Genomic DNA, 97,649 nt, shown 5'->3' on the forward strand with positions numbered 1-97,649 from the left:
GTACGAGACTCCTGCGGGAAATGCGCGTCTAGGGGAGACCCCGCAGGCGAAAGCCGAGGAGGCTCCCCGACCGCCCGCGGAAAGCGAGTGCCTGGAGTGGAAATCAACGTCCAAATTGTACAAGCCATAAAAATAGACAAACTCGATGAAAATCGAGTTTGTCTACAGTCTGAAATCCTCTTTGATAAGAGGGTTTTTTTGTTGAATAAAATGGCTAATTGACTTTAATTATTGACAATATTCTAAAAACTAAATTAATATATAGTGAACTTTGTTCTATATATGTATAATCTATCTTTTTGCTACAATATCAGATGTCATTAAATGTTAGCTCGGCCAAAAAAATAGAGACTTCCCTAAGACTATGTCAAAAGGATAAGCAGAACATTTACAAATTTTATTATGTTGTATCTTTATCATCATCTGTGACGGGTATGATATGTTCATGCTTGGGACGTTTCTGCCATCCTTGATCGCTTCATTGGGTGCGATGTACCTGATTCCGAACTTTGTTGGCGGGCAGTGGTTTGGCTTGGTGCACTCCCATTAATCTTGATGCCCATACTATATAAATTGCTGCCTGAGTCAATAAATTTTTTCATGACAAAAAACAAGAAAAGCAAATTGGTGAGCGTTCTTAATCAAGTGAAGGCAGACGGGAAATACACCATGAAGGATCATTTTGTCCTTCAGGAGCAACTCAAAAGTGAAATGAAGGGGTCTCCAGTTAAGCGGTTGTTCAAAAATGGCAGGACTTTGAGCACCCTCATGTTCTAGATTGCATTTTTCATGTGTTTGTTCGTAATGTATGGTTTAAGTACAGTGCTGCCAAAAATCATGGGAGGAGCAGGATATGAATTAGGTTCAAGCCTGACATTCTTGGTCGTATTGAACCTTGGTGCAGTTTTTGGGGCGATCGTTGGAGGGAAGCTTGTAGACAGATATAGGTCCAAGAAGATTCTGGCTACTTTCTTGCTCATTGGATTCATTACCCTCACGATGCTGAGCTTCTAGCCAAGCATGTTCATGCTGTATATACTGATTGGGTAACGAATGCATATGTATCCCAGTATTATCCGAATGAAATCCGGTCTACAGGTGTTGGCTGGGCATTGGGTATCGGCAGAATTGGCGGAATACTCGCTCCTGCTTTCTATGGGGTCCTGCTGGATATGAGGTTGTCATTGCAAGTCAATTTTTTTTGCCCTACCATGCATCATTGCAGCGATGGCGATTTGGTTCATACAGGATAACTTCAGCAATTTGACGGCAAACAGGCAGGAAAAGAAATTGATATGATGTACACCCAAGCTGGATCACTGTATGTAAATATTCAAATGAAAATCGGTCAAAACAACAAATGGAGGTGATGGTAAAAAAATTAAAGGGCATAAGGCCCTTTGATTTTTTTACTATCTAGGGCCCCATATAATGACTGAAACCCCGACCAAACAGATTATAGCTCCAATCCAATCATATAAATCAGGGGTTTTCTTATCGATGCCCCATCCCCATAAAACAGATAATACAATGAAAACCCCGCCATATGCAGCATATACACGTCCAAAGGTAGGGAACGTTTGAAGTGTCGCAATGATGCCATATAACACCAACCCGAAACCTCCGGCTAAACCTAGAAAAATGGATTTACCTTCTCTTAACCAAAGCCAAATAAGGTAACCGCCGCCAATTTCCGCCAGCCCAGCCATAACGAAAATTACAATAGTAACTAACATATATGTATACCTCGCTTCCTCGTTGAAATTTTATCATAGATGAAACGGTAAATGATCATACTTTACAGTGTTGTTAGTAAATTAACTGGACATCGACGTTAAGGCATGAAAATGATTCTTCCATTAATTTCATTTAAGTATGATGAAAAGAATAGCTGAATATTCTGACTTCTTATTGACTTTTTAAAACGCTGTGTGTATCATTCACTATTAAGTGGTACTGACGTTGTGATGAGTTGGTATAAAGGCAATAAAAACAACTTCAATCTAATAGAAGGGGGTAAATAAATAGCGGAAGTGTCATTACGTATAGAGGATTGGTAAAACATACAACTGATTTCCGATGACGTTAATAAACTATTGTTCGAAAGAGACAAGAGAAAATTTTGCGTGTAAATATGTTAATAGTGTGGAAACGTCAGTACTTCTTAATCACTATTTTATTTTTTAAATAACTCATTAAAGGAGGCATTTTTATGCTTCAGGTGGATCTCTTGATAACGAACGCAAACATTTTGACATTGGATGAAAAAAGTCGCATTGGAGGTTCTGTAGCAGTAAGTAATGGAATCATCATTGGAATCTGGACTGAAGCGGAACCACCTCGCGCGTCCATTGAATATAACAGCCGGACACAAGTTATCGATTTAAAAGGCGCAACATTGCTTCCGGGCTTTATCGACACCCACAACCATTTATTGATGTACTCCCAGTTCCGAAAACAAGCAAATTGCAGTTCGCCTCTTAACCAAAACATTGAAGATATACAAGCCCGCCTTCTTTCCATGGCTAAACAAACTGAAAAAGAGAATTGGATTTTGGGTTTTGGGTATGATGATACTCTTTTAAAAGAAAAAAGGCACCCAACCCGTGCTGAATTGGATGCAGTTGTACCTGATCATCCCGTTTTCATCAGGCATGTATCCGCACACTTCGGCGTGGTTAATTCTGCAGCCCTTAAAATGGCAGGAATGGATGAAACTGTTTTTGACCCTCCTGGTGGACATCTAGGCCGGGATGGTTCAGGACAACTGAATGGTATTTTATATGAGCTGCCTGCCATGAATATGGTTGAAAAGAAGATTCCGGCACCGTCTTTGGATTTATTGGTTTCATTATTAAGCGAAGGCTCGAAGGATTACTTAGAAACAGGGATCACTACAAATACTGACGCCGGTGTAGGGTTGAATATGGGTATAGTTGAACTGGAAGCTCATCTTAAAGCAATCGCGGAAAGAAAAAATCCATTGCGAATGCGCTTGATGGTCATGCACAATCTCCTGCGGGAAGGAAATGAATTAGGAAATTATACTGCTAATGAACTTAATCTGGAAATTATTGAAAAGTCCTGCGGTCGTGCTCGTCTTGATAGTGCTAAGTTGTTTCAAGATGGGTCAATTCAAGGATTAACAGCGGCATTGCGGCAGCCATACCATTGTAATCCTGGTGTTTCCGGAGACTTATTACACGAACAAAATGAATTTAATGAAGAAATTCTTGATTTAAACAAAAGGGGGTTTCGCATAACAACGCATGGAAACGGGGATAGGGCCATTGGCTCCATATTAGATGCTTATGAATTTGCACTGAAAAAAAATCCACGCGTCAATCACCGCCACCGTATTGAACATTTGCAAACCGTGACTAAATCCGATTTAGAACGAATGAAAAAGCTTGGCGTAGCAGGTTCATTTTTCATTAATCATGTTTATTATTGGGGGGACAGGCATAAAAAACTGTTTCTTGGGCCTGAAAGAGCCAACAGTATAAACCCCTTAAGAGACGCACTTCTAAATAACTTGCTATTTACTGTGCATACCGATTGTCCAGTAACACCTATCTCACCGTTATTTTCAGTTTGGGCTGCAGTTAATCGCATTACGATGGGAGGGGAAGTATTAGGGCCTGAACAAAGGATAGACGTTGAGAGTGCACTGCGCTCAATGACGATATGGGGGGCGGAACTTAATTTTGACGAAAAGAATACGGGAAGTATCGAAATCGGAAAGAGAGCGGACTTCGTTATTCTTTCAGAAGATCCATTGAAGGTCGATCCATTGGAAATTAAGGATATTCCAGTTCTCGCCACTATCGTGAGTGGCCAGGTTGTATACCAGAAGGATTGGAGTTTAATATATTGAAAAAAGTTGTTAAACTTGGAAAATTATGTGATAGGAACGCATCATAACCTTATAAAAGGAAAGGTGGAGAAATATGTCCCGCCGAAAATTAGTTGGTATATTCATAGGTGTGATCATTCCATTTATAGCCATTGTTGGTATCATCCCTTTTATTGCGAAACTTGATTTCAGTGTACTAGGAATACCTATCCTTTATTTTTGGGTTTTTTTATGGTTTCCGCTGACTAGCCTTTGTCTTTGTATATCTTGGCATATTTATGATCGTCATCAATATAAAAATGAAAAGATGGGGTAGATGAGGAGGAATGGATAATGGCGGCGATTGTGTTTGGATCTATTATACTCTTATCAATTGGAATAGCATTGAACAGTCGGGGTGGTAAAGGGAAAGTTGGTGTTGAGGAATATTTAGTCGGGGGCCGATCATTCAGTGGAATATTACTATTCTTCCTCGCAGTAGGTGAAATTTATAGTATAGGGACAATGATTGGATTTCCAGGAGGAATTTACGCCAAAGGTCCTGGATATGGCATCTGGTTTCTAGGTTATATACTTCTTGCTTACCCCATTGGATATTATATGGGCCCTTTAATGTGGAGAGCCGGGAAAAAATACGGGGCAATGACACTGCCGGATATTTTCAAAGGGCATTATTCCCATAGAGGATTGGAACTGGTAGTGGCAATTTCCGCATTGCTCTTTATGATTCCTTGGGGACAGCTGCAATTTGAGGGACTCGTCGTTGCGCTTAACGCCTTGGGGTTTAATTTATCGCCGACACTGTCAGTCATTGTTTCAGGGTGTTTAGCCTTTATTTATATATCGATTTCTGGTGTGAAAGCTCCAGCATTCATTTCTATCCTTAAAGATATAATCATGCTTCTAGCGATCATAATCACCGGGTTAGTGGTTATAAAAGAAATTAACGGAGTGTCAAACCTATTCAATTTGGCTAAGCAACATGGAGCGATGGTTACGATAGATAAATCGGAAGATGTCGTTTTCAGCATGACCACTATATTTTTTCAAGCATTAGCATTCTATTGCATGCCGATCATCGTTGCTGTCGTATTCACTAGTAAGTCAGAAGGTACGATTAAGCGCACGCAAAGATTTATGCCCTTGTACATGTTGATGTATCCCTTTCTCATACTAGCTTCATATTTTGCTCTTGTTTCAATCCCTGATTTAGACAATCCAAACCATGCCTTCATGGCAACAGTAACAAGTATCCTTCCTCCTTGGGCAGTTGGTTTAGTGGCTGCTGGTGCAGCTCTCTCGGGTATTTTAGTACTTGCCGTAACTAGCTTGGCGGTTGGAAGTTTAGTTTCCAGGAATTTACTAAGTAATGTTCCTGAAAAATCCCAAAGAAAATGGGTCCAATTTATTGTTCTTCTCTACCTGTTGTGTTCGATGGGGTTAACATTGCTGACACCAAGCTTGATGCTGAACTTGATCAACACCGCCTATTATGGTTTTGGGCAATTCTTGCCTGGATTATTATCGATTTTCTTTTTCCGCTCCATAAGACCTGCAGGTATTGCAGCGGGCCTCATTGCAGGGGATCTGTTCGCCATAGGAATGCATCTGGCTCAGATGAATTTCTTGAATATTAATATTGGCTTAATTGCTTTATTGATAAACTTCACAGTTGTTTATGCCATCAGTATGTATTTGAAAAGAAAACAGAAAGCCCAGACCGCTTTTGAAGAACCAATTGCCTACAATCGTATTGAATTAGAAGAAACCTATCCAAAAAACTCTGTCATTGTCGATTAATATTGCTTACGATAAGATGCATTCAGATTCAATTCAACCATACATTATTGTAATAGGCTCAAATTCGTTAAATATCCAGAAAAAGACCAGTTTTTTTACCTCTAACTTGGGTTGCAATGCAGATGCAAAGGGTACTATACCTAAATAGGAATATAGTAATCTAGTTGAGGAGTTGCAGTCATGAAATCCCGAACATTTGCATACATGTTAGCGCTATTTCATTCAAGTATTGTCGGCCTATCTTTCTTATTCACGAAAATGGCGATTGCTGAATCGAATCCGCTTGATACTTTGGCGTTCCGGTTCACGGTTTCTTTCGCCATAATTTTGTTGCTCGTCGCCGTAAAAGTAATTAAGGTGAACTATTCTTGGGAGTCGATTAAAAGTCTTGTACCGCTTTCTCTATTATTCCCTACTCTTTTCTTTGCCTTTCAAACTTTCGGACTTAAGTATTCGCAATCCACCGATGCTGGAATTCTGTCTGCCGTCACCCCGATTCTAACATTGATGATAGCTGGATACTTCCTTAAGGAGAAAACATCTTTATATCAAAAACTTTCGATTGTCTTGTCGGTAGTTGGGGTCATTTTTATTTTTGTGATGAAAGGGAGCACCATCAATTTTTCCGACATGCTTGGGATGGTGTTGATCCTGCTATCCTGTATTGCAACTGCTTGTTATACAACGATGACCCGTTCACTTGCCAGGAACCATACACCAGGTGAAATGTCCTTTTTCATGATGGGAACAGGCTTTGTCATTTTTAATGCAGCTGCACTCGTTACCCATTTAAAACAAGGTACGATGGCGGAATTCTTTACACCATGGTCGAGCATGGAATTCATCAGTTCCATTTTGTATTTGGGAATATTGGCTTCATTGGTCACTTCATTATTATCCAATACGATTTTATCAAAAATAAAAGCGTCGCAAATGAGTGTGTTTGCCAATCTTTCCACTGTTGTCACGATTGCGGCAGGAGCTCTCATTCTAAATGAAAAGCTTACGATCTATGATATATTGGGTTCGATACTAATCATTTTAGGTGTAATAGGCACGAATTATTTTGGAGTGAAGAGAGAGCATTCAATAAAAGTGAATCTTGAATATAATGAAGGGAAATTGTAAATGAATGAAAAAGGTCCATCCCAATAGGAATGGACCTTTTTCATTTCCACCATCTTGTTTGAGGGAAATCCGTTGAACCAAGAACTACCGGTTCGCCTATTTGGGGTGTGCAGACCTGGACACCCAGGTCATTGGCCGCTTTTGTTACCCGTTCTATCGGATCTGTCCAGTCATGGAAAGACAATGTGAAACCTGCCCAATGAATGGGGATCATCCGTTTTCCTTTTACATCGATGTGTGCTTGAACAGTTTCTTCCGGAATCATATGGATGGTTGACCAACGTTCATCATATTGGCCGCATTCCATTAAAGTTATATCAAAAGGACCGTATTTTTCGCCGATTTCTTTAAAATGGCTACCATAACCACTATCGCCGCTGAAATATACCTTGTCTTGTTTTCCTTTAATTATCCAAGAACACCATAGTGTCGTATTGCCACCGCCTAAACTTCTACCAGAGAAATGCCTTGCAGGCGTACAAATAAATTCCAAGTCCTTGAATGAAGCTTCATCCCACCAATTATGTTCCTGAATCAGTTCTTGTTTAACGCCCCATTTTTCTAGATGTCCACCGACACCGAGTGGGACAATGAACTGACTGACCTTATCTTTTAATTTCTTTATCGAGTAATAATCCAAGTGATCGTAGTGATCATGTGAGAGCAGGACGGTATCGATAGGAGGAAGCATATCGATATCAAAAGGCAGCTCCCCGCTAAAGCGCTTGTTCCCGAACCATGGAAAGGGAGTGGGTGCTTTGCCAAACATGGGGTCCACTAAAATGGTTTTCCCATCTAATTCCAACATGAATGCAGAATGACCAAACCAGGTGATTTTATTGGAATTCTTAGAAGCGGGTTCTTTTGTTCCAATTACAATGGGACTGTCGGGCTTCCTCTTTGGATTAGGTTTTATGAAATCACGTAAAATGGAACACGTATGTTTAAGACTCATCGCTTGACTGGCAGGAATCTGATTTTGGAATTTCCCTTTGGCAAAATTCTCTTTAGTAGTGAAACTTCTAACTTTATCTTTGGTTGTCCGTCTTCCAAGCGGAGGATAGAGGTTAAGGAAAAGTAACAAGAGTATAAAAGTAGAAATGAGGATCTTAATAATTTTCATCATGATAGCTTCCTCCAATAGTAATCATCGCTTTTATTATTACATATCATAACATAGAATTTATACGGTTATTTACTATGATGTCCCACAAGATGAATGATAAAGATATCTGTAAAATCACATTGGGTGGAGAGTTCTTCTTATGGCAAATGTTTAAGTTTCGCCCGTCTCAGGCAGGGAATAGAGGTATATATAATGAATAATATAGAGGACGGGATAAGGAATGTAGCAGCCGAAGGGTAGGGTGATAAATCGATTGTTAATGTTTTTCAGAGTCTTTGTATGGGTAGTATTTATTGCTTTATTAGCCTATGTCATTCTTTCTTGGAAATATAAAGACAAGGTTAGTAAAAGGATTGAAGCGATTCGAAAAACCTGGTATATCATTTTTATACTGGGAGCACTGATTTATTGGAATTTCTATCCGATGAGCATTTTTAATGAGTGGAAAAATTTCTTGATCATGGCTATCGTATTCATTCTGATTGATATGTTTGTGTTCTTGAGCATGTATATATCGAAGATTGGCGATAACGAGCTGTCCTATGCAACGAAAGCGGTTGCGGAAAGTGACAAACTTTTAACGGATAATAGGGAAAAGGTCAAAAATATGTTTCATCTCCTAAAGAAGGAAGGAATACCTGAGTATTATCAATCGAATAAGGAATACTTGGCTTATTTGAGCATTCTCCTTCAAGCGTATGCAGCAAAGGAAGGGATGAACGTGAAAATCCTTCCTTTCAAAACGGAACAGGACAAGCAATTGGTGATAAATGGGCATCCGAACTTGAATGGCAGTACCATCCGTGCTACATTGGAAAGAGAAGATACGTATTATAATGACGAAGAAAAAATGGCTTTGCAGCCTGTTAGTATCTTGATGGAACCCTATATCCTTGACGTTAAATCAGAAAGCTTCGTTTCAGAAGTCGATTGTTTATTGATAGCTTTATTAATCATGATGTTCGATATGGTCATAAAACAAAAACCAGGTGGTGAAGGATAAATGAGCATTTATGATAAAGCCGGCAACGACGTGTCAGTTGCCGTAATCAAACCACAGGTTAAAATACCCGATGTAGGTTTAAGTCCCCACACTAAAAAAGTGATGAAACAGAACGAAAGCATTATCCTGAAACAAAAAGAAAAAGCTGCACGCTTCAGCCGGTTAAAAAATGTTTTATAAGAAGGAAGGGGTTTTTCCTTTCCTTATGATATTTAATGGTTAACCCGCATATACTATTCAAAATCAAAGAATAGGAAGGGTCTTTCAGAATATGAACAAAAAGCCCGAGAGAGTTAACATCCCGGTCCCCTCCGCTTCACCATCCGAGAAACGGATACATAAGGCAAATGCCGACCTGCTCAAGCTTTTGCAAAGGCTGAAAGCGAAACGTTGGATTTTTTTAAGGTGAAAGAAAGCCAGTCTCCTAAAGGAGAACTGGTTTTTTTATTTTTACATGATCACTCAGGGGGGAAGTATTGAATATTTTTCCGTCCAGACTCTTTGGCCATATACATGGAACGGTCCGCCTTTTTCAAAAGTGAGTCCATTTCCGTACCATGATGAGGATAAAAGCTAATTCCTATGCTAGCTGATATAAAATGATCATTTCCATTAATGGTAATGGGCATGGTGGATAAACTGTTCAATAATAATTCAGCGTTTTGCTGGGTGCTTTTCATTAAATCCTCACAATGCGAAGGATTTAATAATACAATGAATTCATCACCACCGATTCGAGCAACCTGACTGCCTTCGGGGACGGTTTGCAAAAAACATTCGGCAGCCTTTTTGATGACGCCGTCACCAGTATCATGTCCAAAGGAATCATTGAAAAATTTAAAATGGTCAAGATCGATGTAAAGAATCGCCATTTCATCGTTCGTTTTATCTTGATGATAATCAAAATAATTATAAATGAAGTTCCGATTATAAAGACCTGATAAAGGATCCCTGATAATCCCTTTTTCAAGATTGATGGCATGACTAATCAGAGCTGCCATAGACTTAATGAAGGTTAGGTCATATTCTTTAAAAACATAAGGATTAATGTCGAATGCACATAATGTCCCAATGATTTCGCCCTCATTTATAAGGGGAGCTCCCATAAAACACCCATTCCCGATAAACCTCGTTGCAGGGTGGCCGCTAGTCAATTCATGTTTCCCCAAATTCGGGATAACGAGTGGTTCCAAGCCATTTTCAACAACTAATTTACAATAAGCCATATTATAAGGAAGGATGTCACCTTCACAAATTAACTTTGCATTTCTATTGAAGGACTTGATCATGAAACTCTGGATGGGAGTCACTATAGAAAGGAAAAATGTATTGACCTCAATGGTTTGAGCTAATAGTGCTAATACTTCTTTAGCGAAGGAATCAAAATTTTTATAATAGTTGATATCTTGCTGAATCATTCTCAGGCTCCTTTTTTTATCTATATTCTTTTTAGGTTTTCTAATGATATTCCTTATACACAAAGCAAAGACACAAAAGCGTAATCTGAATATCGTGACAGTTGCCGGGATTTCCTCTAAACTCAATTAAGGGGTTGGAATTGTATTATGGATGAATCATGTAATCGGGAAAGTTGAAAAATGGACCTTTACTTTATTTTCGGCTTTTTTTTAATATCATTAAATTCTCCTGATTATAAAACGATTCTGGCCAAGGCTGGGTATCTCTTCATAATCCATAAATTCTAATCAGTATTTATAGCATTATACTGTAAATGAAATGGTGAGAGTAACTTTAATGTGCATATTTGGCATATTTTTGATATTTACCTTGGAAAGTAAAGCAACCTGACATTTTTGCAGCCTCTCATGATAACGGAGCTCATGAATTTAAATGATGAAACGAATGTACCAAGCTCATTTTAAACAAAAATTTGGGGAGGATAAAAGGAAGTAATAAAGTACATATTGGATAATTCAAAAGGGGATCACTATGGGAAAATTAGAAAGTATATATCCTATTGCTATAGAGAATACAAAAGAAAAAATCATCCAGGATATTGATTTTTATTTAGAGAATCAAGAGACAATGCCTTCTTATTCAGCATATATATCAGACAGGACGACTTTTATTGAGCAAATTTGGATTAATGTTTGGATAAATAAAGCATCAAATGATGTGCCCAGAAAGGAAAAAAAGGCTTTTTTAAGCGAAAGGGGATTTGTAACGGAAGGTTCAGATCATAAGCTGATCAATAGCATGTTCCGCAACGAATTAAAGAAGTATCGCCCATTTGATGGCTTAACGTGGATTAAAAAAACCTTTGCCGACAATCAAGAGGATTGGGAGAAGAGATATAAAAATGCAAGGGAGAAATTCTTTAGGAGACAAGAAGAACAGCGGCTTGCCAAGCAACGTTGGAAAATTCGCGCAAGGCTGCAAGAAGAGGCCAATTCATTTTTCGAAAATTACTCCCTTCTTTTATATTTACATGTCAGGTATTATATTGCCGGTATTTTGGCAAAAGATCTTAAGAATAAGCCTAAATTCCAATATGTCGATCCGTACTTGCTTGAAGAACAATTGGTTGAAGAGGGCGGCTTTCAAGCTGCCGAATACCTAATGGTCACTGACTTTTTCGAAGAGCTGACAGGCGATATCCATTCGTTAATCGGTTGGGGCCGGAACCGTTATGAATATGAAAATTACTACTACAGGTATGAAAGGCTTGTTTCGGATTTCATAATGAAATTAGCCCCTGACAAATACTTGAACCATCTATCTGCCGCCCTGCATCATGATTTTTTGGAGTCATATGGGGAAAGGCTGACGATTGATTCCCTTCAAGGTATATTAGGCGATGAATTGGCCGATTTGTCTCAGTCCTGTTTTGATGAGCTTCAGGAAGAATACCTTTCTGATTTACTGAAGCTTGAAGGAATTCCTTTTAATGAAATATTGCACGAAGAAATTTTTGAAAAAGACGTGGAGAACAGAGAAAGAAGAAAAGCTGAAGTATTGGCAGAAGAAGCCAGGAAGCGGGCAGAAGAACAAAGGATGATCGATGACATCATCGGTAAGGCCTATACTCCATCATTAGGAAAAAGGGTTAGATATGTTTTGCATATCGGTGAGACCAATACAGGGAAGACGCATAAGGCCCTGGAAAAAATGAAACAAGCGGAAAGCGGTATGTACCTGGCTCCACTTAGACTGCTTGCACTTGAAGTGTTTGATAAATTAAATGCGGATGGTGTACCCTGCTCATTAAAAACCGGTGAAGAAGAAAAGGCTATTGAGGGGGCTAAACATGTCTCCAGTACCGTTGAAATGTTTCATGAAAAAGACTACCATGAAGTAATCGTCATAGATGAAGCCCAAATGATTGCCGATAAAGATCGAGGCTTTTCTTGGTTTAGGGCAATTACGCAAGCTAATGCGAAAGAAGTGCACATAATTGGGAGCAATAATATCAAGAAGATGCTTCTGAACCTTCTGAATGAAGCAGATTTAGAACTTCACGAATACAGACGGGAAATACCGCTTGAGGTGGAACAAAAGGAGTTTGGACTGAAGTATACCAAAAAAGGGGATGCCCTCATTTGCTTTTCGAGGAGGCAGGTTCTGGAAACAGCATCCCGGCTTAAAGAGAGTGGACATAATGTCAGCATGATATACGGCAGTATGCCTCCTGAAAATAGAAAACGGCAAATAGAATTATTCAACCGCGGTCAAACATCAGTTGTCGTTGCCACCGATGCGATTGGAATGGGATTGAACTTGCCAATACGCCGCATCGTCTTTCTTGAAAATGAAAAATTCGACGGGACACGAAGAAGAAGATTGACTTCTCAAGAAATCAAGCAAATCGCAGGCAGAGCGGGTAGAAAAGGGATTTATGACACTGGGAAGGTAGCATTTACAGCAGAAATCAAAATCATGAATAAGTTGCTGGAACAGGTAGATGAGCCAGTTCAAACCTTTACAATCGCCCCAACCTCTGCTGTATTTGAACGTTTTCAAAAATATTACCGGGACCTGGGGACATTTTTCGAAATGTGGGAGAGGTTTGAGCCTCCTAAAGGCACGAAAAAGGCTTCGCTATCGGAAGAAAGGGAGCTTTACGAACTAATACGGGATACAGAAATCGAAGCTCGTTTTTCTTTGATGGATTTATATGGTTTCCTGCATATTCCTTTTTCGGCAAAAGAACCAAGTCTGATCAGACAGTGGCTGGAAACGGTCGAAGCGATTGCCGAGAACAGTGACCTTCCTGAACCGGTCATCAAGACAAGGAATCTTGAGGAATTGGAGCTATCTTATAAGGCGATAGGTCTTCATCTATTATTTTTATATCGGATGGGTAAGCGTACGGAAGCTGTTTATTGGGAGCGTATCCGTGAAGAAATCAGTGATGGCGTACATGATCAGTTAAAAGATGAAATGTTGAATTATCAAAAAAAATGCAAGCGCTGTGGAAAAAGGCTGCCTGATGACTCACGTTTTCAAATATGTGACGCTTGTTATCATAGAGGGGTTAGAAAGACGCACAGATTCAAATAAACGAATTCTTTTGACAATAACCCGAATTGCATTCGGGTTATTGGTGTTTGCATAAATCACTTAGTCGTTCGTTTCGATTTAGCAATAAGTGCTGCTTGCTGCTTCATTCGTTTATCCGCTTTCTTGTCATGCACCACTAGGATTGCATGAATTAATCCAGGGACATAAAAAAATAGTGTGAGGACCAAATTAAGCACAGCCTGAATGGGTTTACCGGCCAATAAAACCGCTAATGGAGGGAAAAGAATCGCAATTAATATAATGTTTTTTAACTGACTTCGGTTTGTTTCTCTTAATCGTTACTTTACTTTACTTTAAACTTTAAATGAGCAGCAATTTGGTTACTGATGTTCCAGTTTCTTGATGATCCCCCTTGTTATCGCCTTGATAAATATATGCTCAAGAGCCCGATTCATACCTACTGAACAATCTGGCTCAAAGAAGCAGTCTTTTTACCCCGATATAACAGGAGGGAGATGGTTAATCATCGTTTTTGCTGCCATCGGTCAACGTGTCGCGGTTTTTTGTGTTAGAATAATCAGAATACTAACTGACGAAAGCGGGAGATTTATGAAAAAAAAGATAGGCTGTTTGCATGCACACTATACAAATATAGAATATATAGAAAACGCATTCTCTAAATTCGATATTGAATGGCTTCATTTTGTAGATCCAGGATTGATGCAACGGGTGTCAACGGAAGAAAATTTTAATTATTCGGATGCTCAAAAAAAGGTTAAACAACAGGTCGAATGGATTGCCGAATGTAAAGTGGATGCCATCCTGATAACTTGTACAAACTATATCGCTTTATTAAACGAAGAACAACTATCTTTACCCATGCCCATAATTAAAATCGATGAACCATATTTTGAGCAAATTTGCCAATTGCAGCAACCGCAAGTGATATTATTCACGAACCCTGCCACTGTTGAAGGAACGGTCAAACGTTTAACTGCACATGCTGAAAAATATGGGACTGTGGATTTTGAAGTCATCATTATCGACGATGCCTTTGAATTCATTATGCAGGGATTGGGAGAAAAATATAATCAGGAAATCATGAATTACCTATCCCAGTTTAGAAAAGATAATAGACGGCTGTCTGTAGCTCAACTATCAATGGTCGAAGCGGCAAGGAGATATGAACTTCAGACAGGACAGACAGTTTTAAATCCATTGCATGCATTAGTTGATTCCATGATCGATCAACTAGAACTAAGTTCCTTGTGTGGTGTTTGAATACGAGGATGTATGGTGCCGCATGAAGGGAATGATTGTTAAATTCATCAAAAGTCTTTGGGTATGAATAAAAATCATGCATGATCTGGTTAATCACACTGCAGGGATTTCAGACGACAAATTGAAAAAAAACGAGTTTGACTGCCGTTTTTTTATTAACGTTTTAGTTGATTTCAGAAATCCATTCCCTTTCCGACTACTGTCTGCCAAGCCACATCAAAGCGGTTGCGGCTAGCCAGTAATTCGACAGGAGTGTCCAATAAGGATTACAGTAAAAACATGAAGGATAATCTAGTTTAATTATAATTTTAGGCAGAACCCCATTCTACAAACTGAAATCCCTATGCAGGGATTTTTTTTATGCCTTTGTACGGATTTGTTCACGGATGTTTTCAAGTTCTTCAAGGGATAGATCCGTCAGGGAATTTTTAATTTCTTCTTCGACCCGTTTTCGGTCAAGCTCCCTATATTCGCTCCACCAATCCCTCAGCCCTTCGGTGTTTTCGAGAAGATACTCTATATCTATTTCTTCTTGCTCATCATCTGATAAATATCGCATGACCGCACCTAATAATCGATTGAGTTTAGCTGTTTCACTTTCCTTATCAGGTGAAGCGGGGGTATCTTTCACTTCTAAATCATCTTTAGCAGGAACATTCCGAGGTGTCATAATATCCTCCTGTTTTTAATACTAGTGTGCCTAAAAAGGGCGGTTTTCAATAGCTGTATTTCGTATTTTGAAAAATTTTTTGATATATAAATTTCAACAAACACCTCGCTAGAATATATAAGAAATATCATCATCCTTTAGTAGGTTCAAAAAGTAGTCGGTAGGTAAGCGGAAAGGATAATAAAAGGAATAGCTAATGCTATTCCTTACATCAAGCGACTAATTTTCTGCATTCTTCTGCGCATCTCAAACAAGCCTCGGCACATTTTTGACAATGTTGATGATCGTGTTTTTTACATTCATTTCCGCAGCTTTCACAAATCTTGGCACAAACTTCAGCCAACTCTGAAATAAACGGAGTTCCTCTCCCTATCGTCTGTGCTAAGAAAGAGCAAATATCCGCACATTCCCGATCCAAGCGAATGCATTCCACCATCATGTTTACATGTTCTTCTTTTAAGCATGCGTCGTAACAATGATTACAAGCAGTGATACAATCATTTAAAGTTTGGATAAAAGATGAATAATTTTCATGTGACATGAACAATCTCCTCCTAATCTGGTCTTCCTTTACTTTTATCCATTAAACTATCCATTAAACTTCTTTCGGGGAAAGGTAAATGGTTCTTTAAAACTGATCGGACAAGTAATGGACTATAGGGAAATGAATGAAAGGGACAATGCATAAATTTAAATGAAAGGAGTGGATATATGAAAATGTTCATTAAATTAAGTGTTGCCAGTGTCTCCGGAGCCGTCGTATATTTGATATATAATGTAAACCAGACGCTGCGTAAAGGAATGGGAACGCTCGAAGAAACAAATAAGACACTGGAAGAGGTAAGAAATGCAGTACATGGATTGACGCATGAGTCCAAACAACTGATCCACTCTGCCAATCAAATTACAGCGGATGTAAAAGGGAAGATGGAAAATGTAGATCCATTGCTGGAATCCGCTCAAGATGTTGGGGAAATGATTCATAATGTAACCAATACCATGAAAGAAGCCAGTTTGGAAGGCCGCCCCAAGGATTTATCCACACCGTCAGCTCCTTCAACTCGAACTAAAGCTGGGGGGGTTCAAATAAAACTCAAATAGAATCATCATTTATCTTTAAAAACAGGCACCCCGGGATTCACTAACCTATTAAAAGCAATCGTTCCTACTATTTAATTCAGAGGGGGAGCTTTATTTTGATTATTCAATATAGTGTGGCTGCAATCGCTTTAGCCTTCATTTGGTTGGTTGTATTTATGATAAGTACACTCCAAAAGGGAATGGTCACGATAGGGGAAGCCAATCAAACATTGGTTGAGGTGCGAAATGCCATCCACGATTTGTCCGGCGAATCGAAACAACTATTGCAAACTGCAAATGAAATCACCGACGATGTAAAAACTAAAATGAAAACGGTCGAACCATTATTGGATTCTGCCCAGGACGTTGGTGAAGCGATACATTCAGTTACAAACTCTGTTAAAAAAGCCACTAACGGCTTCCGTACAGAGTTTTCCTCGAAAAAAATCAATGCTATCAAACCCAAAAGCCAAATTAGATAAAAAAGAAATTATTAAAAAATGAAAGACACTGCCGGGTTTTGGAGTGTCTTTTTTGATGGTATGTATAATAGCCTTACTCTTATGCCTCATTTGGATATTGCCAGTTGTTAATATCTATAAGACCCACTTCTCTCATACAGATCTCTTAACACCCTGTATGAGAATATGGAACAAACATAAATTTTGTATGTTTTGTATGGATTATAGGACAAGCATTATTTTTCTGTCTTGTCACCTGTAGAATGACCGGATGTTTTTGAATCGCTGGAATGCTTGATGCCTTTACTAACATATGGTTTGGCGCTTTTTTTCTTGTTGGCACTTGTTTTCCAACGATTCCAGCCCTTCTTGCCCGTTCCTGTGCCCGTACCTTTACCAGTTCCGCTCTTAGCCTTAGCTTTACTCATGAAATCACTCCATTACTATTGTATGGTTAGTTTAAACCATTTTACTTGATTATTACCCAAGTATGTTGAAATATACAGTAATGAAGGTGATATGTACAGGGAAAGGCTCAATATTTTTAATCTAAATCTTTATAAACCAATAACAGAAAGGTTTTTGCCGTTTGGAACTTGCTTTTGGCTTCACTTTATCGATATCGATCTTGATTTCGTCAGTAAGATGCTTATGCCGATTTTTTTGCAAATGGTCAAGTAGTGCATGAAGGTTAATAATACCGCACCAGTGTTCATTCCTAAAATGATTCCTCCCATATTAAGAGAAGCTTGAGACCCTAGGATATACATCATTAAAAAGGCAACAATATGGGACCATACGGTATGGATGAAAGCATCTTTCACTAAACCAAGGCCGATGAGATAGGCTTGCATGGGAATGACAAAAAAATGAAAAAGGAAGTAAGGACATAATAATTTTAAATAGTATGCGGCAGATGTTGAAGAAAAAAAGAGGGAGGTCAAAGGTTCCGCAAAGAAATAAATGAAAATCACAGCCGGAACTCCATACATTACTGTGAAAGACATTGATTTTTGCAATAAAACCCTCAATTTTTCTTTATCCTGCCTCTTGTAAGCATTCGAAACATTCGGAATGAGCATGATCATTAAGGAATGCGCGATAAAGGCTGGAAAGAAGCCGATCGTCATTGCAACTCCAGTAAGCATCCCAAAATGCTCCGTAGCCACTACCGGACCGAATCCTGCCGAGAGAAGGGCAGTGTGGATCAAAAAAGGTTGGATGGCATTTGTTATCGCATGAAAGATCCTTAGCCCCATGGTGGGCAGAGAAACCGCCAATAACTTTTGCCGTGCATGTTTACCGGTTGTCCGTGAGTTCGTACCGCGCCTCATGATCCGCATTTGAAGAATCAAAAGGTTGATCAAGTAAAGAAAAACGAGGAACTCACTGCCAATCAAAACAAAAAAGGCCATTAATAATGACTTTTCCTGGTTAAAATGAAATAAATTAAAGATGAGGAAAAGCAAGCCGAATTGAATGATATCTTTTAAAAAGTTGGAAAAGGCAATCTTCCCCATTTGCTGGACACCCATGAAATAGCCTCTTGCAATCGACGAAAAGGCAACTATTGGGATCAGTGTGATGAGCAGCCATTTAATATAGGGATGGTATTTGTCCATTATGGATGAGAAGGAAAGTATGAAAGGCATGACTACACACATTACCAATACGACGACTGCAGCCATCTTAAGTGCATGGATGATCAGATTATAATGCATGGCCTGTTTATTTTCCGCAACGAATTTTGAAATGGAAATATGTAATTCAAGGCTGGCGATCACATATATCAAAAAGAAAATTGGCAATATGGACATATAAAGCCCCATGCCCTCTTCGTGTAATTCCCTGGCTAGGAGCATGTTCACTAAAAATTCGATACATTCACCAAAAAACGCTGCGACAATCAAGATGAGCGTTCCTTTATAAAAAGATTTCATGTTGGTCCACTCCTAACAAGGTGTTTGTATAAAGATATGAGACATGCCATGGAATATTCATGAGGAACTGCAGGTCACGGCGATACAAAATGCGATTAAGCCTATGGCAATCCTTACTAATCGCTGTTGAAAGATAAAAAATTAAATCAGAGAAAGCACGGGAAATGGAATGAAATCGATTAGGTTACATTCATTTCTAATGGGAAAATCATTAGCCATGACATTCATCAAAAGGCATCATACGGTGATATTCCAAACGAGGGCTTTTTTGTTGCCATGGTTCCTTTGGTCGAAAGTGTCAGAAGAACATAAGGATGGGACATGAATTCCGCTTTGAAATTCATGCTTTATTTTGCTATCCTTTAGCAGAGGGGATGATCAATATGAAATTCACATCTATTAGTCAATCAAATATAGATGAATTGTGCATTGCGTTTGAAAGTTGTCTTACGAAACATGACATTGCATTTAATTATGTAGATATGACGGAAGATAACGGAATCATATCATTTATTTTTTGTGATGACCCGGAAAATGCGAGATCGGTCGACATGGAAAGCGAACGCTTCATTGGATTGGATACCGATTACATAGCCAAGGAAATTTTAGAGCCAATCCTGCCTAAATTAAAGGAATTTGCACAATATAAAATCATCGATTAAGATGATTTTTTTGTTTTGATATTTGTTTTTATTGCCCAGATGGAGCTGGGAATTTAACTTCCTATTTATATACAGGGGTAGTTAGGGGAGCTAAAAAAGCTCCGAAAGCGGTTTACCATTGGGTAGCTGGCAGGAATGGTGACTGAATAAAAGAAATACCCTGGGTGTGTAACATCCAGGGTATTTCTTCTTTGAAAAGCAACTTGATGGATTGTAAAAATCGCTTTTCACCACTTACTATATTCTTCGCGGCGTTCTGGATTAAATGACCATTTTTTTACCGGCATTTAATTCAACTTCCTGCTTAGGCGTTTCTATGGTCTTGTTTTTCTTCACTCTAAAGTGATAAACCGCATAACATCCAAGGAAGAATGCTCCCCCGCAATACAGGGCCATTCGCTGCTCAGGAACAAATGCTAAACTGATCATGACGATGCAGTTCGTTACTAAAGCAAGAATGGGGATGAATGGGTATAGCGGAACTTTGAATTTCAGATTTTCTATCTTTCCACCTTGGCGGGTATATGATCTTCTAAAAGCAAGAAGACTAGCAGATATGGCAATCCAGCCAATTTGTGCACCTAATCCTGCAAGGGAGAGAAGAAAGACAAATATTGTGTCTGCAGCTACTACACTAGAAAGTAAAGACAAACCGGCAATCGCCAGAGTGATGAGCAGGGCATTAAGCGGAATTCCTCTCTTATTGACCAAACCAAGCTTCGGACTTGCCATACCTTCCCTTGAAAGCGAGTAGAGCATACGTGTGGCTGCATAAAGGCCGGAGTTCGCCACTGACAATAGTGCTGTAAGAATGATGAAGTTCATGATGTCAGCTGCATACGGAACCCCGATACTATCCAGTACAACAACGAATGGACTTTCTGAGATACCTGCTTTTTCCCTTGGAATCATCGCCGAAAGTACAGTGACCGAAAGAACAAAGAAGAAAAGGGTTCTCCACACCGTTTGTTTGATGGATTTTGGTATGACCTTTTCCGGGTTTTCACTTTCTCCAGCGGCAATTCCGATTAACTCTGTGCCCTGGAAGGAAAAGTTCACTGTAATCATTGTGATTAGCAGGGCTGATATCCCATTAGGGAAAAGACCCTCAGCGAAAAAGTTTGAGAAAAATGGAGTCTCTTGTCCACCTTTCATATCAATCAAACCAAACATAGCAGCACCGCCAACGATGATGAACAGAATGATGGCCAATACTTTTATGCTGGAAAAAACAAATTCCGATTCTCCAAATGCCTTTGCTGATAAGGCGTTTAGTGAAAAGATGAGAAAAGCAAAGATTGCACACCACATCCAAACGGGTGATTCAGGGAACCATCTTTGCATAAGCTGGCCTGCGGCCAGAAACTCCAAGGCAACTGTAACTGCCCAACCTAACCAGTAAAGCCATCCAATGGCAAACCCGGTGCCAGGACCGATGAACTTTGTCGCATATGTCTGAAACGAACCGGAAACAGGCATCGCAACGGATAGTTCACCTAGACATAGCATCGTTAAATACATGATGAAGCCGCCGACTATGTAAGAGAGGATAGCGCCGAAAGCTCCTGCTTCATGAATGGTATAGCCCGAACCGATGAAAAAGCCCGTACCAATACATCCCCCTATTGAAATCATAAATAAATGTCTTGCTTTCATGCTCCGTTTTAATTCATTTGGTTGATTTTCTGCTGTTTTCATTGAAAAACTCCTTTACCTGATGGGTGCAAACGGTTTCATTTATGGACGTTATTAGGGAATTTTTGTTTTCACAAGTCTAATAGCTTAGAATCTGATTCTTAGATGATGTCGAATTCCCTCCGAAAGGAGATTACTTCTGCATTAAATAAGCATGATTCAATATACATAGGTACTGCAGAAATAATTTCGAAAGCGCCGCTTATTAAAGAAAAGGAAGCCAAGCGTCAGGAAACTAGGGATGTAAATTGATTCAAATCGATCATCCGCCAATGGAGGAAGAAGCTCATAAACAAGTATGGGCTTTTTCCTATGGAGTATCACTTTAAAGAACTCTCTATCTTTCTATCAAAAACAAAGTGTCCGATTATTTTACTTGAGCCAATAAATCAGGAGTGTTATGTTCTTCCGCTCCATAAAGTAATTTTTCCCCAAGCAATGAGCCCATTAATGCGACAGCAACTTCAGCCGTTTTATTATGCTCGTCCAATATTGGGTTTATCTCAACAAACTCTGCCGATGTAATGATATTAGCTTCAGCCAGCATTTCCATGGCAAGATGGCTTTCACGGTAACTAATGCCTCCCATTACAGGCGTACCAACCCCAGGTGCATCATCTGGATCAAGACCATCAAGGTCAAGTGATAAATGTACAAGATCCGTACGTTCTTTCAGATAGGCGATCGATTCTTCCATCACTTTTGTCATACCCATTCTATCAATCTCATGCATCGTATAGACTTTAATTCCTTTTTCCCTTATTAACTCTTTCTCACCTTGGTCTAAAGAACGGGCACCAATGATGACAATGTTCTCCGGTTTGACCTTTGGAGAATATCCGCCGATGTTAGTCAGAGCAGGGTGGCCAAGACCCAAACTTACAGCTAGGGACATACCGTGTATGTTTCCTGATGGGGATGTTTCGGCAGTATTTAAATCTCCATGTGCATCATACCATATTACCCCTAAGTTTTCAGTATGCTTCGCTAAACCGGCTAATGTCCCGATAGCAATGCTATGATCTCCCCCTAAAACTAAAGGAAAACGATTCGCTTGGATGACTTCATCCACTTTTTGACTCAATTTTTCATTTCCTTCTGCTACATCCTGAAGATTCTTTAAATTTGTGTCACTATCACTTTGTGCTCTTTCCTGTATTTCTACTTTAATATCACCTTCATCACGGACAGTATAGCCAATATTTTCAAGTCTTTCACTTAATCCTGCATATCTGATGGCACTAGGCCCCATATCCACTCCTCTTCTAGTTTGACCAAGATCCATTGGCACACCAATGATTGAAATTTCCTTTTTCATATGTAATTCCTCCTTCGATTTTTCTACCCTAGTATAAGGGTAAAAAGAGTGATGACTCAACTCGACATTTTTTTGAATATTTATACGATTGAAAAAAGGGTAAAGGTCCTGGGTTAAAATTCCTATTATTGATTTTCATGAACATAATATATTACCTCGTGGGGTATTAGGGATAATGGAAGAATCCTTGTAAAAACTGCAATTGTTGATATTTTTATCCCAGTAATGGAAGTGATAGCGCTGCCAATCAGAATCTTTCATTAAGGGTGATTCAGAAGATATTAAATATAAATTACTAGATACATTTATTCAGGAAATGGGGCAGTTCTACCTATAATGCCTGGAAGGATTTATCATTTTTATATTAAAAAAATTTTTTTGGCGTGAAAATAAAGAACTTTTTCTCCAATCTGGTTAATCGCGGGAAACGATTCCTTACAAAAAATGGGGTAGTTTGCTAGATTTATATGGAAAATTTTATTTTAAGTAAACAAAAAAAGGTAAAGAGCGGCAGGCTGAATTGCTGCTCTTTACCTTCCTGTTAAAAACTATATGTTGGTTTTAAAACTTTTTATGCCATTCGTCATCTTCAAGTGGCACACCTTTGGTACTAATATATTCTACAATCATATTTCCATGTTCAAGAACTTTATCTTTTTTAAGGCCATAGATTATTTCGGTAAAGCGGTCTTCATCTGTTTCCTGTTTCTTACGTGAAAGGGTAATTCGAATGGTTGGAGAAACATCGTAATCTTTATAGCTGGCTGGCTTATTCGGATCAATGTTCAATTCTTTCCCGATCCCCTCATCAAAGACCAAGAGTAATTGATTATAATCACCTATTTCTTCTTGAATCTTCTCCCAATCTTCGCTTTCTGCAATATCTTCCATTTCCTTGGATATCAACACTTCACCCAGTTCTTTTTCAACATATGGCCTGATTTCCTTCTCTGCATCATCTTGCCATTTATCAGAAAGGAATGTATCCTCCATTTCCCCTGCTTCATCATTAAAGAAAACGAGAAAATGCGTACCAAATTTTTTATGTTTCACTTTAGCTGCATATTCAAAATAGCCCCGGTTTCCCATATTGTCGTATAGGACATCATATATTTCGGTTCCTTCATCAAAAGTATCCTCTAAATATCTTTCAGCTTGATCCAGGATCTTCTTTTCTTCATCAGGATCTGCTTTCATGCTCTGTGTGAATGAAAACAAAAGGATTACCACACCGACCAAGATGATTGAAAAAACACCTAATAAAGTAAGTGAAATCTTCTTTGTTTTGCTCAAGGAACACCCTCCTGTAATCACTGCTACTTCAAAATAATTCCCATATTATTCTAACATCTTAATCGCTCATTTTACTATAGAAATTGAGCCTATCTTTTCCCCAATGCGAAATCTAAATTACCTGCCCTCCAAAAGACCGGAAATTTTGTTACAATAAATAAATCCTTAGTACCCTAAAGGGAGAGATTCACATGGAAACCTATCAAAGAAAAATGAACCATAATCGGGATGAATACAGAAAGATGCGGTGGAAACAGCATCGTATACAAGTTACAGGTTTATTCGATGCCGTATTTTCGAAAAAAGCGTTCGTAGATAAAGTGGCCATCGTCGGAGCAGGCAATTGCGATGATTTGGATATAGAGTATCTGGCAACTAAATGCAACTCCATATACCTATTTGATATTGATATGGAAAGTATGGAAAAGGGTACGGCAAATTTGCCTGAACGGACCCAGGAGAAAATTCAACTTATTGAAATTGATGTAACAGGCCTCGAAAAAGTGGATTTTGATCACTACCTATCTTCGATGCTGAATCGTGGTGAAGCGGCAGAGGGGATTATTCAATACTTAAAGGATACCGAAAAGCGGTTAGGTCAGCTTTCTGAACGTGTTTTTGCTAATTATTATAATGAATTTGATATTGTGGCAACTTCCGCCATTTATACTCAATTATTTTATAATTGGGCCATGGAGTTGCTTTCCGATCATGCAAACCACTATCAGAAAAAAGATGCAGAAGAGATGAAGAATGAAATTTTGGATGTAAGGGATGAGATCGTTCGTACAGTGAATCACTCTATATCTAAATGTACCAAGCAAAATGGATTCTGTATTACATGGACTGATATCTTAAAAATCGAACCTGAGTATATGGATACCATGAATGAAGGGCTGAATGCCATCTTTGCATTGGCCTCGAACGTGGGATATGGGGCAGCCTTGATAGGGGTAAAAACGTTTATTGAAAAAGTGGATAAAAGCGAATTAACCCTTCGATACTGGCCATGGGATTTTCAAGAAAACAAACAGTATTTGACCCTTGGCATTATCGGGAGAAACAATGGGTTGTAATTGAATAAAGCGGGATAGATAAGCAAATAAGCAGCTGAATCTATCCTTTTTTTGATTGGTTATATTCCCTTTAAGAATAGAGGAGACTGGGGTCAGCAAACCAGATAGATTAGACATAATTATATAAAAGGTATAAAAAAACGATGATATTTTTAACTATTTGTCTAATGAATTCACAATCTGGTGTGGATATAATGAATCTGTTGAAAACGGAATATTCCGATAAATGGCGGCGGGGACAGCAAAGGAAGAGGTTACAGAACTGAGGGTGAAACAAAAAGGAAGGGGTGTGTTGGTTGAAAGCTGATATCGTGTTCATGAACGGTGAAGTCATAACCGTAAATCAAAAAAATGAAGTAGCGGAAGCCCTGGCAATTAACGGTGACCGTATCTCGGCAGTCGGAACGAATCAGGAAATCAAGGTATTTATCGGAGAAGAAACAAAGGTGATTGATTTGCAGGGAAAGTCCTTACTTCCTGGGTTTATAGATTCTCATATTCATCTTATATTGTATGGTGTCAATCAATTGGCAGTAAGCTGTAAAGCGGAACATATCAAATCTGTAGAAGATTTGTTTATCGATCTGAAGAAGAAAGCTTCGACGATCCCTAAAGGTGAATGGATCCGTGCTTGGGGCTTCAATGAGACCGCAGTGAAAGAAAAACGTTATCCAACAATAGCAGAATTGGATGCTATTTCAACAGACCATCCCATTATCGTGACCCGCACATGCAGCCATATAAGCGTGGTGAATAGCAGGGCGTTAGAGATTGCCCGAATTGATGAAAACTCAAAGAATCCGACTGGAGGGGTCATTGAAAAGGATGAAGCGGGGAGGATAACAGGCAAACTCATTGAAACAGCAAATATGATAATGGCCGACAGAGCAAGCTATTCAGAAAGTGAACTGTTGAAGGCAGTCAAAATAGCGTCGGAGCATTTCATCGCAGCAGGCATTACAAGCATTCATGAAGCTGGTGCTCATGGTCCTGAAAGTTTCCGATTAATGCAGCAGGCTATAAAAAATCAGGATATTCGTGTCCGTATCTATGCGATGGTCGGTTCATTGAATAATTCTCATGAATTTGTGAATAAAATGGTGGATTCGGGAGTGATAACCGGAACGGGGGACGAAAGATTCAAAATTGGACCAGCCAAACTGTTTACGGATGGCAGCAGTACCGGTCCGACAATTGCCACCCGTGAGCCCTATTCGAGTGATCCAGGTTATTCCGGAATTCTTTATTATAAAGAAGAGGAAATCTATCAAGTATTAGGTCGGGCACATAAAAAAGGCTATCAGATCACAGTCCATGCCCAAGGGGACAAAGCGATAGAGATGTATTTAAATTGCGTGGAAAAGGCTTTGAATGAATCGCCAAGAAAAGATCATAGACATAGGATCGAGCATGCTGGAATATCTTCGCCAGATTTACAAAAGAGGATGAAAGAACTTGGTGTCATCCCAATCCCCAACCCTCCATTTCCTTATGAATTCGGTGATATATATATTGAACATTACGGTAATAGGGTCAACCACATGTACGCCGCCCGTGATTTTATTGATAATGGTATCCTGGCCGCAGGCGGTTCCGATGCTCCGGTTACTGATCACGACCCTTTATTAGGCATACACGTTGCAGTTAATAGAACAAGCAGGTCAGGAACGAAAATAGGTACGGTTCAATCGATTAGCGTATTGGAAGCGATTAAACTATACACTTGGAATGGCGCGTTTGCGAGTTTCGATGAAGATGTCAAAGGCAGCCTGGAGGCAGGTAAGCTGGCCGATCTAGTAGTATTGAATGATAGTATATTGAAAGTGGATTCCCAAAATATCAAGGATTTGAAAGTTGAATCAACGATTCTGAATGGGGAGATTCTTTATCATAGGGAAACATTGGTAGAAATATAATCTAGCGTAACTACTCTAAAACAACAAGACCTTCACTTACTTTTTTTAGCTTGAGCGAACGCAAGGATATTTAGCAGGTTATCTAAAAGGGGGATATTCGCTATGAAAAAGCAAAAATTATTAATTAATGGTGAGAGGCTGAGTCGTACGCTAGAGAAATTTGCTGATTTTGGACGCACAGAAAACAACGGGGTCACACGGCTATCCCTTTCCGAAGAAGATCGCTTAGTCCGTGATTATTTTTGCGCTTGCTGTAAAGAATTGGGTATGACCATAAAAGTTGATGATATGGGGAATATTTACGCCACTTTGGCGGGACTTGAAAACAAACCACCTATTGTAATGGGATCACATATGGATACAGTAAAAAAGGGCGGGCGGTTTGATGGTATCTTGGGTGTAGCTGCAGGGTTGGAAATCGTGCGTACTCTGGTCGATAATAATATCCAGCCTAAAATCCCGGTAATGATCGTCAATTTTACGAACGAAGAGGGGGCCAGATTCGAACCTTCCATGATGTCTTCGGGGGTTCTTTCGGGTAAATTCGAAAAATCCGTCATGCTGCATAAGACGGATAGTGAAGGAACCACTTTTGAAAGTGCTTTGAATGCCATTGGATATGCAGGGGATAAAGAGTCTCGTTTAAAAGAAGCGACTGCATTTCTAGAGTTGCATATTGAACAAGGGCCCATTCTAGAACGGGAATCACTAACGATCGGTGTCGTTGAATGTGTACTTGGTATGGTGTGCTATGAGGTAGAAGTTACAGGAGAGTCCGATCATGCAGGAACCACCCCGATGAATATGAGAAAAGATGCTTTCTTCACCGCGAATAGCTTGATTATGGAGGCCCGTCAGAAGTTAGGCATGCTTGATGACGATTTGGTTTTTACGATGGGAAGGGTAAATGTGTTTCCTAATATCCATACGGTCATTCCTAATAAAGTGGTTTTTTCGCTAGAAGCGAGACATAAGGATTCCAAAGTCATCGAAAAGGTGGAGGAAGTCATAAAAAGTCTTACAACTAAAGGTTCAGAAGGTGGCTGCGACATCCAAGCGAAAAAATTGTGGGACAGGGATACCGTTTGGTTCGACAAATCCATTTGCAATTTGCTAGAGCAATCGAGCAAATCACTTGGACTACCTTATAAAAGAATGGTAAGCGGTGCAGGACATGATGCACAGTTTATAGCCAGTTATATACCTACTGCCATGGTTTTCGTCCCAAGCATCAACGGTAAAAGTCATTGTGAAGAGGAATTAACTACTTGGGAAGATTGTGAAAAAGGCGTCAATGTAATTTTGGAAACGGTCCTTGCCATGCAGTCATTCTAAGCGGAAATAGGACCGAAGGGTGCCATCAAACCATCAGTCCAGCATGGAAGTCGGCTTGACTGATGGTTATGCATCCGTGTAAGTAAAACTAATAGGGGGAGGGTATAATTTGGACGCTATTAAGCTATTGCTTTTTGTTCCATTTATAGGGTTTTTAGGTTTATTGCCCTATGCAAATAAAATAGAACCGTACATATTGGGAATGCCTTTTTTGTTATTTTGGGTTGCATTTTGGATGGTTATGGCATCGATTATCTTAATGATCGTCTATAAGTTCGATCCTGATAATAAAGGAAGTGATGCTGAATGAATATTTCATTGCTCATCATTGCCATCTTCTTGGTTCTAGCACTTTATTTAGGGATTAAAGCAAGAAAAGGGAAAGATATGGATATGGAGCAATTTGCCGTAGGGGGCAGGGGCTTCGGTACATTCTTCATTTTTCTCTTGATAGCAGGTGAAATTTATACAACTTTTACATTCCTGGGCGGAAGTGGGTGGGCATACTCAAAAGGTGCCGCTGCTTATTATGTTCCCGCCTATATTTTCTTAGCTTATGTCCTATCCTATTGGCTCGTCCCTAAAATATGGAGATATTCAAAACGACATTCCATTATCTCTCAGCCCGAGTATTTTGCATCTAAATATAAAAGCAGGTCAATGGGGATGATCGTTGCTGTATTGGGTAGCTTAGCCCTCGTCCCGTACATAGTCATACAGCTTAAAGGATTGGGTATCATTGTTTCAGAAGCATCATACGGAGCAATTTCACCAGTTGCTGCAAGTGTGATTGGTGCTGTGGTTGTAACTACCTATGTTATGATTTCAGGCATTCATGGTTCGGCATGGACTGCCATACTGAAAGATTTCATGATTTTGGTGGTCGTCATCTTTTTAGGGATTTACATTCCAGTTCATTACTTCGGAGGCATACAGCCAATGTTCGAGACCGTGCAAGCTGCCAAACCGGAAATGTTGGTTTTGGCAGATCAGGGATTGAGTCAGTCCTGGTTTGTGTCCACCGTTTTGCTGAATGCACTAGGATTTTATTTGCTGCCACAAACTTTCATGGTCGTTTTATCGTCCAATGGGGAAAAAACACTTCGCAAAAATGCAATTGCGTTACCTTTATACACATTGTTGCTGCTTTTCGTTTTTTTCATTGGGTTTACAGCCATCATGCAAATCCCGGGTTTGCAAGGAGCTGATGGTGATCTCTCACTTTTAAGGCTGGCGATACAAACATTCGATCCTTGGGTGATAGGGGTTATCGGAGCTGCAGGTTTATTGACAGCCCTAGTACCGGCTTCAGTCATGCTAATGGCTGCATCGGTAGGTCTGACCAATAGCTTTTTCAAAGTCCTGGTCCCTGCTGCGACTGAAACACATCAATTGATTGTCTCAAGGATAATCATAATTGGTATCTCAATCATTGCTTTAATTGTAACGGTTTCAGGCGGCGAGGCTTTGGCCATCCTGAATATCATGTCTTACAGTTTAATTACGCAACTGGCCCCGTCCTTGTTTTTGAGTTTGCCAAAAACCAATATAATCAATAAGTATGGTGCGATGGCTGGAATATTGGCAGGTGTCCTAATTGTTTTATATGCGACAATTTCAGATGTGAAGGTTGCTACATTCCTGCCAAATACCCCACATGTAATTAATGATATCAGTACAGGCGTCATAGCTTTGTTGATTAATATACTAGTAACATTCCTTGTAAGTGCCCTGACTAAACAAATCTCCAGGCAACAGACCGAAATGAATGATTTGGACAAGATATCCTGATTTCTTTTAAAGTTTGGAAGAACTGATAAAACATGATTTGGGAGGGATTTTGTGAAAATTAAAATAACGGCTTGTCAATTTCGTGTAGAAAAAGTGTCAACTTTCCATGAATTTCAGGAACAAGTAGAAGACTTGATCAGCCAAGTTCCCGAAAACTCAGATTATATCATTTTTCCTGAACTGTTAACGATCGGGTTATCAGCCGCCTTTGGAGAACAGGAGGCCTCGTCCTTTATCAGGATCGATGAATATACCAATCAATACAAAGCTCTTTTCAGGTCACTTTCAAGAAAAAGAAAACAGGTCATCATTGCGGGCACTCATCTTGAACGCCGCGTAAATGAATACTACAATATTGCTTATATTTTTGATGAAGACGGATCAGTCGTTGAGCATAAAAAAACTCATATCTTTCCTGCTGAAGCGAATTGGCATACTTCTGAAGGCGATGAACTGGAGGTTTATTCCGTGGGTCCGGTTAAGATAGGAATAGCGGTATGTTATGAAGCGGAGATACCTGAAATTTCAAGGATATTATCAGTGAACGGTGCCGACATCATTTTTTGCCCATCATACACATTTACAGAGGCTGGTTTTTGGCGAGTTCGCCATTGCGCACATGCACGTGCAATAGAAAATCAGGTATATTTTGTTCATTGCCCCACAGTTGCTGAACCAGGATCACCCTTGCCGAACGGATATGGCCGTGCCAGTATCCTTAGCCCCTGTGACAGCGCTTGGCCTGCTAATGGAATAGTAGCCGAGGCGGTAATAAATGAACATACCATCATTACCGGTACAGTGGATATGGACGAACTTTATGAGAATCGAAAAAGTGGTGCAGCAACCACCTTCAAGGATCGTAACCGCCGAAAAGATATGTATGCGAAATATGAACCATACGAAGGGCTGAAATGATGTGTTGGATCCCGAACCATTGTCGTCCGAATGAAGGTCCAATAAAGTGCGGTTATAGGTCGTAAAATGACCCTGAAACGAGTTCTTTAACAATACCTGGTTATTCTTCGTGATTCTTCAGTTTGATTGGCGTATTAGTTATAGAACTTATCTATTCTCTGGCCGAAGGAATCGGGAATTGACTTAATATACAAAATATATTGTCAAATGCTTGCTATATATATTAAAATATATATAACCATTTCATATTGTAATAATATAGATAGTCACCCTATTTATACCTGTTATGATGTCTGTAATGGCAGGAGGCACAACAATCATGTTTCAACAGAATACAGTATATATAGTTGGCGAATCAAAGGCACCGTCCAATAATCCAATTACACAGCAATTCAACTGCTTTTTTATCGGGTTCGTCATTAATCGTGATACGCATGAAATAGTGGATGCGGAATGTTCGACCACGATATCGATTACATCACGCTTCATTCAATCCATGTTAGTTGGTAAATCCATTCTTCGGCCCGATGAATTGGAGACAGAAATTGAGCAACGGTATTTTGGTTCATCTCAGAAAGCACTGACCGTCGCCCTAAGAAATGCCAGCATCAAATATCAGCAACTTTATAAGTTATAGCTGCTTCTTTTGTCAGTCGCAATTGAAATCCAGCTGTTAAAGAGTGCGTACGCGCTCTTTAACAGCTGGATTTTTCTATTTAGTGCCATGTAAGAATCAATAGATTAGTGTGAAAAAATGGATATTACCTTTTGTTATAAAATTTAAGGAGGTATGGAATATGATTCAAGATGGTGTGATGTTTGTCTGCTTTTTATTGGCATTTACTGCCGTGATTGCGGTTATGGAAAAAAAGATTGGAGGAAAGTTCTTCAAGTATGTTCCTGGTATTGTCCTTATCTATATTGGAGCGGCTCTGATGAAAACATTCGGGGTCTTTTCAGATAGTGAGTCAGTCGAAAGTGCATATAGCACCATACGGGGGCTCCTGCTGCCTGCCATGTTGATGCTCATGCTTTTGCAATGCGATATGCGGAAAATCATCAGGCTTGGACCAAAGATGCTTTTAACTTTTTTTGCGGCTTCATTCAGCATTATTGGAGGGTTCACTCTTACTTACGTTTTAATGAACGGCTTTTATGCGGAAGGGACTTGGAAGGCATTCTCGGCTTTAAGCGCAAGCTGGACAGGGGGCTCTGCCAATATGGTGATCTTGCAAGGGATACTCGATGTCCCTGAAAATATTTTTGGCTATGCATTGATCATGGATACAGTCAATTATTCCATTTGGGTCATGTTCTTGTTTTGGCTGGTGCCTCTTGCTGGTAAATTCAATATTTGGACGAAAGCGGATACATCTTTCATTGATCAAATGACTTCCGAGCTTGAAGCGGGGGAAACCGCCAAGACGGAATTTGGATTCGTGGAATTGATCGGTTTCTTGGCGCTGGCTTTAATTGTTTCAGCAGGGGCAACCAAAATTGGGGAGAGACTGCCGGTACTCGGTGCCGCGGTGAATGGAACCACTTGGACGATCATCATCGCTTCGACCGTAGGGTTAATTCTGGCTGTAACGAAGGTTGGGCGTATTGCCGGTTCCATGGAAATTTCCAAAGTCATGCTTTATATCGTCATTGGTTTAATTGCTTCCCATGCCGATTTTTCACAGCTGTTTCAAGCACCTGTGTATATTATTTCCGGCTTTATGATTCTATTCTTTCACGGATTGATAATGGTCATTTTGGCAAAAATCTTTAAGTTGGATCTATTTACAATGGGAGTTGCCTCTTTGGCCAACATAGGGGGCGTGGCATCAGCCCCCATATTGGCAGGTGCATTCAACCGGGCGCTAATACCGGTCGGGATATTGATGGCAGTACTTGGCAGTCTTCTGGGCACCTATTTTGGAATTCTTACATCATATATACTCTCAAGTTTTTAAGGAAGGGTTGTTAATATGAAGATTGAAAGTTTACAAGTATCAGTGGAAACCTTGCCACTTATCAAGCCATTCAAGACTGCATTACGCACCGCAATGGAAATTGAAAACATAATGGTTTCCGTAAAATTGGAGGATGGAACGGAAGGTTTGGGGGCTGCAGCCCCTACGGTTGCCATCACAGGTGATTCTACAAAAGGAATCATGACGGTCATTGAAGAAGCAATCACGCCACATCTAATTGGCCGGGACATCGAGAATATCAATGCATTGTCTCAACTGATCCAACGATCCTGTGTAGGTAATACAAGTGCAAAAGCTGCTATTGAAATCGCTTTGTACGACGCAGTCAGCAAACGATGGCAGCTCCCATTATATCAATATCTTGGCGGTGAAACTAATGTCCTGAAAAATGATATGACAATCAGCGTTGATGAACCTGAAGAAATGGCAAAGGCAGCATTGTCCATTATCGAAAGCGGATTCTCTACGATGAAGATAAAACTGGGGAAGGATTGGAAGAATGACGTGGAGCGCGTTGCCTGCATTCGTGCTGCTGTTGGCGAACAGGTTATGATCAGGATTGACGCAAATCAAGGGTGGACAACAAAACAAGCGATTTCCATCATTCATGAAATCGAAGAAAGAAAGCTGAACGTTGATTTGGTGGAACAGCCCGTGCAAGCCCATGATATCGAAGGATTGAAAGAAATAAAACGCTCTGTCCAAGTGCCGATCATGGCCGATGAAAGTTTGTTTTCCCCACGTGATGCCATGAGACTCCTGAATGAACATGCTGTTGATTTCCTTAATATCAAATTAATGAAAACTGGAGGGATTCGACGTGCACTCCAAATCGCCGATATGGCAGAAGCAGCCGGGGTGGAATGCATGATCGGGAGTATGATGGAATCATCCGTTAGTGTAGCGGCCGCCGCTCATCTGGCAACCGCCCATCCAAATATAACGAAGATTGATTTAGATGCCCCATTATGGATTAAGAATGAGCCATTTGAAGGCATTCAATTTATGAAAGATCAACTTCTCATTTCCGATAAACCTGGACTGGGAGTCAAGAGGAAATCCTCTTTTGCTCAATAAAAAATTTCGAAAGGGTGAATGAATTGAAAAGGTTAACCGTTTTTGTGTTATCATTATTGGCTTTTGGTATTTTAGTATTCAGTCCCAATGAAGCTAGTTCCAAGGAGAAGCAGAGAAATGCCTATGTTGATGTGAACGTGGCCACTCTTTGGACTGAGCCGGGATTGTTAAGGGGAATCGATGCCCCTTCTGCATCGAATCCCGCTGATTTGAATGAATGGATCAGCTCGATGAAATATGAAGACAAGCTGTGGCTTGTAGGAAAACTGGAAACACAAGCTTTATATGGTTCTAAAGTGACGATCCTTGAAGAACGTGGCGAATGGGTGAAAGTAGCCGTTTCCAATCAGCCTACACCCCGCAATGATATTGGTTACCCAGGTTGGATGCCAAAGGCACAATTAAAAGAAGGACATTCTTTTGAGAAGCAATTTAAACGAGGATTTGCCCTTGTAAATGCCCCGAAGACCTGGCTTTATTCGGATTCGAAACTTCGGTCCGAATTCATGGAAGTCAGCTTCAATACCCGGCTTCCGCTATTGCAGGTGAAAAAAGATAAAGTGAAGGTGATGACACCGGATAATGGGGCAAAATGGATGGAAAAGCAAGAAGTGTCAGTCTATCAAAATGAAAATCAAATACCGGCTCCAACCGGTAAGGACATCGTTGAATCAGGAAAAGGTTTTTTGGGGCTACCTTACCTATGGGCTGGAATGTCCGGTTTTGGATTTGACTGTTCTGGATTTACGTATACGATGTACCATGCTAATGGAATAACGATCCCAAGGGACTCTTCCATACAGGCTCAGCATGGCAAAAAGGTTGAAAAAGAAAATCTACAACCAGGTGACTTACTATTTTTTGCCCATGATAAAGGGAAAGGAAAGGTCCATCATGTCGGAATGTATATTGGTGACGGCAAAATGATCCATTCACCTAACAGCTCAACACATGTAAGGGTAGATGAAATAAAAACATCGGGATACGGAGAGGAATATGCCGGAGCAAGAAGATATATCGATTGATCTTAAGGGGAAGCTTAAGAGCTCATTGCTCTTAAGTTTTTTTCATATTAAACAGATCTTCTCTCAGTCTATCGAGACCCCGATGTCTTTAAAAAGGAATAGTTTTGCATAACCTGGATGTTCCGGATGCCTATAGAGTGTTTAGTTAATATTAAATGAGAAAAAATATATTTCCGGATGATTTTTATCCATATTTCGCTAGTTAAAACCTTAATTAACTATTTCCTTAGTATCGATAAGGAAAAATATGGTATAATTATTAACAAATATTTCTCAATATTATAAAAGTAAGGGGTTGCCAATGATGATCACTTTTCCAAAACCTGATGTTGAGCAATTTTTACGAACGTTTTCCATTTCTGATTTTGCTGTAAGTCCAGATGAAAAACATCTGGTTTTCAGTACCAATTTGAGCGGCAAGTATAATTTATGGGGAATGGATTTGCCAAACTCCTTTCCTTATCCTCTAACATCCATCGATCAAAGCTGCCAAGGGCTTATATATGATAAGAAGAGCCGGTTTATCATTGCTGGTTTCGATCAAGACGGTAATGAAAATACCCAGTTTTACGGAGTTTCTTTGAATGGAGGTACATTGAAGGAAATCGTTAATCATGAAAATACACGAAATTTCATGCCAAAATTATCGAATGATAGTAAAAAGCTCTATTACACGACATCCAGAGGAAATCCTTCCTTTCTAAATTCCTATTGTTTGGATTTAGAATCAGGACAGGAAAGACTGGTACTGGAGGGGAAAGATGCAGCGACCTATTTATTTGGCTTCAGCCCTGATGAAGAAACCTTACTTTACTATAGACATTTTGCTAATACATACACTCTTCTCTATGCAAAAAAAGGGAACGAAGATATCCTGCTCACTCCGCCGACAGAGAAACAACACACAGTGAATGATGGGGTTTTTGTTTCGGATTCGATGATATATTTATTGACTGATTATGATTCGGACTTTACCTATTTGGCTTCATACAACCTTGAAACAAACAAGTTCTGTAAAGTTAAAGAATTGGAGAATGAGAGTTTTACTGCCATTACTTATAGTAAAGAGAATCAATTATTATATATAACCAGTCAAAAGGGTGTAGAGGATAAATTATATGAAATCAATCTGCAAAATGAAAATTGGAGAAACATCCCCGTGCCATGCAGTGTCATTAATAAACTTGAAGTTGCTGCATCAGGCACGCTTTACCTATTTGGCATGAGTGCAACCAAGCCTCATAATATCTATAAAAATACAGGTGATGAGTGGGTATCATTAACTAAATATACTGTTCCTTGCGTCGATTCTAATGAATTGGTTGAACCGGACATCATTACCTACCCTTCCTTTGATGGCCGGGAGATCGAATCGTTATTTTTTAGGGCAAAAAAGGAAAATGACAATGGTGAAGTCATTTTTTGGCCTCATGGAGGACCTCAAGCGGCAGAACGGAAGTTTTTTAGAGCTTCATTTCAATTTTTCTTGAATAACGGTTACAGTATTTTCGCGCCAAACTTCCGCGGTTCAACTGGTTATGGTTTGGAATTCATGAAAATGGTAGAGGGAGATTGGGGAAATGGCCCGCGGCTTGATAATGTAGCCGGTCTTGATTGGCTGATAGACCAAGGGCATGCACAAAAAGGCAACATTCTTTTGATGGGCGGAAGCTTCGGAGGCTATATGGCTCTTCTGCTGCACGGGCGACATGCGGATTATTTTAAAGCGGTTGTCGATATTTTCGGCCCATCCAACCTATTCTCATTTATCAATTCCGTACCTGAAGACTGGAAGCCAGTCATGGACCAATGGGTAGGAAACCCTGAAAAAGATAAAGAAAAACTAATCGAGTTTTCGCCTATTACCTATCTGGAATCCATGATAAAGCCAATGCTTGTCATACAAGGAGCAAACGATCCCCGTGTCGTCAAAGAGGAATCGGATCAAATCGTTCAAGCGTTGAAGGATAAGGGAAGAGATGTCGATTATCTGCTTCTAGAAAATGAAGGACATGGATTTTCCAAAAAAGAAAATGAAATTGCCGTCTATCAAAAAATACTCTCCTTCTTAAAGCGGTTCACAGCAGTAACAGAGAAGGTATAATCCAAGTTTAGAACCCCTGCGCTCACGTTCAAAGTGATGAAGTAGGGGTTTTTGAGTACTCGTAGTTATAATGGCAGGCGCCTTAAGTGTGTGCCTGTGTTTATTTGCACTATTAAAGACCAAGGATGCACCTGGAGCAAAACCCTATTATCGTGACATTATTGTCTTCCATTTTTACTTTATCCTATGCTTCGAACTGGCCTGCCTTTCATCCCGGTCTTCCTTTTGTTGCTGTGCATAGAATCCATTTTCATGCATTATACATATGATTCTCATCACTTTTATTACAAATCAATGGGATTGAGAGGCGATAGTCCTTTTCCAATAATTAAACTGGTGGGCGGCCCTTGGGTTTACGTTCACTCCCTGTTTCTTTTTTTATTACGCCCCATATAATTTATTTTAATAAGTTTGTAGGTTTAAGAATACAAATAATAAGTGAGTTTCTTATACTTTAAAATATGGGGGAGAGCAAATGAACGAGTTTTTGGAGAAAACAGCAAGATTCGAACATCGGTTTTGGCTGCAAATCTTAGGAGACCATGCCAGGTTCATCCATGAGTCTTTAGCTCCGGTCGAAGTGGAATACATTGAAATTGCCTCAGAATTCATTCAAATTTTTGATACTCTCCTTGGTAAAGCCAATTCTGAAGAGATTACGCAGCTTACTGCCATTGCAGAACAAGAGACATTAAGATTTCGGGAGTTTAAGCTATGTCTTTTAAAAGAGCATCTGGTAGGTAAAATTAAAATACATCTTTCACCTTCATTCATAAATCATATGGTGAACGAATTAGAAGAATATTTAAGATTATTGAAATATTTCAATTCAAATCAAATGCCGCCGGTTTTTCATGAACTTCATCATCATTTGCTTTGGCTGCTAGATGCAGCAGGTCATGCAGGTGCAATATCATCCAATATGGATGATGTTGAAAAAAGATTAAAAGAGAAAAGTGAGCAATATAAAAAACATTTTAATGATTTTTATTTAAAAGCTGTTGAAATGGCAGGATTTTTACGAACCAATCTGTCAACGTTCCCAGCATTGGAAAAAATGAATGCGGACGTCACATTGGAAATTAAATTCTTCCAGCACTTCCTGCTTGAATTAGAAGAGCTTGACCTCAGTGCGCAGGCTCTTGGAACTTTTGCGCCATTAATGGCCGATCATATGTGGCGTGAAGAATGTTATTATTTAACGAAACTCGCTGAATCGACAGACATGGAAAAGCCAAACTGCGATCCAGCGAAACCGAGGCTAGTCGAATAAAAAAGTACCTCATGGAGCCCTTTCTTTAAATGGGCTCTTTATATGTGCTTTCCTTAATGGATGTGATTTATAAAGGAAGTTAATTCCTATCCTTATGTTATACTAGAAGAACTAAAATTAATTATAGAAGTATAGGAGTGCTGAAAGATGTTTGGAAATGCTTCCAATTTGACAGATGGCATTTATTTTGGAGAATCGTTACCACAACAAATCGCTAAACACATTTTAAAAAAAATCATTGAAGGTGAAATAGAAGCTGGAGAGAAAATCGTCGAAGAAGACATTTCCAAAGAATTGAACACTAGCCGTGCACCCGTACGCGAAGCCCTTTATTTACTGCAGGTTGACGGTATTGTTGAGAGGATGCCGCGGCGGGGAACGATCGTCAAGCCATTTTCACAAAGGGAAATCATTGAATATAATGATGTTACGATCGGACTGATCCAGATGGGCATTGAATTTTCCCAAGGGAATTGGCACTCAGAAAATAAGCAATCATTACAAAGGCATTTGGAAAGTGCAACCGATGAGTGTGAAAAAGGTAATGTTATCGAGTATCAAAAAAGGGCAACACAGATATTTCGATATATTTTTTCAATCGCCAATAACAAAGCATTAGCAAGATTTTTTGAAGAAGCCAGTCATATCCTCATGGTTTTTGCCCAAAGTCAATGGAATACGGAAACGATGGAAAGTTTCCATTTCAGATTAAAGATGTCTATTGAGGCCATTCTAGAAGATGATTTAGTTAAAGCAAAAAATGAAATTCATGAAGCCTTGAATCGTGGAGTGATGTAGAGTCTTTGACTCTAAAACCAAATTGTCGACAATCGACAAAAAGAATGTTATGATGTAATCGTATTCAAACAAGAATATCTTCACCAAGATTAAAGGGAGAAAGGGAGAATATTATGCAAGCATTCGATTTTACGGAAAAAGTAGCAATTGTTACCGGTGGCGGCGGGGGTATCGGCCGGGCAGCTTCTATTACACTTTCAGAAAATGGTGCCAAAGTGGTTGTTGTAGACCTTTCCGAAGAGGCTGGCATGCTAACGGTAAATGAAATCAAAGAAAACGGCGGCGAAGCGAAATTCGTAAAAGCCGATGTTACAAAGGAAGACGATATAAAAAATTATGTTCAAAAAACGATAGATTTCTATGGAAAAATCGATATTTTCTTGAATAATGCAGGTTGGGAAGGCAAAATAATGCCGCTTATCGACTATCCTGCTGAGGTTTTCGATCAATTAATGTCAATAAATGTACGAGGTGTTTTCTTGGGCATGAAACATGTATTGCCCCATATGATTGAACAAAAAAGCGGGGCGGTCGTGAATACAGCTTCTGGAGCTGGTTTACTGGCAACGCCAAACATGGTGGCGTATGGCGCTAGTAAACATGCGGTTCTAGGAATGACGAAAACAGCTGGTGTCGAAGTAGCTCCACATGGTGTCCGGGTGAATGCCGTCTGCCCAGGTGTCGTCAACACGGCTATGATGCGGTCGATTGAAAGCGGATTTGGTCAAGGTGATTCCGCGGCAGCAGAAACGGCTAGAAAACAGTTGGAAGCAACTACTCCGGATGGCCGGTATGCTGAGCCTCAGGAAGTTGCAAATCTAATGATGTACTTAGTATCCGATCTTTCCAGCCATATTACGGGTCAAGAACTTGTAATCGATGGAGGGGCCATTTTAATCTGATTAGCAAAAAAACATTATTAAAGGGGGACCCATACATGAGTTTAATAGGAAAAGTCATAATAATTACAGGAGCGGGCAGTGGAATTGGTAAGGAAACGGCATATAAATTAGCTGAACAGGGAGCTATTGTCGTAGCGGCTGATTATAATGATGTTGCCGCTAAGGAAACGGCTGAATCTATTCAACAAAAGGGAGGCACGGCATCTTTTGTGAAAGTGGACGTAGCTAAAGCGGAAGAAGTGGAAGCGATGGTCGAAGCAGCAATTGCCAATCATGGCACCATCAATGGCATATTCAACAACGCTGGAATTGGACTAGTAAAACCATTTTTGGAAATGGATCCAGAATCATACCACAGAGTCGTTGATGTGGACCAACACGGTGTATATTATGGCATGTATTATGCGGCAAGGAAGATGGTGGAGCTTGGTGTAACTGGGGCAACGATCGTTAATACAGCATCTATATATGGGACAATGGTTTCAATTGGCAGCTTTAACTACCATGCCGCAAAAGCCGCTGTCATCGCGATGACTAAATCCGGTGCCATTGAACTTGCGCAATATGGGATTCGAGTTGTCGGCGTGGCACCAGGTTTCATCGAAACGCCTATCATTGGTGATGATCAAAAGTTCCTGGACAGTTTGGCACAACTTCATATGAGGAAAAAATTGATTCAGCCAGAAAAAGTTGCTGAAGTTGTAACGTTCTTGTTCTCTGAAAAAGCAGATGCCATAAACGGACAAGTCATCCCTGTTGATGATGGATTCTTAAGCTTTAAAGGATAATTATAATTAAAGGATTTTCGAAATAACTTAAAAAGGGAGTTTTGACAAATGAGCGAACGATTCGATGGAAAAGTTGTAATCATTACTGGGGCAGGATCAGGGTTAGGACAAGCAGCCGCTTTGGAATTGGCTAAAGAAGGGGCTAAACTTTCATTAGTTGATTTAAACGATGCATCTTTGGAAGAGACAAAAAAATTAATCTTGGAAATTGCACCAAAATCGGACGTGCTTCTGGTCACTGCAGATGTATCGGATGAAGAAGCAGTAAAGAACTATGTAGACCAAACAGTCAGCAAGTATGGCAGAATCGATGCATTTTATAATAATGCGGGTATCGAAGGTAAACAAGCCCCTATGGCTGAATACGATAGCGAAGTTTTCAACAAAGTAACGGACATCAATATCAATGGTGTATTCTTTGGTATGAAATACATTCTGCCAATCATGAAAGAACAAGGAGCAGGGGCAGTGGTGAACGTGGCTTCCGTAGGTGGAATTCGTGCTGTACTTAACCAAAGTGCATACGTTGCGAGTAAGCATGCTGTTGCAGGCTTAACGAAAACAGCTGCCATAGAATATGGTCAATATGGAATCAGCATTAATGCCATTGCACCAGGAGTTATCTTAACGGCAATGGTAGAAGGTTCATTCAGGCAAATAGGCGGGGAAAATTGGGAAGAAGCAATGGCGGATTTCGTCAGTGTGAATCCTAAGAAACGTTTTGGTAAACCTGAAGAGGTCGGCCGTTTAGTCGCCTTCCTATTATCAGGGGAATCGGAATTCATCAACGGGGCAGTCATTCCGATTGATGGCGGACAATCTTCACAATACTAAACGTGTAAAGGGAGTGACAGTATTAGGTCACTCCCTTTTCAATCGTATCCTTTTAGATAATGACCAAATGAATTAAAATTTTAAAAATCAGTACGTTATGAAACAAAAAACGAACCTTTAGAATAGTATCGGAACTCATAAAAAAAACGCCATATAAGGTGCTTAACAAAGATTAAAGAAACCAATTCGTTACTTTTCTTTATCATGAAGCTTATCTTCATATTCAGTTTCCAACATACCATACAGACCATTCATTTCCTGTTCATCCGGATCTGCCCCAAACTCGTTTCTATAATTTTTCTTTTTATCATCAAGGATTTCTTCTTTTTCATTCTTCTTCTCCATACATATCACCTCCAACCAATAGAGTGCCTCATTGTTCGATAAAATATGCATGGTAATCTCATTTGCAAAACGTTTTATTGGGTATTCTAAATAGTTATTAGTCTTACTATTTGTTAAGATATAAATATATTAACTTAGAGATATCGGAGAGGGAATGTGAAGAAGAAGAAACGTAAGAAATCAAAGAAAGTTTTTACCATTTTCATCCTGATTTTTGGATTTTTGCTCATTAAGGAGATCATGAAAACCCCCTATTCCGAAAATGTTTCCACATCAGTAAATACGCTTGATTCTTTCGCGAACGTAAAAAAGTATAGCTCACTCCTTCAAGGGGAGTTGGCTAAATACGGACTTGAGGAGCATACTTCGACATTGATTGCTTTGATGCAGCAGGAAAGCCGAGGACGGGGCGGTGACCCAATGCAGGCATCTGAGTCAGCGGGTCTTGATCCAAATACAATCACAGATCCAACGGAAAGCATTAAGTATGGGGTGAAACATTTTAAGAGGATCAATGAATATGGCAATGAAAAGGGTGTGGATTTTGCCACGATCATTCAAGCATATAACATGGGTATTGGTTATATTGATTTCGTGGCGAATGAAGGGGGCAAGCATAATGAAGAGCTTGCGAAGAAGTTCTCCATGCTTCAGGTCGAAAAGAACCCCAAGCTTTATGATTGCGGCGGGGACAAGGATAATTTTCGGTACCCATATTGCTACGGTGACTACTCATACAGTGCAAAGGTATATAAAAACATTGAGGAGCTTGACAACAGTATATCGGCTCAAGCTGATGGTGAGTGAGGGGAACAAAAAGCCTGCTGAATGAAGTAGGCTTTTTGTTCATGGTAATGCTACCTCTTTTGCGGAGTTCAAAGAATTAAAACGATTGTCATTTATTGTTCAACCATGGAAGGAGGTCGTTATGTTTATAGAGTTTCCCGGATTCCTCAATGATTTGTGAAAGAAGGATATCAATGGAATCAAGTAAAGAGTTTAAGGCTTGTTTAACAGAACCACTCTCAAATTGCTCTAAGGGCACAGGTAACTCTTCCTCGTCCAAAATAAAATGTGACCCATCCGGAAGCACCAAGATATCAATGATCAAATCCTCAAAGGATAACAACTTATCCGCCAAATATGTATTTTTTACAATATTAAAATAGGAACCTAAATAATTGCCTTCAAAATCTCTCCAAAGGTATAAATTATAAGGGCGGTCTTTCCAATAATAAGCTATCGTATAACTTCCAATGGGTATGTTTAATTCTATGGGACCCGCTTTCATCGTAAACGCATCCATGATTTCATGAAATAGCACGACATGATGATTTTGTGCGTTTAATAGCATACAGGTATGTTCTACAATTAAAGAGTCATAGCGGATTTTTCTTTCAATTATTTCATTGCCCAGTTTAAGCGGTGTTGTATATATATTGTCCATCATTTTATTTCTCCCTTAAAAACCATCTAGATCATTATGCCATTTGTTTCTTTTACTTTGGTAAATATTAAAACCTAATTTCACAAGTACCGAGAGATTAGGCTTTAACTATTTTCAAAATCGTTCACTCTTCTGCCTAATCTGAATGTTGTTTATTGGAACTTATCCTTGATACGCCTGCTCTAAAGTTTTAATGTCAATTTTCTTCATTTGGAGCAACGCCTTCATCATTCTTTCCGATTTTTCAGGATTGGAGTCGTTCACCATCTCGGTTAGACTTTCTGGGATGATTTGCCATGACACGCCAAATTGATCTTTCAGCCAACCGCACACTTGCGCCTTTTCATCTCCGCCTGCCGAGAGTTTTCCCCAATAATAGTCCAATTCTTTTTGATCCTCGCAATGGATGATAAATGATATTGCCTCTGTGAATTTGAATTGAGGACCGCCATTTAATGCTACGAATTTTTGTCCTTCCAATTCAAATTCCACGGTCATCACAGAACCCATTGTCTTTCCATGGATTTGATTTCCTTCATTTCCATAGCTAGTGATTCTTCCGATCTCAGAATTTTCAAAGATGGATGTGTAGAACTTCGCCGCTTCTTCGGCTTGTGAATCAAACCAAAGGTTAGTGGTGATTTTTTGAATTTTGTTTTTCATGATTTTTCTCCTTTATTGTTTGCATGTTAGCCAGGATAACTAAACTTGCCATTATCAAGGAATTACGATTATTCAATAAGATTAAACATCTTGAAGGTACATATACTATACACCAATTATCATGACCAAAGAAAATGGTGTAAGGTTAGGGTGCGTTTGTGTATTTTAATCGATCATTAAACTAAGCCCATTAATCCTTTGTTTGTTTGTTACAATATTCTTGCCTCAGGGTGATGGAAATACAAAAGGATATAGAAACTTCTCACCCGTGAAAAGTCCTATATCCAAAATTCGTTTCTCAGCTTTCGAAGTTAAATTGCCATTGGATTCCGAATCTATCGGTTAACTGACCGTAAATTTTACTCCAGAATGTTTCTTGCAGCTCTACACCAACAGTCCCGCCTTCACTTAGTTTGTTAAAGATCGATTTAATTTCCTCCACATCATTACCGACATATGCCAGGCTGATATTATTTCCTTCTACAAAAGGCATACCAGGAAAAGTATCTGAAAACATGATATTGCTTCCATTGATAGTCAGCCTTGTATGCATGACTAAATCTTTCGCTTCTTCTGGAAGGGGAAATTCCGGATTAGGCGGTGTTTCACCAAAGGTCATGATATTCGGTTGTTCCGTTCCAAAAATCTCCGCATAGAACTCTACCGCTTGTCGACAATTTCCATTAAAATTAAGATATGCATCAACTGTCATGTGTCTCACTCCTATTTTCTTATTAATTTTTCTTTGCTCCAATTTATTACTTAATGCATGATTATCTTACGAAAAATTCAGGTGGTTCAATTCCAAGCGTTCTAAGATAAATATAGCCTTGTCCCCTATGGTGGATCTCATTTTCCAGGGCATATTGAAGTCTATCAAAGTGGCTTTGTGAGGGACCGAAAAAAGGATCCTTTTCAACGACTCCAAGCGTTTCCTCGGTCATTTCCTCCCACAATTTCCTCGTCTCAACCCTTACTGCTTCGCATGCTGATATCAGGTCTTCTTTGGTGGAAATTACCGAAAAGGAATCTGGAAACTCCCAAATACCCAGTGCAATTCCACGCATATATCCAGTCTCAATGTTCATGACTTCTTTAACCATTTCTGCGAAAGGGCGAAGCTTCCCGGCCGGTGTATAATGAAATAATTCCTTTTCAGGGAAAGCTTCAACCACCCGCAACGTCAATCTCCTGTTGCCTTCCAATATATTTAACAAATCCTCTTTCGAAAGAACCACCATTTCACTCTCCTTTGATCAATACTCTGTATAAAAGTTCTGTGAAAAATCGAAAAGTCCTGCAAATTCCTGAATATAAAGAATGCATAGCTTTTTTTAATAAACAATGGAGCAATTCCATTAATGTATAATTAACCAATAGATAAAGTAAAAAGGGGAAATGTCATATGTTCGGTTCCTTAAATAAAACTAAATTAATAAAAAATGATTTAAAAGGCATTGCGAAATTAATGTTCAGGATGTGTCAGAAGACACTTGGGATCAAGAGAACCTAACAAAGAGAAATTTAGATTTTACTATTGAAAGCATTCGTCATATAGATGCTTATACGAAAAGATTAAGCATTACTCAAATGGGTAGGGAACTTTTAAAGAATCATTTTGATAATTTTGCGGTGAGGATAGGTGCGTATATTGGAGAAGTTATAAAAAGGAATATAAATCAAGATTATAAAAGGTATGAATATGATTCTGTATATCATTTTTCTTCTGCACTTGATGAAGTGAATAGGGGCATTAAAACAGAGATTGTTCTTTACTCCAAAAAGAGAGATAGAGTTATAATGCCATTGAATGTGGTAGCTCAACATCTGGAAGGGAATCCGGCACATACAGATTTCTTGGAATATGTAGAAGAAACAATTAAGCGAAATTCGTAATAGATATCTGCTTTCCTTAAACAATTGAGTTGTTTTCAAGAACATTCCCAAAAGAGGGAAAATTCAATTTTTGTAAATATTGATTAAAACTTTCATTTATTATACGATTTAATCAGTTATATTTTCCCAACCAGCAAGATGCTTATACATAAACGATTCAATTAATAACGGAACCAGCAGAAAGGGAGAGAAGCCAATGATTAATAAAGTCGGTCAAATTATGTTATACGTTAATAACCAAGATGAGTCATTGAAATTTTGGACGGAAAAATTCGGATTTAGCGTACTTTCTGAAGAAGATAACGGCCAAGGGTTAAGATGGATTGAAATAGCACCAACAAAGGATGCACAAACGAGCATCATCCTGCATAATAAGGAATTCATTGCTAAAATGCAGCCTGAATTAAATCTAGCTACACCATCATTAATGTTTTACTCGGATAATCTTGATGAATTATATAAAGACTTTTCGGAGAAGAATATCAAAGTGGGAGAACTTGTAAATATGCCTTCTGGAAGAGTCTTCAATTTTGCTGATAATGAAGATAATTACTTTGCGGTCATGGAAAAGAAGTAAATCATTTAGCTAAAGATAAAAAACATCAAAACGACTAGAAAAAATATTTTTAGTCGTTTTGATGTTTTTCGATAAAACAACACTCTTTATGAAACTATTTAGCCTTCAGGCCTTGGCCCAGCAGGAAGTCCAGAGTTCTCAACCGTTTTGATCGGCCGAATTGTTATGTCTCCATTCACGTAAATTTGACAAGATAAACGCAAATGATCTTCCATTCCTTTTTCCTCAAAGACCTTTTTTTCTTTATGTGTGACCTCCAAAAAATCACCTGCCAATATTTCCACTCTGCAAGTTGTACACTTAGCTTTCCCACCGCATCGGTGGAGAATATTTATCCCGTTATCTTCCAATGCCAATACTAATTTTTTTCCCATTTCAACTTCAAACGTTCCTTGGTCAAATACTGTTACATAAGGCATCTAATACCACCTCTTATTATAGGATATCCATCAACAGGTCATTAATATATCTATTCTTTTACCTTGTCCATATGACATAAAAAAATGTGAAGTCACTGCTGATTGATAGTAAGGATGAATAATTAATTATCGTGAAGACAAACTTTAAGTACATTCTTCATAATTATTAATGTAAAAAGGGATAAATAGAGCTAGGGAAAATAAGAATGGTCTTATAGTGGGAATTAAAATCCATTGAAAAAAAAGAGTCGAATCATTAAAGGGAGGTGCATGCCTGTGAATAATGGCCATTGTGATTTTTCACCAATGAAACAAACGTTAAAAGAGGAGATACGTCAAGTAATATCGGCATTACAGGATAACTTAGAAGCAATGGGTGATGAAAATTATTGTCTTCTTGGAAATTTTGAGAAAATAAAGGATAAATTCATATACATTGATATGAAAGCAGCAACATTTTATTTAAACTGTTATTTGTCCCCGTTTACGGACAAATATCCGGAATTATCAACTTGTGTTCAAAATTTATCGAATTTGAGACATGGCGGGTTGATTGTGATTCAACGGGGAGATTCCCTTGGTTCATTGATTCAACCCGGTATTTCAATAGGAGCGGAGTTAACCCATTCTTTATTGGAATCGATTTTTTTTCCTGGAAATCCACTGCATGATGGAGCCGTTTTGGTTAGTCAGAACCAGATTGTTTCCGCAGCAAATGTCCTTCCGCTTTCGGACAGGTCAACCGGGGGAAAAAAACTGGGAACTCGCCACCGCTCTGCTTTGGGTTTATCTGAACGGAGTGATGCCCTTGTATTGGTAGTATCAGAGGAAACAGGAAGAGTTTCATTTGCATTGAATGGGAAACTGTACCCAATTAATACACACGGGCCTATATAGAATTATTAAGATTTAAGTCACAGGGTAATTATCATGTTCCAGGGCATTCACCCCTGGAATATTCAATCGCGTAAATAAGTAATCGCTGGATCTTTTTAGGCTTTTGTAATTTTGCTTATTTTATCAGAATTACAGGTACAGAAAATTTCATGACTTAATCAACCCGGTGATTTTTACCGGGTTTTTGGTTGCTTTTTATATAAAAAAAGGCATATGATAAATAAGGAGTCTCAAGCAGATAAGTTATAAAACGAAAGAGGATTTTACATGATAACCATTAAAAGTGAACGAGAAATAAATTTGATGCATGAAGCGGGCAAACTTCTTGCTGCGACGCATAGAGAAATTGCAAAAATGATAAAACCGGGAATCACGACTTGGGAAATCGAGGAATTTGTCGATCAATACTTGGCAGAGCATGGTGCTACACCTGAACAAAAGGGTTATAACGGCTATAAATATGCAACATGTGCCTCAGTGAATGACGTGATTTGTCACGGGTTTCCGCAAAAGAAAGCCCTAAAAGAGGGAGACATCGTCACGATCGATATGGTGGTGAACCTTAACGGCGGTTTGGCGGATTCAGCTTGGACATATGCAGTCGGAGAAGTTTCCGATGAAGCTCGGCGCTTAATGGATGTAACCAAGAATGCTTTATACAGAGGCATTGAAGTTGCACGGGCAGGAAACCGTCTCGGGGACATCGGTCATGCAATCCAGTCATATGCAGAAGGTGAAAAGTTTTCTGTTGTCCGCGATTTTACAGGACACGGAATCGGCAAAACCATGCACGAGGACCCTACCGTCCTACATTATGGTAAGCCAGGTAAAGGTGCCCGTTTAAAAGAGGGCATGGTCATCACGATCGAGCCTATGCTGAATGCAGGCACATGGCATATGAAAATGGACCAAGACGGCTGGACGGCGAGAACGGCAGATGGAAAGCTTTCCGCCCAATATGAACATACCCTCGTCATTACAAAAGAAGATCCGATCATTTTAACGGAACAGTAAGCAAAAAGAAGGAACGGCCTTATCATAGGCCGTTCCTTCTTTTTGTGTTTTAAACTATTTCACAATAAACCTCGACAGAATATTCAGAATTTCCCCATCCCACAATAGATCGAATCCAAAAAATTAGTACTAGGCAGTTTGGCATTAAAAACTTTACTATTATGTGGCAGCACAGGATAATAAGGGGAAGGAAGAAATATTTAATTATATACAGTATTAAGGGGGGAATGACTGTGAAGAAAGGGGAGAAACTGTCTGCGACGGTTGAAACCGTTGGGTTGAGCCAGCGCGAATTTTTAACGATTTTCCTACTTCACTCTTTAAGGATAAAAGCGAATTATCCAAGGGCGATTCACCAGGACCTGAAAAATACGTTCACTGGAAAAGTGCATAGCTATGACTATTTATGTAAAATATCGAATACGCTAGTCGAATCCAATCATTTATCATTATATACGAATAAGGGAAGAAATTATTATCAAATAACGGAAAAAGGCAAAGAGCTTTACATATGGTATCAAGAAAATTTCCTGGAACGGTTTTCCGAAGTGAAAAAGGTCATTGATCGCTTCATGTTCGATTTAAGGGGATCTGGTGAAAACCCACCGGTTGTAAATGAGCTTCCAGAAGAATACAGGTCTTATTTCTCGAAAATAATATCGGTGAAGGACCTTGTCCGTTATGTAACTTTAAAAGCCGCTTTCACTAAGAAACCCATTTATATGGGGGAAATTGGCGATCTGCTTAAAAATCAGTTCGGCTGGATCGCTTCAAATGGCTATTTATACGATTTATCTCATGAAATGGAAGAGAACGGCCTACTTGTCGGCAGGTGGGAAAGTGAAAAACGAACTAAACGGTATTTACGAATAACCGATGAAGGACAGCATCATTACAAACAGATTGCGGATTCTGCGGCCTTTCAAGTCCAGGAAATTCAAAAATACATGGCCAGTGTCGTTATGTTCTTAAAAGAAAAGAGTTATTGATTAGAGAAATGGAGCCCCTTAATTTGCAAGGAGAATGAAGTTACATGCTTAAATTAAATTGCTCAAGGGTAAATGTTACTTAAGACACTTCTTAAAAAGGGGGAATGGGTGATGGCGGAAAAACAAGATGAAAGGGGAAGCATATTCAGTTTCATTAAAGGCCAGGTAGATAAGCTCCCAATTTCACAATCGAAAAAGACCAAAATGCTCGACCAGCTCTTAAAGCTGAAAACGATGACTGTTGATGCAAGGGAACCCCGAATTGCTCTTGTCGGAAGGAGAGGGTCTGGAAAATCCTCACTGATCAATGCGATGTTTGGTCAGGAACGGCAATATGTCAGTTCCGTTAAATCTGGAACGGGTAAGGGGAAATGGTTATGGTACCCGAGTGATGCCGAACCCAAAATTCGTTTACTGGACTCACGGGGGCTGGGTGAGAGTGAAGCTCCTACGGAAGAGTTCGAAGAAGATACACCATTGGATGAATTGATAAAAGCGGTGACTGAAGAACAACCTGATGTGTTTCTTTTCTTAATTAAAGCAAAAGAAGCGGATTCACGTATTGAAGAAGATTTACAAGAATTGAATAAGCTGCGCAAGATCGTTAAAGAGAATCACCATTATGATGTACCTGTCATCTGTGTGGTCACACAAGTGGATGAATTAGATCCGCCACATTATAAACAAGTACCTTTTGATGCCAATCCTAAGAAAAAAAAGAATATTGATGAAGCCATCGCATTGATGTCAAAACGATTTAAAGATAGTGAAATACCACTTTTGAACATAATTCCTACTTGTTCGTATATTGACTTTGATGAAAGCGGAAATATTGAATATGATATGCGTTGGAACATAGATTTGCTTTCAGATTACTTAATTGAGGCCTTACCCAGTGAAGCGAAGCTGAAGACTGCCAAAGCGATGCAGAGCCAATTCGTAAAGAAGAAATTCGCGCGGACGATAGTGGGAACGTTTACGGCAATCGCAGGTCTAATAGGTGCAGAGCCAATACCTTTTGCCGATTTTCCCATTTTGACCGGCATTCAGGGTTTGATGATTGTGGTGATAGGTTTTATTGCGGATAAAGAAATCAATACGAAAACGGCAAGTGAATTCATTGCAGCGTTAGGAATCAATGTTGGCATCGGGCTCCTTGTCAGGGAAGGTGTCAGGGCTGCAGTCCGTTTCATCCCAGGAGCTGGTCTAGTCGTTTCCGGTGCGGTAGCGGGCGCCGTCACTTATGGAATCGGGCAAGCCGCGATAGCTTACTTTCTCGAAAACAAAAATATTGATCAGGCGAAGGAGGCTTACAAGAACGCGAACAAAGAATATAAAAATGAAGACATTGACTCTTAATGTGCAGATTCGAACCATAAACTACACTAAGGTGATATGATAAAGTGGAGTTAGCAGTTCTGTTCTGCTGCTGGATGGTTTAAGATTTTTGTTTACTAGAGGAGGGATGATCTTCATGTCGTTTTTTCAATCACAGAAGCAAAAACAATATATACAAAAATTAGAGGCGGCGATTCAGTCCTTTACCGGCCGATCTGAGGCACTTGATGATTCAAAGGGATTTCCTTATGAAAACATTCAGGAGTTAAAGGAATTCGGATACCCCCAATTAACTTTAGCTAAAGAGCATGGCGGATATGGCGGTTCCTTATATGATTTTCTCCTATGCCAAGAAAAAATAGCTCAATATTGCGGCCCAACAGCCTTAGGAATAGGCTGGCATGTCGGAACGGTACTTTCCTTATCCGAGAAGAGACCTTGGGAAAAAGGAGTCATGAAAGAATTGTATGATGAAGTGTCGAAAGGTGCACTAATCAATACGGCAGCTTCTGAGGCTGGAACGGGGAGTCCGACGCGCGGAGGCCGACCGGAAACCATTGCGATCAAAAAGGGGAATCAATGGAATTTGAATGGCAGAAAGACTTTCACTACACTCTCTCCCGTCCTAGATATTTTTCTCGTAACGGCATGGGTTCCCGAGGATGAGCGACTTGGCACATTTTTAGTTCATCGTGATGTAAAGGGTGTAAGTATAGAAGAAACTTGGGATATGATTTCCATGCAGGGGACAGGAAGTCATGATTTGGTGTTAAATGATGTCAGCCTCCCTGAAAAGTATTATGTCATGAAAAGCAATCCTGGCGAAAAAAGAAAACCTGAAGCGTGGCTATTACATATACCGGCTTGCTACTTGGGAATCGCAGTGGCTGCCAGAAATTACGCAGTCGAATTTGCGAAAACCTATGCTCCGAATAGCTTACCAGGACCAATTAGGGACCTTCCGAATGTTCAACGTACAATTGGGGAGATTGAACTGGAATTGGGTGAAGCACACCATTTCCTCTACTCTGTCGCAGAAAAATGGGTGCGGCAGCCTGAAGATCATGATGAATTATCGAAGCAATTGGGGGCAGTTAAGTTATCGGTCGTCAACAAATCGATTTCCATCGTCGATAAAGCGATGAGAGTCGTCGGAGCCAAAAGTTTACAACGAAACAATCCCCTGCAACGCTACTACAGGGATGTACGCGCAGGACTCCATAATCCTCCGATGGATGATGCAACAATCACCATGCTCGCAAAATCAGCTCTTTATTAAATTCTTATTCAAATATTTTTTTGATGGCACTGAAATGATCGTTTCAGTGTTTTTTTCATGTTCATATTTCAGCCCTCAATCATCCGCTTTCTTTGTTGGTCCCGCTAACTGCCTCTTTTTTTAGTCCCCATGTTAATTTAACTAGCTTATCATTCTCTATCTTGATATGATTGATATATCTGTCTAAATCTTCGAAAAATATCGAAAGTTCGGTGTAAAAATGAATCTTATGACCAAAGATTTACTGATTAACTTTTTACTTATCCTTTTTCCGATCTTTTTATTGCAAATGAGCTATCTAGTGAAGTACGTATACCGTTTAGATGCATTAAAAGGATCCTTCCTATCGATTTTCCCTATTCTTTCACTTGTTCTATGCATGTTATTTCCCGTTGTTATAGAAGAAGATTTTGTTTGGGATCTTAGATGGATCCCTTTTCTATTAGGCGGTTTATATGGAGGCTATCGGTTAGGAATCATATTGATAGTCACCACTCTTGTTATCCGCTATTTATCAGGGGGTGATAATGGATTTTATATATCATGCATCACTTTTCCACTTGTGGGTGTTTCCTTGTTTTTTATATCTAAATACTATTTGAAACTCTCTGTCAGCAAAAAAATTCTCATGGGTATATCATTAATCTTCATTGTCCATATTCTCACGCAGTTTATTTCAACAGTAGTATTTGAACTTACTATCGGCATAAGTCTATGGAAACAATACTTCACGATCCAAGTCATTGGAATTGTTGTTGTAATCTTACTATGGGAGGTCATTCTCACTAATTTTCAGGTTCTCGAAAAATTAGTGAAAGCGGAAAAATTGCAAATCGTTAGTCATCTGGCTGCAAGCATATCTCATGAAGTCAGAAATCCCCTTACAGTCACCAGGGGCTATATACAAATGTTAAGCGAAGACGTTTCTTCCCATACTAAGGTCAGATATGCAAATATTGCACTGAAGGAATTGGATCGGGCCACGGATGTCATTAATGATTATTTGACGTTTGCTTCCATAAGCCCTGAAAACACGGAGCGATTAAGGGTATCGGAGGAAATTCAGCATGTCGTTAACAGCATAAAACCCCTGGCTAACAATAATGGAACAGAATTGAAATTATCCTTATTCGAAGATGGAGCTTATTATATCATGGGGGAAAGGAAGAAATTCCAACAGAGTTTGTTCAATATCTTAAAGAATGGCATAGAGTCGATGGACCATGATGGCAAAATATACATAGATTTGATTCATGCTGCCTCCACCATCCAAATCAAGATCCAAGATCAGGGAGTTGGAATGACACAGGAACAAATATATCGTTTAGGTGAGCCTTACTTCACGACAAAAAATAAAGGGACGGGATTGGGCATGATGGTTTCATATAGCGTTATCAAAAGCATGGATGGTACGGTACATGTGTCAAGTGTACAAGGGAAAGGGACATGTTTCTCCATTAACCTGCCCATACATAAATACGAGCCTGCTTGAGTTAAGTGTAAATTGACAGTTTTAAAACTCATAGATTACAATTTAATTAAATTACCAATTATTATGAAATAATTCAATGACGCATTTGATACCTAAGGGAGATGATTGAATGAAATCGCTTACAGATGGACAAATCATTTGGGAACCGACAAAGGAACAAATCGAGCAAACGGTATTGACGCAATATGTGAAATGGTTAAAAGAAAAGAAAGGTTTAACATTTCATGATTATCATGAATTATGGAAATGGTCGGTAGATGAACTGGAGCAATTTTGGGCTTCAATTTGGGATTATTGTGATGTAAAAGCCGGCAGGAAATATGACAGGGTTTTAGCGGAGCAATCCATGCCAGGTGCGAAATGGTTCGAGGGGGCAAGGCTTAATTATGCTGAAAATGCATTATTGAATAATCAGGAAGAGAAAACGGCGATATTTTTTCGTTCCGAACATATCAGGCAGCAGGAAGTCAGCTGGAAAGAGCTGAAAGAAAAAGTGGCCTCTGCCGCCCAATCATTAAGGAAACTTGGTGTGAAATCAGGTGACCGTGTTGTTGCCTATATGCCAAACATACCTGAAGCGGTGATAGCTTTCTTGGCAACAGTGAGCATAGGTGCCATCTGGTCCAGTTGTTCACCTGACTTTGGGGCAAGAAGCGTCATAGATCGTTTTAAACAGATTGAACCAGTTGTATTACTGGCGGTTGATGGATATCAGTACAATGGAAATGTATATGATAAAACATCGGTCGTCTCCCAGCTTAAACAGGAATTGGTCACTGTCAAGCATACCGTGCTGGTTCCTTACATAGAAAAAAAGATTTTGGAAGTGAACCTGGCTGATACAGTTCCTTGGGATGACCTATTAAAAGAAAAGGCAGAATTAACTTTTGAAAGCGTTCCTTTCGATCATCCGCTTTGGATTCTCTATTCATCAGGTACGACCGGGATGCCAAAACCGATTGTACAAGGGCATGGCGGTATATTATTGGAGCATTTCAAATCAACACGAATCCATCAAGGCATGACTTCCGAGGATACCGTATTCTGGTTTACGACGACAGGCTGGATGATGTGGAATCTCCTTATGGGTGGTTTGCTTAATGAAGGGACCATCGTCCTTTATGACGGCAGCCCTTCTTTTCCGAATATGGAGGTTCTTTGGGAATTGGCGGAAGATACAGGCATGACTTTCTTTGGAACAAGTGCACCATTCCTTACGAATTCAATGAAGTTAGGAAACAAGCCTCTGGGAAAATATGATTTATCGAAATTGAAGGCTCTTTTTTCCACTGGAGCTCCATTATCTGGAGACGGTTATAAATGGGTGTATGAAAATGTCAAAAAGGATATCTGGCTAAGTTCATCCAGTGGCGGGACCGATGTATGTGCCGGATTTGTGGGCGGAGTTCCAACATTGCCCGTGAGAATCGGAGAGATACAAGGAAGGGCATTGGGCGTTTGTGCGGAAGCCTTTGATGAGCATGGTCAAACATTGATTAATGAAGTTGGTGAATTGGTCATTACCAAACCGATGCCGTCCATGCCGCTATATTTCTGGAATGATCAAGATGGGACAAGATACTATGAGAGTTATTTCGATACGTATCCTGGCATATGGAAACATGGTGATTGGATAAAGATCGACGACAAGGGCAGCTGTATCATTTATGGACGTTCCGACTCGACCATCAACCGTTCTGGTGTACGGATGGGAACTAGCGATATCTACCGGGTCGTCGAAGTGATAGACGAGGTGATGGAAAGCCTAGTCATTGATAGGGAAGTGCTTGGCCGCGGTTCCTCACTGCTGTTGTTCGTAGTCCTTAAGCCCGGGGAAAGTCTGGATGCAGCATTGACGGCAAAAATCAAGGAACAAATCAGAGGGCATTTATCCCCTCGCTTTATCCCTGACCAAATCCATGTCGTTGGACAAATTCCTAAAACGTTGAACGGAAAAAAGATGGAAGTCCCGATACGTAAAGTGTTATTAGGTTTCGAGTTTGATAAAGTAGTGAATGCAGACTCCATGGGAAATCCAGAATCACTACAGTTTTTTAAAGAATTGGCACTCGAGTTGAATGAGAAAAAAATATTCTAGAATTCAGGCGGAGTCTAAAAGCTCCGTCTTTTATTTGTTTTTCCTGAATGTCCATGGTGTTAAATCCCCCGTAAGGTTCGCTTCTGGATTGGCCTGCCATCTTTAAAAAAATATATACTATTGGAAATATTTTCTTGACAATTAAAAAACAGATGAATAGAATAAAATGGAAAGTCAGTAAGTACTGACAGTCCATTTGGAGGAAGTGAGATCATGAATAGCAGTAATAAGCTTAGTACCGATGATAAGCTGCTGTTGGCGGCAATCGATCTAATTGCAGAGAAAGGGTACAATGGTGTTTCTACTCAGGAAATTGCTGGTTCTGCAGGTTTTAGTGAGAAAACACTATTCCGTCGGTTTGGAAGCAAGCAAAATCTTTTAGAAACGGCATTTGACCGATATCATTATGCTGAAGAGATGACCAAACTTTTTAATGAAGAGCAAATCGTGTGGGATTTGCATTCAGATTTACAACTGATCAGTCGAACATATCATGAAATCATGAATCGTAACCGGAAAATGATAATGATAAGTATCAAGGAAGAAGGCAATTTACCTGGTTTTCGAGAAAAAACACAAAAGCACCCCCGACAGTTACTGGGAATTTTGACAAACTATTTTAACACGATGCATGAAAAAGGAAAACTTATTCCCATAAACCCAGAGCTTCAGGCGTTGTCGTTCATGATGATGAATTTTGGTGCCTTTATGAACGATCTGGATGCCGATGAGAACTATCCAACCGTGTCCCTGGAGGCATTTATCATGGAGAGTGTACAAACATTTACTAGGGCTTTGACTCCCTAGCTTTTCATGAAGAACAATGACGGTCAGTACTGACGCACCTAGGTGATGGGAGGGAATGCCAATTTTTAATAACTAAAAAAATAGAATAAATGACAGGAGATTATGAATATGAAATCAAGTAACACAATAGTATGGATTAATGTATTTACAGCTAAACCAGGCAAACTTGATGAATTGGTTGCTATCCAAGCTGAAGAACTGCTCAATTTCAAGAAGGGATCACAAGGTGTTCCCGGTTGGATCAGCAGCCGTTGGCATCGTTCTGTAGATGATGATAAGGCAATTATGGTAACGACCTTTGAGAGTATTGATTCTCATGAAAATTGGTTAGAAAAAAGTGAATTCAAAGACCATCTTAATAAAATAAACCATCTCATTGAAGATACAGAAGGTGGGTACTACACGTTAGTGGAAGAGATTGAAAATATGTAAATCCATCAACTTATAAAGGTTATATTCTTAAACAATTAATTTGCCAGTCAGTTTTTACGAGGAGGAGAAAACATTGGAAAAATTAAAGATTGGAATTATTTTAGGAAGCACACGAATAGGACGCGTAAGTCCACAAGTGGGAAATTGGGTTAAAGAAATAGCTGATAAACGTGAGGATGCAACTTATGAAATCGTCGATATCGCAGATTTCAAATTGCCGTTTTTTGGAGAAGGCACTGATAAAGAACCAGGATTATTAGCTTGGTCAGAAAAACTCTCTAGCTTGGATGGTTTTGTGTTTATCGTACAAGAATATAATCACAGCATTACAGGGGCATTAAAGAACGCACTTGATTCCGCACGTGATGAATGGAACAACAAAGCTGCGGGCATCGTAAGCTATGGTTCAACTGGCGGAGCCCGTGCAGCCGAACATTTGCGTGGCATCTTAGGGGAATTACTAATTGCGGACGTTCGTGTAAATCCGACATTATCGCTATTTACAGACTTTGAAAACTTCAAAACGTTTAAACCGGCTGATTTACACCTTGGTAATGTCCATGCAATGCTAGATCAAACAATTGCATGGAGCGGTGCACTAAAAAATTTACGTTAAACTTGAAGTTTACTAGTAGGTCCTTCCTCTCTAACCATATAACAAAATTCATGTCAGTAAGTGCTGAAACCTAAATAAAAGGTGCATAATGAGCTTATTCCTCAAGCATGAGCAGGCTGCTTTCCACATTCAAACCCATTGAACTTCAGTTATAAGTGAATTCGGATCGTATATTTTAAACAAAACGAGACAAAACGAGACAGCAATCTCATTTTGTCTCGTTTTGTTTCTGCTGAAAATAGTTAAACTCCTAATTTTACCGCCTCCCATTTTGGCACGACAATTGCAATATATAAGATTGACTTGCTATTACTGATTGGGGGCTGAAAAATGGAAACGGTTCAATCGAATGAAATAAAGTTATCACAGGACAAGGCTTATTGGATGTACAAGAAAATGCTGGAGATCAGAAAATTCGAAGATCAAGTTCATGAATCTTTTGCAAAAGGGATTTTACCTGGGTTTGTCCATTTATATGCAGGGGAAGAAGCGGTTGCTGTTGGTGTATGTGCCCACCTATCCGAAAAGGACAGCATTACAAGCACTCACAGGGGGCATGGCCACTGTATTGCAAAAGAATGCGACCTAAACGGGATGATGGCTGAAATCTATGGGAAAGTGACTGGGCTTTGCAAAGGAAAAGGCGGTTCGATGCATATTGCCGATTTGGATAAGGGGATGTTAGGTGCGAACGGGATAGTCGGCGGAGGCTTTCCGCTCGCATGCGGTGCAGCATTAACTGCCAAGTATAAAAAGACTGATCATGTTAGTGTTTGTTTTTTTGGTGATGGTGCCAATAATCATGGGACATTCCATGAAGGGATAAATCTGGCGGCAATCTGGAAGCTGCCCGTAATATTCATCGCTGAAAATAATGGGTATGGGGAAGCCACGCCTTTCAACTATGCTTCTAGCTGTAAAACGATAGCCGATCGTGCGATAAGCTACAATATCCCGGGTGTCCGGGTGGATGGGAAAGATGTATTGGCCGTGTATAAGGCTGCTGAAGAAGCCGTTCAGAGGGCTCGCAGGGGAGAAGGCCCATCATTGATCGAATGCGTTACTTATCGTAATTATGGCCACTTCGAGGGAGATGCACAGAAATATAAAAAGGAACAAGAAAAAAAGGAACATAAACAAGAGAAAGATGCGATTGCCCTATTCAGGAATTACTTACTGAATCAGAATCTGCTGGCGGAAAAAGAACTGGTTTCTCTTGAGAATGCCGTTGAGGAATCTATTAAACAAGCAGTTAAGTTCAGTGAAGAGAGCCCATATCCAGAAGCGTCCGATTTATTAAACGATGTTTATGTATCTTATTAAACCATAAAAGGAGGAATTGAAATGAGTAGAAAAATCAGTATGTCGCAGGCAATAAATGAAGCAATGGCCATGGCAATGAGAAAAGACGAAAATGTCATCCTTATGGGAGAAGATGTAGCCGGCGGTGCAGAGGTCGATCATTTGCAGGATGACGAAGCATGGGGTGGCGTCTTAGGTGTCACGAAAGGATTGGTTCAAGAATTTGGCCGGGATAGAATTCTTGACACACCCATTGCGGAAGCAGGATATATGGGAGCGGCAATGGCAGCCGCTTCGACAGGCTTGCGACCGATAGCCGAGTTAATGTTCAACGATTTCATTGGCAGCTGTTTGGATGAAGTATTGAATCAAGGTGCGAAATTCCGCTATATGTTTGGCGGTAAAGCACAGGTTCCCGTGACGATCCGTACGATGCATGGTGCAGGGTTCAGGGCTGCAGCTCAGCATTCACAAAGCCTTTATGCCTTGTTCACCAGCATTCCAGGATTGAAGGTCGTCGTTCCCTCATCCCCCTATGACGCAAAAGGGCTTTTACTTTCAGCCATTGAAGATAATGACCCTGTCATCTTTTTTGAAGATAAAACACTATACAACATGGTTGGAGAGGTTCCGGAAGGCTACTATACAATCCCAATCGGCAAAGCCGAAATGAAAAGGAAAGGCTCGGATTTGACGATCGTTGCCATCGGTAAACAAGTTCACACCGCGATGGAGGCTGCTGAAAAACTCACAGCTAAAGGAATTGAAGTTGAGATTGTCGACCCGCGGAGCTTGTCACCACTGGATGAAGAATCGATTCTCTCCTCTGTGGCAAAAACAAATCGTTTGATCGTGATCGATGAAGCGAACCCAAGATGCAGTGTCGCAACGGATATTGCCGCACTGGTGGCGGATAAGGGGTTTGATACGCTCGATGCGCCAATCAAGAGGATTACGGCACCACATACACCTGTCCCTTTTTCTCCACCGCTTGAAGATATTTACCTTCCTACATCAGAAAAAGTGATACAAGCCGTTTCAGAATTATTAGGGGAACCTTCCATTCTAGGGGTGTAAATAAATCCAGATGCATGCTCCAGCTTTTTCGCATAGAACTGCAAAGGTTGGAGCAACAAAAACAATGATGGATAAAACAAACCATTATGAAGGGAGAAATTAGATATGGCTGTCGAAGTGGTAATGCCGAAATTGGGTATGGCAATGAAAGAAGGCACTGTTTCGTTATGGAGTAAGGCTGTTGGGGATCCAGTCCAAAAAGGTGAAGCAATAGCCAGCATCAATTCAGAGAAAATAGAAATGGATATTGAATCTCCAGCGGAAGGTACGATTCTGAATATAGCTGTTCAAGAAGGTCAAGGAGTACCTCCAGGAACCGTTATCTGTCATATCGGAGATCCGAATGAAAAAATAAAGATCGATGAACCTGTTGCTGTAGAGACCCAGTTGAAAATTGATGAACAAGAAAAGACGAAAACAAAAGAGTCCCCCACTTTGCCAATGGGAGATCGATTGATGATCACTCCGGTTGCACGAAAAATGGCACAGGCAGCGAATCTTGACATTGAGATGATTCAAGGCACCGGGCCAGGAGGAAGAATCACTAAAGAAGATGTCCAGAAAGTAATTGAGAAAAGGGATTCCATCCCGGTAAATACAGAAGAAAGAATAGTTCCGCCAAAACCAGCTTTAGAGCGTCAGCAGCAGATTCCTGTTAAGGGAATGAGGAACATCATTGCCAAACGAATGAAAGAGAGCTTGCAAAGCAGTGCCCAATTAACGCTAACGCTGAAAGTTGATGTCACTGATCTAGTCATTTTGCAAAAACAGGCTACAGAAACGCTGCAAAAATATGAATCAACTAAATTGACTATAACGGACTTTGTTGCCAAGGCTGTCGTGCTTTCACTTAAAGAGCACCCTAAAATGAATAGTGCCTATATTGAAGATAACATCATTTTGTATGAGTCTATCCATCTTGGATTAGCGGTGGCCTTGGAGAATGGACTAGTTGTTCCCGTCATAAGAAATGCCGAAAATTGTACCCTAAGACAGTTATCGAATAAGGGGAAGGAGTTGGCCCGGTGTGCACGTGACGGTCAATTGCCAATTGAAGACATGCAAGGTTCCACTTTTACTATCAGTAACCTCGGGGCATATGGCGTTGAGCATTTTACGCCGATTCTCAATACACCGGAAACGGGGATACTCGGAATTGGCTCTGCTTACGATACCCCGCTTTATATTGGCGAAGAATTGGAGAGGAGAACGATCTTGCCACTAAGTTTAACTTTTGATCACCGTGTACTGGACGGGGCACCCGCTGCTGCCTTTTTACAAACACTAAAAAGGTATTTAGAAGAGCCGATCACCGTGATTTTATAGAATAGGAGGGAAAGCCTTGAATCGTATAGTTATTATAGGCGGAGGTCCTGCAGGGTATGTAGCGGCAATCACTGCTGCCCAGCAGGATAAGGAGGTCATATTGGCAGTCGATGGGCCATTGGGGGGAACCTGTTTAAACGAAGGCTGCATGCCAACGAAGTCGTTATTGAAAAGTGCCGATACGTATGACTTGGTGAAAAATGCCGGGCAAATGGGAATTCGCCTTTACCCCCATTCGATTGAAGTCGATTGGGATACCGTACAGGAGCGAAAAAGAGAGGTCATATCTAATCTAGTGAACGGCATTCGATATTTAATGGGTAAGAATAAAATAAAAATCATACAGGGCAGGGCTTCTATCCTTTCAAGCAATCTACTGCGGATCGAGAACGGAAATAAAAATGAAGTGATTGATGCAAGTAAGATCATCATTTCAACGGGTTCTGAACCGATTCCACTCCCTTTTGCGCCGTTTGATGGTGAATGGATCATCCACAGTGGTCATGCCATGTCACTTCCTGCCATTCCCGATTCACTGCTAATTGTCGGAGGCGGCGTCATCGGATGTGAATTTGCCAGCATTTATAGCAGGTTGGGCACCAAGGTTACCGTTATCGAAATGGGGGAAAAGCTGCTTCCTGGGGAAGATGATGATACCACGAGCATACTGCATGACGAATTAATGAACCAAGGCGTTACGATCCATACCTCAACAACTGTCAAAAACATCGATTCAACCAGTAAAACGGTATTTTTGGAAAATGGCGATGGAAAATTGGTAGAAATGATTTCTGATTACGTACTCGTATCAATAGGGAGAAGACCAAGAGTGAATGGAATAGGCTTAGAGGAAAACGATATTGATTTTTCCCGACGTGGCATCTCGGTGGATGATCGAATGCAAACAAGCAATCCATCAATTTATGCTTGCGGTGATGTGATAGGGGGCACCCAACTTGCCCATGTTGCTTTTCATGAAGGGCGTGTGGCGGCCCTGAATGCCTGCGGTCAATTTGCACAAGTGAATTACCGGGCAATCCCTCGCTGCATTTATACCTCCCCCGAGATTGCCAGTGTAGGCTTGACCGAAAAAGAAGCGCGTCAAAAATATGGTGAAATTAAAGTAGGTGAATTCGCTTTTTCGGCAAATGGGAAAGCTGTCCTTTCCAATAAACCGGTAGGAAAGGTCAAAGTGCTAGTGAATCCACAATATAATGAAATTCTGGGTTTTACCATTGTTGGTCAGCATGCAACAGAATTGATTGGACAAGGAACGATCATGCTGCATGCAGAAATAACGGCAGATATGATGGAAGATTTAGTGGCGGCGCATCCAACCTTGTCGGAATCCATACATGAAGCTCTTTTAAATGTTGTAGGTCAAGCTGTGCATTGCTAAAACTGAAGGGGGTATTTGTATGGCTAGCGGTCAACGGATGGCGATAGTCACTGGTGCAGGTCGTGGTATCGGACGTGCCATTGCATTAAGATTAGCTCAAGATGGATTGAATGTGGTCATTAACGACGTCAATCTGGATACGGCCGAATCGGTCGTGAATGAGATAAGGGAACTTGGACGTGAAAGCTACGCCGTTAAAGCGGATGTAAGCAATAGACGGGAAGTATTCGAAATGGTGAATCAAGTTGTGGGACGGTTTGGACAGCTGGATGTCATGGCTTCAAATGCAGGAATTGCGCAAATAAAGCCTCTATTGGAAGTAACTCAAGAAGATCTTGAACAGATTTTCAATATAAATGTAAATGGTGTCCTCTTTTGCCTTCAAGCCGCGGCAGAACAAATGAAAAAGCAAGAAGGCGGGAAAATCATAAGTGCTGCCAGCATCGCCAGTTATAAAGGTTTTAGCTTACTTGGTACATACTCGGCCACAAAATTTGCCGTTAGGGGCATTACACAAGCGGCAGCACAGGAATTGGCCCAGTTCGGCATTACGGTGAATGCATACTGTCCAGGAATTGTCGGAACGCAAATGTGGGATTTAATCGATGAAAAAATGGGTCCATATATGAATCTTGCTAAAGGGGAAACATTTAAAAAGTTCACAGATTCCATAACCCTGGGGCGCCCCGAAACCCCAGAAGATGTCGCGAAATTCGTCTCTTACCTTGCTTCACCGGATTCGGATTATATGACAGGGCAATCCATCATGATTGATGGAGGGGTTATTTTTTCATAAACTATCGCAGTAAATGGTTCGATGGAGAAGCATCATGTGAATGACACATGATGCTTTTTTTTAACTTACTCTATATATTGTAAGCGGATACATAATCTACTATAATTAAAAAGACCTCGAATAACATTCTATTTCTATTACTCCATGGTATTTTTCCTCTAGATTGACTGGTCAAATGAAGGTTCAAGCCAAATGATTAGAGGAGGATTATATGCTATCCACCAGTTGTTATCTACGTACATGGGAACGCTTTGTCAGTGAAGGGGTTCTCGATTCAAATCGTCTGAACAAGCGAATAATGGAATCCTGGTATCGCTGCAAAAAAGATCAAGTCAACCCATACCTTAATAAAGGCAAACACATTTTGACGGATGAATTATTGGACATTCAAAGAGAAAAAAACTCCTTCCTGTTAGAAGTGGCATCACCCCAATTATCCAGGATGAATCAATCGATAAAGGATTCTGGAATGATGGCTTTATTGGTCGATCCGGATGGATATGTCCTATCACTTTCCGGAAACGAGAAAATCCTCGATGAGGCAGGAAAAATAAATTTTGTGGAGGGCGTTTGCTGGACGGAGGGTGAGGTCGGAACGAACGCTATTGGAACAGCATTGAAAACGGGTGAAGCCGTAATGATCCAAGGTACCGAGCACTATTCGATTGCCTCGCACAAGTGGAGTTGCTCTGCCATGCCCATATTAAATGAAGACGGTGAGATATTGGGAGTTTTGGATATATCATGTCCAGTAGAATATTTCCATCCCTCCATGCTGGGGATGGTAGCCAATTTGGCGTATACGATCGAACAGGAAATGGGGATGCGTTCCTATAAAAGGGAGCTGGCACTGACCCAGCACTCGATAGAACTTGCAGAAACCTATCCAGATTTGCCTTTTATCGTTTGTAATCATAAACAAATGATAATCTCCGCCAGTAAACAGGTTCGCAAAAAAATTCCTCAAACCATTGGTATGCCGTTGGTCGATCTGTTAAATCATGGATATCGAATCGTAAAGGAAAATCCGCTTCTATCCAAAGAGGATAATAGGGTTTCCGGTAAGTGTTTATTCTTATCGGAGAATCATGGTCGTGAAGCCAATAGGCTTTTTCCTGCTTCAATGCCTTCAGAAAGATTTGCCTTCGAAGGGGAAAGAGGGATTAGTGAATCCTTTCATAACACATTACGTAAAGTGAAGCTTGTTGCACCGACAGAAGCAAATGTGTATATATCCGGTGAAACAGGTGTCGGGAAAGAGCTTATTGCCAAGGCTATTCATGATAATGGCATGCGCAAAAAGGGACCGTTCGTCACGATAAATTGCGGAGCCATACCTAAGGATTTAATGGAAAGTGAACTATTCGGGTATGTTGAGGGCGCTTTTACAGGTGCTAAACGGCAAGGTCACAAAGGGAAGTTCGAGCAGGCAAATGGCGGAACCATTTTTCTCGATGAAATCGGTGAAATCCCTTCAGCGATGCAAGTTGCCTTACTGCGTGTTCTTCAGGAAAGAAAAATCGTTCCGATTGGCGGCACAAAAAGCGTATCATTGGATATTCGCATTATCACTGCAACACACCGTAATCTTGAAAAGCTTGTCAATGAGGGGTCCTTTCGTAAGGATTTATACTATCGGCTGAACGTTTACCCCATTCATGTACCTCCCTTAAGGGAAAGGGTTGAAGATATTCCATATCTAGTCAACTACCTGTGTTCAAAGAATAATTGGAATATTCCGCTAACAGAAGAATTGTTGATTCGTTTAAAGGATTACCATTGGCCAGGCAATATTAGAGAACTGCAGAATGTACTTCAGCGATTGACCATCTTACTTGCAGAAGGACCTCTGGATTATGGTAAAGTGTTGAATTCCATGCATTCCCAACCGGTTACACCGCATGATGATTTCCCTTCATGGGAGGAACCTGGTGTTAAAAAAGGCATCAAGGGAAATGAACTGACGATCCGTGAAAAAATTCAACGGGATCTAATGATAGAGGCATTACAAAAGTCAAGAGGAAATGTCACTGCTGCAGCAAAGTTGATGGATATACCTAGAAGTACTTTTTACAAGCGGCTCCATAAGTATGGTATATAGACATGCGTGTGTTCATTATTAAGAAAAGCAGACTTATAGAAATCCATGAAAAATGAAAGGGGTATGGCAAATGAAAACGAGAATGACTGAATTATTGGGGATTGAATATCCGATTATTTGCGGCGGGATGTTTCAAGTTGGCCGGGCCCCGCTTGCAGCCGCTGTTTCAGAAGCGGGGGGACTTGGTATCATCACTTCGAAAACACAGGTGACACCGGAAGGCCTCCGTGATGAAATACGGAAAGTGAAAACTTTGACCAAGAAACCCTTTGCTGTCAACCTGAACCTGTTTCCAAGTCAAACGGCAACCCCGAATGATGAGTTCATCGATATTTTAATTGAGGAAGATGTGAAAATTGTTGAAACGAGTGGCCGAAGCCCAGAAAGTTTAATGCCCAGACTTAAAGAGCACGGCTTTACCGTGTTACATAAGGTAGCGAACGTCAAAAACGCTGTGTCTGCAGAGAAATTAGGAGTCGATGCGATTATTATTGTCGGGAATGAAACAGGCGGACATCCAGGCATGGGGGATGTAGGAACGCTTGTCATGCTCCCTAGAGCCGTTGACTCTGTAAATATACCAGTAATAGCTGGAGGGGGATTTTCGGATGGGAGGGACCTTATCAGCGCCTTATCACTCGGTGCTGAAGGTATCGTCATGGGGACTCGCTTCATGGCAACGCAAGAAGCACCGATTCATGAAAACGTGAAGCAGTGGATGGTATCGGCCAATGAAACGGATACGGTCGTCATCCAACGGAATATAGGCAGTCCGTCGCGTGTAGCATTAAATGCCGTCAGTAAAGAAGTGGACAAACTTGAAAATGAAGGTGCCACTATAGAGGAATTGATTCCGCTAATTACGGGACAAAGAAGCAAGAAAGTATACTTTGAAGGAAATATAGACGGAGGTATCTGGTCATGCGGACAATCCGTAGGACTCATAAAAGAAATATTGACCGTCAATGAACTGATCAAACAAATCATCCAAGAAGCAAAAACCTCGTTCGAATTCATCCAAAGCCGTATCGAATCCATTCGAACATAATTAACGTAACTGGAACATGCGATCAATAGTGATTTCGTGTTCCTTTTTTTTATCTATTAGACATAAAGTTCCATAGGTAGTCAAGAATAGGATTTTTCAAAAATGCATGACCGTTATTTATAACTTAAGACCGATTAATATCTGTATCGCGAAAAGCCAATGCAAGAGAAAAAAACTAGATAGCCCATCAGTTACTTGCTAACTAACTTTCAGCGACTTCTTAATAAAGACTTTCACATGTAAAAAAAACCAAAGAAAAAGGTAATTAACATTTCGTGAGTGTTTACATAACATATTTATTCAGCTAAATTAAACAAAGCTTGAGATCTTAAAACCATTCAAATTTCTTCTGGCATTTTTGATTCCTGAAACTTTTAAATCTTTTTATAAAAATATAAAAATCGACTTTTACGATTTTATTTCACTTATGATAAACAAGAACTGATTGCTGAAAGTAAGTGTGGCTCTATACAAATTTAATTTGAAGGTTGCCTTATAATCCTTGGCATCTTCCTATTGATTCACTGCTTGTTATTTTACATCAAAACTCGATGGCGGTTTGAGCATCATTAAGTTTAAAACAATTTTTAAAGGTTATTCATGCTAAAGGCTGCTATGAGGTTAATTATGAAAGCTTATATTGTAATTATGTGGCTAAATGGAGGAGCTATCATCAATTTCAGGTAGAAAGCGGAACTTGCATGATAAAAAACCTTTTGAATTATCATTGAGGTAAATTATATTTATATAACTTTTCATGAGTGTTAACCCGTGATTTTTCTCATTTCGCCATTTAATTTATATATAAGAATAATAAAAATGATAAATAATGTAAATAAAACCGGGATATTTAGATTACTACAGGTTATTAGATAACTATTCTTTGAATAGGTCTTTAGGAAAGTAAAGGAAAGGGGAAGCAATATGAAGAAAAAGATTAGTTGTGCACTTACCCTAGCTGCTTTTTTAATAGGGGTAATCATTTATTACTCAATTTTTATTTCTTTAGACACAGCTACAGAAGATTTAAATGAATTCCCTGTACCTAAAAATGCTGAATTGGCCGTTTTATACATGAAGGGAAATAATAAAATAGATTTGATTACCACAACCAAGCAACTGGAGATACTTAGAGTGAAATGACTAAGGATGATAAATACTAATTGAATAATCCGATCTATAGTATAAAAATGATTGAAAACGAAATATGTTAACAATTAGCAGATAAATTAAAATTCAATATATAAATCAAGAAGATTTAAATGACCGTAACTGATGTGAAATTAGCTTAAATCCAAGAAATCTTATTGCGTATTTAGACCGAATTTTTAATTGAAGATCAATCATTATAATTGGAACAATTTTTATTTAAGTTTAAAAGTATAAGTTAACAATGACTAATTAATAAAAAAATTATAGATAATGGCAATGAAATTAAATATTAAAAATCCGTATCACGTCTCACTAAGTTAAGTATTCTTAAGATATGAGACAAAATAAACATTAAAAATATAACTTCCTATAATATATATTATGTAAACTAGGAAAATGTAAAATAAAAATGATTCTTTCTATTAATGTCTGCCGCCCCTCATCTATTAAGACATTTTTAACAACGACTATCCTTGACATATAGACATCCAAATAGAAAATCATTTTTACGAATTTTTAGCTTCTCTTATTTCCGTTTATGATAAATTCTAAATTCCTGTCATGACTTTCTTTTTAAAATCATTATCTAATTGATAAATATCCTTGTTGAATCGTTTATTATTTGATTCATTTCTTTATCCCCGAAATAATTCACAAATATTTACAAAGTATTCTATTCATGAATCTATACTTTTCAAAAATTCCCAGGGTGATTTAGATTTAGAAATCCATTATTTTCCACACGCAACGGGATTCGACAATACTTCTTTTTACGAAAATCATATTACTCAGAAGCAACAATCCATTGTTCGGAATTCACTTGGAAGACTTGAAAGTTTAAGCTACACGGTTACATTGTCAGAACCGGAGGCTTCTTATTCTGTATAACCAATCCGATTCCATAAATAAATAAGACGTCTCCCCTTTTACAAATGAGCTGCGTCTTATTCAATATTGCCTTTTTCCCATAACTGCAGAAGTTAATTTTCATGGTAGTTCAACAAGCACATTCTCCTCAGTTGTAAAATAGTTTCTTCTATGTAAGGTGTACATAACGTTGTTGATAAATCGATATTCCTGCTTCTTCTTTAAAACGACTTGCCCAAACGATATTCAGCTATCATTCTTAATTGTACGCATCAATATAACTTTAAATAGATCCTGATTTAAAAAATAAACCTAAAAATCCAAACCTTTTTTTTATATAGGCATATATAGTTGTAGAAAGGAGTGATTAACTTGGCCGATCATGATAATAATTGTTTCAAAGAATCACACTGCGAAAAACAGGACCTCAAGGACCAGGGGGTGCTTTGGCTTATGGATCATTGTACAATCCGTCCGGGAATTTTGTCATATAGATTTTGATTTCCCAGGATTCAGCTTAAATACAATCCCGAATCCGGAAACAAATGAGATCACTGTCTCTCTTAGTGGTGTCTATGAAATAAGTGCCGACCTTGTTGTTGTTACTAATGAACTTGAAACGGCATTATTCATGATTAACTGAAGTGTCATAGGGACCATTCCAGGTTCCTCTATCGAAATCGTAACAGGATTGACATGTCAAACTGGAGAACTTTCATGGTTTAACACTATAGGTAAGACCGTCCTAGTGGAGTTAAATACAGGAGAAAACTTGTTTGTGTTTATTCAAAATGTGAGTGGAGATGTTTCTTATAGAACCCCGTCACTTACTGTAAAACGTATAGGACCCCTCGTATCGTCTGCAAAAGAGGAAATAGAAACTAATAAATCAGAAAGCGAAGCGGAAAAAACAGAAAAAAGCATCATTGCTTGACTTTTCGGAAAAAGTGAACAATGAGGAAAAAGGGTGAGTAAAATAGATAAGCCAATTCAAGGTCGTAGATTTGTTGACACGACATATAAGTGTAAAAACGATGATTTCCTTAATAAAAACGATGATTTCCCTAATAAAAAGGAGCATTCCCCTAATAAAAACAATCATAAAAAATGTAAGGAGTGTGAACAAGGTCCTCGAGGACCTCAAGGACCTTCAGGACCTCAAGGATTTCAAGGACTTCCAGGACCTCCAGGACCTCAGGGAGAAACTGGACCTCCAGGACCAGGGGGTGCTTTGGCTTATGGATCATTGTACGATCCGTCTGGAAATTTTGTCACAGTGGCTGCAGTAAATCCCCCTACTCTGGGGCAGAAGGTTGTTTTCACAACTCCTGGTCCGTTATTAGGAACAGCTCCTTTTCCTCCTGGTACTGGTCCTTTTACTGATATTGAGGTTCTGACTGCTGGGGTATATGAGATAAGCATGGATTTAACAGCTAGACTAATTAATGCTTCTAACTTAACGTTTAATACCGAAGTGCAGTTCAGGTTATTCATCAATGACACAACCCCAGTTCTTGAAAGTACTTTTGAATCCTTTAATCGTATTTCTGGTGGTCCAGGCGGGCAACCATCGACAGTTGAAACTAGAAACACGATAGGAAGAACAATCCAACTTCGATTATCCGCAAACGATAGGCTAAGTATTAGAGTTATTACTGCATCTGCCAATGTAACATATAGGTATCCCTCATTAGTAGTCACAAAAATCGCCAACTAGCTGCCAAAGTCAGTAAATAGGAGCAAGAAGAGCCCCAACCTAAATGTTGTGTTGTGGGCTTTTTCCGATTTGCAAAATTATGAAGCTAAAGAACGTGGTGGTTTGGTTAAACAGGTATATTAAGCGAAGTCTCAATCCTGCTTCAACAAACATTCAAATCATTCCACTTTATTAATTTGTTTTAGCTTCTACTCCACTGAATATTAACTAAAAAGAAAAATCCCCCTCCCAATCAGCTAAGATCTTAATAGTTCGAAAAGTGGAATTTACCATTCTTCAGGTGTCATCAAAGCGTTCAAATAGCCATGTTTATAGTAAGTGCATCAATAAAAGTCGAATATTGTCATGATGTAGCTTTACTACCTTAGTTGCACTCCTGATACCTCATGAAACAGACATAGAAAATTTATTTTCAAAGCATCTCTCACATGAAAGAATCCTCCAACAGGTTGCTAGGGGATCCTTAAGATCATTATTTAAACTTATCCGAAAACTGCTTTATAACTCCCGCAGTGATAGTATCTGCCATTAAGATTATATGTGTGACCCCTTCGTCTATTGCAACGATTCTTGCGTTCCAATCTTTTGCTAAGCTTGCAGATAAATCATTTGTCACTAATTTCAGGTGCATTTACAGCAAATTTTTTAGATCTTCATTTTTCAAATAGGGGTTGGCACCGCTAAGGAAAGCTGCTAAATCATCAGCATTTCTATACCATTCTTTGTTTAGCTGTTTCACCAAGGCATCATTTCCACTTTTAGCCGCATCTACAATCTTTCCCGCAATAACAATATGTTCCTTAAGCAGATCCGCAAGTTTGTTACCAGCTTTCTCTCCGTAAACTGGCTTTACAGCATTTCCGATATCATCCTGATTCTTCATAAGTCTAGCCAGTACCTGTGTTTGATCCTCCACTCCAGCGGTTGTTGCACTTGTTATATAATTACTTGTCCACAATACGTGATCAATCCAAAGTCTCCTGAATTTCATTTTCGAAGTTTACCTCAGATTAACTAATACGTTTACCTGCGGTTAGCGTATGCACTGGTTGTTCCAGCTTTTTATTATTGATAGGCAATTTTTATATGCATAAAATTGCAAGTACTTGTACTTACCATGTATATATATTGGAATTAGATGGACTTACATCCTCCAATGTAAGCTGTTTTGTATAAAATCAGGTCAACAATCATGATATTTATACACAGACAAAACACGTCGCATTGGTGCTTGAAATATGATGAATTAATGTTTAAATTACTTGAAAATTCAGGAATGATACGCAAGAATTAGTGAATTTAATATGGGAGCAAGTTAATAGAGAAAGTAGAAAATAAGAACGCCCCTCCCCCTTCATCCCATTGTCTTACCAAGACTATTAAGCATTCTTCTAGAGGCAAAAATTAAATGTTTTTATTATCAGCACGACTTATGGTCCAGCATGTGTGCAGTGCTTCAAGCAATGATAAATTAAATATCAATTGCAAGTTTCAATCAGGAACCCCACCATTTCCCTTAGTCAAAAGGCTTGATTACAGGGGTTTCTTCTGTAGAGCTTTAATAAGAACATAGGCATTCATATGATTACTATCCGTATAGTGAAGTCGCTACTATAAACAGTCCACCCTCCTGAACGATTAGATCTTCATCAATTAAGTCTTACAGTATCTCGTAATTGGGTTCAGAAAGAGAAAAATAAATTTTTCTTTGGTGTACATAATATAGGGAACAACCAATGATAGTAAAAGTGTTATGAAAAGGGTGAACAAATGGAAAGAAATAACGCGATTGACTTTATTAAATTTTTTGCCATATTATCTGTTGTAGTCATTCATGTGTTCCCTAGGGATAGCCAAATTGGTCTATTTATTCTCGATAACTTCTCCAGGTTTGCGGTGCCATTCTTCTTTACTGCATCTGGTTATTTGTTCGGTCAAAAGATGATCCATAAAAGGGATTCCTTTGATTATTTTAAAAGGTATATTATAAAAATCTTGAAACTGTATTTGTGCTGGCTCTTCTTTTATATGATGTATGATGTTCTAATTCTTTATAAAGATGCTGCCGATGTACCAAAGGAATTTGCACAATACATTAATCATTTTTCTTTTCTTGACCTTATATATTACGGAACTGGGACTAGCGGATACCAATTGTGGTTTTTAACCGCATTAATTTGGAGTGTTATCATTCTATTCGGTTTTTTTAAGTTAAAAAAAGCAAGGCTTCTTTTAACCATTAGCTTAATATTCAACCTGTTTGGCCTTTTCGGTCAATCGTATTCGATGTTCTATGATCTTCCTCTGAGTACACGGGATTCTTTATTCATTGGTCTTTTTTATACAACTTTGGGATTCTTCTTTGCGGATGATAAATTCTTTAAAAAGTCAGGAACAATATCAGCGAAAACCAATTTATTTGTGATTTTTATCTTCTTTACTATCCAAGTGGTAGAAGGATACTTATTAGAAAAGATATTATCGGGAAGTCATGGGGAATATTTTATTTCTACCATCTTTTTAACTGCATTTCTTTTTTTATTTGCATTAAATAATAAAACATTGGGGAAGGATTTGTTCATTACTAAAGTAGGAGGAAGAGCCCTGGGTATATACATTGTTCATGTAGTCTTCATCGATATTTTTGATTTAATTATATCGGCACTAAGAATGGATCATATATCTGACAATCTATTCTTAAAACTATTTGAGACACTCCTTATAATTACGATGTCGTACATTTCTTATGACCTACTTCAATATTTCAAAAGGCGTTTAAGCGAATTGGTAAAAAGCAGTTAGTGGAAGGTTAAAACGTTACTTAGTGCTGGGGTTTATAGATAACAAAAAAACCCCTGCTGGGAGCATGGGATTTTTTTTTAACATATAATTAAAGCTTGGTCTCCACCGGATGAACTGGCGGTTCCTCTATACTGTCGCCTGCATGTTTTTTTGACCAGTAAGTCGCGAGAATTGGTCCCGATATGTTGTGCCATGCAGCAGCCAGGACGCTTGGAAGGGCTGCCAGCGGGCCGAAATGCGCAGTGGCAAGCGCAACACCTAACCCGGAGTTCTGCATGCCCACTTCAATCGAAATCGCTCTTCTGTTCACTTCATCAAGTCCAAGCACTTTTGCTGCTAAGTAACCAAAAAGCAGTCCAAATCCGTTATGAAGCATCACGGCAGTGAAAATAAGGAACCCGGAAGCAGCAATGCTAGCTGCGTTGCCTGAGACTACTGCGCTTACGATAGTAATGATGGCTGCTACCGAAATAAGTGGTAAAACGGTCAAGCTTTTTTCAACTGCTACTGGGAAAAACCGCTTAATGGCCAATCCTAAAACAATCGGAAGAAGGATGACTTGTACAATGGACTTAAACATATCAAAAAAATCAACCGGCATCCATTGTCCTGCCAGCAAAAGCAGAAGCAGCGGTGTCATGATTGGAGCCAGTAAAGTTGATACCGAAGTCATAGCTATCGATAAAGGTACATTTCCTTTTGCAAGATATACCATCACGTTAGAGGCTGTTCCGCCTGGTACACAGCCAAGCAATACCAGACCTGCAGCTAATTCGGCTGGCAAATTCATGAGTTTAGCAATAAGGAATGCTACAGATGGCATAATGATAAACTGGGCGCAAACTCCAATTATCACGGGCAGTGGTTTAGTAATGATGATTTTAAAATCAACTGCCTTCAAAGTGAGCCCCATTCCAAACATGACAACGCCAAGCAATATTGTAATGAATCCCCCCAAACCCAAAAATGGAGCAGGAAAAATAAAAGCAATGACGGATATTAAGATAACCCAAACAGCAAAATATTTTCCGGCTACAGCGCTTAATGCTTCCAATACTTTCATTCCATCACACTCTTTCTAGCATTAATATTTTATTTGGATTTAATAAATTATCTGGATCAAGGGCTAATTTGATTTTTTCCATCACAAACAGTGAGTTCCCATGTTCTTTTTCCTGATATTTTTGTTTACCGACCCCAACACCATGTTCGCCAGTGCATGTTCCCTTACGTTCTAGGGCATACAGGACAATTTGTTCATTTAGCTGTTCAGCTCTTTTAATCTCTTCTTGATTATTGTTATCAATCATTAAAAGTACGTGATAGTTCCCGTCGCCTACATGGCCGACGATCCCACCGGTAAGGCCCAGGAAATCAATAGCTTCCCTTGCATGGTGAATGGCACCGGACAGCTCTGAAATCGGAAGGCAGACATCAGTCACCATCAGTTTTTTTCCAGGATTGCCATGAATATAAGCATAGGCAAGATTATGGCGAGCTTCCCATAGGCGGTTCCTGGCAGCATTATCTGTTTCAAATTCAATATCGAGACAATTATGTTCAGCTACTATTTCCTTAGAGAACTCTATGTCTTGCTTCAACCCGGCTTCATTGCCATGAAACTCTACAAATAGTGTAGGCGCTTCGTTATAGCTTGTCTCACTATAAAGGTTAACCTGCTTCATTGAGGGTTCATCGACAAGTTCCACCCTTGCTATTGGAACACCTGACTGTAAAATGGATACAACAGCTTCCACTGCATGGGTCAATGTCGGAAATGATGCTCTTGCCGCCATAACGTGCTCAGGAATTCCATATACTCTTAACGTCAATTCCGTAAAGCAGCCAAGCGTTCCCTCTGATCCAACAAATAGGCCGTTTAGATGGTAGCCTGATGACGATTTAGCGGCCAAATTGCCAGTATGTATAATCGAACCATCTGCAAGTACCACTTCAAGATCACGGACTTGATCACGCATCACACCATATTTAACTGATGTCGTTCCACTGGCATTTGTTGCCGCCATTCCGCCAAGAGTAGCATCAGCTCCCGGGTCAACGGAAAAAAACAAACCGTATTTTTTCAATTCTTTGTTTAGTTGCGAACGCGTTACACCAGGCTGAACTTTTACCAGAAAATCGTTTTCACGCACTTCCAGGATTTTATTCATTAGTGAAAAATCAATAGTTATGCCATGGTTGTACGGTATGACATGTCCCTCGAGGCTTGTTCCCAACCCAAAAGGAACCATCGGAATTTTGTGCTTTTTTGCCAATTTCACAATTTCACTGACTTGCTGTGCTGTTTTCGGAAATACAACAATATCAGGAAGACTTACAGCATGATAGGATTCATCTCTACCATGCAATTCTCTTACTGTCTGGTTTTCCGTTACTTGACTTTCAGGAAGGATTTGCTTTAAATCGTTGATTAAATTTACACTAGCCATTTCCATTCTATTCTCCTTCTTTCTGCTATAACATCCGTCTTTGTCATATCTAAAACTTTGGTCGTACATATACCAAGATTTAGTTTCTTTTTCAATTCTTCAACTGTAGTATCAAGAGATGGTTTCCCCCTCCTTAATAGCTTAAGATGATATTGCTTCCATTTATCGGATAATTGGTCTAACCAATTTTCATTATACTAAATTTTTTGACTTTTTCAACAATTATCCATTTTATACTTTTCACCATAAAAAAATGCTTTATTATCAATATTTATAGTTGATTTTCCATCCTTATAACAAAAACCCAAATGACCTTCAATAACCATGTGAACGTAATTTGACTGAATCTAGACCATTATATTTTTACAATATTGGTCTAACCAATTAAAATAACAGATTTTTTCAACAGTTATTTATTTTAATTTTAATATTGCGGATTATCCCCTTGCTTCATAAATGAATGCTTGTTAGAATGATTTCACTAATAGTCGTACCAGCATGTTGTTAGGGTTGTCATGGAAGGATGAAGAGAATAATGGATTCAATACCAGTTAAATCTCCCAAAGTGTACGAAATCATCTTCAATCAAATTAAGGAATCTTTTATTAGCGGCGAATTGAAACCTGGAGATAAGTTACCCCCTGAACGCGAGTTATCCAACCGTTTTAAAGTGAGTCGAACATCAATCAGGGAAGCCCTTCGAGTATTGGAGATTAACGGAGTAATCGAGATTAGACCAGGAGATGGAACATTTATCAGACAATCTGATGTTCAATCACTGATCGAACAGCTATCCACCTCAATCATCAAGGCTGAGGACAACATGGTCTATGAAATGCTTGAAGTCCGTCGAGTAATTGAAACGGAGTGTGCTTTTCTTGCTGCACAAAGAGCAAACTCTCTTGATTTACAAAATATCCTTAAAGCTCTAGAAGAAATGGCACGTTCGGAACATGATGAAGAATTAGGCTTGCGAGCAGATCTGCTTTTTCACCATAGTATTGCACAAGCCACCAATAATTCCATATTTGCTGGATTGGTTCATACTCTAAGTGACCAAATGAAAAATACGATTCGTGCCACCAGACGGCATCGTTTCGCAAATCCAGGTCATTTCCAAGAAACGCTTCAAGAACATAAAGAAATCTACCATTCCATCGCATTAAAGGACGCGGACAAAGCCAAGCAACTAATGAATGCCCATATCATTCGCATTAGAGAGCAGATGGCGGCGGCTACACTTGAAAGCATTGGAGAAGATCCCAAAATTGCTGCTTATCCAAATGAAAAAGACCAGCCTCACAATGCTGTAGGTGAAAAATAAAGTTCCGCTTGCAATACAACTAACCAGATTATGGAATTGAACCTCTGGAATTATCAACTAAGTGATTTTTTAAGCTTGGCCTATTAATTGACACTACTTTGCCCAATAAAAAAAGCGCCTTTCTCAGAGGGCGCTAAGCTGCTTAATTATAGTTAAAAAATTGATCCCTTATATAAGTAAATGTTGGTTTTATCCTTTTTACATAGTGAAGGAATCAATGTTACATACTTTTAGAGCATTATCAATCAATGAAAGCTGTTCATCAATCATCGATAAGTAGGAAATATGATAGTCATTAATTTGCTCCTTTAACTCCAACAGCAGCGTTTTGTCCCTTAGTATAAGGTAAATCTCGTCTGGATGTAACATATCACTTCTCCTTTTAGTCAAGATATTACCTTTTACCCAAATTATTACAATCATTAACTTATAAGTGGATGTTTTGCACTATATTTCACAAGGGATTGCTCAGTAACAGTTCCTTCTTTATAGTAAAGGTCCGTTAGTTGAAGTAGCACGACGATCTAAAAAGGCTGTCGTATAGTAGTATTAAACGTCGAATATGTCCCCTTCTTACCTTGTTGTGTTAGACTTAATAGATAATACCATAATTTCTTGGGTTTAATTGACTTTTCTTAGTCACACTTGGCATAAGCAAAGGAGTGAAGGAAATGGAAAAAATCAGCGTTTTTTTGGATGACTATCGGAAAGCACCCGATGGCTATGTGTTAGTCGAGACTATTGACGAATGTTTAGAGCTATTGCAGAACTTTGATATTGAACATCTCTCTTTGGACCATGATTTATTAAATAAAACAAGGAATGGTTCTATGCTTGTTCAAAAGATGGTGAAAGAAAAACTATTTGCTAATCGGATTACTATTCACTCTGCCAATTCAGTTGGCGGTAAAGCGATGTACAACTGTTTAAAGCAAGCACAACGGAATTTAACTATGCCCCCTGCCATTATCGTATCCTTACGACCATTGCCCCTCAAATTCTTCCCGTCAAAGGTTCTGCAACATTATATAGATATACGGTAACCCTTCTCAATCTCAATTACATTCCACCCATTCTTTTTTAGATGAGACAGAGGTAAGATAAATAGTAAATAGAAAGGGCAACTTTAATCTGAGTTGCTCTTTTTGTATTTCTACTTTGTTTAAGAGATTGAATATTTTTCATTGCACACTTTGCCATCATCCCCATGTGAACAACTTACCCCTTTTCCATGGAAAGAGAGTGAACTATTTCCAGTATGATTGATCATCGAATTACTTTTTCCTTCTGGCTGTGCAACTTCCATAGCATTGTACCGACAAGCAGAAGTTCATACTTGGTTCACATAACGTTTCGCACATATAAATATGTATTTTAAAATTACTATCCTCTCCCCCTGCCCTATCTTAATTAATCTTGGTGGTTTCTTAAGCATTTCTAGCCACCCAGATCTTTCAATTTTCTGTGGTGATTTTTCCTTCTTTGAAGCTTTGTCATCCGTTGCAAAGGGTAAACAGTTATCTTTTGTGCTTTTTTGCATTAGCTGCCTCCTCTGATGTAAACAATAAATTTAATGCTTGACCTAGAGTTGACTCTAAGTTGTAAAGTGGTATGAGTAATGACGGAGGTGATCAATCATGTATCGAATTGGAGAACTCTCCAAACTATTGGGTGTTAGTGAACATACGCTTCGTTATTATGAAAAAGAAGGTTTAGTAGTACCGCTGCGTAAAGGAAAGAATCGTATTTATTCTGAAGAGGATAGAGAATGGCTCGAGTTCATCCTCCATATGAAAAATACAGGAATGGCCCTTGTTGATATTAAGAAGTATACCTTAATGCGTAAAGATGAAAATGGTGACAAACATGCACAAGAATTGATGGAAATCTTGGTAAAGCATCGAGACGAAGTTGCAGCACAACTGAAGATTTACGAAGAGAATCTTGAACTGATGAATCATAAAATTTCAAAATACCAGAAATTATTAAACGAACATCAGGATAAGGATTTATTTGATACTTTCGTTAATCAAAAGAAAAAAGGAAATTGAAGTAAATGAAAAGAATGAACATCGTATCAAAAATGGGCAATCATGTGGTACAAGACTAGGAGGATGATCTAACAATGACAAAAATAGCATCTATTGAAAAAAACGCAATTTTTCCAATTGGCGAACCGATTGAAAATGAATACTTCTTTGGAACAGCATACTTGGAAATGCTTTTAACTGATTCAGCTTTGAATGCACCAATCGGAAATGTAACATTCGAGCCTGGTGCCCGCAATAACTGGCACACACATGCAGCAGGGCAAATCCTGTTAGTGACTGCCGGTGAAGGGTGGTATCAGGAAGAAGGTAAACCAGGACAACTTCTAAAGGCTGGGGATGTTGTAAATATCCCTGCAGATGTCAAACATTGGCATGGTGCTGTGAAAGACAGTTGGTTTGTCCACCTAGCTTTAACTCCGGGCGAAACTATTTGGTTAGAACCCGTGACTGAAGAATATTATCAACAATTATAAAATTTTTTATTTGGAGGATGAGAAAATGGCAAATATTGAAGGCAAAGTTGTTGTAATTACTGGTGCATCTAGTGGTATTGGGGAAGCAACTGCAAAATTGTTAGCCGCAAATGGTGCAAAAGTTGTTTTAGGGGCACGTCGCGATGATAGATTAAAAGAACTTAAGGAAAGTATCGGCCAAAATTGTATTTACGCAGTGACGGATGTTACTTCATTAGAAGATGTTCAAGCCCTCGGAAAACTGGCTTTGAATACATTTGGACGTATTGATGCTTGGATGAATAATGCTGGCGTAATGCCGCAATCGACCCTGGATAAATTACACACCGATGAATGGAATCAAATGATTGATGTGAATATTAAAGGTGTCTTGAACGGAATCGCTACAGCCTTACCACAAATGCGTAAACAAAGTGCAGGGCACATCATTAACATTTCCTCTATTGCAGCGCATGGAATCAATGTTGGTGGAGCTGTTTATAGCGCAACGAAAGCAGCGGTAAATATGATTAGTGAAACGTTACGTCAAGAGGAAGCTGTGGCTGGAAGTAATATTCGGGTGTCGATTGTTTCTCCAGGAGCTATCGCAACAGAATTAACGCAAACTATTACTGATACAGACTTGAAAGGTCCATTCGAAGAATTATATGATGCTTTTGCGATTAGTCCTGCCCGTATAGCGGAAACGATTCTGTTTGCTTTGAATCAACCTGAAGATGTTACCGTTAATGAGTTTATTGTAAGACCATCTCGACAACAGCCTTAATCGATAAAAGTTTTCTCACTGGGAACATTCCAATAACAGATAGAATAAAGACGCAGGTTAATAAAATAGATCACAGCCTGATTGGAATCGAACAGGCTGTGATCTATTTTAGTCTTAAGATCAATTGCTATTTAATAAGCCCATTCTGTATTCATTGAATTAATTCATGATTTCACTTCATTGAAAAATTGCGGCCATACTCGTATTTATATTTCGATTTCCATGCCATTTCTCCTTTATTAGTTGAAATACATAGGCTATTAGTGTTGCTGTATATATGTTGAGCAGTCTAATTAACGACTTTTGAATGGCTCAATGTATGAGTAAAACCCGTAAGAACAAAAAAAGCAATTCACATGTAGTGTAATTGCTTTTTTAAAGAAGTGTATGAATATGACTCATGCTAATTAAGCTTCCCCTTACAGGGTAGACTATGGGTTTTTATCGCCAAGTAAAAATAACTACAGCAGGGTTTTGCCCGGTTTACCAATGACATTACTTGTTTTTTACGATGGATAGTATCGTAATGGTGCTTATAATGCAGAGTGTGCCGAGCCACTCTGCAAAACCGAACGTTACATTCAACCAGAAAACGGATATTAAGGTTGCGGATAACGGTTCAACGGAAGCCAATAAACTTACCTCTGAAGCAGAGATGAATTTCGTACTTTCCAAATAAAAATAAAAAGCAATGATCGTACCGAAAATGATGATGAATAAAACCGCTGAAAATGAAGATAACGTCCATTTGCCTTCAAATGCCCATGGGGGATGGATCACGCTAAAGCATATGCCCCCAATCAACATGCCCCAACCCACAACAATCATTGAACCCCATCTTGAAAGGAGTTTAAAAGGCTGCAATGTATAGAATGCCAAGGCAAAGGCTGATGTTACTCCCCAAAATACTGCCCACCCGGAAATGGAGAGTGTACGTATGCTTCCTCCCGTTACTAGCAAAAAAGTGCCTAAAATCGCTATGATCACAGCTACGCTTACCGTAATGCTTGGAAAACGTTTGGAACGAATGGCTAAATAACAAGTGATCAGTGCCGGGGCCAAGTATTGAAGGACAGTGGCAGTGGCTGCGTTGCCATGTTTAATTGCTGCAAAATATGTGTATTGAACAGCGAGCATTCCCAGAATGGCAAAAAGGATAATTTGAAGCGCATCATTTTTAGTTTTCCAAATCTCAAATACTTTCAGTCGTTCATTCTTATAAGCGACCCCCAATAAGATGATTCCAGAAAGCAACAAGCGTACAACAGTAAGCCACTCAGGACTGAAACCTTGCTGCTGAAATAGATATTGAGCTGCCGTTCCTGACACTCCCCATAACGCAGCGCCAGTCAGTACAAGTGCAATCCCTTTATTTCTTGAAGGTGATATAGCAACTAAAGTATCATTATTCATGCTTTTCTTCCCCACTTATTACACGTTCCGTATGGGCTTGAATTCTAAAGTAACTCTCTTTCCAATTCTTTTCTATCTGCTTAAGCACCATAGTGAGGTTCCCACCCCTAATTGTCTGTATGATCTGATCATGCTCATCAACGGAAAAGTGAACATCATTTACCTGATTGAAATAAAACAGTTCCATTCGTATAAGTTTTTGTTTGAGTCCCGATAGAATCCGCTTCAACTCATCATTTGTAGAAAGATTGATGTAAATGGAATGAAAGTCATCATCCTTCTGGACAGCAACTATTTGATTTCTCTCGTCGATTGCGTTTTTCACTTCATGATTGATGGCTTCCATCTCCATTAAGTGTCTTTCTTCAATGAAATCAAAAGCCTGTTCCATAGCCAGCTTTTCCAGTGTCCAAACAAGGGAATATATGTTTAATACCCCTTCGAATGAAATAGGGGAAACAATGGTTGAACGGCTCGGCTTGGTCTCGACAAATCCCTCATCCTCAAGCCTTAAAAGTGCTTCTCTAATAGGGGTTCTGCTTACTCCCAATTGTTCGGCTAATTCTTTGTCGCGTAATTTTTGGCCTGGCGTCAGGATCCCTTGGACAATCCAATCCTGCAATATCATGTATGCTTCTTCACGTACAGACGTACGTTTAATTTTTTGTGAAGAATTTGATTGCTTCAACGGCTATACCTCCTTTAAATACAGATATATAATATGCAATATATCACATATTGCATATCATTGAAATGAAAATCAGAAAATTTCAAAATGATACATAATTGCACCGCCACATGGCGTAAGACATCTAGACGGTGTATAAGCCATGAGTAATAGAATTTAAACACAATAATTAGTAACAAAAAAGACAACACTCACAACCAGAGTGCTGTCTTTTTATTTGAGTTTTCCCATCATTGATAAGTAATTGGCGGTATGGTATATTCTTTTGCCATTGGAAAGCGGAAAACACCTTCTAACCTTTAGTTATTTTCTAAAGTGAAAAGTTTAAGAAACTTAACTCTTTTTATACACAATAATCTGTTAAATAAAACCTAAATCTTTCCCTCCATTGTCCAATACGATTCCTTTTGCAATCTTCAATACCCCTTCGGCATCATTGAGATTGACTAATTCCACCGGGGAGTGGGAATATCTGCGCGGCGTTGAAAGAACTCCTACCGGTATCCCTTTATTCGCTGAAGTCAAGCTGGCTGCATCAGTTGTATAGGCGTCCCCGACCAATGTAATCATCTGTAAGGATACATTTGCTTTAGCTGCCTGTTCTTCAATGATTTCTCTCACTTTAGGGTGGATGTGGTTGAATACCATTGTACCTCTTACCCCATCCGCAATAGGGCAAGCTGGTCCTTTTCCTAGGTAGACGGGAAGTGATATTTCCGTATCGATATCAGGTGTATCACCAGCTGGGATTGTATCTAGGACGATTGCATAATCAGGTTCAATCGCATTTCCTACCATAATGGCCCCTAGTAGTCCCACCTCTTCTTGAACAGTTACAACACCATACAATGTTCCGGCAAATTCAACGCCTTGTAATTCTTTAAATAACTCTATTAAAATTGCACAATGAATTCGATTATCCACTGATTTTGTACATACAAGATCTTTATTTACCATTTCCATAAAATCACTTTGGAATACAATGGGATCCCCCACTTTAATTCCCAGGTCCTCAACCTCCATTCTCGAGGAAGCCCCTACATCTATGTAACATTCACGTGTTGTTTTAACGCGCTTACTTTCCTCGGGAGTTTGCATGTGTCCAGCTTTGATCCCGATTATTCCAGGCAATTTTTTTGTTGTAACCCAGACTTTCCTCCCTAACAATAATTGATCCGAAACTCCTCCCACCTTATCAAACATGATAAACCCATTGGGTAAAATATTTTTTACGCAAAACCCAACCTCATCCGAATGACTGGATATCATCAATTTTGGCCCGGGGGCATTTCCTTTTTTTATCGCAATCACATTGCCATTGCGATCTACATCCACCTCATCAGCATATGGTAATAAATTGTCCCTCATATATTTAACAACTTCTTGTTCTGAACCAGAAACTCCTACCAAGCCAGTTAAATCTCTTAATGAGTTTTTTATACTTTCTTTCACTTTTTGCTCTCTGAGTGAATGTCCTGCCTTTTGGTCTATCATATTGCTAGTTTTCATTTGAACTCCTCCTTTTGGTTTCACTGGACAACCTAATTTATAGTAGTGGTTTTCTCTAAAAACATGGAAATGAACATTTTTCCAATCATTAACATGGACTGTTCATCTACATCAAATTTTGGATGATGGTGAGGATATATAGCATTTTTATCCGGGTTCTTACCTCCAACCCAGAAAAATGTTCCGGTTACTCCTTTACAAATAATAGGCATTTGAAAGGGTAGTTCTGGGTACATATGAAGATCTCTGAGGATTTCTAGTCAGGGTGTAAATCTTGGAACCTATTAAGCAGGTTTTCATCATAAGAATAGTCCTTTCCATTTACTATTTTTCTTACAATGGGAATTAAATTAAGTGGGAATTTTTCACTTCTGAAGATACTGGAAGTTGTTTGGTGAAAGTGCTTACGATCAGCATGATGATTATGTTTACGCCCAACGCAATAATACCCGAATTCAAATCCTTCAATACTTGTGGTAGGGCCGGCAGCATAGTACCAATGGAGGCATTTGTGATCGTTATATACGCCACTGTGATGACTCCAGCTATCATTCCAGCTGCTGCACCTTGTTTCGTAACTACATTGTTTTTCGCCAAGCTAAACAGTATTGCTGGGAATAATTGCGTTATAAAGCTATATGCCATAAGGAGAAGGGTTACGATGGAATTGCCACCGTTAAATGTAAAGTAAACGCAAATCAGCGAAATGACAGGGACCAACATTTTAGAAAGCATTGATATTTGTTTTTCTGAAGCTGTTGGAATAATGACTTTATATACGTTCTTGGATAGTGTTACGGATGCTGTCATCAACAGCATTGAGCCTGGAACTAAAGCAGTCAATAAGCCGGCTGCACCAATCACCCCAACAAACCAAGGATCAAACGTTTGTATGGAAATACGCAGTAATGCGAGGTCAGTTTCCGCACCCTGTAATCCAGGGACTTGCTTAATCGCTGCAAAACCGACAAAAAAGATAAACAATAACATAAGTGTATACAGCGGAGTTATTACGGCATTTTTTCGAATAGCTTTTGGCCCAGTTGCCGAATAAGTTGCTACAAATAAGTGGGGCCACATTAATCCGCCAATGCTTGTCATCACGACAGTGGAAATAAACCATGAGATTCCGAGGCCAAAATCAGGCAGCTTGAGAAAGTCTGGATTGGTAGCTTGAATCTCTCTGAACATGGACTCTATTCCACCATAATAATGGTAGGGAATATATATTCCGATAAATACGACCACCCCAAATATTAGAATATCTTTGATTATAGCCGTCTTAGCGGATCCATGTATTCCAGAAATCATTACGTAAACCGTAACCGAAATTACTCCAATCCAAGTTGCGACAGTAGGGGATATGAAACCATAAGACGCTTCAGAGACAATGATGCCCAAACCTTTTAACTGAAGCACGATGTAAGGAATCATCGAAATGACACCAATAAGAGCAGTGATAACCCCTAAATATGGACTTTTATACTTACTAGCAAAGAAATCGGATTGAGACACCAGTCTGTGATCTTTTGCATATTTCCAAACGTTTGGATACAGCCAATAAAAAATACAATAAATGAGACTTAAATATGCGATTATATAAAAGGCAGGTCCACCCTTTCCATAAGCCCAAGAGCTTGCACCTAGAAAAGTAAATGTTGTATACGATTCTCCTGCCATTAGAAGGAAAACAAGAATCGTTCCAAACCCTCTTCCACCAACAGCCCATTGCTCCAGGTTCATATCTTTACCTTTTCTAGCAGTTATTCCGGTATAAATAATGAACAGCAGAAAACCGAAAAGCACAAAGAGTGAGGCATTCATTCCGTATCACCACCTTCTTGATTGGCGGGGTCAAGTTTAAAAACGATGGCCATAATTAATGTCGTTAAAACAACCCATAAAACGATCCAAAACATGAAAAACGGCAATCCGAGTACAAACGGTTCTACACGATTAACTAATGGAAGAGAAAAAAGCATTCCGAGAAAAGGAATCATACTTAAAAAATGGCCCAGCTTCATTGTCCAACACTCCTTCTAATTTAATCGTTTTAAATGACAACCATATAATGTTGTTCGAATTGCTTGCACTTTGTCATGTTGAAATCTAATAAAACCAAAACCCCCTATTAAAACGTACGGCTTTTTGAATCACCTCCTTTCAAAAAAACTAATCGAGTAAAATCAATTCATCATGTAATGATCATATATTTCATAAGACCGTTGTTTTATATAAAACCCTTTTAATAAAGCGGTTATTCTGAAAAATAATGGTTGAAAAAGTTTTTTTACTTAAAAGAAAGTTTCTCAATCACTCCTTGCCAATACACGTTTTTACTTATTTTGAATAGATGAATAAACCCAAAATGAGATGAAGAAAAACATTACCACTTTCAGATCAAGGCGTCCTCTATTAACGAAGAGTGACTTCTTTTAAAAAGGGACCATCCATCGTCCGATATAATACCTCCTTTCCTTCTGACTTTACATATTCACTTAATGAAAAAGCACCTTCTTTCGTTTCCAGTTGGATATCAATCCGAAAAGGAAGTTTCTTCAGTCCATTTTCAATTTTCTGAGCGATAGTAATGGTGAATTCTTCGGAAATTCGAATGACAATATCAATATCACTTTTTTCTGTGACTGCTTCTTGTCCAGTGGCGAGTTCGAATCCAACACTTCCAGTCGGCCCCCACGTTAGCGAAGCCACATCCAAAAGGTCACTGATCCGATCTAAACAATGAAAAATCTTTTTTGAATGGTTCTGCCATCCTTTTTCCTGTGCAAGCTGTTCGGGAGAAACCCTGCTGAGAATCGAATCAATTGGTAAAAATGCTGCGAATCTTTTATTCCTTTCCGTCCCTCGCACACCTACCGCCACCTGTCCTTTTGCTGCACGGGAACGGCGGATTACCACAAATGGCGAAATTGCCAGAGATCCTTCCACCCAATTCGGGATAGGGGTATGGCTGATTAATTCTTCTGCGCCTTTAATCCTCAACAAGTCATGTGGGCTTAGTTCCATTGTTCATTCAGCTTCTCCCTCACTAAAATGGAAGCCGCACGTCCACCTGATACAGCAAAAGGAGAGGTTAATCGTACTTTTAAATCTACTGAACCAGTCATTTTTATGTCAGAAATCGCTTCCTTTATTTCTTCATGAATAACATCGCGGTCCTTGTGTTCCGGCCTGTCCGCATTTACTCCATCTACTAACGAATGCAATGCGCCAAGTTGTTGGAATGATACAATATCGTATGCCATCGCTGGAACTTTTTTCGCCGCGACTTTTAATTCTTCTATACTTCTTTGTGTAATTCGGGCAGCAGATTGTTTTGACATAACATGTACATTCACACCGGGATCACGAAGTGCAATTAACCGGTGGGCTTGCATACCATGTGATAAAAAGGCACCTGAAATGGCATTGCCCGGTATGAACGAAATAACGGGATGACCTTCCAAACGTGCGGTGACATATGCATAAACGGCAGCTGCACATGCCTGATGAACGCCTAACAGTTCTTCGTGATAACCGTAGGCCTGACTCGGAACATCGACGATGGCCACGATTGCGCGTTTTTCACCATTTCGATCTTCTTCAATCGCTTCCCTAACATGCTTGGCAATTGACCAACCCTCCTGTAAACCTACTTCCCCATTTCTTGCCCTTGGAAAGCGACCCTTTGGATCGGGTACTACAGCAATATAACGCACCTTCGTCTTGCCCAAGTAAGCATCAGCAACTCGAACGGAGGGAATATCGCCTATTTCAGGAATCCCATTACTCAATAAATCAAACCAGGTCTGTCCCCGTCCATTATATTTTTCACCTTTTGAAACATTTTGTTTTTGCATAACATCATATCGAGACTGATTCCAGAGCTTACGTACTTTTTGTGGCGTTATCCGCTGTAACGGTTTCGCTGCATTTAAAAACGACTCATACCTCTTAATTTGTTCTGATCTTGGTTCAAAGGATACGTGACCGTTTAATATTGAAAAGACGGCTGTTTTTACGGCCTCCGTATCGTCTTCAATTAATATATCCGCAAAACCGGCCGAACTTCGCTGTTCTCCGCCAAGTGTACCCCAAATCAGTGGCCGGTCTTTTGAATCAAACTCGCGAATACCGGCTTCCTGCTCAATCACTTCAGGTCCGTTTAATCCCAACCGGCCTTCTCTGGTCATAATGATGGCACTGCAAAGGCCGGCTGTTATCGACATACCGCCAAATGCACCGATTTTCCCTGGAATAACAGCAATGACAGGAACATGGCGGCGAAGCGCCACAATGGCTGAACCAATTTCGGCAATGGAAAGTAATCCATAATTGGCTTCCTGCAGCCTCACTCCCCCTGTATCAAACAGTATGATTGGTATCGTCTTTATTCCGGCTTCACAATCTATTAAGGCCATTTCGAGTGAACCGGCGATTTTTGCACCAGATACTTCGCCGATACCTCCGCCTTGAAAATTTCCCTCCATGGATATCACGACTGCCCGTTCCCCATTAATTGTACCTTTAGCCACAATGACGCCATCGTCACTTTGCGGAACGATTCCTTGAGGTTCCAAGTGAGGCGATTCCAGCCCATCAAAAGGACCAAGAAGCTCTTTGTATGTTCCATCATCCAGTAGATTCATCGCTCTTTCCCGTCCACTGCATTCTACAAAACTACTTTTTGTTTGAATCAAGAAAGCTCACCTCCAGCGCTTGTGCAAGGCGAATCGTCACAACACCAGGTGTTGCGCCAAAGTCATTAATTGTAACTTTTGCAGCGACATCATGCTGTGTGAAAAATCGTTGAATTATTGCTTCCCATGTGTCTTTATAACCGGTGATTCCCGTCCGGATGGTCACCACGGTCTGTGATTCTTCGCACGGCTCTATCATCACTTCCAAATCACCCGATCCAACAACGCCAACGTGCGCCTTATTGACAATTTTTCGTGTTGCAGGAAATGTGTATTTGAAACTTTCCAAATGAAGTACCCCCTTAATGTATAGACCCGACTTCTTTTTGAACTACATCACCGATTATATGTCTTTGGATTTTATCCAAAAAAAGCGTAGCAGCGAGCATGTCCGCACTGCCCCCTGGAGATATATTAAGTCTCGTAAACTCTTCATCAAGTGCTTTAAGCATTTCAAGACTTCCACTCGTTAACACCGAAACTGCTTGCCTTTTAGCGAATATAAGTGCTTCAGGACCGCCTCGATGTAAAATGCATGTATCATCCAAAGAAGCAATCAAGGCTAACAGTGAATATAGTTGGGCTTCATTTTCCGAAAATCCGGATGCTCTTGCTTGCTTTAACATTGGCATGGAAACATGCACAATATGAGGAAACCCCTGTTCCGCTTCTGCTCTTGCTCCATTTACACCGTATTTTGCAGAAACAAGCATGCCATTTGTAGCGGTAATAGGACAATGTCGATCTGGATAACGGGCCGTCTCACCGGCCAGTGAAACAATTTCTTTTATTGCATAACAGCCTTTTCCCATCGCTGCAGCTGCAACCAGCAGACCAATCGCCCAAATGGCGCCCTTATGTGTGTTAACGCCACCGGTAGTTTCGAACATTCTATTTTCTCCATTACGGCCTATTGCCGCAATTTCTTCTCTTAAAGAAAGTGAGGGACTGTTGCCGTAGCTAATCAATGCAATTTGTTCAAATGTTTCCTTTAATGATCGTGCGGATTTTCGCATGAGTTCGATAGACAAATCTAGGTGGGCGCCGTTATTGACCCTATCAACAAGGCCCGGTTTCGGTGTCAGTTCGACTTCTTCTATTAAAGAATGAACTGCTGAATCAGCTGCGTTGCGGCTGAATGTCTCTTTTGCATGACTCATTTTTGCGCCTCCCGGTTACCAGCTAATAAACTTTGCCGGCGGTTCGTATAACCCATCCGACCACTGAACGATTTCCTCTATACTTTTAGCCGCCAGCAAAGACCGTTTTGCATCTGACCGGCGGATGTTCAAATCTTCTGGAAGTGCGATCAATCCTTCACGCCGCAGGCTATCAGTTCTCTTCGGATCATGTGTTAGACCAACAGGAGTTACCCCTGCGACTGCTGCAATCGCTTCTCTGCGTTTTTCCATGCTGTCCGCTTTGTATAAATAAGCGATGCCTTCTTCGGTAACGACGTGTGTAACATCATCCCCATAAATCATGACGGGTGCTATAGCGAGACTTGTATCTTCTTTGACTTTTATAGCATCCAATGATTCTACGAATATAGGTTTATTACCGGCTTGGAAGGTCTCAACAACTTGAACAACCAATTTCTTTCCACGAGCTAGCGGATCATCGGCCGTCATCATATTTAACCACGCTGGAGTTGAGTGTCGCCGTCCCCCTGGGTCATGACCCATATTTGGCGCACCGCCGTAACCGGCCAGTCTTCCCCGGGTTACAGTAGAAGAATTTCCATCCTTGTCCATTTGCAGGGTCGACCCAATAAATAAATCGACCGCATATTGCCCTGCCATCTGCGATAATGTTCGGTTCGAACGCAAAGTGCCATCGCGTCCGGTAAAAAAAATATCACGGCGGGACGCCACATACTTCTCCATACCGACTTCACCGCCAAAACAATGAACGCTGTCAATCCAGCCACTTTCAATCGCGGGAATGAGTGTCGGATGGGGATTCAATGCCCAGTGTTTGCATATCTTCCCTCTTAATCCAAGTGATTCTCCATAAGTGGGAAGCAGCAGTTCAATCGCTGCCGTGTTATACCCGATACCATGATTCAACGATAGGACTTCGTGTTTCTCATAAATACCACGAATGACCATCATCGCCTGTAATATCTGAATATCTGTAATATGCCTGGGATCACGTGTAAATAAGGGTTCAAGTTCATATGGTTCATCTGCCACAACGATATAATCGATCCAAGAAGCGGGAATATCGACACGTGGCAGTTCATCAATCAGTTCATTTACCTGAACGATGACAATACCATCACGAAATGCGGCTGCTTCAATGATGGTAGGTGTCTCTTCTGTATTTGGGCCAGTGTAAAGATTCCCATGTCGGTCTGCCTTGTCCGCAGCAACCAGTGCGACTGAAGGAATCAGGTCTATGAAAAGGCGTCCATAAAGTTCGATGTATGTGTGTATTTCTCCCATGGTTAGCTTTCCATCTTCAAGCATTTGAGCCATGCGAAGACTTTGCGGACCAGCATAAGCAAAATCGATTTTTTTTGCAATGCCATATTCAAATAAATCCAAGTGCTCCGGTCTTGAAATACTGGACATTATCATATGCAAATCAAACAATTTTTTTGGATCACTCTGTGCCAGCGCTTTTGAAAGAAAAGAGGCCTGCTTTTGATTATTTCCCTCAAGAACTACACGATCATAAGGCCTAATAACCTTTTCCATCACGTCCACAATTCGATCATTAGGGATTAACATCCCGTTTACGAGATCCTTCACACTGTCCATACGCTTTATCTTTTCTTCAAGGCGTTTCGTCCATGATCTATTTAGATTTACTACCTGTCCCGCGGATTTCATCATGGCAGCCCTCCTTTATTCATTTGATTTTTCTCGCTTTGCTATATACAGACAATCATCATAGCCATTTTCGGATATTGACATGACTCTGGCATCCGGAAATCCTTTTGCTGCTAAACGCGACAATACATTTCCTGGCGGCATTTCAATGAATAATCTTGTTCCGTTTTCGTATAAAACGGTAGAAGCATCATGCCACTGGACAGGGGATGAGATGCTTTCAGCTAAGTCCAGTCGAATATCTCCCGGATTAAACAGGAGCCGTGCCCCCCGATTGCTTACATACGGAATCAAAGGACGATGAAATGGAATATCGTCAAGCGCTTCACCGAGCTCTTGTGAAACAGATGAGAGAAGTGGACAGTGGGATGGCGTGCTGACATTCAGCAAAGAAGCACAGCGGGCCCCGTTCTCTTTGGCTACATTCAATATCCTGTTTATACCGGACAAAGCTCCCGATAGAGTTATTTGATCTGGTGCATTTTTGTTCGACATAAACACTGGGAATTCTTCATCAAAATATTGGCTTACAAGTGATTGTAGTGTATCTGCTGCCATGCCTATGACAACCCCCATGCCATATCCTTGAGGATATGCCCGTTCCATTAGTTCAGCCCGAAGCTTGACGGTATTTATAGCATCCTTAAAATCAATGACGCCCGCAGCCACTGCAGCACTAAATCCGCCCACTGAATGTCCGGCGACAAAATTTGGCATGATTCCTTCCGCTTCAAGTGCTTTAAATCCTGCGATACCAGCAGTAAAAAGGGAAATCTGTACTGACTTGGTCGAGCATAGTGATTCTTTTGAGTGGTGGTTATATACGTTTTCATTCAGTGTTTCACTTGCTGCTTCCAGCACTTGTTTGACTGCGTTGTCGCCCGGCAGTTCATTTAATAGTCCTGGCTTCTGGGAACCCTGACCGGGAAACAAAAAAGCAACCTTCAACACTCCACCTCCGTTCATGTCATGAACGACTATTTAAGCATTTTTTGAATGCTGGAAATCACATCAAGATTGTGTTTTTGTAAAACTGCTGTTAATTCATTCATGTTTTGGTCGAACAACAATTCGAAAATAATTTCATGCTCAGAAATAGATTTTTCAATGTTGTTCCCGTTTGAAAAAGATAGGCTTTGAATTCTCAACAAAGGCCAGCCAAGTTGGGAGTACATGTTTTTGATGGTTTCACTTTTACTCATTTTGATAAGACATGTATGAAAGGAATGATTCAATTGGGTATAGGAGTGAATATCTTCTATTTTCTTCATTTCTGAAAGATGCTGTTTCATTTCTTTAAGAAGTATTTGGTCTATTCCATGCTTTTTAATACGTTCCATCGCCATATTTTCCAACATATTTCGAATTTCAAGCAAATCGTAAATTTCATTTTCCGTATATTCTTTTACGATGGCGCCCTTACGCGGAATTCTTTCTACTAATCCTTCTTTTGCAAGCAAATAAATTGCCTCGCGAACCGGTGCTCTGCTCGTTCCGTATTCTTCTGCATAAATAAGTTCCACCAATTTTTCTCCTGGTTTAAGTACACCGGTTATGATTTGTTCTGTGATATGTTCCGCTATTGATTTAGATAATGCGTTATTCATAAGACCCATGAAGCACCCCCCGTTTTCAGAATACTGTCGACTGTCGGCTCAATTATACAAACAAATTAAAGAGAATTCAATATTTTCTGAAAATTTAAAATAAAGTTTGTGTTTTTTTATATGCTAGGATAATATTTTTTGAAATCCGTTCGACTGTAATTATTCGTTTGGTTAACTATGGGTGGGAATGATGAAGTCTTAGCTGCAGTACTTACAATTTTATGTTGATTGTCGACTTTATGGTGGAACAAGGCGGGTGCGGATGAAGGGGCTTTTTTAAAGCAGTTCGTTTTCGGTAGATACATGGCGTAAAACGGGAATGACACTATTGTATTAGATGGGGGGCCACTTGTTTTGACAGGCTTTTAATTATTCAGCTGATTTCGTTCCGCTCTAAATAAGGGGGATGCAAAAAATTTCGATGAGAGTGATTCCCTTAGGGGGAGGCCATTTCCAAATACCAAGGAAAGATGACCATGTTCGAACTACTTACCTTGCTACCTTGCAACAAAATTCCGATTACGAAATTAAAATTGGTTCAAATTTTTCTAAAAAAATGTCTTGAAAATATCTTGGTGCTTACCGCACTCATTACATGAATATTCTATTTCCAATGCATCTTCAGTTACTGTATGAACTGTCTCTTTTTTACAAGTTTCACAAAATCTCTTTTCGGATATTTCTTTCATTTATCATTCTCACTCCGTTTTTTCATTGTATTTGTAGCCTTGTTACTATTATTTTGCGAATATCCAACCGAAAAAATACCTTTTTCCTGAAGGGCCAGTGAAAAAGGTACTAAAATTGTTAATTTAACTTGGATTCCAATACATCAAAGCTGCATGAAACGGATATTCATATTCGTAAACTCCTTCTTTTTCCACCACATATTTATTTAGGATCGTTTTTACTTCATCATGGGAAAAATGTTCATCAAGAATTTTTGTTGTATTATCTCGGATTACTTCTTCATAGGTTGAATAGATTTTTTTACTTTTTAATTTAACGATCTTACAGTCAGCCAGTATTCCAAGTTGATACAAAACATTCAAGATGTGTATGTAATCCCGTCTTCTTAAATTAATCGTATATCCTCGTTGCTTCAATTCCATATAATGAGGTTTTTCTGGTCCGGTTGTCATACCTACTATCGCTAAACGAGCTGCAGAATCATTCATTTTTAATAAGGTATGACCGATTTCACTCATTCGGTAATAACAATTAAAACCAAATACTACATCATATTTGACTTTTTTGTTATCACTTTCCCACTTATCATGAATTAACTCCATGTTTTCGAAACCTTTTTCGTTTGCGTGGGATTCCAAAAAACTGATAATGCTTTTGGAACTATCTATACAAGTTAGCTTCCTGACTTCTTTTGCAATATCAAATGTATAATTGCCCCATCCAGGGCCGATTTCCAATACATGATCATCCTGTTTTAATAATGCCAATAACTCTTGCTGCACAATTTTTGCATAAGGTTCCACTTTATGTTGTTTTTTCGCTGCAACCTTGGAAGCCCAAAAAGCTTCTTCTGCAGCATCATCTTTTAGCCTGTTAGGTATCTTCCCAGTATGATCTGTCATTGCCTGTTTCCAAAGTTCAATATAATCTGTCATCTTTTCTCCCCTGAATTCGCATGTAGGTATTGGTTTTCAAAATTAAAGCAACAGCCAAATACTTCCTCTTTTAAATATATTAGCATACTATAGCTAAAACTTTGTTTTACATATAAGAAAAAGGAGCAAAAATTTTGCTCCTGTATCCATATTACTTATTTTTCTATTTTATCTTTTCGATAAAGCTGACCACGTATTTTCAAGCCATTTATCAAAGTCTGCTCCTTTTTCTCCCTCATATGTATCATATATATCCATTCTCATTTTCTGGAGTTTGTCTTTGAATTCGTGATATGTGTGATTTTCAGGTAAACTCTTCTTGATCCGCACTAAGATTTTGGTCAAACCTTTGATCAACTCGCCCTTTTTCCTTGCTGGCATTTGCACATTTTCGCCTAAACTTTTCAATTGACGGTAGGCTGCCTCTTGAACTTTATATACAGAATCATTATTCATGATATGTGTGAGAATGTCGATTACTTGTTTATTTTTTGATTGACCTAATTCTTCGATTGCATCTAAACGTTCTCTCCAATTAGATTTGCGATTGGCAGATTTTTTTAATTCCTCATAGTTGGCAGGTAACTCGGTACCCTTTGTTTCCTTGTTATTCAAATGAATCATTTCTCCTTCTGTCTTAGTGATCCGGATATCAAACATGTAATCCGATATGATAATCCCATTACCAAAATGGCTTATTCCTTCTTCATTATACCCTTTTCCATATTTTAATATAGTTAAATTTATCTGCCGTATCGTCAATCACCCGGGTTCCGGGACGAGATGCTTTGTCTGTCTTCAATTTACCTGCGCCTATCAACTTCAACTTTATAAGGCATAAATCCTGCCTGGATTCATGCCACTTTGAAAATGCTTTTATTATTGAACATGTACAAATCTAGTCCACGTAATGTTTTTTATTATCTGGATGAATAGAAAATTTTTTACGTAAATTGACGAGGTTTACACCAAAACTTTCTTCTAAAAGTTCCCTATGTTTCCCCATGATTTCCATGAGATACAAATCATGAATCATGACTTCTGTAATGGGCATCACTAAACCTACATGCATGGTCCATGCTGCACGGCTATCTTTACCAAGAGAGACTATACCTGCGACTACTTCAGAATCATCGCCACTGATAACAAGCCATCGTCCACCATACTCTTCTGTAATTTCATAACCCATATAATGGAGGTAAACATTTGCAAAATCACAGACGATTTCCCCATAGGCAATAATTGTTACATTGACTCCACCATTTGCGGCCTGTCTTAGTTCAGGTTCTAATTCTTCGAATTCGTCTTCCCAAATCTCTAAGAGTATTCTTTTTTTAGCAGATAATATACAAGCTTTGACCTTATCGAGTATTTCATTACGCCCCATGATATTCCAGATATTTTCACGATCATTTGCAGACCGTTCGAACTCCGCTAATGATTTTTCTGCCAGTTCAAAATTCTCTTCCGCTTTCATCCGACGGTTTTTTATTAGCTCCTTTGCAGGAACAGGAGTATACTGTGGTGTGTTTCCAGGACTGACCAGAATATCTCCGCGTATGGCGAGACTATCCAGAATTTCATATATTCTTGAACGTGGTACACCGGAGTTTTTTGCTACTGCATAGCCTGTTAATGGCGATTCTTCCAATAAGGCAAGATATGCTTTCGCTTCATATTCGGTGAAATTCAGATTTTTTAATGTTTCTAAAATGGTTTCTTTCATAAACCCTCCAACACAACCGTAGTCGCTACCTTTGTAACTAATATTTTAGCAAAATCTGTTGACGTTTTCCATTTTCATCTAATATACTTACTAAGTAGTTACTTTAGTAACCACTATGAAAGTGGGAGGGGGAATTAGTTTGGACAGCTTACTTACATACATATCAATAGTGGCAATGATGGTTATTATACCGGGAGCAGATACAATGCTCTTAGTGAAAAACACGCTTAGCCATGGTCCGAAAGCGGGACGTCATACCGTTCTCGGAATGGCAACGGGACTTTCTTTTTGGACGCTTATAGCCATTCTTGGACTATCTGTTGTCATTGCAAAGTCTGTGATTCTTTTCAGTACAATCAAATATTTGGGAGCCGCCTATTTAATTTATTTAGGGATAAAAAGTTTTTTTTCTAAAAGCGTTTTTTCCTTAAAAGAAATTCAAGCACAAGCAAATACACCTGTTAAGTATTCAAACCGGCACAATAAGGATTCCTTCATGCAAGCATTACTTAATAATATTCTTAATCCAAAGACCGTTTTAGTTTATATAACAATCATGCCACAATTTATCAATTTGAACGGAAATGTAAACCAGCAATTGATTATATTAGCCTTCATCTTAACCTTGCTCGCTGTACTGTGGTTTCTATTTCTTGTTTATCTAATTGATTACGCAAAAAAATGGATGAACAATTCCAAATTCCAGAAAGCATTCCAAAAATCAACTGGCTTAATTTTAATCGGTTTTGGGATAAAAACAGGAATTTAAATTCATTTACTCACACATTCCGTTCAGATAATTGAACGGTTTTTTTCATTTGCGAATCGGCACCGATATCTTTTTAATTATACATACGGCACTGCATTATTACATTAAGTTCCCCAACATAGTCATTAATTAATTGAAAAATAAAGGCTGTTTTCGCATAATTTGTTGCCATTTACCAAGTAATGCGGTGTGGTTGATTTCCCC

General features: G+C 39.5%; 95 protein-coding genes and 2 pseudogenes. 59 read left to right on the top strand and 38 right to left on the bottom strand.

Annotated features, from left to right (window positions below):
- Positions 1-222, top strand: a 222-nt coding sequence (locus tag J7I96_RS15790; protein ID WP_215048091.1) for a hypothetical protein, incomplete at its 5' end; no start/stop codon positions are given.
- 582 nt (positions 223-804) lie between these two features.
- Positions 805-1,014: a hypothetical protein gene (locus tag J7I96_RS15795; RefSeq protein ID WP_214768190.1), complete on the top strand. Its 210-nt coding sequence runs from the start codon at positions 805-807 to the stop codon at positions 1,012-1,014.
- 398 nt (positions 1,015-1,412) lie between these two features.
- Here J7I96_RS15795 and J7I96_RS15800 read toward each other — a convergent pair whose 3' ends face one another.
- Entirely contained in the window at positions 1,413-1,736 is a 324-nt protein-coding gene (locus J7I96_RS15800; protein WP_214768191.1) for a YnfA family protein, read from the bottom strand.
- Positions 1,737-2,212: 476 nt separating this feature from the next.
- Here J7I96_RS15800 and J7I96_RS15805 point away from each other — a divergent pair, with 476 nt between their 5' ends.
- The 4 genes from J7I96_RS15805 to J7I96_RS15820 all read left to right on the top strand — a co-directional run bounded on the left by J7I96_RS15805 (position 2,213) and on the right by J7I96_RS15820 (position 6,784).
- Positions 2,213-3,877 (top strand): amidohydrolase, encoded by a 1,665-nt coding sequence (locus J7I96_RS15805; RefSeq protein ID WP_214768192.1) that lies wholly within the window; start codon positions 2,213-2,215, stop codon positions 3,875-3,877.
- A gap of 73 nt (positions 3,878-3,950) precedes the next feature.
- Complete coding sequence (locus J7I96_RS15810) at positions 3,951-4,172, top strand: DUF3311 domain-containing protein (protein ID WP_214768193.1); 222 nt, start codon at positions 3,951-3,953, stop codon at positions 4,170-4,172.
- A 17-nt stretch (positions 4,173-4,189) separates the two neighbouring features.
- Positions 4,190-5,656, top strand: coding sequence for a sodium:solute symporter family protein (locus tag J7I96_RS15815; RefSeq protein WP_214922802.1), 1,467 nt, complete (start codon positions 4,190-4,192; stop codon positions 5,654-5,656).
- Between the two features lie 180 nt (positions 5,657-5,836).
- Positions 5,837-6,784 (top strand): DMT family transporter, encoded by a 948-nt coding sequence (locus J7I96_RS15820; RefSeq protein WP_214768195.1) that lies wholly within the window; start codon positions 5,837-5,839, stop codon positions 6,782-6,784.
- A gap of 40 nt (positions 6,785-6,824) precedes the next feature.
- On the opposite strand, the gene J7I96_RS15825 is transcribed toward J7I96_RS15820, so the two are convergent.
- Positions 6,825-7,910 carry an MBL fold metallo-hydrolase gene (locus J7I96_RS15825; RefSeq protein WP_214768196.1) on the bottom strand — a complete coding sequence of 362 codons (1,086 nt, stop codon included), beginning with the start codon at positions 7,908-7,910 and terminating at the stop codon, positions 6,825-6,827.
- Positions 7,911-8,169: 259 nt separating this feature from the next.
- On the opposite strand from J7I96_RS15825, the gene J7I96_RS15830 reads away from it, so the two are divergent.
- Together J7I96_RS15830 and J7I96_RS15835 are read left to right on the top strand one after the other, a co-directional pair.
- Entirely contained in the window at positions 8,170-8,913 is a 744-nt protein-coding gene (locus J7I96_RS15830) for a type II toxin-antitoxin system SpoIISA family toxin (protein WP_251025081.1), read from the top strand.
- On the top strand, positions 8,914-9,093 hold the full coding sequence (locus J7I96_RS15835; RefSeq protein ID WP_214768198.1) for a hypothetical protein: 180 nt from the start codon (positions 8,914-8,916) through the stop codon (positions 9,091-9,093).
- Positions 9,094-9,371: 278 nt separating this feature from the next.
- Here the strand turns inward: J7I96_RS15835 and J7I96_RS15840 are convergent, their stop codons facing one another.
- Positions 9,372-10,331, bottom strand: coding sequence for a sensor domain-containing diguanylate cyclase (locus J7I96_RS15840; RefSeq protein ID WP_214768199.1), 960 nt, complete (start codon positions 10,329-10,331; stop codon positions 9,372-9,374).
- Between the two features lie 532 nt (positions 10,332-10,863).
- On the opposite strand from J7I96_RS15840, the gene J7I96_RS15845 reads away from it, so the two are divergent.
- On the top strand, positions 10,864-13,434 hold the full coding sequence (locus tag J7I96_RS15845) for a helicase-related protein (RefSeq protein ID WP_214768200.1): 2,571 nt from the start codon (positions 10,864-10,866) through the stop codon (positions 13,432-13,434).
- A gap of 56 nt (positions 13,435-13,490) precedes the next feature.
- Here the strand turns inward: J7I96_RS15845 and J7I96_RS15850 are convergent, their stop codons facing one another.
- A complete protein-coding gene (locus J7I96_RS15850; RefSeq protein WP_214768402.1) occupies positions 13,491-13,697 on the bottom strand; it encodes a YqaE/Pmp3 family membrane protein in 207 nt (68 codons plus the stop codon).
- A 307-nt stretch (positions 13,698-14,004) separates the two neighbouring features.
- Here J7I96_RS15850 and J7I96_RS15855 point away from each other — a divergent pair, with 307 nt between their 5' ends.
- Positions 14,005-14,676, top strand: coding sequence for a hypothetical protein (locus J7I96_RS15855; protein WP_214768201.1), 672 nt, complete (start codon positions 14,005-14,007; stop codon positions 14,674-14,676).
- 358 nt (positions 14,677-15,034) lie between these two features.
- On the opposite strand, the gene J7I96_RS15860 is transcribed toward J7I96_RS15855, so the two are convergent.
- Both J7I96_RS15860 and J7I96_RS15865 read right to left on the bottom strand, forming a co-directional pair.
- A complete protein-coding gene (locus tag J7I96_RS15860; RefSeq protein WP_214768202.1) occupies positions 15,035-15,346 on the bottom strand; it encodes a hypothetical protein in 312 nt (103 codons plus the stop codon).
- 211 nt (positions 15,347-15,557) lie between these two features.
- A complete protein-coding gene (locus J7I96_RS15865; RefSeq protein ID WP_214768203.1) occupies positions 15,558-15,887 on the bottom strand; it encodes a four-helix bundle copper-binding protein in 330 nt (109 codons plus the stop codon).
- A 170-nt stretch (positions 15,888-16,057) separates the two neighbouring features.
- On the opposite strand from J7I96_RS15865, the gene J7I96_RS15870 reads away from it, so the two are divergent.
- On the top strand, positions 16,058-16,447 hold the full coding sequence (locus J7I96_RS15870; protein WP_214768204.1) for a DUF948 domain-containing protein: 390 nt from the start codon (positions 16,058-16,060) through the stop codon (positions 16,445-16,447).
- A 95-nt stretch (positions 16,448-16,542) separates the two neighbouring features.
- Positions 16,543-16,908 (top strand): DUF948 domain-containing protein, encoded by a 366-nt coding sequence (locus tag J7I96_RS15875; RefSeq protein ID WP_214768205.1) that lies wholly within the window; start codon positions 16,543-16,545, stop codon positions 16,906-16,908.
- 215 nt (positions 16,909-17,123) lie between these two features.
- Here the strand turns inward: J7I96_RS15875 and J7I96_RS15880 are convergent, their stop codons facing one another.
- Positions 17,124-17,315: a DUF3934 family protein gene (locus tag J7I96_RS15880; RefSeq protein WP_214768206.1), complete on the bottom strand. Its 192-nt coding sequence runs from the start codon at positions 17,313-17,315 to the stop codon at positions 17,124-17,126.
- A gap of 180 nt (positions 17,316-17,495) precedes the next feature.
- Positions 17,496-18,827, bottom strand: a complete 1,332-nt coding sequence (locus tag J7I96_RS15885) for an oligosaccharide flippase family protein (RefSeq protein WP_214768207.1) — start codon at positions 18,825-18,827, stop codon at positions 17,496-17,498.
- A gap of 383 nt (positions 18,828-19,210) precedes the next feature.
- On the opposite strand from J7I96_RS15885, the gene J7I96_RS15890 reads away from it, so the two are divergent.
- Positions 19,211-19,489 carry a hypothetical protein gene (locus J7I96_RS15890; RefSeq protein WP_214768208.1) on the top strand — a complete coding sequence of 93 codons (279 nt, stop codon included), beginning with the start codon at positions 19,211-19,213 and terminating at the stop codon, positions 19,487-19,489.
- Positions 19,490-19,750: 261 nt separating this feature from the next.
- Here the strand turns inward: J7I96_RS15890 and J7I96_RS15895 are convergent, their stop codons facing one another.
- The 3 genes from J7I96_RS15895 to J7I96_RS15905 all read right to left on the bottom strand — a co-directional run bounded on the left by J7I96_RS15895 (position 19,751) and on the right by J7I96_RS15905 (position 23,795).
- Positions 19,751-21,187, bottom strand: a complete 1,437-nt coding sequence (locus J7I96_RS15895) for an amino acid permease (RefSeq protein ID WP_053534968.1) — start codon at positions 21,185-21,187, stop codon at positions 19,751-19,753.
- A 364-nt stretch (positions 21,188-21,551) separates the two neighbouring features.
- Positions 21,552-22,502 (bottom strand): arginase, encoded by a 951-nt coding sequence (gene rocF, locus J7I96_RS15900; RefSeq protein ID WP_214768209.1) that lies wholly within the window; start codon positions 22,500-22,502, stop codon positions 21,552-21,554.
- 561 nt (positions 22,503-23,063) lie between these two features.
- Entirely contained in the window at positions 23,064-23,795 is a 732-nt protein-coding gene (locus tag J7I96_RS15905) for a hypothetical protein (protein ID WP_214768210.1), read from the bottom strand.
- Positions 23,796-23,986: 191 nt separating this feature from the next.
- Here J7I96_RS15905 and J7I96_RS15910 point away from each other — a divergent pair, with 191 nt between their 5' ends.
- From J7I96_RS15910 to J7I96_RS15985, 16 genes are all read left to right on the top strand, one after another.
- Entirely contained in the window at positions 23,987-24,871 is an 885-nt protein-coding gene (locus tag J7I96_RS15910) for a hypothetical protein (RefSeq protein ID WP_214768211.1), read from the top strand.
- Between the two features lie 296 nt (positions 24,872-25,167).
- Positions 25,168-26,787, top strand: a complete 1,620-nt coding sequence (locus J7I96_RS15915; RefSeq protein WP_214768212.1) for an amidohydrolase — start codon at positions 25,168-25,170, stop codon at positions 26,785-26,787.
- Positions 26,788-26,889: 102 nt separating this feature from the next.
- Positions 26,890-28,122 (top strand): Zn-dependent hydrolase, encoded by a 1,233-nt coding sequence (locus J7I96_RS15920; RefSeq protein ID WP_214768213.1) that lies wholly within the window; start codon positions 26,890-26,892, stop codon positions 28,120-28,122.
- A gap of 109 nt (positions 28,123-28,231) precedes the next feature.
- Complete coding sequence (locus J7I96_RS15925; protein WP_214768214.1) at positions 28,232-28,432, top strand: DUF3311 domain-containing protein; 201 nt, start codon at positions 28,232-28,234, stop codon at positions 28,430-28,432.
- Complete coding sequence (locus tag J7I96_RS15930; protein ID WP_214768215.1) at positions 28,429-29,913, top strand: sodium:solute symporter family protein; 1,485 nt, start codon at positions 28,429-28,431, stop codon at positions 29,911-29,913. The genes J7I96_RS15925 and J7I96_RS15930 overlap by 4 nt, the downstream gene beginning before the upstream one ends.
- Before the next feature lie 51 nt (positions 29,914-29,964).
- Positions 29,965-30,831, top strand: a complete 867-nt coding sequence (locus tag J7I96_RS15935) for a carbon-nitrogen hydrolase family protein (RefSeq protein ID WP_214768216.1) — start codon at positions 29,965-29,967, stop codon at positions 30,829-30,831.
- 319 nt (positions 30,832-31,150) lie between these two features.
- Positions 31,151-31,468 carry a DUF3870 domain-containing protein gene (locus J7I96_RS15940; RefSeq protein ID WP_057277689.1) on the top strand — a complete coding sequence of 106 codons (318 nt, stop codon included), beginning with the start codon at positions 31,151-31,153 and terminating at the stop codon, positions 31,466-31,468.
- Positions 31,469-31,628: 160 nt separating this feature from the next.
- The gene (locus tag J7I96_RS15945; RefSeq protein ID WP_214768217.1) at positions 31,629-32,789 is read left to right on the top strand and encodes a DUF819 family protein; all 1,161 of its coding nucleotides are present in this window, start codon (positions 31,629-31,631) and stop codon (positions 32,787-32,789) included.
- Positions 32,790-32,804: 15 nt separating this feature from the next.
- Positions 32,805-33,887, top strand: a complete 1,083-nt coding sequence (locus J7I96_RS15950; protein ID WP_214768218.1) for a dipeptide epimerase — start codon at positions 32,805-32,807, stop codon at positions 33,885-33,887.
- Positions 33,888-33,910: 23 nt separating this feature from the next.
- Entirely contained in the window at positions 33,911-34,912 is a 1,002-nt protein-coding gene (locus J7I96_RS15955) for a C40 family peptidase (RefSeq protein ID WP_251025046.1), read from the top strand.
- Between the two features lie 304 nt (positions 34,913-35,216).
- Complete coding sequence (locus J7I96_RS15960) at positions 35,217-37,016, top strand: S9 family peptidase (RefSeq protein WP_214922843.1); 1,800 nt, start codon at positions 35,217-35,219, stop codon at positions 37,014-37,016.
- A gap of 475 nt (positions 37,017-37,491) precedes the next feature.
- Positions 37,492-38,289 carry a DUF2935 domain-containing protein gene (locus J7I96_RS15965; protein ID WP_214768221.1) on the top strand — a complete coding sequence of 266 codons (798 nt, stop codon included), beginning with the start codon at positions 37,492-37,494 and terminating at the stop codon, positions 38,287-38,289.
- 147 nt (positions 38,290-38,436) lie between these two features.
- Positions 38,437-39,087, top strand: a complete 651-nt coding sequence (locus J7I96_RS15970) for a GntR family transcriptional regulator (protein ID WP_214768222.1) — start codon at positions 38,437-38,439, stop codon at positions 39,085-39,087.
- A 113-nt stretch (positions 39,088-39,200) separates the two neighbouring features.
- Positions 39,201-39,989 carry an SDR family NAD(P)-dependent oxidoreductase gene (locus J7I96_RS15975; protein WP_214768223.1) on the top strand — a complete coding sequence of 263 codons (789 nt, stop codon included), beginning with the start codon at positions 39,201-39,203 and terminating at the stop codon, positions 39,987-39,989.
- 35 nt (positions 39,990-40,024) lie between these two features.
- A complete protein-coding gene (locus tag J7I96_RS15980) occupies positions 40,025-40,777 on the top strand; it encodes an SDR family NAD(P)-dependent oxidoreductase (protein ID WP_214768224.1) in 753 nt (250 codons plus the stop codon).
- A gap of 48 nt (positions 40,778-40,825) precedes the next feature.
- The gene (locus tag J7I96_RS15985; RefSeq protein ID WP_214768225.1) at positions 40,826-41,611 is read left to right on the top strand and encodes a glucose 1-dehydrogenase; all 786 of its coding nucleotides are present in this window, start codon (positions 40,826-40,828) and stop codon (positions 41,609-41,611) included.
- Positions 41,612-41,800: 189 nt separating this feature from the next.
- On the opposite strand, the gene J7I96_RS15990 is transcribed toward J7I96_RS15985, so the two are convergent.
- Positions 41,801-41,956: a DUF4021 domain-containing protein gene (locus J7I96_RS15990; protein WP_214768226.1), complete on the bottom strand. Its 156-nt coding sequence runs from the start codon at positions 41,954-41,956 to the stop codon at positions 41,801-41,803.
- 156 nt (positions 41,957-42,112) lie between these two features.
- Here J7I96_RS15990 and J7I96_RS15995 point away from each other — a divergent pair, with 156 nt between their 5' ends.
- Positions 42,113-42,763 (top strand): lysozyme family protein, encoded by a 651-nt coding sequence (locus J7I96_RS15995; RefSeq protein WP_311315165.1) that lies wholly within the window; start codon positions 42,113-42,115, stop codon positions 42,761-42,763.
- An 88-nt stretch (positions 42,764-42,851) separates the two neighbouring features.
- On the opposite strand, the gene J7I96_RS16000 is transcribed toward J7I96_RS15995, so the two are convergent.
- From J7I96_RS16000 to J7I96_RS16015, 4 genes are all read right to left on the bottom strand, one after another.
- Positions 42,852-43,403 carry a ribonuclease FAU-1 family protein gene (locus J7I96_RS16000; protein WP_214768227.1) on the bottom strand — a complete coding sequence of 184 codons (552 nt, stop codon included), beginning with the start codon at positions 43,401-43,403 and terminating at the stop codon, positions 42,852-42,854.
- Between the two features lie 162 nt (positions 43,404-43,565).
- Positions 43,566-44,066, bottom strand: coding sequence for a VOC family protein (locus J7I96_RS16005; protein ID WP_214768228.1), 501 nt, complete (start codon positions 44,064-44,066; stop codon positions 43,566-43,568).
- A gap of 298 nt (positions 44,067-44,364) precedes the next feature.
- The gene (locus J7I96_RS16010; RefSeq protein ID WP_214768229.1) at positions 44,365-44,778 is read right to left on the bottom strand and encodes a VOC family protein; all 414 of its coding nucleotides are present in this window, start codon (positions 44,776-44,778) and stop codon (positions 44,365-44,367) included.
- Positions 44,779-44,839: 61 nt separating this feature from the next.
- Complete coding sequence (locus tag J7I96_RS16015; RefSeq protein ID WP_251025047.1) at positions 44,840-45,307, bottom strand: DinB family protein; 468 nt, start codon at positions 45,305-45,307, stop codon at positions 44,840-44,842.
- A gap of 238 nt (positions 45,308-45,545) precedes the next feature.
- Between J7I96_RS16015 and J7I96_RS16020 the strand changes: the two genes are divergently transcribed.
- Positions 45,546-45,962 (top strand): hypothetical protein, encoded by a 417-nt coding sequence (locus J7I96_RS16020; protein WP_251025048.1) that lies wholly within the window; start codon positions 45,546-45,548, stop codon positions 45,960-45,962.
- 196 nt (positions 45,963-46,158) lie between these two features.
- A complete protein-coding gene (locus tag J7I96_RS16025; protein ID WP_214922801.1) occupies positions 46,159-46,539 on the top strand; it encodes a VOC family protein in 381 nt (126 codons plus the stop codon).
- Between the two features lie 98 nt (positions 46,540-46,637).
- On the opposite strand, the gene J7I96_RS16030 is transcribed toward J7I96_RS16025, so the two are convergent.
- Positions 46,638-46,958, bottom strand: a complete 321-nt coding sequence (locus J7I96_RS16030) for a 2Fe-2S iron-sulfur cluster-binding protein (protein ID WP_214768230.1) — start codon at positions 46,956-46,958, stop codon at positions 46,638-46,640.
- A gap of 276 nt (positions 46,959-47,234) precedes the next feature.
- On the opposite strand from J7I96_RS16030, the gene cdaS reads away from it, so the two are divergent.
- The 20 genes from cdaS (at position 47,235) to J7I96_RS28440 (ending at position 70,705) form a co-directional block, all read left to right on the top strand.
- Entirely contained in the window at positions 47,235-47,855 is a 621-nt protein-coding gene (gene cdaS, locus J7I96_RS16035; RefSeq protein WP_214768231.1) for a sporulation-specific diadenylate cyclase CdaS, read from the top strand.
- A 267-nt stretch (positions 47,856-48,122) separates the two neighbouring features.
- Complete coding sequence (map, locus tag J7I96_RS16040) at positions 48,123-48,869, top strand: type I methionyl aminopeptidase (RefSeq protein WP_214768232.1); 747 nt, start codon at positions 48,123-48,125, stop codon at positions 48,867-48,869.
- A 233-nt stretch (positions 48,870-49,102) separates the two neighbouring features.
- Positions 49,103-49,858 (top strand): PadR family transcriptional regulator, encoded by a 756-nt coding sequence (locus J7I96_RS28625; protein ID WP_048684497.1) that lies wholly within the window; start codon positions 49,103-49,105, stop codon positions 49,856-49,858.
- Between the two features lie 111 nt (positions 49,859-49,969).
- The gene (locus J7I96_RS16050; protein ID WP_214768233.1) at positions 49,970-51,217 is read left to right on the top strand and encodes a GTPase family protein; all 1,248 of its coding nucleotides are present in this window, start codon (positions 49,970-49,972) and stop codon (positions 51,215-51,217) included.
- Positions 51,218-51,332: 115 nt separating this feature from the next.
- Entirely contained in the window at positions 51,333-52,475 is a 1,143-nt protein-coding gene (locus J7I96_RS16055) for an acyl-CoA dehydrogenase family protein (protein WP_214768234.1), read from the top strand.
- Positions 52,476-52,776: 301 nt separating this feature from the next.
- Positions 52,777-53,967, top strand: a complete 1,191-nt coding sequence (locus J7I96_RS16060; protein ID WP_214922799.1) for a sensor histidine kinase — start codon at positions 52,777-52,779, stop codon at positions 53,965-53,967.
- Between the two features lie 109 nt (positions 53,968-54,076).
- Positions 54,077-56,065, top strand: a complete 1,989-nt coding sequence (locus tag J7I96_RS16065; RefSeq protein ID WP_214768236.1) for an acetoacetate--CoA ligase — start codon at positions 54,077-54,079, stop codon at positions 56,063-56,065.
- 213 nt (positions 56,066-56,278) lie between these two features.
- On the top strand, positions 56,279-56,872 hold the full coding sequence (locus J7I96_RS16070) for a TetR/AcrR family transcriptional regulator (protein WP_214768237.1): 594 nt from the start codon (positions 56,279-56,281) through the stop codon (positions 56,870-56,872).
- Between the two features lie 108 nt (positions 56,873-56,980).
- Complete coding sequence (locus tag J7I96_RS16075) at positions 56,981-57,304, top strand: putative quinol monooxygenase (RefSeq protein WP_214768238.1); 324 nt, start codon at positions 56,981-56,983, stop codon at positions 57,302-57,304.
- A 73-nt stretch (positions 57,305-57,377) separates the two neighbouring features.
- Complete coding sequence (locus J7I96_RS16080; protein WP_214768239.1) at positions 57,378-57,920, top strand: NADPH-dependent FMN reductase; 543 nt, start codon at positions 57,378-57,380, stop codon at positions 57,918-57,920.
- Between the two features lie 330 nt (positions 57,921-58,250).
- Positions 58,251-59,243 (top strand): thiamine pyrophosphate-dependent dehydrogenase E1 component subunit alpha, encoded by a 993-nt coding sequence (locus J7I96_RS16085; RefSeq protein WP_214768240.1) that lies wholly within the window; start codon positions 58,251-58,253, stop codon positions 59,241-59,243.
- A gap of 21 nt (positions 59,244-59,264) precedes the next feature.
- On the top strand, positions 59,265-60,299 hold the full coding sequence (locus tag J7I96_RS16090; protein ID WP_098936477.1) for an alpha-ketoacid dehydrogenase subunit beta: 1,035 nt from the start codon (positions 59,265-59,267) through the stop codon (positions 60,297-60,299).
- A 105-nt stretch (positions 60,300-60,404) separates the two neighbouring features.
- Complete coding sequence (locus J7I96_RS16095) at positions 60,405-61,625, top strand: dihydrolipoamide acetyltransferase family protein (RefSeq protein ID WP_214768241.1); 1,221 nt, start codon at positions 60,405-60,407, stop codon at positions 61,623-61,625.
- Positions 61,626-61,641: 16 nt separating this feature from the next.
- Entirely contained in the window at positions 61,642-63,024 is a 1,383-nt protein-coding gene (gene lpdA / locus J7I96_RS16100) for a dihydrolipoyl dehydrogenase (RefSeq protein ID WP_214768242.1), read from the top strand.
- Positions 63,025-63,043: 19 nt separating this feature from the next.
- Complete coding sequence (locus J7I96_RS16105; RefSeq protein ID WP_214922798.1) at positions 63,044-63,820, top strand: acetoin reductase; 777 nt, start codon at positions 63,044-63,046, stop codon at positions 63,818-63,820.
- Between the two features lie 211 nt (positions 63,821-64,031).
- Positions 64,032-65,921: a sigma-54-dependent Fis family transcriptional regulator gene (locus tag J7I96_RS16110; protein ID WP_214922797.1), complete on the top strand. Its 1,890-nt coding sequence runs from the start codon at positions 64,032-64,034 to the stop codon at positions 65,919-65,921.
- A gap of 70 nt (positions 65,922-65,991) precedes the next feature.
- Positions 65,992-66,969 carry an NAD(P)H-dependent flavin oxidoreductase gene (locus tag J7I96_RS16115; RefSeq protein ID WP_214768245.1) on the top strand — a complete coding sequence of 326 codons (978 nt, stop codon included), beginning with the start codon at positions 65,992-65,994 and terminating at the stop codon, positions 66,967-66,969.
- Positions 66,970-67,893: 924 nt separating this feature from the next.
- Positions 67,894-68,112, top strand: a complete 219-nt coding sequence (locus J7I96_RS16120; protein WP_214768246.1) for a hypothetical protein — start codon at positions 67,894-67,896, stop codon at positions 68,110-68,112.
- A gap of 1,654 nt (positions 68,113-69,766) precedes the next feature.
- On the top strand, positions 69,767-69,922 hold the full coding sequence (locus tag J7I96_RS16125) for a hypothetical protein (RefSeq protein WP_214768248.1): 156 nt from the start codon (positions 69,767-69,769) through the stop codon (positions 69,920-69,922).
- Positions 69,923-69,955: 33 nt separating this feature from the next.
- On the top strand, positions 69,956-70,705 hold the full coding sequence (locus tag J7I96_RS28440; protein ID WP_214768249.1) for an exosporium leader peptide: 750 nt from the start codon (positions 69,956-69,958) through the stop codon (positions 70,703-70,705).
- 472 nt (positions 70,706-71,177) lie between these two features.
- Here J7I96_RS28440 and J7I96_RS16135 read toward each other — a convergent pair.
- Positions 71,178-71,715, bottom strand: a pseudogene (locus J7I96_RS16135) (glycosyltransferase); the annotation flags it as partial.
- A gap of 760 nt (positions 71,716-72,475) precedes the next feature.
- Here J7I96_RS16135 and J7I96_RS16140 point away from each other — a divergent pair.
- On the top strand, positions 72,476-73,507 hold the full coding sequence (locus J7I96_RS16140; protein WP_214768250.1) for an acyltransferase: 1,032 nt from the start codon (positions 72,476-72,478) through the stop codon (positions 73,505-73,507).
- A gap of 88 nt (positions 73,508-73,595) precedes the next feature.
- Here J7I96_RS16140 and J7I96_RS16145 read toward each other — a convergent pair whose 3' ends face one another.
- Together J7I96_RS16145 and J7I96_RS16150 are read right to left on the bottom strand one after the other, a co-directional pair.
- Positions 73,596-74,570 carry a bile acid:sodium symporter family protein gene (locus J7I96_RS16145; protein ID WP_214768251.1) on the bottom strand — a complete coding sequence of 325 codons (975 nt, stop codon included), beginning with the start codon at positions 74,568-74,570 and terminating at the stop codon, positions 73,596-73,598.
- Positions 74,571-74,574: 4 nt separating this feature from the next.
- A complete protein-coding gene (locus tag J7I96_RS16150; protein ID WP_214768252.1) occupies positions 74,575-75,963 on the bottom strand; it encodes an FAD-binding oxidoreductase in 1,389 nt (462 codons plus the stop codon).
- Between the two features lie 529 nt (positions 75,964-76,492).
- On the opposite strand from J7I96_RS16150, the gene J7I96_RS16155 reads away from it, so the two are divergent.
- Positions 76,493-77,281: a FadR/GntR family transcriptional regulator gene (locus tag J7I96_RS16155; protein ID WP_214768253.1), complete on the top strand. Its 789-nt coding sequence runs from the start codon at positions 76,493-76,495 to the stop codon at positions 77,279-77,281.
- 198 nt (positions 77,282-77,479) lie between these two features.
- On the opposite strand, the gene J7I96_RS16160 is transcribed toward J7I96_RS16155, so the two are convergent.
- The gene (locus tag J7I96_RS16160; protein ID WP_214768254.1) at positions 77,480-77,650 is read right to left on the bottom strand and encodes a hypothetical protein; all 171 of its coding nucleotides are present in this window, start codon (positions 77,648-77,650) and stop codon (positions 77,480-77,482) included.
- Between the two features lie 302 nt (positions 77,651-77,952).
- On the opposite strand from J7I96_RS16160, the gene J7I96_RS16165 reads away from it, so the two are divergent.
- The gene (locus J7I96_RS16165; protein ID WP_214768255.1) at positions 77,953-78,324 is read left to right on the top strand and encodes a cyclic-phosphate processing receiver domain-containing protein; all 372 of its coding nucleotides are present in this window, start codon (positions 77,953-77,955) and stop codon (positions 78,322-78,324) included.
- Between the two features lie 287 nt (positions 78,325-78,611).
- Here the strand turns inward: J7I96_RS16165 and J7I96_RS16170 are convergent, their stop codons facing one another.
- Positions 78,612-78,821: a hypothetical protein gene (locus tag J7I96_RS16170; protein WP_214768256.1), complete on the bottom strand. Its 210-nt coding sequence runs from the start codon at positions 78,819-78,821 to the stop codon at positions 78,612-78,614.
- 97 nt (positions 78,822-78,918) lie between these two features.
- Here J7I96_RS16170 and J7I96_RS16175 point away from each other — a divergent pair, with 97 nt between their 5' ends.
- The 3 genes from J7I96_RS16175 (at position 78,919) to J7I96_RS16185 (ending at position 80,571) form a co-directional block, all read left to right on the top strand.
- Complete coding sequence (locus J7I96_RS16175; RefSeq protein WP_214768257.1) at positions 78,919-79,332, top strand: MerR family transcriptional regulator; 414 nt, start codon at positions 78,919-78,921, stop codon at positions 79,330-79,332.
- 83 nt (positions 79,333-79,415) lie between these two features.
- A complete protein-coding gene (locus J7I96_RS16180) occupies positions 79,416-79,805 on the top strand; it encodes a cupin domain-containing protein (protein ID WP_311315172.1) in 390 nt (129 codons plus the stop codon).
- Between the two features lie 25 nt (positions 79,806-79,830).
- On the top strand, positions 79,831-80,571 hold the full coding sequence (locus tag J7I96_RS16185) for an SDR family oxidoreductase (protein WP_214768259.1): 741 nt from the start codon (positions 79,831-79,833) through the stop codon (positions 80,569-80,571).
- A gap of 495 nt (positions 80,572-81,066) precedes the next feature.
- Here J7I96_RS16185 and J7I96_RS16190 read toward each other — a convergent pair whose 3' ends face one another.
- The 16 genes and pseudogenes from J7I96_RS16190 to J7I96_RS16260 form a co-directional block, all read right to left on the bottom strand.
- The gene (locus J7I96_RS16190) at positions 81,067-81,984 is read right to left on the bottom strand and encodes a DMT family transporter (RefSeq protein WP_214768260.1); all 918 of its coding nucleotides are present in this window, start codon (positions 81,982-81,984) and stop codon (positions 81,067-81,069) included.
- Positions 81,977-82,672: a GntR family transcriptional regulator gene (locus J7I96_RS16195; RefSeq protein WP_214768261.1), complete on the bottom strand. Its 696-nt coding sequence runs from the start codon at positions 82,670-82,672 to the stop codon at positions 81,977-81,979. The genes J7I96_RS16190 and J7I96_RS16195 overlap by 8 nt, the downstream gene beginning before the upstream one ends.
- 360 nt (positions 82,673-83,032) lie before the next feature.
- Positions 83,033-84,181: a M42 family metallopeptidase gene (locus tag J7I96_RS16200; protein WP_251025050.1), complete on the bottom strand. Its 1,149-nt coding sequence runs from the start codon at positions 84,179-84,181 to the stop codon at positions 83,033-83,035.
- 32 nt (positions 84,182-84,213) lie between these two features.
- Positions 84,214-84,363 (bottom strand): annotated as a pseudogene (locus J7I96_RS28060) (amidohydrolase); the annotation flags it as partial.
- Between the two features lie 163 nt (positions 84,364-84,526).
- Positions 84,527-86,005, bottom strand: coding sequence for a sodium:solute symporter family protein (locus tag J7I96_RS16205; RefSeq protein ID WP_214768262.1), 1,479 nt, complete (start codon positions 86,003-86,005; stop codon positions 84,527-84,529).
- A complete protein-coding gene (locus tag J7I96_RS16210; protein WP_214768263.1) occupies positions 86,002-86,205 on the bottom strand; it encodes a DUF3311 domain-containing protein in 204 nt (67 codons plus the stop codon). The genes J7I96_RS16205 and J7I96_RS16210 overlap by 4 nt, the downstream gene beginning before the upstream one ends.
- A gap of 391 nt (positions 86,206-86,596) precedes the next feature.
- On the bottom strand, positions 86,597-87,208 hold the full coding sequence (locus J7I96_RS16215; protein WP_214768264.1) for a malonate decarboxylase holo-ACP synthase: 612 nt from the start codon (positions 87,206-87,208) through the stop codon (positions 86,597-86,599).
- Positions 87,199-88,881, bottom strand: coding sequence for a biotin-independent malonate decarboxylase subunit beta (locus tag J7I96_RS16220; RefSeq protein WP_214768265.1), 1,683 nt, complete (start codon positions 88,879-88,881; stop codon positions 87,199-87,201). Before J7I96_RS16220 ends, J7I96_RS16215 begins: the two co-directional genes overlap by 10 nt.
- Positions 88,862-89,170: a malonate decarboxylase subunit delta gene (locus tag J7I96_RS16225; RefSeq protein WP_214768266.1), complete on the bottom strand. Its 309-nt coding sequence runs from the start codon at positions 89,168-89,170 to the stop codon at positions 88,862-88,864. The genes J7I96_RS16220 and J7I96_RS16225 overlap by 20 nt, the downstream gene beginning before the upstream one ends.
- A 13-nt stretch (positions 89,171-89,183) precedes the next feature.
- Positions 89,184-90,041 (bottom strand): triphosphoribosyl-dephospho-CoA synthase, encoded by an 858-nt coding sequence (locus J7I96_RS16230; RefSeq protein ID WP_214768267.1) that lies wholly within the window; start codon positions 90,039-90,041, stop codon positions 89,184-89,186.
- 15 nt (positions 90,042-90,056) lie between these two features.
- Complete coding sequence (gene mdcA, locus J7I96_RS16235) at positions 90,057-91,718, bottom strand: malonate decarboxylase subunit alpha (RefSeq protein ID WP_214922842.1); 1,662 nt, start codon at positions 91,716-91,718, stop codon at positions 90,057-90,059.
- A 15-nt stretch (positions 91,719-91,733) separates the two neighbouring features.
- On the bottom strand, positions 91,734-92,666 hold the full coding sequence (locus J7I96_RS16240) for an ACP S-malonyltransferase (RefSeq protein WP_214768268.1): 933 nt from the start codon (positions 92,664-92,666) through the stop codon (positions 91,734-91,736).
- Positions 92,667-92,695: 29 nt separating this feature from the next.
- Positions 92,696-93,334, bottom strand: coding sequence for a GntR family transcriptional regulator (locus J7I96_RS16245; protein WP_214768269.1), 639 nt, complete (start codon positions 93,332-93,334; stop codon positions 92,696-92,698).
- A gap of 803 nt (positions 93,335-94,137) precedes the next feature.
- Positions 94,138-94,950: a methyltransferase domain-containing protein gene (locus tag J7I96_RS16250; protein WP_214768270.1), complete on the bottom strand. Its 813-nt coding sequence runs from the start codon at positions 94,948-94,950 to the stop codon at positions 94,138-94,140.
- A 168-nt stretch (positions 94,951-95,118) separates the two neighbouring features.
- Positions 95,119-95,574 carry a HEAT repeat domain-containing protein gene (locus tag J7I96_RS16255; protein WP_214768407.1) on the bottom strand — a complete coding sequence of 152 codons (456 nt, stop codon included), beginning with the start codon at positions 95,572-95,574 and terminating at the stop codon, positions 95,119-95,121.
- A gap of 274 nt (positions 95,575-95,848) precedes the next feature.
- The gene (locus J7I96_RS16260) at positions 95,849-96,676 is read right to left on the bottom strand and encodes a TrmB family transcriptional regulator (RefSeq protein ID WP_214768271.1); all 828 of its coding nucleotides are present in this window, start codon (positions 96,674-96,676) and stop codon (positions 95,849-95,851) included.
- A gap of 139 nt (positions 96,677-96,815) precedes the next feature.
- Between J7I96_RS16260 and J7I96_RS16265 the strand changes: the two genes are divergently transcribed.
- The gene (locus J7I96_RS16265) at positions 96,816-97,445 is read left to right on the top strand and encodes a homoserine/threonine efflux transporter (protein ID WP_214922796.1); all 630 of its coding nucleotides are present in this window, start codon (positions 96,816-96,818) and stop codon (positions 97,443-97,445) included.
- The last annotated feature ends 204 nt before the right edge of the window (positions 97,446-97,649 follow it).

The organism is Bacillus sp. ISL-78, from assembly GCF_018613455.1.
Lineage (GTDB): Bacteria > Bacillota > Bacilli > Bacillales > DSM-1321 > Peribacillus > Peribacillus frigoritolerans.

Coding starts and splice junctions, on each gene's coding strand:
- J7I96_RS15795 (WP_214768190.1), top strand. CDS start 805: ATGTATGGTTTAAGTACAGTGCTGCCAAAAATCATGGGAGGAGCAGGA.
- J7I96_RS15800 (WP_214768191.1), bottom strand. CDS start 1,736: ATGTTAGTTACTATTGTAATTTTCGTTATGGCTGGGCTGGCGGAAATT.
- J7I96_RS15805 (WP_214768192.1), top strand. CDS start 2,213: ATGCTTCAGGTGGATCTCTTGATAACGAACGCAAACATTTTGACATTG.
- J7I96_RS15810 (WP_214768193.1), top strand. CDS start 3,951: ATGTCCCGCCGAAAATTAGTTGGTATATTCATAGGTGTGATCATTCCA.
- J7I96_RS15815 (WP_214922802.1), top strand. CDS start 4,190: ATGGCGGCGATTGTGTTTGGATCTATTATACTCTTATCAATTGGAATA.
- J7I96_RS15820 (WP_214768195.1), top strand. CDS start 5,837: ATGAAATCCCGAACATTTGCATACATGTTAGCGCTATTTCATTCAAGT.
- J7I96_RS15825 (WP_214768196.1), bottom strand. CDS start 7,910: ATGATGAAAATTATTAAGATCCTCATTTCTACTTTTATACTCTTGTTA.
- J7I96_RS15830 (WP_251025081.1), top strand. CDS start 8,170: ATGTTTTTCAGAGTCTTTGTATGGGTAGTATTTATTGCTTTATTAGCC.
- J7I96_RS15835 (WP_214768198.1), top strand. CDS start 8,914: ATGAGCATTTATGATAAAGCCGGCAACGACGTGTCAGTTGCCGTAATC.
- J7I96_RS15840 (WP_214768199.1), bottom strand. CDS start 10,331: ATGATTCAGCAAGATATCAACTATTATAAAAATTTTGATTCCTTCGCT.
- J7I96_RS15845 (WP_214768200.1), top strand. CDS start 10,864: ATGGGAAAATTAGAAAGTATATATCCTATTGCTATAGAGAATACAAAA.
- J7I96_RS15855 (WP_214768201.1), top strand. CDS start 14,005: ATGAAAAAAAAGATAGGCTGTTTGCATGCACACTATACAAATATAGAA.
- J7I96_RS15860 (WP_214768202.1), bottom strand. CDS start 15,346: ATGACACCTCGGAATGTTCCTGCTAAAGATGATTTAGAAGTGAAAGAT.
- J7I96_RS15865 (WP_214768203.1), bottom strand. CDS start 15,887: ATGTCACATGAAAATTATTCATCTTTTATCCAAACTTTAAATGATTGT.
- J7I96_RS15870 (WP_214768204.1), top strand. CDS start 16,058: ATGAAAATGTTCATTAAATTAAGTGTTGCCAGTGTCTCCGGAGCCGTC.
- J7I96_RS15880 (WP_214768206.1), bottom strand. CDS start 17,315: ATGAGTAAAGCTAAGGCTAAGAGCGGAACTGGTAAAGGTACGGGCACA.
- J7I96_RS15885 (WP_214768207.1), bottom strand. CDS start 18,827: ATGAAATCTTTTTATAAAGGAACGCTCATCTTGATTGTCGCAGCGTTT.
- J7I96_RS15890 (WP_214768208.1), top strand. CDS start 19,211: ATGAAATTCACATCTATTAGTCAATCAAATATAGATGAATTGTGCATT.
- J7I96_RS15895 (WP_053534968.1), bottom strand. CDS start 21,187: ATGAAAACAGCAGAAAATCAACCAAATGAATTAAAACGGAGCATGAAA.
- rocF (WP_214768209.1), bottom strand. CDS start 22,502: ATGAAAAAGGAAATTTCAATCATTGGTGTGCCAATGGATCTTGGTCAA.
- J7I96_RS15910 (WP_214768211.1), top strand. CDS start 23,987: ATGGAAACCTATCAAAGAAAAATGAACCATAATCGGGATGAATACAGA.
- J7I96_RS15920 (WP_214768213.1), top strand. CDS start 26,890: ATGAAAAAGCAAAAATTATTAATTAATGGTGAGAGGCTGAGTCGTACG.
- J7I96_RS15930 (WP_214768215.1), top strand. CDS start 28,429: ATGAATATTTCATTGCTCATCATTGCCATCTTCTTGGTTCTAGCACTT.
- J7I96_RS15940 (WP_057277689.1), top strand. CDS start 31,151: ATGTTTCAACAGAATACAGTATATATAGTTGGCGAATCAAAGGCACCG.
- J7I96_RS15945 (WP_214768217.1), top strand. CDS start 31,629: ATGATTCAAGATGGTGTGATGTTTGTCTGCTTTTTATTGGCATTTACT.
- J7I96_RS15950 (WP_214768218.1), top strand. CDS start 32,805: ATGAAGATTGAAAGTTTACAAGTATCAGTGGAAACCTTGCCACTTATC.
- J7I96_RS15960 (WP_214922843.1), top strand. CDS start 35,217: ATGATCACTTTTCCAAAACCTGATGTTGAGCAATTTTTACGAACGTTT.
- J7I96_RS15965 (WP_214768221.1), top strand. CDS start 37,492: ATGAACGAGTTTTTGGAGAAAACAGCAAGATTCGAACATCGGTTTTGG.
- J7I96_RS15970 (WP_214768222.1), top strand. CDS start 38,437: ATGTTTGGAAATGCTTCCAATTTGACAGATGGCATTTATTTTGGAGAA.
- J7I96_RS15975 (WP_214768223.1), top strand. CDS start 39,201: ATGCAAGCATTCGATTTTACGGAAAAAGTAGCAATTGTTACCGGTGGC.
- J7I96_RS15980 (WP_214768224.1), top strand. CDS start 40,025: ATGAGTTTAATAGGAAAAGTCATAATAATTACAGGAGCGGGCAGTGGA.
- J7I96_RS15985 (WP_214768225.1), top strand. CDS start 40,826: ATGAGCGAACGATTCGATGGAAAAGTTGTAATCATTACTGGGGCAGGA.
- J7I96_RS15990 (WP_214768226.1), bottom strand. CDS start 41,956: ATGGAGAAGAAGAATGAAAAAGAAGAAATCCTTGATGATAAAAAGAAA.
- J7I96_RS16000 (WP_214768227.1), bottom strand. CDS start 43,403: ATGGACAATATATATACAACACCGCTTAAACTGGGCAATGAAATAATT.
- J7I96_RS16005 (WP_214768228.1), bottom strand. CDS start 44,066: ATGAAAAACAAAATTCAAAAAATCACCACTAACCTTTGGTTTGATTCA.
- J7I96_RS16010 (WP_214768229.1), bottom strand. CDS start 44,778: ATGACAGTTGATGCATATCTTAATTTTAATGGAAATTGTCGACAAGCG.
- J7I96_RS16015 (WP_251025047.1), bottom strand. CDS start 45,307: ATGGTGGTTCTTTCGAAAGAGGATTTGTTAAATATATTGGAAGGCAAC.
- J7I96_RS16025 (WP_214922801.1), top strand. CDS start 46,159: ATGATTAATAAAGTCGGTCAAATTATGTTATACGTTAATAACCAAGAT.
- J7I96_RS16030 (WP_214768230.1), bottom strand. CDS start 46,958: ATGCCTTATGTAACAGTATTTGACCAAGGAACGTTTGAAGTTGAAATG.
- map (WP_214768232.1), top strand. CDS start 48,123: ATGATAACCATTAAAAGTGAACGAGAAATAAATTTGATGCATGAAGCG.
- J7I96_RS16050 (WP_214768233.1), top strand. CDS start 49,970: ATGGCGGAAAAACAAGATGAAAGGGGAAGCATATTCAGTTTCATTAAA.
- J7I96_RS16055 (WP_214768234.1), top strand. CDS start 51,333: ATGTCGTTTTTTCAATCACAGAAGCAAAAACAATATATACAAAAATTA.
- J7I96_RS16065 (WP_214768236.1), top strand. CDS start 54,077: ATGAAATCGCTTACAGATGGACAAATCATTTGGGAACCGACAAAGGAA.
- J7I96_RS16070 (WP_214768237.1), top strand. CDS start 56,279: ATGAATAGCAGTAATAAGCTTAGTACCGATGATAAGCTGCTGTTGGCG.
- J7I96_RS16075 (WP_214768238.1), top strand. CDS start 56,981: ATGAAATCAAGTAACACAATAGTATGGATTAATGTATTTACAGCTAAA.
- J7I96_RS16085 (WP_214768240.1), top strand. CDS start 58,251: ATGGAAACGGTTCAATCGAATGAAATAAAGTTATCACAGGACAAGGCT.
- J7I96_RS16090 (WP_098936477.1), top strand. CDS start 59,265: ATGAGTAGAAAAATCAGTATGTCGCAGGCAATAAATGAAGCAATGGCC.
- J7I96_RS16095 (WP_214768241.1), top strand. CDS start 60,405: ATGGCTGTCGAAGTGGTAATGCCGAAATTGGGTATGGCAATGAAAGAA.
- J7I96_RS16105 (WP_214922798.1), top strand. CDS start 63,044: ATGGCTAGCGGTCAACGGATGGCGATAGTCACTGGTGCAGGTCGTGGT.
- J7I96_RS16110 (WP_214922797.1), top strand. CDS start 64,032: ATGCTATCCACCAGTTGTTATCTACGTACATGGGAACGCTTTGTCAGT.
- J7I96_RS16115 (WP_214768245.1), top strand. CDS start 65,992: ATGAAAACGAGAATGACTGAATTATTGGGGATTGAATATCCGATTATT.
- J7I96_RS16120 (WP_214768246.1), top strand. CDS start 67,894: ATGAAGAAAAAGATTAGTTGTGCACTTACCCTAGCTGCTTTTTTAATA.
- J7I96_RS16140 (WP_214768250.1), top strand. CDS start 72,476: ATGGAAAGAAATAACGCGATTGACTTTATTAAATTTTTTGCCATATTA.
- J7I96_RS16145 (WP_214768251.1), bottom strand. CDS start 74,570: ATGAAAGTATTGGAAGCATTAAGCGCTGTAGCCGGAAAATATTTTGCT.
- J7I96_RS16150 (WP_214768252.1), bottom strand. CDS start 75,963: ATGGAAATGGCTAGTGTAAATTTAATCAACGATTTAAAGCAAATCCTT.
- J7I96_RS16155 (WP_214768253.1), top strand. CDS start 76,493: ATGGATTCAATACCAGTTAAATCTCCCAAAGTGTACGAAATCATCTTC.
- J7I96_RS16160 (WP_214768254.1), bottom strand. CDS start 77,650: ATGTTACATCCAGACGAGATTTACCTTATACTAAGGGACAAAACGCTG.
- J7I96_RS16165 (WP_214768255.1), top strand. CDS start 77,953: ATGGAAAAAATCAGCGTTTTTTTGGATGACTATCGGAAAGCACCCGAT.
- J7I96_RS16170 (WP_214768256.1), bottom strand. CDS start 78,821: ATGCAAAAAAGCACAAAAGATAACTGTTTACCCTTTGCAACGGATGAC.
- J7I96_RS16175 (WP_214768257.1), top strand. CDS start 78,919: ATGTATCGAATTGGAGAACTCTCCAAACTATTGGGTGTTAGTGAACAT.
- J7I96_RS16185 (WP_214768259.1), top strand. CDS start 79,831: ATGGCAAATATTGAAGGCAAAGTTGTTGTAATTACTGGTGCATCTAGT.
- J7I96_RS16190 (WP_214768260.1), bottom strand. CDS start 81,984: ATGAATAATGATACTTTAGTTGCTATATCACCTTCAAGAAATAAAGGG.
- J7I96_RS16200 (WP_251025050.1), bottom strand. CDS start 84,181: ATGAAAACTAGCAATATGATAGACCAAAAGGCAGGACATTCACTCAGA.
- J7I96_RS16205 (WP_214768262.1), bottom strand. CDS start 86,005: ATGAATGCCTCACTCTTTGTGCTTTTCGGTTTTCTGCTGTTCATTATT.
- J7I96_RS16210 (WP_214768263.1), bottom strand. CDS start 86,205: ATGAAGCTGGGCCATTTTTTAAGTATGATTCCTTTTCTCGGAATGCTT.
- J7I96_RS16215 (WP_214768264.1), bottom strand. CDS start 87,208: ATGGAACTAAGCCCACATGACTTGTTGAGGATTAAAGGCGCAGAAGAA.
- J7I96_RS16230 (WP_214768267.1), bottom strand. CDS start 90,041: ATGAGTCATGCAAAAGAGACATTCAGCCGCAACGCAGCTGATTCAGCA.
- mdcA (WP_214922842.1), bottom strand. CDS start 91,718: ATGAAATCCGCGGGACAGGTAGTAAATCTAAATAGATCATGGACGAAA.
- J7I96_RS16245 (WP_214768269.1), bottom strand. CDS start 93,334: ATGGGTCTTATGAATAACGCATTATCTAAATCAATAGCGGAACATATC.
- J7I96_RS16250 (WP_214768270.1), bottom strand. CDS start 94,950: ATGACAGATTATATTGAACTTTGGAAACAGGCAATGACAGATCATACT.
- J7I96_RS16255 (WP_214768407.1), bottom strand. CDS start 95,574: ATGATTCATTTGAATAACAAGGAAACAAAGGGTACCGAGTTACCTGCC.
- J7I96_RS16260 (WP_214768271.1), bottom strand. CDS start 96,676: ATGAAAGAAACCATTTTAGAAACATTAAAAAATCTGAATTTCACCGAA.